Source organism: Bartonella sp. B1099, assembly GCF_944801835.1.
Lineage (GTDB): Bacteria > Pseudomonadota > Alphaproteobacteria > Rhizobiales > Rhizobiaceae > Bartonella.
In genome coordinates this window covers 40,001-155,343 of record NZ_CALYLN010000004.1, presented here as the reverse complement: position 1 = coordinate 155,343, position 115,343 = coordinate 40,001, and the positions used below count along the sequence as shown (strand labels likewise).

88 protein-coding genes, 1 tRNA gene and 1 riboswitch (2 of these 90 running past the window's edge) are annotated in these 115,343 nt (G+C 38.6%); of the genes, 59 read left to right on the top strand and 30 right to left on the bottom strand.

The window, feature by feature from the left end; genetic code table 11:
- A protein-coding gene (locus NNJ73_RS09955) for an aldehyde dehydrogenase family protein (protein WP_254493964.1) crosses the window boundary here: on the bottom strand, window positions 1-732 show its 5' portion. Its footprint begins 699 nt before the window's first position; only the first 732 of its 1,431 coding nucleotides appear in the window; the start codon lies at window positions 730-732; its stop codon lies off the left edge, out of view.
- 459 nt (window positions 733-1,191) lie between these two features.
- Between NNJ73_RS09955 and NNJ73_RS09950 the strand changes: the two genes are divergently transcribed.
- Window positions 1,192-3,768, top strand: a complete 2,577-nt coding sequence (locus NNJ73_RS09950) for a DNA translocase FtsK (protein ID WP_254493963.1) — start codon at window positions 1,192-1,194, stop codon at window positions 3,766-3,768.
- 1,121 nt (window positions 3,769-4,889) lie between these two features.
- A complete protein-coding gene (locus NNJ73_RS09945; protein WP_254493962.1) occupies window positions 4,890-6,590 on the top strand; it encodes a PAS domain-containing sensor histidine kinase in 1,701 nt (566 codons plus the stop codon).
- A gap of 18 nt (window positions 6,591-6,608) precedes the next feature.
- Here the strand turns inward: NNJ73_RS09945 and mscL are convergent, their stop codons facing one another.
- Entirely contained in the window at window positions 6,609-7,019 is a 411-nt protein-coding gene (gene mscL, locus NNJ73_RS09940) for a large conductance mechanosensitive channel protein MscL (RefSeq protein WP_254473066.1), read from the bottom strand.
- 1,573 nt (window positions 7,020-8,592) lie between these two features.
- Between mscL and NNJ73_RS09935 the strand changes: the two genes are divergently transcribed.
- The 8 genes from NNJ73_RS09935 to NNJ73_RS09900 all read left to right on the top strand — a co-directional run bounded on the left by NNJ73_RS09935 (window position 8,593) and on the right by NNJ73_RS09900 (window position 16,058).
- Window positions 8,593-9,675, top strand: coding sequence for a quinone-dependent dihydroorotate dehydrogenase (locus NNJ73_RS09935; RefSeq protein ID WP_254493961.1), 1,083 nt, complete (start codon window positions 8,593-8,595; stop codon window positions 9,673-9,675).
- 152 nt (window positions 9,676-9,827) lie between these two features.
- A tRNA-His gene (locus NNJ73_RS09930) sits at window positions 9,828-9,904 on the top strand.
- A 714-nt stretch (window positions 9,905-10,618) separates the two neighbouring features.
- Window positions 10,619-10,783, top strand: coding sequence for a hypothetical protein (locus NNJ73_RS09925; protein WP_254493960.1), 165 nt, complete (start codon window positions 10,619-10,621; stop codon window positions 10,781-10,783).
- A 75-nt stretch (window positions 10,784-10,858) separates the two neighbouring features.
- Window positions 10,859-11,785 carry a hypothetical protein gene (locus tag NNJ73_RS09920; RefSeq protein ID WP_254493959.1) on the top strand — a complete coding sequence of 309 codons (927 nt, stop codon included), beginning with the start codon at window positions 10,859-10,861 and terminating at the stop codon, window positions 11,783-11,785.
- Window positions 11,786-12,066: 281 nt separating this feature from the next.
- On the top strand, window positions 12,067-12,900 hold the full coding sequence (locus NNJ73_RS09915; RefSeq protein WP_254493958.1) for a hypothetical protein: 834 nt from the start codon (window positions 12,067-12,069) through the stop codon (window positions 12,898-12,900).
- Window positions 12,893-13,780 (top strand): hypothetical protein, encoded by an 888-nt coding sequence (locus NNJ73_RS09910; RefSeq protein ID WP_254493957.1) that lies wholly within the window; start codon window positions 12,893-12,895, stop codon window positions 13,778-13,780. Before NNJ73_RS09915 ends, NNJ73_RS09910 begins: the two co-directional genes overlap by 8 nt.
- A 2-nt stretch (window positions 13,781-13,782) precedes the next feature.
- Window positions 13,783-14,697, top strand: a complete 915-nt coding sequence (locus NNJ73_RS09905; RefSeq protein WP_254493956.1) for a hypothetical protein — start codon at window positions 13,783-13,785, stop codon at window positions 14,695-14,697.
- Between the two features lie 1,001 nt (window positions 14,698-15,698).
- On the top strand, window positions 15,699-16,058 hold the full coding sequence (locus NNJ73_RS09900) for a hypothetical protein (protein ID WP_254492857.1): 360 nt from the start codon (window positions 15,699-15,701) through the stop codon (window positions 16,056-16,058).
- A 1,855-nt stretch (window positions 16,059-17,913) separates the two neighbouring features.
- Here NNJ73_RS09900 and NNJ73_RS09895 read toward each other — a convergent pair.
- Complete coding sequence (locus NNJ73_RS09895; protein ID WP_254493954.1) at window positions 17,914-19,134, bottom strand: MFS transporter; 1,221 nt, start codon at window positions 19,132-19,134, stop codon at window positions 17,914-17,916.
- 95 nt (window positions 19,135-19,229) lie between these two features.
- Entirely contained in the window at window positions 19,230-20,567 is a 1,338-nt protein-coding gene (locus NNJ73_RS09890) for a coproporphyrinogen-III oxidase family protein (protein WP_254493952.1), read from the bottom strand.
- Window positions 20,568-21,391: 824 nt separating this feature from the next.
- Here NNJ73_RS09890 and NNJ73_RS09885 point away from each other — a divergent pair.
- From NNJ73_RS09885 to NNJ73_RS09875, 3 genes are all read left to right on the top strand, one after another.
- Window positions 21,392-21,649 (top strand): hypothetical protein, encoded by a 258-nt coding sequence (locus tag NNJ73_RS09885; RefSeq protein WP_254493950.1) that lies wholly within the window; start codon window positions 21,392-21,394, stop codon window positions 21,647-21,649.
- A gap of 1,268 nt (window positions 21,650-22,917) precedes the next feature.
- Window positions 22,918-24,261: an MATE family efflux transporter gene (locus tag NNJ73_RS09880; protein WP_254493948.1), complete on the top strand. Its 1,344-nt coding sequence runs from the start codon at window positions 22,918-22,920 to the stop codon at window positions 24,259-24,261.
- Complete coding sequence (locus tag NNJ73_RS09875; RefSeq protein WP_254493946.1) at window positions 24,258-24,602, top strand: hypothetical protein; 345 nt, start codon at window positions 24,258-24,260, stop codon at window positions 24,600-24,602. Before NNJ73_RS09880 ends, NNJ73_RS09875 begins: the two co-directional genes overlap by 4 nt.
- A gap of 377 nt (window positions 24,603-24,979) precedes the next feature.
- Here the strand turns inward: NNJ73_RS09875 and NNJ73_RS09870 are convergent, their stop codons facing one another.
- Window positions 24,980-25,510 (bottom strand): helix-turn-helix domain-containing protein, encoded by a 531-nt coding sequence (locus tag NNJ73_RS09870; RefSeq protein ID WP_254493945.1) that lies wholly within the window; start codon window positions 25,508-25,510, stop codon window positions 24,980-24,982.
- Window positions 25,511-25,661: 151 nt separating this feature from the next.
- Here NNJ73_RS09870 and NNJ73_RS09865 point away from each other — a divergent pair, with 151 nt between their 5' ends.
- The 22 genes from NNJ73_RS09865 (at window position 25,662) to NNJ73_RS09760 (ending at window position 40,221) form a co-directional block, all read left to right on the top strand.
- On the top strand, window positions 25,662-25,967 hold the full coding sequence (locus NNJ73_RS09865) for a helix-turn-helix transcriptional regulator (protein WP_019221528.1): 306 nt from the start codon (window positions 25,662-25,664) through the stop codon (window positions 25,965-25,967).
- Window positions 25,968-26,034: 67 nt separating this feature from the next.
- Window positions 26,035-26,172, top strand: coding sequence for a hypothetical protein (locus tag NNJ73_RS09860; RefSeq protein WP_254493943.1), 138 nt, complete (start codon window positions 26,035-26,037; stop codon window positions 26,170-26,172).
- Window positions 26,156-26,554, top strand: a complete 399-nt coding sequence (locus NNJ73_RS09855; protein ID WP_254493941.1) for a hypothetical protein — start codon at window positions 26,156-26,158, stop codon at window positions 26,552-26,554. Before NNJ73_RS09860 ends, NNJ73_RS09855 begins: the two co-directional genes overlap by 17 nt.
- The gene (locus NNJ73_RS09850; protein WP_254493939.1) at window positions 26,554-27,501 is read left to right on the top strand and encodes a ParB/RepB/Spo0J family partition protein; all 948 of its coding nucleotides are present in this window, start codon (window positions 26,554-26,556) and stop codon (window positions 27,499-27,501) included. The genes NNJ73_RS09855 and NNJ73_RS09850 overlap by 1 nt, the downstream gene beginning before the upstream one ends.
- Window positions 27,498-27,974, top strand: a complete 477-nt coding sequence (locus NNJ73_RS09845; protein ID WP_254493642.1) for a hypothetical protein — start codon at window positions 27,498-27,500, stop codon at window positions 27,972-27,974. Before NNJ73_RS09850 ends, NNJ73_RS09845 begins: the two co-directional genes overlap by 4 nt.
- Window positions 27,958-29,955, top strand: a complete 1,998-nt coding sequence (locus NNJ73_RS09840; RefSeq protein WP_254493050.1) for a transposase domain-containing protein — start codon at window positions 27,958-27,960, stop codon at window positions 29,953-29,955. Before NNJ73_RS09845 ends, NNJ73_RS09840 begins: the two co-directional genes overlap by 17 nt.
- Before the next feature lie 156 nt (window positions 29,956-30,111).
- Window positions 30,112-31,143, top strand: a complete 1,032-nt coding sequence (locus tag NNJ73_RS09835) for an AAA family ATPase (RefSeq protein WP_254493937.1) — start codon at window positions 30,112-30,114, stop codon at window positions 31,141-31,143.
- Window positions 31,140-31,409, top strand: coding sequence for a hypothetical protein (locus NNJ73_RS09830; protein ID WP_254493935.1), 270 nt, complete (start codon window positions 31,140-31,142; stop codon window positions 31,407-31,409). Before NNJ73_RS09835 ends, NNJ73_RS09830 begins: the two co-directional genes overlap by 4 nt.
- Window positions 31,409-31,678, top strand: coding sequence for a hypothetical protein (locus NNJ73_RS09825; protein ID WP_254493933.1), 270 nt, complete (start codon window positions 31,409-31,411; stop codon window positions 31,676-31,678). Before NNJ73_RS09830 ends, NNJ73_RS09825 begins: the two co-directional genes overlap by 1 nt.
- Window positions 31,671-32,294, top strand: coding sequence for a DUF3164 family protein (locus tag NNJ73_RS09820; RefSeq protein ID WP_254493931.1), 624 nt, complete (start codon window positions 31,671-31,673; stop codon window positions 32,292-32,294). The genes NNJ73_RS09825 and NNJ73_RS09820 overlap by 8 nt, the downstream gene beginning before the upstream one ends.
- A gap of 8 nt (window positions 32,295-32,302) precedes the next feature.
- A complete protein-coding gene (locus tag NNJ73_RS09815; protein WP_371923296.1) occupies window positions 32,303-32,932 on the top strand; it encodes a phage protein GemA/Gp16 family protein in 630 nt (209 codons plus the stop codon).
- Window positions 32,933-32,938: 6 nt separating this feature from the next.
- Window positions 32,939-33,346 carry a helix-turn-helix domain-containing protein gene (locus NNJ73_RS09810; RefSeq protein WP_142416950.1) on the top strand — a complete coding sequence of 136 codons (408 nt, stop codon included), beginning with the start codon at window positions 32,939-32,941 and terminating at the stop codon, window positions 33,344-33,346.
- Between the two features lie 87 nt (window positions 33,347-33,433).
- Window positions 33,434-34,012: a peptidoglycan-binding protein gene (locus NNJ73_RS09805; RefSeq protein WP_254493927.1), complete on the top strand. Its 579-nt coding sequence runs from the start codon at window positions 33,434-33,436 to the stop codon at window positions 34,010-34,012.
- The gene (locus tag NNJ73_RS09800) at window positions 34,009-34,281 is read left to right on the top strand and encodes a hypothetical protein (protein ID WP_254493925.1); all 273 of its coding nucleotides are present in this window, start codon (window positions 34,009-34,011) and stop codon (window positions 34,279-34,281) included. Before NNJ73_RS09805 ends, NNJ73_RS09800 begins: the two co-directional genes overlap by 4 nt.
- Window positions 34,282-34,287: 6 nt before the next feature.
- Window positions 34,288-34,626: a hypothetical protein gene (locus NNJ73_RS09795; RefSeq protein ID WP_254493923.1), complete on the top strand. Its 339-nt coding sequence runs from the start codon at window positions 34,288-34,290 to the stop codon at window positions 34,624-34,626.
- Window positions 34,592-34,831: a hypothetical protein gene (locus NNJ73_RS09790; protein ID WP_254493971.1), complete on the top strand. Its 240-nt coding sequence runs from the start codon at window positions 34,592-34,594 to the stop codon at window positions 34,829-34,831. Before NNJ73_RS09795 ends, NNJ73_RS09790 begins: the two co-directional genes overlap by 35 nt.
- The gene (locus NNJ73_RS09785; RefSeq protein WP_120122224.1) at window positions 34,828-35,142 is read left to right on the top strand and encodes a DUF2730 family protein; all 315 of its coding nucleotides are present in this window, start codon (window positions 34,828-34,830) and stop codon (window positions 35,140-35,142) included. Before NNJ73_RS09790 ends, NNJ73_RS09785 begins: the two co-directional genes overlap by 4 nt.
- Window positions 35,139-35,495: a hypothetical protein gene (locus NNJ73_RS09780; RefSeq protein WP_019221544.1), complete on the top strand. Its 357-nt coding sequence runs from the start codon at window positions 35,139-35,141 to the stop codon at window positions 35,493-35,495. Before NNJ73_RS09785 ends, NNJ73_RS09780 begins: the two co-directional genes overlap by 4 nt.
- The gene (locus NNJ73_RS09775; RefSeq protein WP_254493922.1) at window positions 35,458-36,039 is read left to right on the top strand and encodes a phage protein Gp27 family protein; all 582 of its coding nucleotides are present in this window, start codon (window positions 35,458-35,460) and stop codon (window positions 36,037-36,039) included. The genes NNJ73_RS09780 and NNJ73_RS09775 overlap by 38 nt, the downstream gene beginning before the upstream one ends.
- 124 nt (window positions 36,040-36,163) lie before the next feature.
- The gene (locus NNJ73_RS09770) at window positions 36,164-37,657 is read left to right on the top strand and encodes a hypothetical protein (protein ID WP_371923295.1); all 1,494 of its coding nucleotides are present in this window, start codon (window positions 36,164-36,166) and stop codon (window positions 37,655-37,657) included.
- A gap of 13 nt (window positions 37,658-37,670) precedes the next feature.
- Window positions 37,671-39,272, top strand: coding sequence for a DUF935 domain-containing protein (locus tag NNJ73_RS09765; RefSeq protein ID WP_254493918.1), 1,602 nt, complete (start codon window positions 37,671-37,673; stop codon window positions 39,270-39,272).
- Window positions 39,265-40,221: a phage minor head protein gene (locus tag NNJ73_RS09760; RefSeq protein ID WP_254493917.1), complete on the top strand. Its 957-nt coding sequence runs from the start codon at window positions 39,265-39,267 to the stop codon at window positions 40,219-40,221. The genes NNJ73_RS09765 and NNJ73_RS09760 overlap by 8 nt, the downstream gene beginning before the upstream one ends.
- Before the next feature lie 1,344 nt (window positions 40,222-41,565).
- On the opposite strand, the gene NNJ73_RS09755 is transcribed toward NNJ73_RS09760, so the two are convergent.
- From NNJ73_RS09755 to NNJ73_RS09715, 9 genes are all read right to left on the bottom strand, one after another.
- Window positions 41,566-42,336 (bottom strand): hypothetical protein, encoded by a 771-nt coding sequence (locus NNJ73_RS09755; RefSeq protein WP_254492194.1) that lies wholly within the window; start codon window positions 42,334-42,336, stop codon window positions 41,566-41,568.
- A gap of 91 nt (window positions 42,337-42,427) precedes the next feature.
- The gene (locus NNJ73_RS09750) at window positions 42,428-43,030 is read right to left on the bottom strand and encodes a hypothetical protein (RefSeq protein ID WP_254492195.1); all 603 of its coding nucleotides are present in this window, start codon (window positions 43,028-43,030) and stop codon (window positions 42,428-42,430) included.
- Between the two features lie 83 nt (window positions 43,031-43,113).
- Window positions 43,114-43,776: a hypothetical protein gene (locus NNJ73_RS09745; RefSeq protein ID WP_254493498.1), complete on the bottom strand. Its 663-nt coding sequence runs from the start codon at window positions 43,774-43,776 to the stop codon at window positions 43,114-43,116.
- Between the two features lie 88 nt (window positions 43,777-43,864).
- Window positions 43,865-44,623 (bottom strand): hypothetical protein, encoded by a 759-nt coding sequence (locus NNJ73_RS09740; RefSeq protein ID WP_254493915.1) that lies wholly within the window; start codon window positions 44,621-44,623, stop codon window positions 43,865-43,867.
- Between the two features lie 1,615 nt (window positions 44,624-46,238).
- The gene (locus NNJ73_RS09735; RefSeq protein ID WP_254493914.1) at window positions 46,239-51,215 is read right to left on the bottom strand and encodes a type ISP restriction/modification enzyme; all 4,977 of its coding nucleotides are present in this window, start codon (window positions 51,213-51,215) and stop codon (window positions 46,239-46,241) included.
- 615 nt (window positions 51,216-51,830) lie between these two features.
- Window positions 51,831-53,435, bottom strand: coding sequence for a YfjI family protein (locus NNJ73_RS09730; RefSeq protein ID WP_254493912.1), 1,605 nt, complete (start codon window positions 53,433-53,435; stop codon window positions 51,831-51,833).
- Window position 53,436: 1 nt separating this feature from the next.
- Window positions 53,437-54,075 carry a hypothetical protein gene (locus NNJ73_RS09725; protein WP_254493910.1) on the bottom strand — a complete coding sequence of 213 codons (639 nt, stop codon included), beginning with the start codon at window positions 54,073-54,075 and terminating at the stop codon, window positions 53,437-53,439.
- A 103-nt stretch (window positions 54,076-54,178) separates the two neighbouring features.
- Window positions 54,179-54,379, bottom strand: a complete 201-nt coding sequence (locus NNJ73_RS09720) for an AlpA family transcriptional regulator (protein WP_015856732.1) — start codon at window positions 54,377-54,379, stop codon at window positions 54,179-54,181.
- Between the two features lie 210 nt (window positions 54,380-54,589).
- Complete coding sequence (locus NNJ73_RS09715; protein WP_254493909.1) at window positions 54,590-55,756, bottom strand: site-specific integrase; 1,167 nt, start codon at window positions 55,754-55,756, stop codon at window positions 54,590-54,592.
- A 549-nt stretch (window positions 55,757-56,305) separates the two neighbouring features.
- Here NNJ73_RS09715 and NNJ73_RS09710 point away from each other — a divergent pair.
- The 3 genes from NNJ73_RS09710 to NNJ73_RS09700 all read left to right on the top strand — a co-directional run bounded on the left by NNJ73_RS09710 (window position 56,306) and on the right by NNJ73_RS09700 (window position 63,694).
- Window positions 56,306-59,428, top strand: a complete 3,123-nt coding sequence (locus tag NNJ73_RS09710) for an autotransporter outer membrane beta-barrel domain-containing protein (RefSeq protein WP_254493908.1) — start codon at window positions 56,306-56,308, stop codon at window positions 59,426-59,428.
- Between the two features lie 443 nt (window positions 59,429-59,871).
- A complete protein-coding gene (locus tag NNJ73_RS09705) occupies window positions 59,872-60,033 on the top strand; it encodes a hypothetical protein (protein WP_254493906.1) in 162 nt (53 codons plus the stop codon).
- Between the two features lie 328 nt (window positions 60,034-60,361).
- Window positions 60,362-63,694 (top strand): autotransporter outer membrane beta-barrel domain-containing protein, encoded by a 3,333-nt coding sequence (locus tag NNJ73_RS09700; protein WP_254493905.1) that lies wholly within the window; start codon window positions 60,362-60,364, stop codon window positions 63,692-63,694.
- Window positions 63,695-64,944: 1,250 nt separating this feature from the next.
- Here the strand turns inward: NNJ73_RS09700 and NNJ73_RS09695 are convergent.
- From NNJ73_RS09695 to NNJ73_RS09685, 3 genes are read right to left on the bottom strand one after another with little or no spacing between them, the layout of a single operon-like run.
- On the bottom strand, window positions 64,945-65,916 hold the full coding sequence (locus NNJ73_RS09695; protein ID WP_254493903.1) for a WD40 repeat domain-containing protein: 972 nt from the start codon (window positions 65,914-65,916) through the stop codon (window positions 64,945-64,947).
- An 11-nt stretch (window positions 65,917-65,927) separates the two neighbouring features.
- The gene (locus NNJ73_RS09690) at window positions 65,928-66,959 is read right to left on the bottom strand and encodes a GTP-binding protein (RefSeq protein ID WP_254493902.1); all 1,032 of its coding nucleotides are present in this window, start codon (window positions 66,957-66,959) and stop codon (window positions 65,928-65,930) included.
- Window positions 66,960-66,980: 21 nt separating this feature from the next.
- A complete protein-coding gene (locus NNJ73_RS09685; RefSeq protein ID WP_254493900.1) occupies window positions 66,981-67,724 on the bottom strand; it encodes a creatininase family protein in 744 nt (247 codons plus the stop codon).
- A 971-nt stretch (window positions 67,725-68,695) separates the two neighbouring features.
- Between NNJ73_RS09685 and NNJ73_RS09680 the strand changes: the two genes are divergently transcribed.
- A complete protein-coding gene (locus NNJ73_RS09680) occupies window positions 68,696-68,896 on the top strand; it encodes a hypothetical protein (protein WP_254493898.1) in 201 nt (66 codons plus the stop codon).
- 696 nt (window positions 68,897-69,592) lie between these two features.
- On the top strand, window positions 69,593-69,904 hold the full coding sequence (locus tag NNJ73_RS09675; RefSeq protein ID WP_254493897.1) for a hypothetical protein: 312 nt from the start codon (window positions 69,593-69,595) through the stop codon (window positions 69,902-69,904).
- Between the two features lie 1,062 nt (window positions 69,905-70,966).
- Here NNJ73_RS09675 and NNJ73_RS09670 read toward each other — a convergent pair.
- On the bottom strand, window positions 70,967-72,301 hold the full coding sequence (locus NNJ73_RS09670; protein ID WP_254493896.1) for an NAD(P)H-dependent oxidoreductase: 1,335 nt from the start codon (window positions 72,299-72,301) through the stop codon (window positions 70,967-70,969).
- 166 nt (window positions 72,302-72,467) lie between these two features.
- On the opposite strand from NNJ73_RS09670, the gene NNJ73_RS09665 reads away from it, so the two are divergent.
- Complete coding sequence (locus NNJ73_RS09665; protein ID WP_254493894.1) at window positions 72,468-72,947, top strand: MaoC family dehydratase; 480 nt, start codon at window positions 72,468-72,470, stop codon at window positions 72,945-72,947.
- Window positions 72,948-73,494: 547 nt separating this feature from the next.
- On the top strand, window positions 73,495-73,623 hold the full coding sequence (locus tag NNJ73_RS10055; RefSeq protein WP_256478128.1) for a hypothetical protein: 129 nt from the start codon (window positions 73,495-73,497) through the stop codon (window positions 73,621-73,623).
- 286 nt (window positions 73,624-73,909) lie between these two features.
- On the opposite strand, the gene NNJ73_RS10050 is transcribed toward NNJ73_RS10055, so the two are convergent.
- From NNJ73_RS10050 to NNJ73_RS09650, 4 genes are all read right to left on the bottom strand, one after another.
- Window positions 73,910-74,041 carry a hypothetical protein gene (locus NNJ73_RS10050; RefSeq protein WP_256478127.1) on the bottom strand — a complete coding sequence of 44 codons (132 nt, stop codon included), beginning with the start codon at window positions 74,039-74,041 and terminating at the stop codon, window positions 73,910-73,912.
- A 266-nt stretch (window positions 74,042-74,307) separates the two neighbouring features.
- Entirely contained in the window at window positions 74,308-74,967 is a 660-nt protein-coding gene (locus NNJ73_RS09660; RefSeq protein WP_254493893.1) for a methionine ABC transporter permease, read from the bottom strand.
- The gene (locus NNJ73_RS09655; protein ID WP_254493892.1) at window positions 74,960-75,994 is read right to left on the bottom strand and encodes a methionine ABC transporter ATP-binding protein; all 1,035 of its coding nucleotides are present in this window, start codon (window positions 75,992-75,994) and stop codon (window positions 74,960-74,962) included. Before NNJ73_RS09655 ends, NNJ73_RS09660 begins: the two co-directional genes overlap by 8 nt.
- 48 nt (window positions 75,995-76,042) lie before the next feature.
- Window positions 76,043-76,861: a MetQ/NlpA family ABC transporter substrate-binding protein gene (locus tag NNJ73_RS09650; RefSeq protein ID WP_254493890.1), complete on the bottom strand. Its 819-nt coding sequence runs from the start codon at window positions 76,859-76,861 to the stop codon at window positions 76,043-76,045.
- Window positions 76,862-77,379: 518 nt separating this feature from the next.
- On the opposite strand from NNJ73_RS09650, the gene NNJ73_RS09645 reads away from it, so the two are divergent.
- Window positions 77,380-78,012, top strand: coding sequence for an SH3 domain-containing protein (locus NNJ73_RS09645; RefSeq protein WP_254493888.1), 633 nt, complete (start codon window positions 77,380-77,382; stop codon window positions 78,010-78,012).
- Window positions 78,013-78,517: 505 nt separating this feature from the next.
- Here the strand turns inward: NNJ73_RS09645 and NNJ73_RS09640 are convergent.
- Both NNJ73_RS09640 and NNJ73_RS09635 read right to left on the bottom strand, forming a co-directional pair.
- Window positions 78,518-79,549 carry an aspartate-semialdehyde dehydrogenase gene (locus NNJ73_RS09640; RefSeq protein ID WP_254493887.1) on the bottom strand — a complete coding sequence of 344 codons (1,032 nt, stop codon included), beginning with the start codon at window positions 79,547-79,549 and terminating at the stop codon, window positions 78,518-78,520.
- A gap of 499 nt (window positions 79,550-80,048) precedes the next feature.
- Entirely contained in the window at window positions 80,049-80,429 is a 381-nt protein-coding gene (locus NNJ73_RS09635) for a helix-turn-helix domain-containing protein (RefSeq protein ID WP_254493886.1), read from the bottom strand.
- A gap of 226 nt (window positions 80,430-80,655) precedes the next feature.
- On the opposite strand from NNJ73_RS09635, the gene NNJ73_RS09630 reads away from it, so the two are divergent.
- The 8 genes from NNJ73_RS09630 (at window position 80,656) to NNJ73_RS09595 (ending at window position 94,897) form a co-directional block, all read left to right on the top strand.
- Window positions 80,656-81,837 (top strand): site-specific integrase, encoded by a 1,182-nt coding sequence (locus NNJ73_RS09630; RefSeq protein ID WP_254493885.1) that lies wholly within the window; start codon window positions 80,656-80,658, stop codon window positions 81,835-81,837.
- Between the two features lie 175 nt (window positions 81,838-82,012).
- Window positions 82,013-82,213 (top strand): AlpA family transcriptional regulator, encoded by a 201-nt coding sequence (locus NNJ73_RS09625; RefSeq protein WP_254493883.1) that lies wholly within the window; start codon window positions 82,013-82,015, stop codon window positions 82,211-82,213.
- Window positions 82,214-82,312: 99 nt separating this feature from the next.
- Window positions 82,313-83,242, top strand: a complete 930-nt coding sequence (locus NNJ73_RS09620) for a toprim domain-containing protein (RefSeq protein WP_254493882.1) — start codon at window positions 82,313-82,315, stop codon at window positions 83,240-83,242.
- Window positions 83,239-84,846: a YfjI family protein gene (locus tag NNJ73_RS09615; protein ID WP_254493880.1), complete on the top strand. Its 1,608-nt coding sequence runs from the start codon at window positions 83,239-83,241 to the stop codon at window positions 84,844-84,846. The genes NNJ73_RS09620 and NNJ73_RS09615 overlap by 4 nt, the downstream gene beginning before the upstream one ends.
- 579 nt (window positions 84,847-85,425) lie before the next feature.
- A complete protein-coding gene (locus NNJ73_RS09610; RefSeq protein ID WP_254493878.1) occupies window positions 85,426-90,402 on the top strand; it encodes a type ISP restriction/modification enzyme in 4,977 nt (1,658 codons plus the stop codon).
- Window positions 90,403-92,118: 1,716 nt separating this feature from the next.
- Window positions 92,119-93,279 (top strand): hypothetical protein, encoded by a 1,161-nt coding sequence (locus tag NNJ73_RS09605; protein ID WP_254493877.1) that lies wholly within the window; start codon window positions 92,119-92,121, stop codon window positions 93,277-93,279.
- An 89-nt stretch (window positions 93,280-93,368) separates the two neighbouring features.
- Entirely contained in the window at window positions 93,369-94,031 is a 663-nt protein-coding gene (locus NNJ73_RS09600) for a hypothetical protein (protein WP_254493875.1), read from the top strand.
- Between the two features lie 95 nt (window positions 94,032-94,126).
- The gene (locus NNJ73_RS09595; RefSeq protein WP_254492194.1) at window positions 94,127-94,897 is read left to right on the top strand and encodes a hypothetical protein; all 771 of its coding nucleotides are present in this window, start codon (window positions 94,127-94,129) and stop codon (window positions 94,895-94,897) included.
- A gap of 1,925 nt (window positions 94,898-96,822) precedes the next feature.
- On the opposite strand, the gene NNJ73_RS09590 is transcribed toward NNJ73_RS09595, so the two are convergent.
- Together NNJ73_RS09590 and NNJ73_RS09585 are read right to left on the bottom strand one after the other, a co-directional pair.
- A complete protein-coding gene (locus NNJ73_RS09590) occupies window positions 96,823-97,029 on the bottom strand; it encodes a Trm112 family protein (protein ID WP_139412298.1) in 207 nt (68 codons plus the stop codon).
- Window positions 97,030-97,042: 13 nt separating this feature from the next.
- On the bottom strand, window positions 97,043-97,705 hold the full coding sequence (locus NNJ73_RS09585) for an LON peptidase substrate-binding domain-containing protein (protein WP_144755123.1): 663 nt from the start codon (window positions 97,703-97,705) through the stop codon (window positions 97,043-97,045).
- 468 nt (window positions 97,706-98,173) lie between these two features.
- A riboswitch (glycine riboswitch) is annotated at window positions 98,174-98,271 on the top strand.
- A 136-nt stretch (window positions 98,272-98,407) separates the two neighbouring features.
- On the opposite strand from NNJ73_RS09585, the gene gcvT reads away from it, so the two are divergent.
- Genes gcvT through gcvP form a run of 3 tightly spaced genes read left to right on the top strand, consistent with a single transcriptional unit; the run spans window position 98,408 to window position 102,696 of the window.
- Entirely contained in the window at window positions 98,408-99,520 is a 1,113-nt protein-coding gene (gcvT, locus tag NNJ73_RS09580; RefSeq protein ID WP_254474646.1) for a glycine cleavage system aminomethyltransferase GcvT, read from the top strand.
- A 6-nt stretch (window positions 99,521-99,526) separates the two neighbouring features.
- Entirely contained in the window at window positions 99,527-99,895 is a 369-nt protein-coding gene (gene gcvH, locus NNJ73_RS09575) for a glycine cleavage system protein GcvH (protein WP_139412301.1), read from the top strand.
- 5 nt (window positions 99,896-99,900) lie between these two features.
- On the top strand, window positions 99,901-102,696 hold the full coding sequence (gene gcvP, locus NNJ73_RS09570) for an aminomethyl-transferring glycine dehydrogenase (RefSeq protein ID WP_254493874.1): 2,796 nt from the start codon (window positions 99,901-99,903) through the stop codon (window positions 102,694-102,696).
- A 1,686-nt stretch (window positions 102,697-104,382) separates the two neighbouring features.
- On the opposite strand, the gene alr is transcribed toward gcvP, so the two are convergent.
- The gene (gene alr, locus NNJ73_RS09565) at window positions 104,383-105,498 is read right to left on the bottom strand and encodes an alanine racemase (protein WP_254493873.1); all 1,116 of its coding nucleotides are present in this window, start codon (window positions 105,496-105,498) and stop codon (window positions 104,383-104,385) included.
- Between the two features lie 626 nt (window positions 105,499-106,124).
- On the opposite strand from alr, the gene NNJ73_RS09560 reads away from it, so the two are divergent.
- Both NNJ73_RS09560 and NNJ73_RS09555 read left to right on the top strand, forming a co-directional pair.
- A complete protein-coding gene (locus NNJ73_RS09560; RefSeq protein WP_254493871.1) occupies window positions 106,125-106,955 on the top strand; it encodes a ferredoxin--NADP reductase in 831 nt (276 codons plus the stop codon).
- 32 nt (window positions 106,956-106,987) lie between these two features.
- The gene (locus NNJ73_RS09555) at window positions 106,988-107,143 is read left to right on the top strand and encodes a hypothetical protein (protein ID WP_254493870.1); all 156 of its coding nucleotides are present in this window, start codon (window positions 106,988-106,990) and stop codon (window positions 107,141-107,143) included.
- Here NNJ73_RS09555 and eda read toward each other — a convergent pair.
- Window positions 107,113-107,778: a bifunctional 4-hydroxy-2-oxoglutarate aldolase/2-dehydro-3-deoxy-phosphogluconate aldolase gene (gene eda / locus NNJ73_RS09550; RefSeq protein WP_254493869.1), complete on the bottom strand. Its 666-nt coding sequence runs from the start codon at window positions 107,776-107,778 to the stop codon at window positions 107,113-107,115. The genes NNJ73_RS09555 and eda overlap by 31 nt on opposite strands.
- Window positions 107,779-107,893: 115 nt before the next feature.
- Between eda and NNJ73_RS09545 the strand changes: the two genes are divergently transcribed.
- The 3 genes from NNJ73_RS09545 (at window position 107,894) to NNJ73_RS09535 (ending at window position 112,151) form a co-directional block, all read left to right on the top strand.
- Window positions 107,894-108,811, top strand: a complete 918-nt coding sequence (locus NNJ73_RS09545) for a rhodanese-related sulfurtransferase (RefSeq protein WP_254493867.1) — start codon at window positions 107,894-107,896, stop codon at window positions 108,809-108,811.
- 1,545 nt (window positions 108,812-110,356) lie between these two features.
- A complete protein-coding gene (locus NNJ73_RS09540) occupies window positions 110,357-111,490 on the top strand; it encodes a type III PLP-dependent enzyme (protein ID WP_254493865.1) in 1,134 nt (377 codons plus the stop codon).
- Between the two features lie 76 nt (window positions 111,491-111,566).
- Entirely contained in the window at window positions 111,567-112,151 is a 585-nt protein-coding gene (locus NNJ73_RS09535) for a GNAT family N-acetyltransferase (protein ID WP_254493864.1), read from the top strand.
- 774 nt (window positions 112,152-112,925) lie between these two features.
- On the opposite strand, the gene NNJ73_RS09530 is transcribed toward NNJ73_RS09535, so the two are convergent.
- Window positions 112,926-114,497: a DHA2 family efflux MFS transporter permease subunit gene (locus tag NNJ73_RS09530; protein ID WP_254493863.1), complete on the bottom strand. Its 1,572-nt coding sequence runs from the start codon at window positions 114,495-114,497 to the stop codon at window positions 112,926-112,928.
- A gap of 42 nt (window positions 114,498-114,539) precedes the next feature.
- Window positions 114,540-115,343: the 3' portion of an HlyD family secretion protein gene (locus NNJ73_RS09525; RefSeq protein WP_254493861.1), read on the bottom strand. The gene runs 273 nt beyond the window's last position; 804 of the gene's 1,077 nt are visible here — the last part of the coding sequence; the start codon falls outside the window, past its right edge; it ends in the stop codon at window positions 114,540-114,542.

Genomic DNA, 115,343 nt, shown 5'->3' with positions numbered 1-115,343 from the left:
TTTTAAAGTAGCACTGGCATTTTTAGAAATATCTTTTCCTGCGCTGGTTGAACCAGTAAAGCTGATCATTTCTAGATCTGGATGTGCTGAAAGGTAAGAACCAACAGTTGCACCATCACCATTGATTAAATTAAAAACGCCGGCAGGAAGTGCGGCTTCATCTAAAAATTCAGCAAAAAGCATAGCAGAAAGAGGTGCAATTTCAGAGGGTTTTAGCACCATGGTACAGCCCGCCAAGAGAGCTGGGATAACTTTAAGAGTTACTTGATTCATGGGCCAATTCCATGGCGTAATTAATCCTACGACGCCGATAGGGTCGTAGTGAAGGATTGCTTGCTCATTTCCCTTTATTAAAGTTTCTTGGAACGAAAACTCTTTATAAGCTTCGATAAAATCGCGAATGTGGGAACCGCCGGCTGCGGTTTGCGCATTAAACGCCATATCAATCGGTGCTCCCATTTCCATTGAAATGGTTTTAGCCATGTCTTTGGAACGTTTTTCATAGATCTCTAAAATTTTTTCAACGAATCCAAGACGTTCGTGAGGTAGAGTGGTTTTCCATTTTGGAAACGCTTCTTTCGCTGCATTAATTGCTTTATCAGCATCTTTTGTGCTTCCAAGACTAATGACAGCACAAGCTTCTTCTGTTGATGGATTAATGACGTCAAAATCGTGAGGCGTACTTGGATCATCCCATAGACCATTGATATAAAATTTCCGTTTATTAAACATAATTTACTCCCTTTTTTCTATTTATGTTTATGTAATTATGATTATCTTAGTCTAAGCCTTTTTAAACGAAGATAACAAGGATAATCTTATAAAAACGCGAGAAATGAGATTGTGTTATGATCATCAGATATAGAGCGTTAAATAAAGTAATGCTTCTATAAGTGTTTGTATTATTGGACTCATCGTTTTTATAAAATGGGAAGAGATAGGTATAAACAATTTTCTTGACGCTTTTTATCATGAAGCTTTTTTCAAAACAAACGGAATACGCGTGATAAGACACTATAAACCTTAGCAATTTCTGTCATAAACTTTAAAAGAAAATATTATGCATTTTACTCTCATTTTTTTCATTAAAAAGTAACCATCAGCAAAAGGTTATTAACCTTCATATGATAGCTTCTATGAATTCTTTTTGAAAAGATCATTTTTCTCATTGCTATAAATTTGTTGGGTGCCATGCATAATTCGAAAACAAAATCTATTTCTACGTCTTCTTTGTCTGATGATGGTACGAAAGGTGTATCAAGAGAAGATTTATCTATTAAGATTACTGAGATATTTCCTTATCCGGAAGTGTGGAAAGAGGCATTTACCCTCGGAAAAAATGTCCGTTTTACGCGAACCCCAGAAGTTGAAATTTTACGTCGTCGTATAGAAACAGATCCAACTTTTGCAAAACAATTTAAAAATTTTACGAAGCAAGATCGAAAAGAAATTACAGACATTGTTCATTGTAAGAAGAAGACCATAAACGTTTCATCGACAAAAAAAGTCATTAATCCCCAATCGATAGAGAATAAAACCTCAGTTTGTTATTCAACAGTTTTAAAGCAGTTGTCACAGCAAGCTATTAGCATACCATCAGCCAATATTTCCCTTGAGGAAGATAAACCAGAGCATGAATTACACGTGAAAAATGAGCTACAAAAAATAAAGCCTGCGTTGCACCTTTCCGATGATGCATTTTTTGAGTGTGGATCTTTGATATTTGAACCTGTGGATACTCAAACTTCAAAAGAGGATAGCACACCGATTGATATAACAAATGAAAGGATACCTGATGTTTCTTCTGTTTTTGATGAGTCAATAACAGCTCTTTACCGTGTGCTTGAATACCGTTTTCCACAACTCTATGATTCAATTACATCAGATTCTCCAGCGGAGAGGATAAGAGGCGTTGAACAAATTTCTGATTTAATGAATACGAATAATGATCCTATGAAGGACTCTAAAGAATGTCATTCTAAGCTTTCTGTTGAAGATTCTGCTCATATGTTAAATGATACTGAAGTGCTAAGTGACACTGGGGATACTATAGAGACTGAAGAAACCCATAATACTGTCGCCCATAATACTGTCGATTGTATAACAAAGGATGTCACAAAGAATTCAAAAGAGTTGTCTGTGATGCAAGCAAACGGTAAAACGAAAACATTGCAGTCTACCTGCATACCTTTAGGCAATTATAATTCTTTTTTTATGAAAAATATTCAATCTATTGACTGTGATGTTTATGAATTTCCTCCGATTAGTTTATTACAGAAACCTGTTTTTCATGAAGGGACGATGATTCCTCAGGAAACATTAGAACGTGGTGCTGGGCTTTTGGAAAGCGTTTTGGAAGATTTTGGTATTAAGGGTGAAGTTATTCATGTTCATCCGGGGCCCGTGGTAACAATGTATGAATTTGAGCCCGCAGCGGGTGTAAAGTCATCGCGTGTTATTAATCTTTCTGATGATATTGCACGTTCTATGTCTGCTATTTCCACACGCGTTGCTGTCATTCCTGGACGCAATGTTATTGGGATTGAGTTGCCTAATGCGGTTCGTGAAACTGTTTACTTACGGGAATTAATCCAAACCCGTTCTTTTCGTGAAAGTGAATTTAAGCTTGCTCTTGCTTTGGGGAAAGGAATTAATGGTGAACCTGTTATTGCAGAATTAGCAAAAATGCCTCATTTATTGGTTGCAGGAACAACAGGATCAGGAAAATCTGTTGCAATTAATACAATGATTTTGTCGATTCTTTATCGGATGACGCCCCAGCAGTGTCGTTTGATCATGGTTGATCCTAAAATGTTAGAGCTTTCTGTTTATGATGGCATTCCACATCTTTTAACACCTGTTGTAACAGATCCTAAAAAAGCGGTTACCGCTTTAAAATGGGCGGTTCGAGAAATGGAAGAGCGTTATCGCAAAATGGCGAAATTAGGTGTGCGTAATATTGATGGTTTTAATGCACGCGTTGCACTTGCAGCTCAAAAAGGCGAAACAATTATGTGTACTGTACAGTCGGGTTTTGACAAAGAAACAGGGGAAATGCTTTATCATGAAGAAGCCATGGATCTTACACAGCTTCCTTATATTGTCGTGATTGTTGATGAGATGGCTGATCTCATGATGGTGGCGGGGAAGGAAATTGAGAATGCCATTCAGCGTTTAGCGCAAATGGCGCGTGCGGCAGGTATCCATCTGATTATGGCAACGCAGCGTCCTTCTGTTGATGTTATCACGGGGACAATTAAAGCAAACTTTCCTACCCGAATTTCCTTTCAGGTCACATCAAAAATTGATAGTCGTACGATTTTAGGTGAACAAGGGGCTGAAACGCTTTTAGGGCAAGGAGATATGCTTCATATGGCAGGTGGGGGGCGCATTGTACGCGTTCATGGCCCTTTTGTCTCTGATGAAGAAGTTGAATCGGTTGTTGCACATCTTAAAATGCAAGGAAAACCTGATTATTTAGCAACGGTCACAGATAATGAAGACGAAAACAATGAGGATATTTCTCCTGATTCAACGGCTGAAATGTCTGAGGAAGAAAATTTTGATGAAGAGAGTGAGAGACTTTATAACCAAGCTGTAAAGATTGTTATGCGTGATAAAAAATGTTCAACATCTTATATACAGCGCCGTCTTTCAATCGGCTATAATAAAGCAGCTTCTCTTGTTGAGCGTATGGAAGAAAAAGGCATTGTGGGAGCCGCCAATCACGTTGGAAAACGTGAAATTTTACTCAATGAAGGAAAATAAACGGGCATATTTAAAAATATGCGATTTTTAAAATGTCTGACAGTCATTATTTAAAGAGCGAATACGTGTTTTATTTTTTCAAGTCAGATGTGACTATCTATTTATTTTTTTGAGAGCCTTATGAAAAAATTGAGTGGAGAGTCATAAAGCAACCTTTAAACTGTTTATGGAGAGAACAAGCTGATACAAAAGGGCGGAGATCTTTTTAACATTTCTAGAGGGTTTTGAATGTAAGGAAATGAAATAAATCTTTATAGGAGAACGAATGATTTTTGTTGTTTTTTCTATAGCGGTTTTGATAAAAAAGGTCTTTGCGGTATTCTGGAAAGAGTCATAGGAAGAGCACCCAAAGATCTAGGGTGCTTTAAAATGCTGCACTGAATTTATGATCATTTGATATTCTTGGCGCCAGATAAGGTTTTTTTACGAGGAATTTTATTTGAAAAAAAATTTTTTTAATTTCGGATTTTTATAATATAATATATTGAATTGTAATGATAATTTATCTTTATTCCTATTGAATAAAAGTTTCAGGTATCATGAACTTTCTCGTTTCAACTCTGTTTATATTGAAACAATCAAAACCGTTTTTTATCCATCATAGTAGAAGCGGTGGAGGGTACAAAACATTTAAAAGAAATAAAAATACCTTTTATGAACATTTTCAAACATAAGAACCATTGGCTATATTATGGACGAGACGAGTATAATAATAGTGCGAGCAAGTTCTTTTAAAAGGATAAAAAGGTAAAGCATAATGCCTTGATATCCTTGATGGGGGACTTTACATTACAACATTTACCGATGTTGACATAATAAAATAAGCTTAAAACAAGATGTCTCTTTAAGACAGGTATATGAATGCGCAAGTATATTCTTCTGAGAGTACTATTTTATATGAGGGGCATTTTTCTTTGTAACAAGCTTTATTACAATAATAGGAGAATAAGTAACAGTGTTGGAAGATTCTTTTTACTCTTGTTTTGTTGGTGAAACAGTCAAAATTTTGCTACAGATAATTGATAATGAGATATCCAGTTATTTTAACGAGAGCAGGTATTTTTTAAATAAATGAGCATTATTCGTTTGAGAGTTAATCCAACACTTTTTTAGTTTTAGTTATGTCATTAAAAGCAGATGAGTTAAGTACAAGTGAATTAGAGTGTAAGCAAGAAACTTTTTGTTTTACACCAGAGCTTTTGCCTCGACCTTTTACGTGGAAAATCGATCACAATGGTTTATTTTGTGAAGTCTCAAAAGAGCTAGCTGAAGTTGTTGGTCCTCTCTCTTCCTCTATTCTAGGATATAGTTTTCATGAGCTTGCTCATCAATTTAATGATGATCGATATCAGGTTCTCAGTCGTTTTATTGAAGCAGCTATGCCGTGGAGTAAAGAGATTGTTCAATGGTCCGTTGATGGTTGTTCACAATGGCTTGATGTTGAATTGTCGGCTTTGCCAATTTTTGATGTTAAAAAGCAGCTTAAGGGGTTTCGTGGCTTTGGTGTTTTAAAAATACAAGAAAGAGTTCAAGAAAAAAGAGACGAAAAGCTGGAGACGGAAATGCCGCGTCTTACGGAGATAGAACGCTCAGCTTTTCGTGAGATTGCAGAGCAATTACGTGATGAATTGAATTCATCAGTAAAAGAAGAAAGTTTTGTTGAAGAAACAGCTATCCAGTTACCACATCCACAAACATTGCCAGTAAATGCTATAGAACAAGTGCTCATAAAAGAACCCGCTACAGTTTTATCATTGTTGGAGAGAGCAACAGATGGTATTTTATGGTTAGATGAACACGGCTTTATTCAATCGGCAAGTAAAGCTGCTTTAGCATTAATGGGGTATGAAATCAATGAACTGCGGGGACAGCCACTCTCTTCACTCTTTACTTTGCAAAGCCGATTTTTGGTTGAAAAATATTTTAAATTAATCCGTATGAAGGGGAAAAATCAGGTTTTAAAATGCAATGAAACAGCTGATTTAATGACGAAAAGTCATAAAAATAGAACCGTTCTTATAACGATTGTATTTTTGGCACAGCAAGGCAATTATGCTGTTATGTTGCGTGATATGACAAAAACAGCTCTATCAGAAGAAAAAAAAGTAGAAGAGAATAAAATCGTTGGAGTTGTTCATGAAATACGAACACCTTTGAATGCTCTTATTGGTTTTGCAGAAATTATGAGAGAGGGACGTTTTGGTTCGATAGACAATGAACGTTATCATGGATATTTGCGCGATATTATCTCCTCTGGAAAACATATATTATCACTCATTAATCAATTACTAGAATGTTCGAAGATCAATTATTCTGGTTCCAATAACCAGATTGATTCTTCTCTTATTTCTGAAACATTTGATGTGATATCTTGTTTACGTGCGACGATAGCTTTTCTTGAAAATCAAGCCAATCATAATGGCATTATCATGCGCATTGTTGCTCCACCGCATGTTCCGTTTATTCCTGTATCACAACAAATGTTTCGCCAGATTATATGGAATCTTCTTTCCAACGCCATTCGTTTTACACCTCTGGGTGGTCAGATTATTGTTCATGTTTCTTATAGAAAAGAACGCGTAAAAATTTCGGTGAGTGATAATGGTATAGGAATGAGCGAAGAAGAGATTGTACAAGCTCTACAACCTTATGGTCAAGTAGAGCGCAAAGATGGTCGATCTGGTGACAGTGCTTTTATGGGTACAGGCTTAGGGCTTCCAATGTGTAAGGCAATGGTGGAAGAAAGTGGAGGAGAATTTTTATTGTTCTCAAAACCCAATCATGGAACGACTGTGGAAATGTTTTTTCCTCGTGTTCCATGATATAAATCGTACATAAATTTACTTTTTCTTAGCCAAGAGATCTCTAATTTCTGTTAAAAGTTGTTCTTCTGAAGAGGTTTTTTTGGGGTTTTCTCCTTCTTCTTTTCTACGGATTTTATTCATAGCTTTAACGAAGAAAAAAAGAACCCAAGCAATAATGAGAAAATTGATCAATAAAGTGATAAAGTGCCCATAGCTAATGGTTGCTCCCGCTGCTTTGGCGGCACTCAAAGTCGCTTGTTTTTCGCCAGCAAGTTGAATAAACATATTAGAAAAATCAATTCCACCTGTAACAAGTCCAATGATGGGCATAAAAATATCATTGACAATTGAATTGACTAAGCCACCAAAAGCGCCTCCGATAATCACACCAATAGCAAGATCAATCATATTACCTTTTAGGGCAAATTCTTTGAATTCTTTCAGCATTGCAGTTTCCCCTTTATATAAGCGATATACGGTAATTTACTTACCGCTTTTGATGAAAAAGGAAAGGGCAGATTTTATTTTTAGAATTATACTACAACATTAATATTATTTTCCAAGAACTTTATGAGGCTTAATAAACATCTCTATAGATTCTATTTGAATATACATATCTTTTGTAGATAAAAACTGCATCTGCTTTAAGGAAGTTTCGCGAATGAAGTATTATATATTGGTGTAAAAAGAGCATTGAGAATAAAAAATTATATTTCAGCTCTGATGGGGAAAAATGGATCGATGAAGCAGGCGTAAGACTTATAATTTAGTCCCCTTTTAATTCAATCTGTTGCAATTGCAGTTTGAATATTAAGCGATAGAGCAATGAGGAGCGCAAGCTTATCTAAAAGCTATTTGTACTGTATCATAGGTTAAAAATGATTATAATTTTAACAGAAGATAACATGTCGATTTATAATGATAAATCATCGTTTTTAACTTAAATCATAACACCGAACATTGAAGGTTTTCCCATTACAATCCTTCTCACATTGAATCAAATAAATCACATGCTTGAATGTTATAAACAGGGTTAGTGTGTTGGTAAAAAGCACGAAAGAAAAAACTAAAAATGCCTCTTATGAATCGTCTCAAATACCAAGAGCTGTAGAACATTGGAAATGAGTGAAGTGTGTGATAGTGCCGGCTTGTTATGCTATAAGCATAAAGATGGTGATGCTGAATGATTTATCATTATACCATTATTCATGAGGGGGGTCGTGAAATAGGATGAACAGCATTAAGAAATATTTCTTTAAAGAAAGAATGATCAACCCAATGGCATTCTGTTTTATATGAGGGCTTGCCTCCCATTGAGTCACATTTCATCAGTTGGAAGCTTGTATCAGTTTATAGATATAAGAGCCTATAGGGTTTAGAAGATTGTTTGGGTTTACAAGGCGCTAATATGATTAAGTATGTGTTTAATGATCAACTTTCATCACTGAAACTGTATTTTGTGCACCAGCAATGGTCATAACGCAGATTCTTCAAAACGTTACGAATCTCATACAATGGTTGAATCCCATGCAGCTAAAAATGGTGCAACAATGGCATGAATGTAAGATGATTTTACGAACTGTGTACTCTCAATACTAGGAGAAAAACAGCTTTATGGAGCAAGCTTTATTTTTGTTGGAAACAATATGATACAAAGGAATTTAGAGAAGAGAAATAAATTTCTTTCATAAGGGGATTATGAGCTTGCTTGCAAGAGATAAGACCATGGTTTGGCGAAGGGGCATTGATGTTTCAATTCACACAGGCATTTTACATTTTATAAGATTTAGGATTTACAGAATATTTAATTAACTGGACAATTGTGAAAAAGAGAAATGTTTTTTCAAGAATAAGTTTTTTCTATTCAGGGTTCGTAAAAATTCGCGTGAATGCCGATGATGTGATGAATTTTCTTATGGAAGGGGATATTCTTTGAATCATATGCTCTCTTAGTGATCTTTTGTGTTAAAAGATGTATGTGAGATGTGATGGATCATTTTTATGTTGTGGAGAAGGATTGATGAGTTTTTTTCGTTGTATTGGCCGTTCTGCTTTATTTATGTTGGATCCAGAGCATGCGCACCGTTTAGCGATTGTGGGATTAAAAAGTGGATTAAACGGTTGTCAAAAGGTTGTTGATAAGCGATTGTGTGTAAATATTGCAGGGCTTGAGTTTAAAAATTTTATTGGTCTTGCAGCGGGGTTTGATAAAAATGCAGAGGTTGTTGATGAAATTTTTCGTTTAGGATTTGGTTTTACTGAGATTGGAACAGTGACACCAAAGCCTCAGATTGGAAATCCTAAACCACGTCTTTTTCGTTTAACAGAAGATGAAGCAATTATTAATAGAATGGGTTTTAATAATGACGGGCATCAAGTTGTTTACGACAGACTGCGGACATGTAAAAAAACGGGTATTGTAGGAGTCAACATTGGAGCCAATAAGGATACGGTTAATAAGATTGACGATTATACTGTTGGCATTGCTCATTTTTATGATGTTGCGGATTATTTTACGGTTAATATTTCTTCTCCCAATACACCAGGTTTGCGAAATTTACAGGATCGTGATAGTTTGCACCTTTTGTTGAATGCCATCTCAAAAGCGCGAAAGGAACAAGAGAAAAAGCGTGGATTCTTGATTCCCCTTTTTTTAAAAATTGCTCCAGATTTATCAGAGCAAGAGTTGGATGATATTGCTGAAGAAATAAGACTTTCTGATTTTGATGGAATCATTGTTTCCAATACGACTCTTTCACGTCAAGGTCTTAACAATGCACATTTCGGCAATGAAGAGGGAGGACTTTCTGGACGTCCACTTTTTGAGCGGTCTACAATTGTGCTTGCAAAAATGCGTCAAAAGTTAGGAAAGGAGATTGCAATTATCGGCGTTGGCGGTGTAAAGGATGCAAAAACCGCTTTGGAAAAAGTAAAAGCAGGTGCAGATTTAATTCAATTATATAGTGGAATGGTTTATGAAGGTCCAAATCTTGTCATAACTATTTTGAAAGAGATTTTACGGATGATGAAACAAGATGGTGTTGATAACATAAAAGACTATCGTGATCATGGTCTTGAGCATTGGGCAAAATTTCCCTTGTAAAAATTTTCTTTGTAAAAAACATTTTTTCTTCACAAAAAATTGCGAGATTTTTTTTAAGGGGCTTGCAAACTTTGTTGATCTTCCTTATGTCACATAAGCGAAGAATAAATGTTTACAAAATCGTGAACAATTATGATAGATTTGCTTTTTATGCGGTTGTAGCTCAGTTGGTTAGAGCGCTGGTTTGTGGCACCAGAGGTCGTAGGTTCAAATCCCACCAACCGTACCATTTATCTTTTCCAACTTTTCTAATTCTTATTTTTGGCGTTTTGCGAGGCAGTTAAAAGCCGCGCTTGGCGGCTTTTTTTGAGTGTGAGCCGTCACGAAGCAGAGACCTTGCGCGGATGATTTTTCTCAAATTTTGCCAAAAACAGAATAATATGATCAAAATTGCTTGAAATATAAATGGGTTAACTAAGTCTATGATTCTGATTGCAATTGCAATAATAAATATCTCTATCAGTATATTTATATAATTATAGTATATTTTGTAAACCAAGAAATCTTATTTATCTTTCATTATTATTGTTCATAATATAAACTATTAAGTTTAAATACATAAAATAAGTAAGCATAAATTTATTAAAATATGACATATTTTTGACATAATTTCCTTGATTTATGTCAACTATATATTATAAATATGAACTCGCATGAAAATGCATTCATATCTCCAGGGGGTGTTTCGGTGGTTGATTATGGGTAAGCCATTCTGGCGCGGGGACATAAGTAACCTTGGGGGAATTTATTTATACACTAAATTGGAGAAAATAAGGGAAGTTCAAGTTCACATTCAAGTAGTTCGTACGATTATTGCAGTGCCGATAATTTTAATAGCAAATATAACTCTGGTTCTGCGTTTGGTAGCCAGTATGGTGGTAAGGTTGGCTTTCTGGGTGGTCTTGTCGCAGGAGGAGTAATAACGCGTAATCCTGGTTCTGCCATGAACGCAGCAGGCTTTGGGGGAGGTCTAGGCAGTTATTTCGGAGACACCATAGGCGGTTATGCTGGTTATGGTGTGGGTGCTGCCCAGTGTGGCACACAGTTTTTTGGTCAATCTATTAGTAATTCAGGTGGTTGGTACGGCGCTGGGATATTGACATATTGACGGGCTTTTGATGTAGTTCTTTGGGGTATCCTAAAGCCTAGAACGGTGGTACTGTAAAAGGTGCCACCTTTATGTTTGGAATATTGCACAGGAGGAGCTATGGACGACGCGTTTATTTTAGTGCTCGTTTATTTTTGTCTGTGGTTTGGCATGTATCTACTCTTCAAAACTATTGCTATTAATGGAAAAAGCATGTTAGGCAGGGAGAACATGGTTGCATTCATAGTGGCGGCATTGGTTGTTCCTCCCATCATATATGTCTTTGAGTATATAGTCGGTGTGCCCATAACATCTCCTCCTGTTACTATAATTATGTTCTTTCTTTCTTTTTGCATTGAATTTATACCCAATATAGTAAACAATATAAAATGCTTTAGTTTGGCCATTATCGCAAGTTGCCCCATTTTTTTCATCGCAGCTGGTTTTATTGTTATGAGTGATGACGTTCTGTTAGATTTTTTTGATCTGCAGCTTTCGAGCTATATTTATCTGCTTTTCATTATTCCGTTGATGATAGGGGGTGCTCGCTATGTCCTAATTGCTAAAGCTTTGAAGGAAAAATCTATGTCAGTGCTAGATTTAAGCATTTGCATTGGCTGTGGGTTTGCCATAGGCGTCTTTTTTGTGTCATCACTGCTTTTATCAGACCTTCGAGAAATCTATCAACAGATAGATTTTGCAAACAGGGAGACAGTGAAAAAAATGTTTGATTATGCGGTGTTTGGTTTTGCTATTCTAACGGGCCAAGTTTTTTTGACATTTTTGATGGTTCTCTTTGTTACTACAAAGAAATATTATTGGTTGGTCCTTGATGTTCTTGCAGAGCTGTTTTTTAGCTTCTTTGTTTTTTATTCTGTAGCGTTTGTTCATACAGATGATGACTATAGAATGGTTACAAATTGGCTTTGTCTGCTGTTTGTTGTTTATGTGTACGCGCGTTACATTAAATCAAAGAGTGTGAAGCTTAGCGTGATTAACCCGTTTAAAAAGGAAACTGAGTGAGAAGACAGGAGACTATAGTTCTTTGGGTTTATCCTAAAGCCTAGAGCAGCCACCCCAAGAGGGGCAGTTTCTGGAGCAATGGTAGGCGGGGTCCGTGGCGCATCCGCGGGTATTGCTAAAGCTGGTTGGGATTGTGTTCGCTCTAAATGGTGAAATTGTTGTTTGACCTGGCTTTTTCAACAAGGTAAAGGCCTTGCTAAGGGGTACGCTATCAGCCTCTTAGCAGGGAGTTTTTCTCCCGCAATAATATCTTGGTATGCTTGGGAGGGCAAGGCGCTTTTATGTCTGACTTAATTTTGGGAATGCAGCTTAGTTTTGGGATAAGTTCCAGCCCTCGTGTCTTTAAAAACAATGGCTTGTTGGGCGAGCGCGTCATTTTTTGGGGGGTAGCTGGTCTTTCCTGCGCTATCATCTTCGCTTATCAACATAGTGAAAGAGGGCTTCCAGACTTATCTTTGCTTTTGGTATGTTATCTTGGCATGCTTTTAATTCTGTACGAGCGCTCCTTATATAAATATTTAGTTCTTGGCTTCTGTGGTGCAGTTGTTGCCTTGTGTAGTGGGGCAGGTTTTGTATATTTGAGCTCTTTGTTGCCATTGCCTGCTTTGTCTTCTGCTCATAATAGCCAGCAGCAGGTGGTGCATTACATGAGTTTGGTTGCTGCAAGCTATCCCTTTTTTATCCTTTTGATATCAGTTTTAACTACGGAGCTTTTGCGTTTGTGGTTGCTTCGCGTATATAAGCCAGAATTAGCTGCGCGTGAGGTCCTTTATTTTGGGCTGGACTGGGGTGTCCTAGACTTATGCTGTAAGACCCTCCCAGCTCTTTTTCTTTACTTGAATTACCGTGTTGATAGGGAGCCACAAATGGCGGACTATGTCGCATTTGAATCTTGTCCACAAGCGATCAGCTATCTTATTGCCGCGGGCATGATTGTATTGATGCATGTTGTAAATACGCGCTTTATGTATTTTGGTTTCCAAGATAAGCGCAAGGCCTATTTCTATCTGCCTTTTGTAATTCATTTTGCGGTTGGTCTTTTGTCTATGTTTGGCATTTCTTCAGGCTACGCAATATTAATAAATTCTATTTCTGAGGTTTACCATAATGCTTGACAAATTGACATTATCTGTTATCGGCGCTGTTTTTTGCCTGGTGCTGATTATTTTTCCTTTGATGAAGAAAAAAACATTGGTTGAACATTTGGTTTTCTTGCTCGTTGTTTTGTGTCTTGTTTTTCTTTATGTTTATGGCGCTGCGAGTTATTTTCCTTATTATGTTTTGGTGCTTTCGCTTATATTGGGGTACCGCTGGTTACTCTCTTTGGTTAAAGCGTTTAAAGGCACGAAGGCAATTATTGGGTCAAGCGCTGGTTGTTATGTGCTTTTGATTTTTTTTCTATACGGCTTTATGCGTATGATAGGCAGTTTGATTTTTGATTTTGCTGCTTATAGTACGCCTAACATTGTTTTTGCTGTTGGTCTATTCCCTATAAGCATGGCGATTATGCAGTTTTTTTTGCTCTCTCATTGGGTGGCAGAAGATAATGGCAATGGTGTAGAGGCAACACTGGGCGTGGGAATGGGGATTTGGGGGGCTGCTATAGGGGTTGCACTGCTTACATCTCTACCAGAAGCTGTGATGATCCTAAAAGGGGCCTTTAGTCTTGATAGAAACGCCTTACTTTCTTTACTTGAGACGGTAATATATTATGCGTTTATTATAGGTCTGAGTCTTTTATCAACTTTCTTAATGCTTTTGGTTTCCCTTGACAAGAAATGGCGTTTTTTTGTTCTTATCCTGCTTTTACAATGTTTGGCGGCTTGGGCGCGCTTTTCATGGCGGGCCGCTAAGCCAGAACTTCTTGCAATTGGGCATTATACAATCGCTACTATTCTTATGTTTGCTCTTATGCGGCAAATTTATGATTTTGTGCAAGACAGATTATCCATGAAGAAAAATAGTAGTTACGCTGTAGTAAATGAGGGGGCATAATAATGTTGTTTGTATTTATTACTTCGCTTCTCGCAGTCCTTATTTATGGCGCTGTCATTTATAAATTTTTTTGCTCTACATTTAGTTGGATAAATGTGCTGTTGAGCGGCATAGTTTTTGGGGTGATTGTTCTGTTAGTATGGCGTTACTCGGAAACAGAACATAAACTTGATGCCTTACGTTTACTGCAAGTGCTTGGCGTTGTTTTTCTTCTATGTGTGTTTCATCATTTTCTGAAGTTCAAATTGGTTGTCGCTGGTGCTGTGGGATGGTTTGTTGCTAGCTGCATTGTTTTCGGGCTTATTGCTTTTTGGGAGCAATCTGTAGTAAAAACGCTTTATATGATGAGTATTGTTGAACCCCAGAGTCGTGCAGAGCAGGGGCTGGCGCTTGTTTCTTTATTTTTATCATTTACGGTTTTTTTTGTGGTAGCAGAAGAAGCCATGCGTCGTTGGCTAGTTACTAAGTTTTATCGGTGCTCGCCTAGTTTGTTGTGGCGTTTGCCGCTGAATATTGGCATAGGCTGGGGTTTATGCGAATTAGTTTATAAGGCGCTAGGGCCTTTCCTTGTTTATAATGGCTGGCTTATTCGATCTAGGTTATTAGCCAGTGAATATGTAATTTTTTATTCCTGGACGCAAGCGAGTATTTTTTTGTGTGCTTTAATGAGCGTCATACTCATGCATATTTTAAACACATGCTTGGCGTATCGTGGTGTTGTTACGCGCTCTAAATTTTATGCGTGTGCGCCTTTTTTTGTCCACGCGATTGTTAACTGTTTTGGTGCAACAGTGATGCTTACAGGCAAGGTTTGGTTTAATGTTGGGGGCAGCTTGTTTATTCTATTTTGTGTGATGTTGTTCGTATATTTTGAAAGCAAAAATCCTTTAATACAAAACATAAAATTGCGCACTTAAGTGTTGTAGAGTGATGAATAACTTTGCGTACTCTAAGTATGGCTAGAGAGCCTGATACGCGCTTTCTGTTCTGCAAAAAAATAGAGAAGGTTAGCACCGACGTAACGCGTTCAGTACCAAGAGCGACGTCATTTCTGCACTAATTGGGGAGAGGGTGTACCACTGGCCCCGCGCATATGGGAGCCTGCAAATATGCTATCATGTGACTTTCTCATGTCCTCCTTTCTATTATCCTCCATGAGATTGAAGCTGGGAATCTTGAGGAGGCGATGACGCATTATTGCAAGGAGGATGCACCATGTTTAACATAATAGTCTCTTTTATTCCGTGGAGTATTTACTCCTGGGTTATCAATGGAAACGTTTTAACTCTGGTCGAACGCTCTCTCATCTTAACTGTGATTTTATTGTTCATTATTGCTGTGAATATTAAAATTATCCGACAGGGAGAACCCGTAATGATTACTAACATTCTGACAGTTATTGTCCTGTTTGTTAATTATTTCGCTGGATGGTCTACACTTTTACTGAACTACCCCACAGTTTTTTGCTATCTGTCACTTGCTCTGGTTTCATTGATTAGCTTGCTGGTAAAGAAACCCTTTACCATTTTTATGTCAGTGCTGGTGTTTCTGAAGAGAAACGCAAACATATCCTATTTTATCTCATCAATAAATATATTACATGGATTTGGGTAATCATCTTTTTTGCCAATGGTCTTCTAGTGGCTTTTTTTACATGCTCCCCCCAGATTTGGTTGGTCACTATGGGTTTAACTTTTGCTGGTATTCTTTTTTCTAAATATCTTCCTAACGTCATGCAATATTTTTATCGCATCAAACCTCATGGAGCATAATATGTCATTGTTTAACATTCTGACTGGAACCCCTTTATGGGCCTGGATTTTGCTTATTTTTCTCATTACGTTGGGAATAAACGCATTGAAAGATAGGGAAATGGGGGTTTACCGCCTTTTTCTATTGCCGTTAGTCTTTCTTTTTTTTGGGCGGAAGCGATGTGATTAACCAGCTGGCGTTCCCACGCTGGGGAGCATTCTCAATGTTGGCGGGGCTGATGATCGGCATTGGCGTTGGCTGGTTGCTCTGGCGTGCCACTCCGCGTTTAAAAATCAAAGAGGGAACGGATTTAATTATTCGGCCCGGTACGCCGTTGACGCTGATATTTATTCTTATCACTTTTGTCATCAAATTCACATTGATTGTTTTTCTCAATGTTAAACCTGATTTGAAACATGCATTTGATTTTAACCTTCTTTTTGGTCTTTTAAATGGGTTCACTGATGGTGTGTTTTGGGGAGGCACATTAAATTTATATAGAGCATTTCGAAAGAATCCAAATTAATCCCTATACCATTAACTGTGGGGGCTTCCTATCAGAACTATCTCTATAGAAGCTTATACCTAACAACAACACTGCATATAAATGCGGCGTTGCCTCATAGTTTCAGATTTTTTATCCCAGCGCGTGAATAGGTGACGGAAGTGATATATCTGACTATGCCCCCTTGGGGGCAGAGCGAGTCTAAAGGTTTAGAATGCTATGAGTTTAAGCTAGCTGGACTTTGAGCAGATGGTTTATCGCTCATGGTAAATCATTTTGTTTTACGATTCAAAAAGAGGATAGTGATGATCTCATTGGCGTAGGTGGGAAGAGAGCTCTTAGCTTGGCAATGTGTTAACAGTTTGTAGAACTTATGTTGTGGAGCCCATACGCAAAGTGGTTGCTATGATGGCATGATGCTTTTGTCAAGCATTATGATATGGTAGGAACCGGTGTTTAAGGGTTGTACGATCCAGTAGCATTACGTTTGAGTATTTAGGAGCGGCAGAATCCGTACAGGCTACGCGTACAATATGTAAAGCACGCTTGCGGGAGTCAGTGTGTCATTATTGCGTTGTGCACGCAACCCTCTAGCGAGTACTTCATTGGTAAGGCTGTTTTTTGAAGCTGGTTGTAATTATCTGTGTGTTTTTAAAGAGAACGTTAGCACGCGATGTATCGCGTGCAGTACTATTTTCCTTTGTACAACTATTTTCATTTTTCTTATTTTCTTCCTTAAAAAAATCTGCGATTATCGGTTTTTTGGGGCACACGAACGATAACAGAGTAAAGACTTTTCTCTCGTTTTTTTCCTTTTTTGCTCAAAAAAGCCGAAGCGTCTTAATGAGTAGAGATCTTGTCTAAAAAGGTATTTCTTAGATTTATTTCTTTATTTTCAATGGAATCGAGAATTTCTGCTTTTGAGTGTGCAAGTGCACCTTATGATGAAACATAAGATGCGAACCCGTAAGCTTGGGCGCGCAGTAGGCTTGTAGTAACAACAAGCTTAGGCATATAGTTGGCAGACACTATCATTTAGAGTTTTTTTCTAGATTGTGTTTAGCTATACCACATGTGAAGCAATTTTAAATTTACCTGTGGTTATATGTCATCAAATTGGAGATTCAGCTCTTCGATTTGTCAGAAATATGACAATGCCAAAAGATATACATATTTTGGATGGACTAGTGCCAATTGATAAGCTTACTGATAATATTTGTAAGTGTCATAATGGAACACCAGAAGAAATAGAAAATCGCCGTCTTTAATTATGCGAAACAGCGCGCCAACTTAGAGCACGAGAAATTATTGCTCTTGCAAAGCAAGGCGAAAAAAGCAAAATGATCAAAATGCGGTAATGCGAATTGATCAAACTGATTTGCGTAAGCGAAAAGAAATAAAACAAGCACAAGAAACTTTGAAAAATAAAGAGAATTGCTTATACGATACTTTGCATGAAAGTAAATTTGCAGAGGATACAGAAATAAATAGGATAAAAGGAATTGTGATGTACAAAAGAAATATTCATAGACATATTTTCTACTAAGTGTAACGGAAAAGCGCAAAGATGCGTATAATAGCGGGTGATGGATTAACTGGAGTATAAGTGGGCATTGCCAGGGCAGAGTTTTTGGTTAAGAATTGCGCTCTGTACGCTATAAGCTCTCTGCATCCTTCATATAGGCGTTGAGATCATCGCCCAATGCAACGTAAAGGGTCTGTTTTGCCTTTAGCGTTTGTTTGGTTGCTTCCATAGTGCCGCTTAGCTTTATCAGCCATTATGGTGATAATTTCCTCGTCCAAAGAACGGATCAATCGATTGCGGAATAGGGTATGTGTACCTTTTCTGACCGTGCTTTTTTTAAAAAAAGCAGCTTTACCTCGTGGCAGGGTTGGGTATGTCTATATGATCAGCCTGCCAAAGAAATGGAAGCGTTATCGCGATAGCCACCAATAGTAGTCCAGCGATAAAGGTGGCAGCAAACTGCAATGATATAAAAGAGCCAAGGACGCCGACCAAAAAGCTTCCAACCGGCATTCCAGCATAGCCGATCACCCGAAAAGCAGAATTAGCTCGCCCGAGAAGTTGCTTTGGTGTGAGGCGCTGCCTGAAGGCGGTAACAGCAATAAACCATAAGCTTGCTCCAACGCCAGCGATAAAGGTGACGCCCCATACGACGACAGCACTTTTTGAAAAGGCTGGAATCAGCAGCAAGACAACCGTTCCTAAACCGTCAATGAGAACAGCTAGGCGCACCGGTGCATAGCGTATACGCGGTGCAAATAGGGCACCTGCCATTGTACCAAGCGCGTAGGCTGCAAACATCACGCCATATTGGCTGCTATGGAGGCTCAGATACTGACTGTCGGTAACGAAAAAGATGAACGAGGTTAGGAATGCTCCAAATACCACCGATAGAAAGAATGTAAGTAATGTAAGGGAGGTGAGATGCCGATTTGAAAAAATGAAATGAAAGCCAGCAATGATATAATGGAAAGAGATGTTTTCTTTATCAAGTGCTGGCAATTTCGGAACAGCATGGCGAGTGGTAAAAATCAACGTGATAAAAAGCGCGATTAACAGGCCGAGAAATAGCAGTGTGCTATGCGCTAAAATGCTGCTTGTTATGATAGGGGCAAGAAAAGAGGAGACCCCGAAATCTAAAAACAAGACAATTGAGTAGAAGGTCATCAATCGCTCTCCCTCCATGATAAGTGGTGGAATCGTCATTATATAAGCTTCGGCAGAAACGACGATGAACCCAGCAATTGTTGCATAGAAGAAAATTTGTTCGGCTGGAGCAATCTGTATCATAAGCAGTACGAACAGGATAATATGCATTAGCATGAAGATGAGGAGAGCTGAGGTGGCAAGTTTTATCTTGTCGCAGCGATCAAGTAAAGTGCCTGCAAGGATGCCGAAAATTGGCCACGCTAATGAAAAGAGACCTTGTGCCCAACTTACTCCGATGACGTCATATCCAGATTGTCTTGCTAATAGCGGGATGGCAGTGCGCAAAGCACCGCTGAGTAAGGCGAGCAGACTAACGGTTAGGCAAAAATAGCGTATGTCCTTATTGGTAAAAAGCGTGAACATTCTTTTCTCCTTAAGATGCCACACAGATTTCCACTGGTCCATCAAGTACGGCGGTTGTATTCAGCATGTTTGCGACGTAGTCGTCCAAGATATTCCTATCTGCCTGAGGTAGAAGGAAATACATGAGGTTGGAATACCATTGCCAACCATGCTGAGTCAGCCTGGAGATCGTTATCACTTTCTGCGATGAGACCTGCGCCTATGAGCTGTTGTAGGTTATTGTATACAAAAGAGGGGAGTGCGGTCCAGTCAATTCTTTCTTTTTGGATATAGCCGTTATAAGGTAGCCGCATACACAAAGCCTTGGAGGCTTGTTGCTCCGCTGATACCCAATTGTAGTATACTTTGGATTTGCCTTTAAGTTGTATGTCAGTAATGTATCCGCTTCGACTGGGATTGGTTCGTGTGACGAGTGAGCCGAGAAGCGACAGTGCTGACGCTTCGAAGCCAACCACATAATCGTCATGATAGCCATGCAAATATTTGTGATAGCGGAAATAATTAGCTGAACTCGTTTGAGCAAGCGTTAGAGGAGTGTTATTGGAAATTTTGCTATAGGAATGCCCATTACATGGTGCATAGCCGCAGCTGCGCATAACGATGTCACTAAATAAGCGAAGCATCTGTCGATGCTGTAGGCTGGATGGTTTTAGCCCTTTTTGTGCGTAAGACTTATGCAGTTGTGGCGTGATAGCTAGATTGTTGATTGCGTAGAGGTTGATGGTTTCAGGGTGAAGCTCGCTTGCTTGCTTCAAATCGTATAATAGTTCTTCGGCTTGCTGGTTGTGCATGCCATATAGTAGGTCGAAACGGACATGTCCAATTATCTCTTGTGACCAAGCCACGGTATTTTTGATTTGTTCACGTGTTGAGGTGAGGTTAAACAATGATCGGAAACGCTCAATAAAACTCTGTACACCGAAACTGATCCGGTTAACGCCGATCTCACGGGCAGCATAAAGTTTATCACGTGTGACGCTCTTCGGTTCGCTTTCCAGTGTAAACTCGGCTAAGGAAGAAAGCTCAAATTCGTCATGCAATACTTTTCCGATGTGTCGGATATTATCTGCGGACAAGAGCGAGGGTGTGCCACCCCCTATATAGATGTTACGGATGGGACCTTTAAGCGAGCGAATGAAATTTCCTCTGGCTCTGATCTCTGTGGTAAGCGCTGATATATAAGCTTCGATTTGCTTAATGTTCTTGTAGGCTCCTTTCTGAAAGGGACAGAAGGAACAAATGGTTTCGCAAAAGGGAATATGCAAATAAAGAGAAATGGTACGCGCTTGTGGAATCCGCTTACTTTGCGCTAGCTTATTAAAATCTAGGTAATCATAAAATTCATTTGAAATAGTGCGAAACAGCGGATATATGAAATTGTAAATCGGCTTGAGTCGATCGAACTTCACAAAAGGATGATCTACGAGTTGCATAGGTTACCTCCCCCAATTTCTTACCTCGCAATATATTACTGACGGGTGACTAGTGGTCCAATCGCCCGAGTGTATTACCAAAGATTGCTACGGAACATAATGAATCCTCCTTTTGTAGAAGTTATATGTGTTACACATATAACTTATTATATGAACAGGTTAGCTTGTTTAAGAGGCAATATAAAGATAAAAAAATGTCTATTTATAAAAGAACTTTCTCTTGCAGTCTTATGGTCTGATATTGTAATTGGTATCCTGTTTTACGTGGTCGGGCTATGAATGTCTAGAGCGAGAAAGAGCAGGGGTTTTTAGAAGACGTGCAGGGCATCATTGTTATGTTGCTGGGACGTGGAATTTGCGTCTGGTCAAAATATCATTAGCGCAAAAAGATGGTTTTAAAGATAGAGATATATTTTTAATATTTCTGTAGAATTTCGAGAAGAGATAGAATTATCTATTAGAAAACATATAAATGTCCAGGGTGATAATATTGTCGAATTACATGGCATCATCGCTCTTAGGCTCTAATTTGAATTCGACTGAGTTAATAATATTCACCTTAACAAGGCTGGAAAAGATATTTACGCATTGAAGGATCAGATAAGTTTTTATCAGTCAGTCTAGGTGGGGGTTATCCGACTTCCACAGCGTTCTGCGATGCCGTGACGGTCAATGACGAATATTCTCGTAAAATTTATGAGGCATTGTCACAATTGGGTTGTGATGTACATAAGCTTACGGTAATTGTTGAATCTAGGCATATTATATCTGAAGATTATGGTTATTTATTTTCAAATATGAGCTCTATAAAAGAGCGGAATGGTATGAACTTAATTACAATCTGGGCTCTGGGGACATGTGTTCGGTTTGCACAGTATCACGGGAATAGAGTGCCACAAATTTTGTCTTTTCGAGATATGAGCGGTAAATTTAGTTTAGCGGATGTCGTTGGTTCAAATTGTTACGAGTATGATATTCTTGTAAGAGATATGTCTATCCCATTGGATTTATCCTTAGATGACAAATTTATGCTGCCGGCATGTGGAAACTATGATATCATAAATGCGCCAGATTGGATTTGAATGCGGCCTCAAATTATTATTTTTTGAAGAAAATGACTATTCGTATGGAGCTTATCGCTTTGCTTATTAGCTATTGTACTTTGTTGGAGTGCGTCTAGTCATAAAGTGCTTTCTGGTTGATGGTGAATCTTTAGTTGTGAGTGGATAGCTTGGTAGATGGTTATTCCAAAGCATAATTGTTTTAGGGGCGCTGCGATAATTGCCGTCGAATAAAGGAGATATTCTGCAGTTGTAAAACCTAGTGCGGTGCAAAATGTTCGTGCTTATTTGTAAAGCATATTTAATTTGATTCGTCGATCTTTTATACTAGTCAAAAGTTAGCACCGATGTATCATTGGCAATAACATTTTCATTTTTACAACTGTTTTAATTCTCATTTCCCTTGTTTTTTCCTTAATAAACCTGTGCTTCCCGGATTTTTTTGCGTATGAATGATAATAGAGCAAAGACCTTTCTCTCGTGATTTTTTCTCAAAAGAGCCAAACGGTTTCAATGAGCAGAGATTTTATCTAAAAAAGTTTATTGTTTGTTTTCAATAAGATAAAATTACCCTTTTGAGGTTAGTAAACGCATTTTATGGGTAGCGCATATATGCTGTCCAAGGGCATTTCTGTAGATATCGATTCTAATTTGTCATTAAATGATGTGCCTTCGTAACTCATAATGCTCGTCAGCTAAAATCACAAGCTTTATGGAAAAATTTCATGTCCACCGCCACAGATCTATTTTGGCTATCGGTTGAAGGACGTGTGCGTCTTCTCCAGTTAAAAGACAGCGTCTGACATTCAGATCGTTTTGGATTTGCATCTTGATTTTGAAGATGATTTCATTGTACAAAATCTTTAAACAGGACAACTAGTTCCTCGTTTATTTTGTATATTTTTCAATAGTTCTTTATTGCCGAGAATTGTTTTTTAGGGGGAGCATATCAAGTCTTGTAGCAAGAAGTCTTTCAAAAAATTTTATTAAAAATACTGAAAATGGATGTGCCAGATGAACAAATGCTTGTTGGGGATATTTTATCAACGATTGTAACGGCTTGGGGCATAATGTTGTACAAAAAAACGCATGGCATGAAGTCCAAAAACCAATAAAGGCGCCTTGCGCTTTTCCTTTAAGAACTGAGCATTTCCTCTTAGCATAATGCGTTCTCATTATGCATCCTTTACACAAGATTTGCGGTGGAAAAACTTGACGGAAAAAATCAATACGTTTTGTTTGAAAGATCCAAGCTTAATATGCACTTCAGTATGGAAGGGTTTTCCCCAATGTTTGTTGTGATGAAGCAATTGCTCTCTCTTGGCTTGCCACTGGCTGTTGGCTTTATTTCTCAGATGATGATTTCCTTTACAGATGCAGCGCTTGTGGCGCATTTAGGTGTTCAAGCCTTGAGTGGTACAATGTTGGCTCTGAGTATGTTTAGTTTTGTTATGTTGTTGGGGCTCGGTATTATTACCGCGGTTGCACCAAAACTTGCAGCAAGCTTTCGTAGACAAGATAGAGATGCATTAAAAGCATGGTTTGATCAAGGAATATGGCTTTCCCTTTTGATTGGAATGATGAGCGCGATCATTTTATTCAATACGAGGAATATTTTATGTCTTCTCGGTCAAGATGAGGCAATTGCTCATATAGCGCAGGAATATAATAATGGCGCTGCAATAGGCGTGGTGTTTTTTTATCTTTATGTCAATAGCCGCGGCTTACTGTCAGCAATTGGTCATCCAAAGCTCTTAACTTGGATTATGCTTGCAGCCACTCTCATGAATTTTCTTATCTCTTGGTTGCTTATTTTTGGTATAGGTCCTTTAAGCGGATTTGGTGTTTTGGGTGCCGGAATTACGAGTAGTTTGATCCGTATTTTGATTGTTATGGCAACGGCAATAATTCTATCCCGCAATTCTACTTTTCGTTCTTTTCACTTTAATTATTTGAGACCAAAGTTTGAGATTTCACGAATCATAAAATTGCTGCTCGTAGGGCTTCCCATTGGTATACGTATTCTTATTGTGGAAGGCTTTCCTTCTGTCATTGCCTTTATGGTTACGGCTTATGGGGACGAAGTGTTGGCTGCGCATACGATTGGAATGCGTCTTGATATGCTTATTTCTGTGGTGGCTTTGGGGATTTCCAGTGCAGCTGCGACCATAGCAGCGTGGTATAGAGCAGATGGGACTCATATGGCTCTAAAACAGTTGCGTATGAGTGTCACAGTTTTTGCTGTCGCTTATGTTTTGTTTTTATCGGTGTGTGTTTATTTCTCTTATGAATTTATCCTTACAACCATCTTTGATATTTCTTCAGACCGCGTTATTGTTTTCTCTTGGGAGTTGCTTCCGTTCGTCTTATTATCTTTTGCCTTTGGCACTTTAGGGGCTATGCTCAACGGCATACTTGTGGGCTTGCTTGATACATTTTGGTCAACCATTGTTGTCATAATAAGCTATTGGGGGATAGGCTTATTTGGGGGGGCGCTCATGGTACATTTTTTTGAATATGGTTTTATTGGCTATTGGTTTGGTATGATTGGTGCAAGTTTAATTGTTTCTCTCTTTAACTATATGCGCGTAGGTTATTTAATAAAACGCAATTCTCTATTTATAGGCCGTTGAAGGGGCATTTTAAAAAATTTATTGTTTTTATAAGTTATTATAAGCGCGGTGCTAAAGTGCATACATTTGTCAAAACAATTGCAGCTGCTGCTGGCGGTGTTATTTTTGAAGTCCTGTTACAGGGCTTATTCAGGAAGGGGAAGAATGCTCTTAATAATTTAGATGATGATGTTTTTGGGGATAAAGCTGTTGATAATACCTCTCATGGCAATACAGCTTCAAAATACGTACTGCCATGTGAATCTTTGGTACCAGTTTTACGTATGTGTAGTTTGACACTAGGTTTTGTACTAAGTGGGATTAGGTGGGAATACGTGATAATTTATTGTTTTTATGTATAAAATTTAGTATTAAATGCGTGTTTTGTCAAAATGAATTTTGACACCTAAAATTGCAAAAAATGGTAAAAAAGAGCGAAAATCGGAATTTGAGCGTAAAAATGAGAAAAGGCTTTGAAAGGTCTTTGAAAATACTTTGAAGATTTTTAAAAAGTCTGTGAAAGCCCAGAAAACCGCCTTTGAAGACCCTTTGAAAAAAATCCGATAAAATGTGAAGCGCATTGCAAAATCAGCCAAAAATAACCAAAAAAGCAAAAAAGATTTTCACCTATAGGTGATTATCTATTTTTAGAGGTAATTTATATTTATAAATCAAATTGTTACATAACATTTTCTAATGTAAAAAGATTTTCATATCGATTTTTTATTTTAGAGGAGCATTAAGCCGTATCTTGTGTAGTTTTGGAATGTTCTTTTTCAGCTTCTATTTGACGCTTTAAATGCAATTTTAGAAGAGGCAAAGTAAGCTCTATTTCTTCCTTGTCGTTGATGTCTTGAACAAGCTCTTGCAGTTTTTTATAAAGTTCCGCCGCGAGTTCCGCTATATCTTCGGGGGGGAGTTTAATTTTTGCATCGCGATAGGTTGTATAAGCTATGCGACCAAGTTTTTTCATCAGTCCAGCAGGGATCGTTTGTGGTTTAAAGCCTGCTGCTTTTGCTTTTGCCATATCACTAAACATTTCACCTTCTCCAGTGAGAAGCCAATTTACGTCTATACCACAAATATTTTTGTAAATTACTAACATTGATGAAGGCGGTTCGCGCAAGCCAGTCTCGTAGTTACTCATAGTACTTTCTGGTACTGTAAGGTGATCAGCAAATTTTTTGCGTTCCAAAAAACCAAGTGCAAGCCGTACTTCACGTAATCGTTTTGCTAGTTCTGTTTTAGGTTCTTTTTTAGGGCGTCCCAAAAAAATTACTCCTAATTCACATTTAGGTTGACTAATTCACAAAAGCGAATTATATCTATTATTACCGCCCGATATAGAGGGCAGATATTTTACAATTAACCCCACAAAAAACGGATGTGGGAGCATCCGTTTGAAGCAGGAGCGAAAGTTTATGACTATCACACAAACATGCATTCAAGTATGGGATCGCCATAGTATTTTAGCCGAGCTACGCCGCCGGAACATGACTTTGGCGGAGCTCGCGAAAGCTTATCAACTCTCGTCATCCAGTGTTCAACACATTTGGACACGGTCTAACGAGAAAGCCGAACGTGCTATTGCCGATTTTATCGGTTTGCCCGTCGAGCAGGTTTTTAGCGACCGCTACCCTAAAAGTCGCCGTCGCATTTTTAAAGCAGCAAAACATGCCAATACGGATTGTGTTGTTTCTTCCCTATCACGCGGTAATGCTGCTTGAGCTTTAGGCTCTGCGTTTTAGCGCATTTGCCATGTATTTAGATACCATAAGATAAAAAGGTTTATCAATGTCTAAAGATCAATACAAAATAGACAAGAGAAATTGCACACTGTTGCCGCATCAAGCAGCCGATTGGATGGGTTGTTTTTTAAGGTTAGGTGGTCAAGTTTTCTTTATTGGGGGTGGTTATGGTTGCGGCTTATAATTTATGGACCCCAAAGGCTAAAAGAGAAATTTTTAATCCGTATTCGGAAGCTGAACGGTTACAAATGATGCTTTCCTGTTCTTTAAAAGCGGTGAGTGGTGGATTTCGGCATTTGCCAATCCGGTATATTATTGACCCTCCGCATGGCTTGTTTGATGCGGCATTAGCACGACAGATTGCTATTCATATTTTGCATTATCAGTTTGAGGTTCCGCGGCGGCGTATTGTTGCCATGCAAACACGCAAGCAAACTGCTATTTTCCTTGCTTTGCAAGTCATTAATCGGCGTTTGGAAGAGCCTGTTTTCGCCAAGGCTTATCGAAGGTGGGCTGGGCGTGCAATGGATTTGTTTTTACGAGAAATGGATAAGGCGGTTGGATAATGGCACGGTTTCAAGAGATTGCGTTAGATTTGATTGTTGTACCGGAGCGTATACGCCCTGTTGATGATGAGCATGCCAAGGCGCTTGCCCAATCGATGGCACGAGAAGGGTTGATGAACCCGATTACCGTGCGCCATACGCCCAATGCGAAAGAGGGGCATTATACGTTGATTGCGGGGGCGCATCGATTACGGGCGGCTGAGCTTTTAGGGTATAGCGCTATTGAAGCGGTTGTGGTGCAAGCCGATAAAGAAAATGCTGCGCTTTTAGAAGTGGCGGAGAATTTGTTTCGCAATGAATTGTCAGTGATTGACCGCGCTTTGTTTGTGCAGACGTACCGCGAATTGTGGGAAAAGAAGTTTGGGGAAATTAAGGTTGGTGGAGATGGCAGTAATCAACATAAAGCCAAAAAAGAGCAATTGGGTAAAGTTTACCCTATTGCTCAAATCAGTGATAATGCCTCTTCAAATGACCATGAAACTGGGTGTGAAGGAGAGAAAGTGGCAAAGGGTAAACTTTACCCTTTGCCAAATGATGGTGATTTAAATGGCAAAATGCAAAGTCTGCACTTTGCCACACATGTTGCCGATAGGATTGGTTTATCGAAGGAGTCGGTGAAACTCCTCAACCGCATTGCCCAACATTTACAGCCGGAGTTGCGGTCTGTTTTGCGGGGGACTGCTTTTGCGGATAATCAAGCGCAGTTGTTGAAGTTGGCGAAGATGGAGCCGGTTGCGCAGCGGCGGGTGGCGATTGCTTTGCAACAGGTTGAGGGGGATTTACGGCGGGCTGTTGATTTGGTCAATGGGATTAATATACCCCCGAAAGTTAATGAACAGGAACGGATTTTTGCTCAATTGTTGGGGGTATGGCAGAGAGCGGATGCACAGACACGGGCGCGGTTTTATGATTATTTGAATAAGCAATCGGGGGAGGAGCAGGCATGAAGACGCGTGGTTCCCATCAACTTGATTTTTTTCAACGTCCGGTTTTCCCCTGTCGTGAACCCGTTGCGCAGATTGATTTAGAGCGGTTTCGCTCTCGCATTAAGCGGGCTATGGCGCGGGCTTTGCGAGAATGTCGCTATGAGCGCAGTGAGATTGCAGAGCGTATGGCGCATTATTTAGGTATTGGTTGTTTGAGTAAGGCGAGTTTGGATGCTTATGTTGCTGAAAGTAAGCAGGTGGATATGGATATTTCTTTGCCGCGATTTAAAGCTTTTGTACGGGCGACGGGCGCCTTTTGGCTTTGGGATGAGGTGGTGAGTGAGGATGGTTTGCTGTTGTTGCAAGGGGATGAAGCGCGATTGGCAGAAATTGCAAGATTGCAGCAGGAACAGCGTGAGATTGCCGCACAATTAAAAGCGATGCGTGCGGTTCCGGTGCGTATTAGACGGGGCAGCCATGAAAGAGTGGTTTAGTATTGCTGAATTGGCTAAGGCGGCTTTGCCGGGGTTGCCATCTACCTATAAAAGTCTTGAAAACCATGGACGGGCATATTGGAGAAAAAATTCTGAACTCTCACGGAAGGTGGAAAGTAAGACCAAGCCGGTATGGGAGTACCATGTTTCTTTATTACCCGAAGGGGCGCGGATGGCATTGTTGTTGCGGGAGGGGAGTGTTGATGTTTTGCAAAGGGTGGAGGAAAAGAGACAAAAAGAAGCGCTTTGGGCGCGTTATGAAGGGCTTTCAAAGGCGCATAAAAGCCGTTGTGAACAGCGTTTGAAGGCGCTTTGTTTTTGGGAAGATTTACTCCATGCCGGTATGGGGGTGCATGATGCGGCAAGTTTGTGTGCGGTTCAGTTTGGGGTTAGCCGGATGTCGCTTTTTAATTGGCGGCAGATGGTTGAAGGGGTCGCGCGGTGTGATTGGTTAGCAGCGCTGGCGCCTTGTTATGGCGAGGAGACTGTTTCGCCGTTTGCGCCCTGTCATGAAGAGGCTTTTGAGGTTTTATGTTCGGATTATTTACGCCCTTCTCGCCCTGCATTTTCGGCATGTTATCGGCGGATGGTTGGGGTTGCGCGTGAGAAAGGTTGGGCGCCGATCCCTTCAGAGCGGGCGTTACGCCGTCGTTTTAAGGCGCAAGTTTCCAAGGCGGTTGTAGCATTAGCGCGTGAGGGCGAGGAGATGGTAAAAAAGCTTTATCCCGCCCAACGGCGTGATCGGCGTGCACTGCATGCAATGGAAGCGGTGAATATGGACGGGCATAAGTTGGATGTTTTTGTGAATGTTCCTTGGGGCTCGAAGCCTGTACGGCTTTATTTGATTGCCATTCAAGATCTTTATTCAGGCAAGATTTTATCGTGGCGCTTATCAGATGCTGAGACTTGGGAAATCGTACGCTTGGTGATTGGGGATATGGTGGAGACTTATGGGATACCGGAGCGTATGACTTTGGATAATGGGCGTGCTTTTACCAGCAAATGGATTTCTGGGGGTGTGCAAAACCGCTTTCGTTTTAAGATTAAGGCGGATGAACCGCAGGGTCTTTTGACCAGTTTGGGTATTCAATTACAATGGACCACACCTTATAGCGGACAGTCAAAACCGATTGAGCGGGCATGGCGTGATTTGGCAGAAGCGATTTCTAAACATCCGTTATGTGCTGGAGCTTATACGGGTAATAAGCCCGATGCGAAACCGGAAGATTATGGTAAGCGGGCGATGGAATTGGAAGAATTCAAAGCCCATGTTGGGGCGCAGATTGTGGCGCATAATGCGCAAGCAGGACGTAAGGCGCTGACATGTGCGGGGCGCAGTTTTGATGAGATTTTTGCAGAAAGTTTAAAGGCAGAAGGGACGATTGTTCGGCAAGCAACAGCGGCACAGAGGGCTTTATGGCTTTTGACCTCAGAAGCATTGCGTACGCAAAAGGGGACGGGTGAGATTCATTTTTATGGCAATCGCTATTGGGCGCGGGCGTTGAATAGCTATGCGGGAGAAAAGGTGATTGTGCGCTTTGACCCAGATAATTTGCACCAAGATTTGCGGGTTTATGATTTGAATAATCAGTTGCTTTGTTTAGCGCCTTGCCTTGCGGATGTGGGTTTTTATGACCAGCAGGCAGCGCGTTTGAATGGGCGTTTGCGTAAAGAATATGTGAAGGCAGTTAAAGCAGAAAAGCAGTTGGCGGCAAAACTTGCGCCGGATCAATTGGCGGATGTTTATGCAAAAGTTGCACGGAGGGATGATGATGCAAAATCCAAGCGTTCTGTTTCCCCAAAGGTAAGCCGCTTGATGCCAAAGAATGCGGGGAATCTTGCTTTAAAAGCCCCTGATGCGGTTTTAGGGGATGATGAGGCTTTAGATTCCCGAGAGTTTAGTCAACATTTGCACCAAGCTTTAAGACGCCTTAGCGCTTCAAGTGAGGGGCGTGAAGTGATCAAGTTTCCTAGAAGATAGGAAAGGAAGGGGGGGGACTTACAAGAGTGCCTACAAGGGGGGCTGGTTTTGTATCGCGTACGGCTTGGAGAGTTTATTGAGAGACAAAAGATAAGGGGCAAGGTTTAAGCCCTTCCCCTTACCAATAGTCTAAATCAATACGAAAGGGGAATATATATGAAGTACGCGATAAATGCAACCGTTGATAAAAATCCTTGGGAGCGACCAAAAAAACAGCCCGATGGGACAGCACAAAACCGCAATAGTGATGATATTGCTTTATGGGATACGCTTGTGGATTCAGTGCGCGCTCTAGGACGGACGAATGACTGGACTAAAGCAGAAGTAGCGCGGCGTATTGGCATGCCGGATGGCACCTTTTCGCAGTGGTATGCGGGTAGTTATGCGGGGCAATTAGGCAAGCAAAATGCGAAAGTTCAACAATGGGTTGAAACATTAAAAGAAACGGCAGGGCTTTTGGAGATGATTCCTGAAAAGCCAGCGTTTCAAAAGAACCGTATAGCGAGTGAAATCATTGACACGCTAACACTGGCGCAAAGTACGGGGGATATGGTGATGATTACCCTTGATGCGGGCAGTGGCAAAACGGAAACTTGCCGCTATTACCGCGCGACCCGCCCGCATGTTTATCTGGTCACAGCAAGCCCGCATACGCGCAGTGTTCATGGCATTTTGAATGATATGGCAGCAGAATTAGAAGTGGTGGAATATAACCCTGCGCGTCTGACGCGTGCTATTGGTAAAAAGTTAGAGCGTGTGGGGGGTGGAACATTGTTGATCGTTGATGAGGCGCAAAATTTAACGGATGAGGCGATTAATCAGTTGCGTCACTTTGTTGATATCAATGGCACAGGGCTTGCTTTGGTTGGCAATGATGAGATTTCGGGACGTCTCGTGCATCGTCAAAATGGTCCTTCTTATGCGCAAATTAAAAGCCGTTTGGCGATGCATTTGAAGCGGCGCAAACCTTATAGTGAGGATATTGCGGCGCGCATTCACGATTGGGGGATTGAAGATGCTGGTGCGATAAAGTTTTTGACCGGTATTGGTTTGAAAGCTGGGGCTTTACGGCAGATTGATAAAACCATGATGTTGGCGCGCATGGCAGCTCTTGGAGATGGGAGTGAGGTGACCTTGAAACATGTCAAAGCCGCATGGAAAAACCGCAATGTGGAGGAATTGGCATGATGAGCTTAAGCCCTAAGGAATTATCCGATACGCTTGTTGGTCTTTATGATGATTATCAATGCGGTTTGGATATTAGCGAAGAGCTTAAATTGTGTGTGGATTTGGCTTTATCGCTTGAATTGGAGTTGAGTGTTCACCGTTTGGGGGAAGCAGATGCGGTTTTGGAACAAGAAGTTTCAGAAGTTTTATCTGAGTGTGAAGGTTCTCATGCGGATACAGATAAGAGCAATCGTGTGATTTATATGGATTTTGGAGGAGATAAATAATGGAACGGAACCCTTATATGGTGAGAGATTGCTTGATTGCTCTGCGCTCTGGCTTTTTGAAATATGAAACAGATGGGATTTTTTTGCATGGACAAGATGTTCGAGAATTGAATGCGTATTTACGGCGCTTAGCAGGCTATAACCACATTTTAGGTCATGAGCTTATGCGGTGTCGTTGGCAATTGAAAGCGGGATACAATCCTTTATCAGGTGTTGTTGTGCCGTTTCGTCGTTTTCAAGAAAAGAAGGAGGAATTTAGTGATGAATAAACAGATTGAACTTGATGGCACGCGTTATATGAAGGATGCGAAAGGCGCTTTGGTGCCGGTGGATATGATCCGCCCTGCGGATTTGCTGGAAGATGAGACGGTGCGGAAGGTTATGGGGTATGCCAAAGAATTGTCAGCACGGATTGCGCGTTTTAACAGCCATACGATTGCGGATTTGAGTGATTTTGATAATTTGCTTGCGCAAGAATATGGTGTAGCGCGGCGTGGTAAAAAGGGCAATTGTACTTACACAAGTTTTGATGGTTTGCAGCGTATTAAGGTGCAGGTACAAGAAAGCTTTGATTTTGGTCCGCAATTGCAAATTGCCAAAAGCCTTCTTGATGAGTGTTTGAATGAATGGTCTGCGGATGCGCGCCCTGAAATCCGTGCGATTATTACGCGTGCTTTTAATACGGATAAAGAAGGCAAGGTGAATCGGGGTGAAATTTTTATGCTGTTGCGCTTGGATATTAATGATCCCCGTTGGAGGGAAGCGATGCGGGCGATCCGTGAAGCCATTCGTGTGACGACCTCTAAGGAATATGTGCGTTTTTATGAACGCGACACATTAGAAAGCCCTTGGCGTGCGGTGACTCTTGATATGGCGAAGACGTGAGGGAAACCATGTCTTTAGCGGCACTTCATATGGGAAGGCGTGCTTTAGCACTTGATGATGAAACCTATCGGGCGATGCTTTATCGCCTGACAGGAAAATATTCGGCAAAAGATTTGAGTGTTTTAGAGAAGCGTTTGGTGATGGATGAAATGCAGGCTTGGGGCTTTAAGCCGAAGAGACAAGTTTTAGAGGGCAAATATGCCAAAAAGCTTCAAGCTTTATGGATTGCAGGGTGGAATCTTGGCATCATTCGTGATCGTTCAGATCAAGCCTTAGTTCGCTTTGTCAAAAGACAGACAGGGATTGATCATATTCGTTTTTTACGCGATAGTGACGACGCGGGAAAAGCCATTGAGGCGTTGAAAAGCTGGTTGCAGCGTGAGGGTGGGGTTGACTGGAAAGGGAAAAAGATTCAAGATTCTTGGCAAAAGATGCCAGGATATTTGATTTTGCGTGCCCAATGGAAACGTTTGAATCCCGATGTTGTGTTTGACCCAGTGTTTGATGGGGAAGCGTTTCATCAAAGTGTTATGGCGTTAAGTGGTAAAGCTTTGGGCGAGATGAGTGGGGGCGATTTTATGCACGTTATGAATGTTTGGGGGCGGAAAATCCGAAAAGGTGTTAAAAGCGAGGGGTAAGCATGCATGCACGAGGAAATCTATAGCGATTTTCCTGCCTTATTGCGTGAAATAGCCGATGTTGCGGGCAGTGAGGCGGCATGGAATATGATGCGTGCTTTTGGCGGACGAGAGGTTTATATCCCTGGGCGTCTTGAGAATGCGGATTGGTTGATTGAAATTGTTGGGTTTGAAGAGGCGCAGCAATTGATCAACCATTTTTGTTTTAATGGTTCGGGTGTGCGCCTTCTTATCCCCCTTGGTAGAGATGCTGAACGGCGGCAAAAAATGATGCAAGCGTTGCAAAAAGGCTGGTCGGTAGATGATGCGGCGGCTGTTTCTGGTATGCATGTGCGTACAGCCTATCGCTTGAAGAAGAGAATTTCTTCAAAAGAGCCACAAGGTTTATTATTTCCAGAGTTTTATGAGTATTGAGAGTTTTGACTGACAGTGTCAGGCTTATATGGGGGGCGTGAGATTTCATAAACTGCGGATGAATTTTATTCATTGAGTGGTTTTTTTATGATTTCAATAGATGCTTCTTTTCTTCATCAACTTGCGCCTAAACTGGCGCATCATGCACGCCAAGATTATATTATTGTTGAGATGGCACGTTTCTTGCCTAAAGCTTTATCTTATGGAGCACTCACCACACCTTTGCGTATTGCGCATTTTTTAAGCCAATGCGCCCATGAAAGTGATGGCTTTTTTACCCTTTGTGAATATGGATCAGGGCGTGCTTATGAAGGACGGCGTGATTTAGGCAATGTCACCCCTGGTGATGGTGTGCGCTTTAAAGGTCGTGGTTTGATCCAATTAACGGGACGTAATAATTATCGCCGTTTTACGCAGTTTTTGGGTTCGGTAGAGAGCCAAGCGGTTGATTGTGAGGCTTTTCCAGAAGTGGTGGAACAGTTTCCAGCCGCCCTTTGGTCGGCTGTGTGGTTTTGGCAGGGGAAAGGCTTGAACAAGCTTGCTGATCAAGATGATGTCGTGAGGATTACCAAAGCGATTAATGGGGGGAAAAATGGTCTTGTTCAGCGGTTGACGTATCTTAATCGGGCAAAAAAGCTTTTAGGGCTTGGAGGTGAGAAGCCATGAAGCCGTCTTATCGGGGGTCTCGACGTTATTTATGGTGGTCCTTTTGGTTTGCTTGGGGGGTTATTTTTTTGCTGATTTTGGGTGGTTTGTTTGGGGTGCCACACCTTGTTGATATGGCAGCCATTTCTATTCCTTCCATGGTGGCGATTATCGTTGGGAATTTGGGGGTGCATCGCGGTTTTGGTTCCTTGGATTTTTCCAATAGCAAGCGTTTTAATCCTCCTAAGAGCGGGAAATACGGGTGCAATGATGGTTTATGGAGGGGGTGAAGGTGAATGTTTAATCCTTCTTTAAAGCTGTCTTTTGGGGTGCTTTTTTTTGCGCTTTTCCTTTTCACGTTGTTTGGTTGGATGAAGGGGCAAATTTTAAAAGCAGAAAAAGCACGTGATGCGTATTGGCGCTTAGAAATTGCCAAGGTTTCCCTACAAGCAGAGCTTGAACAGAAGCAACAAAGAGAAGCCGCACAAAGAGCAGAGCTTCAAGCACAAGGGGTGATTTCTGCTTTAAGAGAAAAGCTTACAAAAATGGAGGAGGTCAATGCAGTATTGCCAACTACTGGCGGTGGCATTGGGCTTGAGCGTGTGCGCTTGCTCAACACCCAAGCCAAGGGATAGTTTTGCTTATCAGTTTTTATCGGTTGAATTGCCGCCTGTTGTTCGCATGGTGTGTGCCCGCCCTTCTCTGTTGCCCGAACGCGCTTTGAATGCACGCGAAGTGGTGCATTATTGGAGCCGTGATCGTGCTGCTTTATTGATCTGCGAACAGCACAGACGAGCAGCTGTCAAAGCCATTTTAATGAAGTCAAGGAGGGGGGCGTGAACTTGGATATTAGTGTGGCCAATGGCTGGCTTTCGTTGTTGTTATCCATTGTTGCGATTTCTGGGGTTTTAAAAGCTTATTTTTCTTCTGGTACGAAGGAAATGCTGAAAGACATGATGGTGCTTAAAGAGCGTGTGCAAAAGTTAGAGACGGAGATGGATTTTTTACCTGATCGTGATGCCATGCAAAGGTTGGAAGTGAATATAGAACGCTTAAATGGGCGCCTCAATACGTTTTCTGCACAGTTGCAACCGGTGGCAGCCATAGGTGAGCGCTTGCAAGAGTTTTTATTGGAGAATGCCAAGAAATGAAAGCAGATATGGATAAAATCATTCGTGAAGAAGCGCGGTTGATTATTTTAAAAGGGCTTGCTTGTGAGCGCAGCGAAACATTATCGAGTGCGATGATTGAGCGGCTTTTATACAGTTATGGTATCCGGCGTGATCGCGATTTTGTGCACAATGAACTGGCTTTTATGGAAGAGCAAGGCGCTGTTACATTAAAATGTGTGGGATCTGTTTTGCTTGCGGCTTTAACAGAACGGGGAGCGCGTCATTTAGATCGTAGCTTTTCCATTGAGGGGATTAAGCGTCCCAAACGTTCATCAATAAAAGACGAGGTGAGGGATGCGCAAGGTCGGGCGTGGGCGCTTAACGGCGATTGATTTATTGCCACAAGCTTGTGATCAAATTATTGCAGAGGCGGCTGAAGCTTTAAATGGGCGTGAAAAGACGCAAAAAGCCATTTATGATGAATTTAAAGCGGCTTTGAAGGCTTTAAAAAAAGAAACAGGTCTCAATTTTTCCATTCCCTCCTTTTCGAGTTTTAATCGTTATTCTTTGCGGCTCGCGGTGATGTCACGGCGCTTGGAACAAACGCGTGAAATAGCAGCAAGCCTTTCACAGCGCTTTGATGCCAAAGCTTCTGATAATATTACTTTGTTAACAGCTGCAGCGATTAAAGAGCTTATTTTTTCCACGTTAAGCAGTGGGAAAAGCCTTTCGCCAAAGGCAGCCCAAGAGTTGGCCAATGCGCTCAAAGGAGTTTTGGCAGCCGAACATTTATCCACTACCAGACGGCAAAGATTAGAGAAGGATTTTACAAGTAAGGCAAGCAAAGCGGTTGAGGTGGCAGCGGCAGCAGCGGGGCTTTCAGAAGATACGGCGCGGGCTATTCGCGCGCAAGTTTTGGGGATAAAACATGGCTGAAGGGTGTGAGACTTTTGAACAGACTCCTTTAAACAATGATGCGAATGGTGATTGGTTGGGTTTTGCTCTTTGGCAGACAAGTGCTTTTCCAAAAGAGAAAGATCCCTTAGCTGAAGGGGTTTTGATGGCGCATCAACGGGCATGGATTGAGGATAAATCCCCCTTAAAGTTGGTTGAAAAAGGGCGCCGGACCGGCATTACTTTTGCTGAGGCTCTAGATGATACGCTGATTGCGGCGGCAACTGTTAAAGCAGGGGGGGATAATGTTTTTTACATTGGCGATACCAAAGAAAAGGGGCGTGAATTTATTGGCTATGTGAGCAATTTTGCGAGGGCACTTACCAGCCACAGTGGGGATGTGGAAGAAATTTTATTTCCAGATCAAAAAGAAGATGGATCGACAAAATATATTTCTGCTTATCGGGTACGCTTTGCTTCGGGGTTTCGTATTGAAGCGCTCTCAAGCCGTCCTGAAAATATTCGTGGACTACAGGGCATTGTGGTGATTGATGAGGCAGCGTTTCATCAAGATGTGCGCGCTGTTTTGGATGCGGTGAATGCTTTGTTAATTTGGGGGGGTAAAATCCGTGTGATCTCAACACACAATGGGGTGCTTAATCCTTTCAATGAACTGATCCGTGAGGCGCGTGCAGGCAAAATTCCTTTTTCTCTGCATCGTTACCCCTTTAGTGTAGCGGTTAAAAATGGCTTGTTTAAACGGGTTTGCGCGATGAAGGGGGAGGGATGGAGTTTAGCTTCCGAACAACAATGGGAGAAACAAATCCGCGCCTCTTATGGGGTGCGTTTGAGTGCCATGCGGCAAGAGTTGGATGCCATACCAGCTGATCAAGAAGGAGCAGCTTTAACACGCTTGCAGATTGAAAATTGTTGTGCGCGAGATATTGCGGTGCTGCGTTTTGCTTGTGCGGATGGTTTTAAAAATCAATCGGATGATCAACGAAGTCAAGCGGCATTTGCTTGGTGTGAGCAGCATGTAAAGCCTCTGCATGCTGAACTTGATCGGCGGCGTCAACATGTTTTTGGGGTTGATTTTGCGCGCAGCGGTGATGCCACCTCGATTGTGGTGATGGAAGTGGGACAAGATTTGGTACGCCGTGTACGGTTTATGGTGGAATTGCGCAATATGCCGTTTGATCAACAAAGAGAGATTTTATTTTATGGGGTTAGTGGATTGCCACGTTTGTTAGGGGGCGCGTTAGATGCGCGGGGCAATGGGGCTTATTTAGCCGAAAAAGCAGCGCAGCGTTATGGGGCATGTGTGCAAGAGATTCAATTGTCGCAAAGTTGGTATAGCAAAGAAATGCCGGCTTATTTAGAAGCCTTTGGGGATGGGATGATTGTTTTGCCGCGCGATAGTGACATTGTGGCGGATCATCAAGCGCTTGCTTATGTCAATGGTATTGTCAAAATTCCAGATAATCATCGTTTTAAAGGCAGTGATGGTTTTATGCGCCATGGGGATAGTGCTATTGCTTGTGCTTTGGCTTATTTTGCTAGCCGCCAGATGCCGGAAATTTACGAATATACGCCTGTTCTGGGTGCTTATAGCTTTGATGAAAACCCGCTCTTTTTAACAACAAGATCAAAGATTTATTGATGGGAATTGTGAGATGGTAAAACTGGTTGATCAATGGGGTAGAGCGCTTAATATCAAAGGGTTGGAACGGGAGGTGGCAAGCCCTACCATTGGGGGGCTTCGTGATGTGTGGTCACAAACCATTGTCAGTGGTCTCACCCCTCTTCAGCTTGCCGATATTTTACAACAAGCAGCAAGGGGGGCGCCTGAACAATTTTTCCAACTTGCTGATGATATGGAAGAGCGTGATTTGCATTATCGTGCTGTGCTTGGCATGCGTAAAAATGCCCTCACAGGGGTGGAGCCTGGGGTAATTGCGGCAAGCAACAGTGTACAGGATAAAAGAATAGCCGATGCGGTGCGTGAAGTGATTAGTGCGCCTACTTTTGTTGATGATTATGTGGCGGATTTGTTAGATGCTTTGGGCAAAGGCTATGCGGTTGTTGAGACCTTGTGGGACAAGAGTGCTAAGGAATGGTGGCCGGTTGCTTGGAGGTGGCGTGATCAGCGGTTTTTTCAATTGGACCGGCGAGATGGTTTTCATTTGCGTTTAAAGGAAGAAGGATCTCTTCATGGAAGTGAGTTGCCTGCTTATAAATTTTCCATTCATCGCCCAAAGTTGAAAAGTGGTTTGCCTATCCGTTCTGGGCTTGCCAGACTTGCGGCTTGGGCTTTTTTGTTTAAGTCTTATACCTTGAAAGATTGGATGGCTTTCTTAGAAGTTTATGGCATGCCTTTGCGTGTGGGAAAATATGGGGCAAGCTCTTCTGAAGCAGAGCGGCGGGTTCTCATTCAAGCGGTGCGTGATTTATCCAGCGATGCGGCGGCGATTATTCCCAAAGAGATGGAGATTGAGTTTATTGAAGCAGCTGGGGGCAGTGGCAATGCGGTTTTTGCCGCTAAGGCTGAATATTTAGATCGGCAGATTTCTAAAGGAGTATTGGGGCAAACCATGACGACGGATGATGGGTCGTCTTTTTCGCAAGCGCGTATTCATGAAAATGTCCGCCATGATATTGCCAGAGCTGATGCGCGGCAATTGGCTTTGACGGCTAATCGTGATTTGATTGTGCCGTTTGTTGAGATTAATTTTGGGCGCCAAGAGCGCTATCCCCTTGTCTATTGGCCGATTTCGGAAAATGAAGATATTAAAGCCATTAGCGATGCTTTAGAAAAACTTGTGCCTCTAGGATTGCGTGTTGAGGCGCAAGAAGTGCGCAATAAGATTGGCTTTTCGCAACCAAAAAGGGGAGAGGATGTTTTAAAGGCTGCTTCTCTTGCGCCTGATGATGAGAGGGGACAAAAGGATGATGCGGGACAACAAAAAGCGCATGTTTGTGCTGATTGTGGAGGCGCTGTTGATGTTTGTGTGACAAGAAAAGAAGGGGTGAAAAAAGAGCAGGGTGGAAAACATCATGACGAATTGGATCGGCTTTCGAGTGAGGCTTTAAGTGACTGGGAAGAGGATTTAGAACCCCTTTTAGAGCCTTTTAAAAAGCTTGTGAGAGAGGCTAAAAGTTATGAGGATATCCTCAAAGGCTTAGATGAATTGTTGGGCGAGATGGACCATCATGCCTTGGCAGCACGCTTGGCAAAGGTGCAAATGATTGCGCGGGGACTGGGGTATCATGGATGAGGAACTTTTTAAAACAGCACCTCAAGAGGTCACCCGTTATTTTGCCGCCAAAAATATTGTTCCAAGCTTTGATTGGCGTGATGTGGCACCAGAAGAGCATGCCTTTTCCTTTACGGTGGCAAAATCGGTAGGCTATGACATTTTAGAGGATTTTAAAACAGCGGTTGGAGACGCTATCAAGCATCAAGTTCCTTTTCAAGAATTTCAAAAAAATTTGATGCCGATTTTACAGGAAAAGGGCTGGTGGGGGAAAAAGACCAGCATTGACCCGAAAACGGGTGAAATGAGCGTGGTGCAGTTAGGCAGCCCGCGGCGTTTAGAAACGGTCTATTGGGCCAATACCATGAGTGCCCATGCGGCAGGCGAATGGGAACGCACGCAAGAGAATAAAGAATTTTTGCCTTATCTGACCTATGCGTTGTCGAGTTCAGAACATAAGCGTTTAGAACATGAAAGTTGGGTGGGTTTTACGGCACCTGTTGATGATCCCATTTGGGATTGGCTTTATCCCCCCAATGGCTGGCGGTGTAAATGCAGTGTGCGGCAGGTAAGCCGTTATGAGGCGGACAATTTAGGCTATGAAGAGGGCGCAGAGCCACCCCATGTGGAGGAGCGGGTTTGGCGCAATAAGCGGACGGGAAAAGTTGAAAAGATACCCGTAGGTATTGATCCTGGATGGCATTCTAACCCCGGGAAACATCGCGCGCAAAATTTAAGCAATTTTTTGAGTGATAAAGTCTCTGTAATGGGGGATAATCGCAAGCGCATTGCTATTGAAGATATTGTGGGCTCACCACTTTTGGAAGCGATGTTTGAAGGACGCATGCCGCGTGGATTTCTTCCCAAACGTCACATTATCATAAAAAACACAATAAAGTCAATAGTTTGTTTGCAATTATTTTATATGAATCCACTCAAGAATCCATCCTTTTATGCGTGTTTAAATTGACCATTTTTTATATAAGATTGTCACGTATGAATAGAGCATAAAAAGCAAATCATGATGTAAATGTTATAACGCATGTGTGTATTCAAATGAAATGAAAAGCAGTTATCATTTATAACAGTTCATAAATTTTATGATACGTTTTATCATTCACAAATCGCATTATTAAAAATTTAGTCGTTTGGAATTATCGATAACATAAAAAAGAATGATGTGTATTTTGCTCTTTTTTGAGCGAAACCTTAAAAGGAAAATAATCGTTTGAAACTTTTATAAGCTTATAGATTTTCATTTATTAAGGGCGCATAAAATATTTAAAGATAAGATCAGTTTTATAACCACGGTATTTTTTTACCGAGGTACGAAATAGCAGATATGAAATTCAAAACGTTATATCTTATGATCAAAAGCTTTTTTTGACATATGCAAGCAAGCTATCAAAAGACGTTTTAAAAGTTATCGTTTAAAAATACAAAGTTAAATGGGGGCACCTATTAAGACAAAGATAAGCAAGCAAAATTCAAAACCATTGTAGCATCATAAAGGCATAGGATTTTTCTAAAATTTTAGAAAAAAGCGATAATGTTTAAAGAATGCTCTATTCTAAATTTAACGCCTCCAAAATTGGATTGGTTGATTTTGCCAACTCAAAATTGAGCCGGCTAATTTTTAAAGAAATTAGGTTTTAAAGAAAAGTAAAAAGACGCTTATAAGGACCTCTTTAAGTGAATGTTTAAACGTTTGAAACTGATGTTTTATAACAGTTATCATTTGTTTTTAAGAATGTTTCATTTACGAAAAAACAAAGATCTAGATTTCACAGCAGAGCAAATCTTAAAAGCCTTAGATTTGATAAAAGCGTTTTGATTTATTTAATATGTTTTGATTTTAGACAATGCGTTATTTGAATTCACTCAACTCAATTTTGAGCTTAGTAGTATATTAAAACGTTTTAAGAAGCGTTTTGATAATGTGCTTTGTTTCAAATGAATCTCTTTAAGAAATGGACGTTATGATTATACGTTTGATAGCTATAACAAATGTTTATAGTTTCTAAATTCACTCTCTCATTTAAATGCATGCTATCAAAATTATAGCCATCATTTAAGGTTCTTTTGATAAGTTTTCATAAAGACAAGAAAGCGCTTGCAATATAATACGTTTTGTATATAGGCATTCATTGTTAATTTCGTTTGTATGAATTATTTGCACATACCTCTATTGAAAAGCCGCGTCATATTAATGGCACGGCTTTCTTTTTGAATTCTCTCTTTTATGATACGTTTTAAACAATGCTTATAATGCATTTATAGCCATAAAGAAGGCACTCACACACTATTATTTGTTTTATTTCTCAATCTTTACAACCTCATCGCTTTTATAGACCTCATAATTATCGGGAACCAATCTTATTTTACTTTGTGTATCTATTTTTGCTCTTCCATAGGCACGACCCCAAACCTTGACATAACCAGAGATTTTCGCATTGCCATAAACAGAGCCATAAACCGCGGCACGACCACTCACTATAGCATTGCCATAGACCTTGCCATAAATCTTTGCAAAGCCTTTGATAGCAGCTTGTCCATAAATTTTTGCACTGCTGTAAATACAAGCAGACCCAGAAACCTTTGAATGACCATAGATCCTTGCATGATCATAAACAAAAGCATCATGAGAAACGCGCGCATGATTATAAATATGGGAATTGCTATAAACACGGGCGCAACCACTCACATGAGCTTTGCCATAAACATTCCCTGCGACATGAGCACTGTCATAGACACAAGCATGGTCATAAATTTTTGCATATCGAGTGATTACAGCCTTGCCATAAACCTCAGCATTGCCATAGACACGCCCCCGCACATGAGAAAGATGCCTTACTTTAGCATGATCAGAAACATGAGCATAGCCATAGACAAGAGCCTCATCATAAACCCAGCAATTGCCATAGTGTGATAAGTTGCTTTCATTTTCGATATAGCCACCTAGATCGCCAGCCTTGACATCATCAAAATCTTTTAAAGCCCGAATGCGATAAAGGTTTGTAATTTGTTTTGTTAATCTATCTTTAATTTGTTTTGTTTGATTGGTTAATTCATATTTTTTAGACATAAGAATACCCTCACAATCTAATGTGATAAACGTTTGCTAAAATTTGGAATGGAAAATTTAAAAGAAGGGCGCCCCCGCAACGCCCGAGCATTCAATTATGCTGCTTTATTTTTGGAGAGACATAGACAATCTCTAATTCTCCATAAGGGGAAAGCCGTTCAATATAGGTTTTAATCTCAGTAGACCCACCGACATTTTCACGAATAACAGCAATGCCATGGATATGAGCATTTTCACAAACATGCACGTTATTTGCTATACGAGCATTGTCATAAACCCTAGCATTATCATAAACAGAGGCTTTATCATAAATAATAGCCTTGCCATAAACATGAGCATTGCCATAGACATGGGAATTATCAGAAATAACAGCATTGCCATAGACATGAGCACTATCATAGACATGACCAGCAACGATAGCATTATCATAAACCCGCGCATGACCATACACACGACCACAAGTGATAGCATTGCCAAAAACCCTTGCATTTTCATAAACGTGACCATTTTTAAACACAAGAGCCTCATCATAAACCCAGCAATTGCCATCATGGGATAGATTAGCTTCCTTTTCAATAAAGCCACCTAAAGAGCCGGCTTTAACATCAGCAAAGTCTCTTAATGCTTTAATACGATAAAGAGTTTGATTATTTAATACACGTGTCTCATTTGTGAGTGCAAACTTTTTTTGCATAGCACAATTCCTTTATAAAGAGATTTAAATTTTTAAATGAAATGTTTAAAGAAGGGGCGCCCCCGCCGCGCCGCTGCTTTTATTTATGCTGCTTTGTTTTCAATAATCTTGACAACGTGATCGCTTTCATAAACCTCACAATTTATGGGAACCCAACATAAACCGCTATGTCTTTTTATCCTTGCATTGCCATAGACCTTGCCTCTAATCACGATATAATCAGAGATTTTCGCATTCCCATAAACAGAGCCATAAACATCAGTATGAGACCCCACGCTAGCATTACCATAAACCTTGCCATATATTTTTGCAGCGCCACTCACAACAGCATGATCATAAACCACGGCATTGCTATGAATACGAGCACTTCCTGATAATTTTGCATTCCCATAAACCCTTGCATATTGATAAACCCAAGCGTTATAAGAAAGATGCGCATTGTCATAAACATGAGCATTTGCATAAACGCGGGCGCGGTCACAAACATGCGCATTGCCATAAACAAAGCCCATGATAATAGCGTTATTAGAAACTTTTGCATTTTCATAAATATAGGCAGTATTTAAAACAAGAGCATTATCATACACCCAGCAATTGCCATCATGAGAGAGGTTGCTTTCATTTTCAATAAAACCACCTAAATCCCCAGCCTTAACATCAGCAAAGTCTCTTAATGCTTTAATACGATAAAGAGTTTGATTATTTAATACACGTGTCTCATTTGTGAGTGCAAACTTTTTTTGCATAGCACAATTCCTTTATAAAGAAGATTCAATTTTTAAAATGAAAGAATTTGGTTAGAAAGCAGGCGCCCCCGCCGCGCCCGTGCTTTATTTAAGCAGCGTCACTTTCATATGCGCTGTCATCATCATAGCCATAATCATCATAATATTCATGACGATAATAATCATCTTTACTACCAAATCTTGGAATTGCTTCATCATGAATTTGATCATCAGAAGTTAAAGAGGCAGCGCTATGAACACAAGAAGAACCTGATACATAAGAACCACAAACCACGGCATCATCAATAACATAAGAATAATCACATATATAAGCACCATCACTTATTTTTGCATTGCCACCGACATGAGCATTATCACAAATGACAGTCTCATCAGAAATATGCGCATGCCCACTTACACGGGCGTTATCATAAATTTTAACATTCCCTTCAATTATAACGGCGTTGCTAGCATGTGCATTGCCTGAAAGCTTTGCATTGTCCTTTAATGTCATGCCTTCAAAAATAGCATTGCCATAAATTTGTGCATTACCATAAACGTCTACAAAAAAGCTTTTTACTTTAGCATTTCCAAAGACGCGTGCATTTTGGAAAACCCGCGCTTTATTATAAACCCAGCAATTACCCTCATGAGAGAGGTTATCTTCACTTTCAATATACCCCCCAAGGTCGCCTTTTTTGACATCATCAAAATCTCTTAAAGCTCTAATTCGCTTTAAGAAATGACCATCTATATATTCACAATCATCAATAAATTCGTATTTTTTTGCAGGCTCTTGTTTATTAGCAGGTACAGTTTTATTAGCAATGTTAGAAATAACGGGGGTGTTTTTTGAGATATTTGTCATAGTTAAAACCTTGATGTTAATGACGTTTCTATTGACTCTCTATAAGAGAGCCGGGCGCTAGAAACACGGCATCAAGTCCGTTGCTACGCTTTTCCCATAGGGTATTTTATGGCGTAACTACACCCGACAAAATCATTATATGCTAATCATAACATAAAAGACAGTCAGTATTTTAAACATGGGAAAGATTGTTTCGTAATCTACCCGCTTGATGTTTAAGTGTTTCTATCACTTGATTATTTATATAACAAAATACGTATTTATTGTCAAATAATATTTTATCTTTTTTGATATTTTTTATGATTTTTTTAAATGCATTGTGTGTAAATATTTATCATATGCTTTTAAAACACTTCTTTTGTATTATGTGCTTTTAAAGCTATATTATAGGCTTTCTTAAACGATTGCGTTATTTTTTGAATCTATACATTTATAATATTTAAAAACGCTCTCATCATGCGTATTTTTAACTTTATAACGTATTTGTTTTTTACTAAATGGTTTTAAAGATTTCTGTTAATTTCTTTTAATAACACATTTGCAACTTAACAGCCTTTTATAAGGGCTGTCTTTATAACCAATGCATTCATTTGCAACGTAATTATGAAAATGCATTATGATTATGAAACCCTGCTTTTTTCACGCGTGCTTTATAGCTGCTATCTGCTTTATAGCCACCGCATTATTTTTCATTTTCATAAGAGAAACGATAAGTAGGATAATTGTAATTTATAGACTGTTATGAAAACATCTAAAGAGAGATTGCTAATTATAGAGATGAGCAAAATCCCTTTTAATAGACTTTTGTCAGCGTTGTCAGTTTTGTCAGTTAACTCTAGACCCTCTATTATTTTTTTTAAATGAGAGAAAATTAAAAACATTATATTTCAATATGTTAATGTTTTAATGATACAACTTATATCGACAATACAACCATAAATTCAACTCATAATATATATGTGTCAGTTATCTGTCAGTAAATTGAACTGACAAAATGATTATTTTAGTGAGTGATTAAAGCACTTTTTTATGAAAAGCATATGATCCTTTAAAGCCTTTTAAAAGACAGTTTATAATCATAAGGCATGCTATCAAGATCATTATAATTATGAGTTTTGAAGGGGTTTTGAGTTTTGACGGTTGCTGCTTTTAGATAAAAAAATGGTAAAAAATAAAAATATTATATTTCAAGTGGTTAGTATTTTACAGATCTTTAAAAAACAACCTATATCAACAATACAACCTCTAAATTCAATCAAGAGTATATGTTTCGAGGGGGTTTTGACAATTTTTGCACCGTCAAAACCTATAAGCAAAATGAATATATGTAACTCTTTTTAAACAGAGCTTTTGAAAAGAATAAAGCTATCATTTGAGATTACGGTATAACCTCTTAAAGCAAATCCAAAAGAAGCGTATTCTATTTAAAATGGGATTTCTTAAAAGTCTTAAAGGTAATACAAATTAAGAGTGTTTAAAAGTGCAAATCCCTTTTTAGAATAACGCATATAAACATTCCTTTTAAGATTGTATCTAATCAACTTAACAAAGAGGTATAGATTATATAGCTATATCCTATACTCTATACCCCTTATGATTATAAGGTCTTATAAGCTTATTCAGTTTCTTTAATTTCTAATTTTGGTAAGTTTTTAACGATTTTCATTGTCTCTAAACTTACAGTAATAACCCTTTGAAACAATTCTAGAGGGTAGGCAGGGTTTCCAACGGTTTCAACAGCATAGCGATTAGCATCATTTACAATGCCACTCTTTTTATCGGTTTTTACGCATTGACGCCCCATAACCCATTCAAGAGCAGGCTTGCCATTGACGATATACTCATAAGCTTCAAGAGGGATATCTGTCATTGTGATGTTGCTGTTGTAAATAACCGTTGTTTTATCCTTTTCCTTACTATTCTTAATTTTTGCGAATTTCATTTCTGTAACATAGTAAAATTCTTCTGGATTAGAAATATCAGTCTGTTTTGGATTGCCTTTTTTAAATGTGACTGGATAAGGTTCCACATCTTCATAATTCACGTGTAAATGACCTAATTCACGTCCTGCTGTAACAAATTTCCAAAAGTCCTCAGCAGTTTTTACACAAGGGATACGAGGCAATTCTTTAGAGAGGTTATCAGCATAGCGAGTACGATAATCTTCCGAATGAAGTATACCGTAAATGTAATAAAAAATATCTTCTTTTGTTATAGTCTCATTCGGATAAGCTGCTTTAAAATGGTCTAGACCTTCATCCGTAATGGCATCACGCCTCTGTAAACCAGATGTTGTGTTTTCTTCTGTAGAATTCGTAAATAAATGGGATTGTTTTTCACTTTTACTTTTTGAGACCGTAGTGTCTTCGTAAAGATATCTTGGAAAGCATTGGCTACCACCATCCATCATATTAAGATTAGGCAAATCCTTACTCATCAGTACAGAAAAACCACATCTTGCTCCTATGCCTGTAATTTGTATTACTCTATTTTTAACGGCTTTTCCCATAGAGAATACGCGCGGCATTTGATAAACTGCTTCATTAAAGACGCTATTATAATAAAGCCATTGTTTTGTAAAAGGGCGATATAGGCTTTGAATAAGGCATTTATCTTCAAATTCGGAAAATTTACCTCTTAATAATTCTCTTTTAAGAGTACTACTCCAACTAATTTTGCTTTCATCTGAATTAACAAAATCATTTGCAAAGTTTGCACGTAACTTATGATCAGCATGTGAATAGGCATAATTAAAACGCTCTACTTCACTATTATAGAAAGCAATCATATGATGCATATTATTTGCCACTACTTCACGGCTTGAATTATACGCCCAAGCATCACGACTCGTCATAATGCCACGAGAAAATATTGCAAATAATTTTTTACTATGACCTTTTTTATCACCTAAAGCTAGGAATGTTTTAAAACTATCATCACGTTGATTAATCCAATCCCCATATTCATCTGGTGTAATGATTTGCCAACCTTGTTTACTTCGTGTAACACCATCAATACTACCCAAATACTCGAGAGCTGTAAGTTTTTCTTTTGTCGTAAGGTTATTACCAATATCATGATAGTAAATTTTACAATCTCCAGAGACATTAGGATTTTTGATAAATAGTGTTACGGCGATACCGGTCATACTTCCATTACCAAAAACATTTTCTCCTTCTTTCGCTTTCCCATTGCTTAACATATTTTTACGAATATCACCCCGTAAATTGAGCACGTAAATACTGGTAAATTCTTTAGCTAAAGATTTTCGTAAGCTGTCCATTGTTGGCTTTTCTACGTAACCAGAACCAGAAACAAAACCGATTACCCCCGCATCACCAATACGGTCACTAGCCCAACGGATAGCACGAATATAACTATCATAAAGCGCTCGTATGTTCGTGACTTTTGATTGAGCGGCATAAGTTTCACGAATACGGTTATCTAATATGGGATAAGGACTGTTCTTTGCATTGTCGTTTTCGTTTTTTTGTCCTACCGAATAAGGGGGATTACCAAAAATAACTTTGATATCCAGTTTCTTTTGATGTTCTAAATATTCACTGTTTTCTTTGAGTATACCTTCCATAAGGTCTTTTTCTTTAAGCATCTGAAACGTATCAGCCAAACCAATATGCTTAAAGGGAATATACTCTCCTTTCATAAGACTATGATAGGTCGATTCAATGTTAATGGCGGCTATGTAATAAGCTAAGAGAACAATCTCATTGGCATGGATATCATGACAGAATTTATATTCCAGATCCTCTAGTTTGATGAGATTGGATTGTAACAACCGTGTGATAAAGGTACCAGTACCCGTAAAAGGGTCAAGAATAGAAACACCCCGTGATCCTAGACTTTTGCCAAATTCATTGCGCAAGACATCATCAACAGAGTGAATGATAAAATCAACAACCTCAACGGGGGTATAAACAATTCCAAGCCTATCCGTGGTTTTCTTAAAAGCTTTGGCAAAAAAATCTTCGTAAAGTTTGATAATAAGATTCTGTTTTGCTTGAGGTTCGGTAATCCCTGCTGTACAGAACGTGATACTTTTGTAGAATTTATCAAGATCTTTTGCTTCTTCCTCAATATTGGTTTTATCCAGTTTCGCTAAAATCTTTTCCATGGCTTGAGAGATAGCATTGTTCTGTACAAACTTATTGCCATCAAACAAAGCTTCAAACACGGGACGCGTTACAAGATGTTGGGCTAACATCTCAACAGCTTCTTCTTGTTTGATTTCACTATTTACGTTGTTTTTTAGTTCCTTATGAAAGGCATCAAAAGCATGAAAAGTTTCACTCTTTTCGTCCACAAGCATATCTTTAAGACGATTGATATGGTTTTGTGCAATCTCAGCAACATTGCCAGCCCATATGCCCCAATAATCCGTGATTTTAAAACTATCCAGAAAAATTGTCTTGATAAAATCAACAAATTCAGAAGGGCGGAATAATTCTCCTTGCTCTGTAGTCGATTGAGAGTTGCTTGCTGCTGTTCCAATAACATGTCCAGAACTTTCTCCTTTTGATTGTATCTGGACCTCATCAACTGTTGTGGTGAGTTCTTTTAATTCATTGTCACGCTTAATCTCTATAATCTCAATCGTATGGCTGCTATCTTGTCCTAAAGACATTTGATTAATCGTTCGAGCCAGCCTCTCATCATGAGAATGTAAAGCATTCAAAACTTGCCAAACAACATGGTACTTCTTATTATTCCGTAAAGCTTTTTTGGCTTCTAAATGCGAGGGAATGATAACAGGTAAAATGATATAGCCTGTCTTTTTTCCCTTGGCACGACGCATCACACGCCCCACCGCCTGTATCACATCCACTTGGCTATTGCGCGGGTGTAAAAACATGATGGCATCAAGAGCAGGAACATCAATCCCTTCTGAAAGACACCGAACATTGCTTAAGATCCGACAAACATTGTGACCAGCATCTTGTTTCAGCCAATCCAATTCTTCATTGCGTTTTTTGACGCTTTGCTTTCCGTCAATATGTCTTACTTCACAATTCAAAAAGGGTACATCTTTAAGGAAATCATTGATATGAGATTCGATAATTTTATTGAAGAGCTTTGTGACATATTTAGAAGTATTGATATCTTTGCAAAAAGCTAAGGCACAATGCATGGGCTCTGTATCATCATCATCAACAGCTGCTTCCTTATCTATTTTAGTCAGTGCTCTATAACAGCCAATAATTTTTGCCGCATCATCTAAATCAATTTCACGGTCTTCATTGGCAATAATCTTCTGTATGGCTGGTGTGATATAGGTTTCATCAATGCCTAAGACCACAATCTTGTAAGGGGTTAAAAGTTCATTCTCGACAGCTTCAGTGAAGGTATAATGATGGAGTTGTTTTCCAAAAAGCGCTTCATCATCCATGGACGCCAAAACGGCATTAATCTCATCAGCCCGTCTTTTGGCAGTCTCACTAAAGATACGAGGCGTTGCTGTCATGTACAGACGTTTTTTACCTCGAATAATGCTGTTATCATGAACTTTGACAAATTCAGATTCATTGTCATCAGTTCCCAATGAAGCACCAGTCGTACGGTGTGCTTCATCACAAATAATCAGATCAAATTCGGGTAAATCATATTCCTTTTGCGCATCGGAAATCACTTGAATGGAATGATAGGTTGAAAAGATGACCGTCATTGCCTCTGCGAAGTTTTCACAAGCTTCTTTGGCAAGGGCTTTTGCATCTGTTGTAGCAGGAAGAACAAGATCTGATGTTTCCATGCCAACCATGTCATCTTGGTTTTTACGACGCTTTCCTACTTTTGTATCCGAACACACCGCAAAGGAACGCAAGGGAATTTGTGTGTCCAGTGTCCATTCACGGATTGTTTGTGAGACTAAAGCAAGAGAAGGCACCAAAAACAACACACGCTTGCCTTTTCCCGCTATGGTCTCTGCTATCTTAAGGCTTGTGAACGTTTTGCCTGTTCCACATGCCATAATTAGCTTGCCACGGTCTGCTTCTTTTAAACCTTCACAGACTTTCTTGATGGCTTCTTTCTGATGGGGACGAGGTTCTTTTGTAACTTTCAGAACAACTTTTTGTTTTGTTGCAAATATTTGCCAATCTATACGACTGTTTTCCATATGACGAAGGTCAATGCGATAAACGGGTATCGCTTGTCCTTTAATCATGGCATTCACATTGTCACTTAATTCACTTTCAGTGCTATCAACGAGAAGGCGATATTTAAAGATGTCTTTTCCAGAGGCTGCGATAAAGCTATCAATATCCTTTTTACTGATCTGATGGTCTGCTTTATAAAACTTACATTGAATAGCCACATAGCCTTCTTGATTGCGAAGTTTTGCAACCAGATCAATGCCGATATCATTTTTATTCCAATCCTCACGCTCTTTAGCCCATTCAAAATAGCTTTCAACCTTTTCATAGCGTCCATAATGGATAGGGTCATGCATAAGATATTTGCTAATAAAATCTTCAAAAATTTTTCCCTTTTTAGCATTTGAAGTTGCTTGTTGACGATAATATTCCAACAGAGAACGTAGCGTGACGTGTTTATTATCAGACTTAACAGATTGCAGCATATTACAATAAAAATCCCTTGCCTTATAAGATGATCAATAACCATCAAAAGAATCAAAACGAATTCAATTAAATGCGTTTAAAACAAATATCGATAAAAATGGGAAAAAACTGCTAAAAAGCCGATAATTTTTTCAAAAGAGTTTTTAAAAGGATACTTATCAACAGCCTATGAGAAAGATCAGATCAGCAAAATAGTGAAATTTGCTATTCATTTGATGTGTTACTCAAGACAAATTCACTATGGGCGCTTAAAATATCATAATGATTATTTTGATAAGTTTTATAAATCATTGAAAAGGGTATTTGTGTCAGTTCAATTTACTGACAGATAACTGACAGGTTTTAATCAATTTACATCATTGGTTATTTTTAAAGATTGCACCATTGATATGAGTTGTGTTTTAAAGTCATTAATCTATTGAAATATAATAACTTTTATTTTTGATTAAAAAATATATAGAAAGGGGGGGCTAAAAAGAACTGACAAGACTGACAGCACTGACAAAACTCTTTTTACAAAGTCATTCAGATCATTTTTTTTGGAAAAAAATTACTTAATGAGAATGCTATAAAAAGAGTTTTGTGTGATTGTTTTAAAAACTTCAAAAGAGGTGTTATTGTTTTATGCTGTTGTTTTTGACCAAAGGATGCCATTCATAATAGGCGCTAGGGTGTCCACTTGTCTGATGTGTTATAAACTTTTTTCGCAGGTGATTAGAACGACATAAAAGCTCTAAAGCTTGCTTCACAGCTTCTTTATCTTTTAAAGAACTCCAACATCGTCTATAGATATCCCTTGCCGTAAAAACATCGGGTAAACAATCACAGCGTTCGACAATCAATTTTGCACGCTCTGCTGTTAATGTATCATGCGCCGCATAAAGACGTTTTGCGTGACTTATCAGATATTTTTCCCAACACAATGCTGTTGTGATGGCATAGAGTCCAATTTCAAAACGCCCACCTTCACACAGTTCAAAAATCAACGCAAGGGTTGGGATAGTTTTATCCATTTTCAAAAGATATGATTGTAAACTTGTAGAGAATTTTCCCCCTTTGATCGTTCTTTGAAAATTTTCCCACCATTCACGAAACATCTCTTGAGCTTCAGAAGAAAAGCGTATAGTCATGGGGTGTTTTGGTGATCCTAAAGGTTTATCATAAAGAGAACGAAAGACCCCTTGATAGTTTTCCCATGCCTTTTGATTGGGAGGTCTATCAACCCAGTTACGCTCTTTTCGTTCATCAGGAAAGACCAGCATTTGAAATCGTTGTAATAAACCGTCATCGTTTATTCCACGGTGCATGGCTTGAATGAGTGGAATAATTCGTGAAGGTTGAATGCCCCCAATGACAGAAAGGGTTGCATTAGGAATAAAAATGGTTCCACGCTCTATACGGTCATAGGTAAATTGATCATCTCCATTAAAAGCTGTTAAATAGAAAGAACGGTCTGTTTGATATTCCTTTCTTTCCAAATTGGCTAAAAAACCAGACAATTCATCACGGACCATTAAGAGACCACGGGGGTTTTCTTTTAACAATTCCCCAAGCTTTTCAACCGTGACATCGTTGACGATAAGACGTCGTTTATTAAGCGTGTCATCATCATCACTTTCTTTGTATTCAAGAGCTTGAGAAAGAAGAGCAAGGGCTTGTTCCTCATCTTGATCTTTGAGTGCTTTATAGGCTTGTTTTTTCTTTTCTTTTTTGTCTAATTCAATCAGAATATCTTTTGTTTCTTGCTGTTTTTTCTGCTTTACCCATTCTTGATGCCATTCCTCTTGAAAAGCATAGAGAGGGGCTAAAGCAGCTTTCAAGGTAGGTGTTTTCATGGTTGAAGGTTGCCCCACAATAGCCCCCCAGAGATTAGGAACAATTCTCCAATTGCCATATTTTTTTGGAGCGATACGCACGCCATTGCCAATGACAGCAGCCAAACCACATAAAGCAGAGATAGCAACAAAATCGATAGAAGATTGTTGCATATCAGCAACGTCATAAACATAGTCCATGAATGGTATTGGAAGCAGAAACATTTTAAAAGGTTCGACGGGTAAGAGAGCCGTAGCAATTGGTTTTAATTCTCCCCAACCATTTTGTTGCAAGGCTTGTTCATAAGGAATAGCTTTTAAACAAGCATTATCATTTAAAGAGGCATTATCGTTATCATTGACGGGGGCATTATTCTCTAAAATATTTTTATTATCTTGTTTCATATTACGTACCTTGAATGATAGAGAAAATCGTTAAATCGGTTCCTTTTGGAGCTTGCATGATAAAGACCTCAAAGTCTTGCCTATAAGCACGCGCTGCTAAGTTAAAACCTGCTTTACGACCCGCATCATCTGCTGGTTTCTGATCTGTTTTGCAGCCATTGGCTTGTAAAAAGGTTCTATGAATGGCAAAGGAACCAGCCCCCTTAACAAGAGCCACCAACGCGGGCAGTGTCATTCCTAATAGATGTGAGAATTTGTCGTGAAATCGTAAATAAGGAAATAATTCACACGTAATACCCCGCATGCGTAAATAGGTTTCTGCTAAAGTATTTTTGATCGGTTGACTTTGTTTCCAAATCTTTTTTGCTCGTTTGAAATCAGCACAAAACTGTTTTGAGAAAGAAAGCATGTGATCATAAGCTTGTTTCCCCAGCAAGCCAATTCTTCTGAGCGCTTGTATGATCTCTCTAAAAGAGCAGCCAGCATAACAAGTGAGTAAGAGACGCCCATCATTTCCATTGGCAATAGATAAGCTAGGCAATTGATCATCATGGGCTGGACAACGGGCAAGTCCATAACGCCCATGCCAAACCCCTGGCACAGCACGTGTAATGCCCTGCGCATTCGTAAAAGAAAACATATTTTTTGATTCTATAATGATTGCATCATAGGACGGACTCTGCTATCCATAATCATCGTGTGAAAATGAAAAGCCTTGTCCATCCTTATGTGACAAGGTTTTTTTATGCCGCATCACTTTGACGTTGCTGTTTTGCTTGTTCGATAACATTCAAAAGATCCGATTGTAACCAACGGGATAAAAAACCAAATTTTAAAGGTTTTGGAAGAGAGCCATTGGTCACATGACGGCGGAAAGTTGAGACACTCATATGAAGCAGTTTTGCACTTTCACGGTCTGTTAAAAGAATATCATTTTCTATCATACTAAAATCCTTTCAAATATTAAAAAATGAGAACAAATCATGCCTATTTATTAAACACATTTTGGTTTATTTTTGAAGGTATTTTATTCATAGAAAACAGTATTTTATTATACATTTTCTCATGTGATAATTTATGAATTTTATTGAGAGGGAATGAGAGAACAGAGAGATAAAGTTATCCACAGATAATGGGGTTATGCACCCCATATCTTAAGATTGACCTGTGACATAAGCCGCCCATTTATCCATATAAACACGGCGCTGTTCTAAATAGTCAGTACGACGATAGGCACGCTCTACTTGCCCTCCGACCATATGACTTAGAATGGTTTCAGCGACCTCATAGGGAGCATCGGTTGTTTCAGCGAGCCAATCGCGTAAACTAGAACGAAAACCATGGGGGCAGGCTTCAATTTTGTTTTTTCTCATGTACGCAGCCATCATCGTGGGTGAAAGAGGACCACGACTAGTAAGTGAAAAGATGAAATCACTTTTAGAGATACAGCGGGCTTGTTCAATTACTTTCATTGCTTCTGATGATAAAGGCACACGAAATTCTTTTGTTGTATCACGCTTTCCTTTCATATTTTCAGCAGGAATAGTCCATATATCATCTTCAATTTGATCTTTATGAATGTGACGTAAAGGAAAAGTACGAACGCCTGTCAAAATAAGCAAACGCAAAGCTAAATGTTTTATAGTTGTTGTCTTGCAGAGAAATTGGTAAAAATCAGGCACATCTTTCCAATTCATAGCTGGTAAACTTTGTTTTTTATGACGTTGTTTACCTAAGAGAGCGCGTGCTTTTTCTGTTGCTTGTAAATCAACATCCAATCCTAAGGCAGCTGCATGTTTAAGACAAAGATTAAGACGCATCAATGCTGTTCGAGCAGTTCCAGCTTTTGTATGCCAAATGGGAGCAAGCGTATCGCGTATCTCTGTTTGTGTAATTTCTGAAACGGGTAAACAGCCTAATTTAGGGAGAATATGAAGGCGTAAATGTAATAACCAATCACAAGCCTTACCATCTCCTTTTAATTCAGCTTTACGGCTTTCAAAAGCATCTACGGCAATATCTTTTAAGTAATGGAGATTTCTTATTGCCTCACGCTTTTGTTTGTTGCGTTCTTTAATGGGGTCACGCCCCTCACGCAAAACAGAACGCCATTGGTTTGCCAATTCACGTGCTTGTTTTAAAGAGACATCTCTTAAAGCACCCAAGCCCATTTCACGGCGCCGCCCGTGAAGGGTATAACGATAAATCCATTGAGCACCTCCATCTTTACGCTTATGAAGAAGCAAGCCAGCACCATCATTATATTTGCCAGCCCCCAATGTTGCGACAGATCTTGCATTAAGACGGTTCATAAGGACCATTTTTACTCCTTTCTTATACAAATTTAATCCACACACTCATCCCGCTTGTTATGTGCAAGCAAGTGATTTTTATTGATTCAATCTGAGAGGGTTTGGAATGCGAAAACCTTACTATATTCGGGTCTCTAATTCAATATGAAAAACAGTGAATTATCTATATAAATCAATGTGTTATCCAAACAAGCATGTGAATTGGCAACATGCCTATATTCTGTTTGGGGTGTTTGGTTCTTGGTGATGGTTGTGACTCTCTTAGAGAACGCGATAAACATAAAGTTGTGAGGCAATATGTCATCTCCTTTTGTGTCAATTTACAAATTCTCTTGAGATCACTGCTTTGGGGGCTATAATTTTCTCTATTTTTACGTGTTATTTTATAAATAATACAATTTTTAATTGTTATATTTGTAGATTATGGCTTTACATAAAGTGTCGAGTAGATATATAAAATACAAAACGTATTTTAAATTATCACGCATAGCCAAAGTTGTTAAATAGAGCGCGTGTTTTTTTGTTTTTAGAGAAGGGGAAGAAAGTTTGTAGAAAACTATGCTTAAAAATCATCTCTCTTTATGTCGTTTTACAGCGGTTATTTTTTTCTTTGTACACAATGCTGATGCTGGTGAAGTTTCTTCTCAGAAGAAGCAATATTCCTGTAATAAAAGTGCTTCATTTTATCACTGTAACGATGGTCAAACGCATGAAATTTCTGGGAAAACTTATCAACTCACGGGTAAAAGTTTGGATGCAGCCTTAGAAGCATCCGGGGAAAATACCCTCATTGAAGGAAAGGCTATAATCATTAACGGTGTTTCGAATGCAAGTGACCATTCCGGAAAGGGCGTTTGGACAACAGCTGTAAAAGCCTCAAAGGGGGGAGGTGTTGCTCTGTTCGACTCCATGTTAAATAATGTTTCGATAGGGGCTGATATTGACGAGGATGGCGCTTTTGAAATGCAGAATGGGGTGATTAAAGCAACCAGAATGGGGATCAGTGTTTCGAGTAAGAAGTCATTTGTTTCTTTGACCAAAACAGAGATTAAGACATCTGCTGGTGCGATAGCTCTTTTGAGTCATAATGGGGCCAAAATCTATATGAAAGGAGGAAAAATTAACTTTGCTGATGGTATTGCCGTTCAAACAGGCGGAGAGGGAGAAATTAATTTAGAGGGTGTTTCTATTAGAGGAAACGGGAAACAGCCAACAAATACAGATAATCCTCGTGAAGGTTCTGCTTTTAGTATGCTTCAGGGCAAAGGTATGATTCATTTTCAGAAAGGCAATGTTCATGTTAATAATGCTCATGGACTTGTATTACAAGGGAATAATCATAATGCTGCTCATATCAAACATTCCAATGTTTTTGTAAGAGGGAATGCATTTCATGGCATGCACTTTTTTTGGGAAGCTGTTTTGGATGGGACAAAAAGAATTATACCTGGTAAAGGAGCGGTCCAGTTGACCCAGACAACTTTTATAGCTCCAGAAAGTACGGCTCTTTATAGCCGCGAATTCGAAAGTTCTGTTAAACTCTTACAACATTCAAAAGTTTCTGGCGATTCACTTCTGAAAGCGGTTGAAAATTCCAATGTAACGATTGAAGCTGATGCTTCTACCTTACAGGGAAGCGCATATGTTGATGAAAGTTCTACTGCCAAGATAGTGTTAAAAAATGGTTCAAAGTGGATCTTATCGCGACCAAAAGTTGGACAATTACAAAGCTCTGGTGTGTCTGGTTCTAAGTTAGGGGATTATTCTTCTATTTCATCAGTCGAAATTACGGATAGTTCTCTTATTTTTGAGGAACTCAAATCCAAGACAACAGATGGTTATCAGACACTTCTCATCGGAAAAGGATCAGGGACGGTTTATAAAGCGTACGGTGATGTTAATCTTTATCTTAATGCATATTTGGATAAAGGAGGAAGGCTTGAAGAGCAGAAAACTGATCGACTTTTAATCAATGGTGATCTTGAAGGAAAAACAACAGTTGGTGTTTATAAGGTTCCTGGAAGCCCAGGGGCATTGACGGGAGAGGGCGGTAATGATCAGGGAATTTCCATTATTCAGGTTTATGGACAAGCTGCTGAAGATTCTTTTCAGTTAAAGGGCGGATATGTTACACTTGAAGATTCCCCTTATCAGTATCATCTTAAGAGTTATGGTCCAAGCTCTACTTTAGGGACGGCAGATTCCAATCAAAGAGTGCTTAAAAACACTGGAACATTTTGGGATTTTCGCCTTGAAAGTAAAATGGTTGATTCTTCCTCTCTTGATCCCACTGAAATTTTTCCTGTTCTTGATGCTGTTGTTCCTCCTGTTTCTGATGAGGTTCCTGCTTTTCCTAAAACTCACCCTAATATGACTGAAGGTGAGGGGGAGGAGATCGATTCTCCTTCTCAGCAAAAACCTCAAGAAGCAAGTCTTTCTTTTCCTGTCGATTCTCCTGATAGGGATTCCCATCTTAAGACTATATCTGATGCTTCCGATGTTTTTATGCTGGATGTTCTAAATCCTTCTCCTGTTTCTCCTTCTCTTGCACCTGTTATTCCAGTTATGACTCAATCTCATCCAGTTGTGCCAACATCTGGTTACCCTATCCCGCCGTCTGTTCCTTCCACTCCTTCTGTTGTTGTGTCGCCTAAATCTAGTTCTTCTGTTACTCCCCTTGTTTTTGAACTTTCTTCTCATTTTGAGCCAAATGTGAGAGCCGTTGTTCCACAGGTTTTGACTTATATTCTTGTGCCAAATATCTTATTTCATGCTGGATTGGTGGATATTAGTTATCAAAATAAGCAGTTGCAAACACTGCGAACTCTTTCTCGTCGATTATTGAAAACTAATGGAAATCCGGCTTTATTTTTGCGTGGTTACGGAGGTCATCATCGTTATACTTCCAATTTGTCTGCACTGAAATATGGATATGGAGGCGACCTTGATTATAATGCACTAGAGGCAGGTATTTTACTTAAGAAAATCGAAAGTGCATACAGTACAACATCCTTTGGGATTATGGGAAATTATGGCAAGCTTTCTTTGCTGCCTCGAAAGGTGAAACAACATCAAGAAAGTATATTTGATAAATGGACAATCACAGCATATGGGAGTATGCAGCATGATACGGGTTTTTATATGGATGGTCTCTTCTCTTATGGTTTGTTTAATGGCAATGTTCTTACACGTGAGCGAGGTAAGACGGCTGCATTGAGAGGCAAGCCCTTAAGTTTTTCCTTAACGGCTGGTAAAACATTTATGATAGGTTGTCGATGTTTTATTTTTGAACCACAGGTTCAATTTGTTTATCAAAATCTTCAGTTTCATAACACGTGTGATATTGATAATCTTAATATTGATATGCGAAGACCAGATCATTGGGGAATGCGTATTGGGGGGCATTTAACTAAAACACTGATATTAACGAAAGATGCACAGGTTCTTTCATTCTATGGTACACTTCATTTCGTTCGTAATTTTGATGATAAACAATTTGTGTATTTTAAAGATGCTTTTCAGCTTGGTTCTTTTGGTTCTTCTTTAGAAGCTGGATTGGGTGTTTATTCGCAATTATCCCCCCAAATTACTTTTCATAGCGATCTGATTTATAAGCATAAATTCACCAAAGCTGGCTTTTCTGGAACGCATTTTTCTGGTGGATTAAGCTATCATTTCTAATTTTATTTTTCTTTAATGCATCTTTTGCGAAGTCTATAGACACAAAACATGACTTTATTGTGTTTTTTTTCTGTTTTTAGCTTTACATATAATCCAAAACGAATTATGCGGATAGCACATAATAGGAATAATCGGTAGATGAGCCAGATGTGTATTTTCTGTACTTGATGAAGATGAAGTAAGGGAAGTTTAGAGTCAATAATAATGGAAGTATTAAAACGTCATGTATCTTTATATGCTCTTACGATGTCTATTTTATTCTTTATGCATAATATAGATGTGAATGTGCAAGAGGAGCTTTTGTGTCATTTTCTTTGAAAGTCCTATTCATGTGATGCTTTTGAGGAGTGTGGGTTGTACGTGATACTTGTTCAGATATTGCTGATAGCAGTTAAGGCAAAAAAGTTTGGTTAGGTAAGCATTAAGGTGAGGAAAGAGGAAGTTTGGAGATTGATGAGGTTTTGCCGTTAAAAAACATTGATAAAATTTCATCAGGGGTACTTGCACAAGAAAAAATGAAGAGTGTTTTGGATAAGGTTTCTGTTACTGGAAGTGTTAAGAACACGGTCAATGATATTCAATGGAAAGTTTCATATTGCCATTAGTTTTAGATGAAAACAATGTGTCAGTTTGGAGTTCAATGCCAATAGGGGGCTTTAGGTTCTTCTCTAGAAACTGGAGTGGGGTTGGATGCGTAGTTGTCTTCAAACTTTGTATTGTATGGAGAGGATTTTTTAGGCGGGTTACGCTGTCGTTTTTAGGGATCTATGAAATATAATCTGAATTTTACATAAGATACAGAATGTTGTATGAAGTATAAAATGAATATCTAAGTTTTATACTTCAAACTATTCGTTTGTTTAAGTGAGCGTTATTGCGCGTATTTTTTATTTTTAAGTCAAGGGGGCAGAAGAAAAAATTGGGAATAGAATTATGATTAATGTATTAAGAGATTATAGATTTTTATTTATCACAACGGCTATTGTTTCTTTTTTGCCAATCGTGAGTGTTAATGCAAATTCTCATAATTTAGGAAATCTCTGTGATCCAAATGCTCCGTTTTATAAATGCAATGATGGTAAAAAACATACGATTAAAAATAAAACTTATCATTTAAAATATTCTCAACAATATATTTCTGTTACTAGTCCTATTTCAGCTCTATATGTAGAAAAAGCAGGTACAGTTGTCGATGCATCGCAGATAACTGTTACAGGTGATAGCGCAGATGAATTATACGGCTATGGTGCATTAGCAAAAGAGGGAGCTCATCTTAATCTAAAAGATTCAAATTTTAAGAATATACCTGCTCTTCATGCTGAAAGTGCGGTTATTCGCATGACAGATGGCACTATTACGGGGGGGGCTCACGCTATTTCTGCATTGGGTAAAGAAACAGATATTGCTTTAGTGCGTGTCAAGATTGAAACGACACCACAAGAAAAGACATCAAAAGAATTGAATGGTGTAGAAGAAACTGCTCTGATTAGCAGTTTGGGTTCAAAGATTAGGCTGTCAGGGAGTACCGTTATTTTTAATGGGAAAGGCCCGTTTTTATCACTTTTTGGGGGAGAGTATAGTTTCGATAGTTCTGTCATTAAGGGCAAAGGAAAACAAAAAACTGTTATCGTTGGTGAGAAAAGTGTCAATAAATTACCAGAAGCTTTTAATATCTCTCAAGGTGGTTTTGTTCAATTGAATAATAGTTCTATGGAACTGAGTGATATGCATGGTTTTTGGGTTAAAAGTTCTTCAGGGAATGTGAATAATGAAGATAGGTTGTTGAGGCAAGGATTTAATTTAGCTGATGCGTTTAAGAAGACGAATATTAAGATTGAAAAATCCAATATTTCTGTTCAGGGGAAGGAAACCTATGGTCTGTATTTTTGTGGATTAGATTTCAATGATGTATGGGGCAATATGAGAGCTCTGGGAGCGCAAGGCGTTGCTCTGGAAAAGACATCTGTTCAGTTATCAAAGACAAATTTTTTAGTTCCAGAGGGGATTGCCATTTATGGTACGGGAGATGCTGGTTATGGGGCTGAAGCTACCCTTGAATTATCGGAAAATACAAAAGTCTCTGGTGATTTATTGTTAAAAGCTGAAAATAATTCTTCTCTTCGTGTTCAAGCCTATTCTTCGACTCTTACAGGGGGAGCACGCATTGAGGGTAGGTCTCGTATTGATTTGCAGTTGAGAAATAGTTCAACATGGTATCTTACTAAGAGTAAATATCAAGGTTCACAAGAAGCGGACTTTACGGTTTCATCGCTTTCTACTTTGAGCCTTTTGGATAGTACCGTTGTTTTTGAAAAATATGTCTCTCAAGATTATCAAACATTGTATATTGGAAACAAAATAAACAATGGAGACGATATTCATGCATTAGACAATAACAATAAAACAGCTGCTATGGATGATGTGTCCAATAAAGTATACAGTGCGGAGGGAAATGCTCAGATTAAGATGAGCACATTTATGAATAGTGATGGTCTATTTGATCCTCAACAAACGGATCGCATTTTGATCTATGGGGATGTTGTGGGAACCACCCTCATTGGGATGGAAAAATTTCAAAAAACTTCAGATAAAGAAGCGGGCAGTGAAGGGAGTCAAAGTGTTTCACTTATTCAAGTTGCAGGGACGGCAAAGGAAAATTCTTTTAAGTTACTCAACAGTTATACGACGGTAAATGGTTTTCCTTATCAATATAAACTTCGTGGCTATGGTCCAAGTTCTTCTGCTGGAAATGCAGATCCCAAAAATAGATTGGTTGCAGGGAAAGGGGATTTTTGGGACTTTCGTCTCGAAAGTGTTTACATTGGTTCTGAGTTAGATTCTTCTGAATCTGCTTCTAAACCGACGCCTACGGTTATTCCTCCTCAATCCGAAGAAGAAAAAATCCCTTCTGAGCGACCAACAGAGACTATTTCGCCTGAACAACCGCCTACTGTTGAGCCTCCCCTTATACCATCTACACCTTCTTTGCCGGAAGGATCTGAACCGTCTGAAACATTTTCTCCTACGGATTCTACACTTACTCCTTTTAAACCTGTTTCTCCTGAGCTTCCTTCTGTACCAACGGTTCCAGAGGATCCCTTTACTGTGCCTATGCCTACTGTTCCCGTTGAAACTTCTACTGATGAAATTATGCCATCTAAGCCATCTGTTCCGGTTGTTCCTTCATCTACGGATTCTCCTTCTCTCCCCGTTGAACCAAAGCCTTCTAAACCTTCTGCTCCTGTTGAGCCTTCGTCTCATCTTTCTGTCCCCTTTGATGGGCGGACTGAACAAGGAATTAGAGCTGTTGTGCCTCAATTGCCAACTTATCTCCTTTTGCCAAATGCTTTATTCCATGCGGGGTTGATGGAGATGATTACGCAAAATAAGATGTTAGAGACAATGCGGGGTGCTTTTTATTCTTTTGGAAGAGATGATAAAAACACCGCCTTTTTTCTGCATGCTTATGGGGCAAATCATCATTATGCTTCCAATTTATCTGATTTTGAATATGGCTATGGTGCTGAGCTTGATTATGATGCGTTTCAAGCAGGTGTTTTGTTAAACGAGATTGAGAGTTTATATACGCGTACATTCTTTGGAGCTTTGGGAAACTATGGAAATCTTTCTCTAGCACCGCAGAATGTTGAACAAAGCACAAAAAGCCCATTGGGGAAATGGTCTATTGGGGCCTATGGAAGTCTACAGCATGATACGGGTTTTTATATCGATGGGGTGTTATCCTATGGTTTTTTTAAGGGAGATATTTTGACGCTTGCACGAGGCAAGGTTTTGGCGTTAAAGGGAAAACAGTTTAGTGGATCTTTAACGAGTGGCAAAACGTTTGCAATAGGCTATAAAGGTGTTGTTTTTGATCCACAGGTTCAGGTTATATATCAGCATCTTCAGTTTAATCAGGCATATGATGTTGATCATATTGATGTTGATTTGGGGAAATTTCATCAATGGATGGGGCGTGTTGGTGGGCGTTTAAGCAAGACGCTTGGTGTTGTGGAAGAGGGACGAGAGGTTTCTTTTTATAGTAAGTTTTCTTATTTGCATAATTTTGAAGATAAGCAATTTGTTTCTTTTAAAGATGATTTTCAGTTAGGTTCTTTTGGTTCTTCTTTGGAAGCAGGGTTTGGATTTAATGCGCGTCTTTCTTCGAAACTTTCTCTTCATGGGGATGTCAGTTATCAGCATCGGCTTAAAAAAGTTGGTTTTTCTGGTGCGAGTTTCTCTGCTGGATTGCGCCACCGTTTTTAAAAGAGGTCCATTGTACATTTTTATATGAAAGGCAGAAGATTTTTCTGCCTTTTTAATCTCTTAATTATATTCCTTCATCAATATATGGTTATTTTTTAAAGTATAAAAGGTTATTATAAATGATTTCTTTGATTGATGATTGAAGTTACTCAAGATGCCTTCTTCTAAGTAATGAGAAATTTTCTACAAGTTTTAATGTTGTGATATGAGGACAGATTTCATTATGAATGTGAAAGTCTTTTATACTGAATGCTTGATTGCGTAATCTTTCAAAAGAGGCGGTATTGATTTAATATTAAAGTGGGCTAAAATGATTTTAGGCGTTTTTCTTAAGAGTTTTTAGGGTTATTTTTGTCCGTTTCTTTATTCATTTTTTTAGATCATACGTTGAGATTTTGTGATTTTTATACATTGTTTTGAATTTTATTTTAGAGAAGAAAAAAATATAAACTGTATTCATGTTTATATCCGTCAATATGTATATTTTTTATTTTCTTTTTTAAGATGTTTCCTTGAGGATATTAGAGAAATACTTGTCTTTTTAGAAAAGACTGAAAGAATTTGAGGTTAAATGATCATAAAAAGTAAAGGATGCTTGATCGTGTTTTTAGGGGTGTTGTTTCTTTTTTGCAAATGATAGACAAAGAGCAACTTTTATAAGATATAGAGTATTGTTATTGCTCTAATAAGTGGGCATCGTCATTCTATTTTCTAGGATTCCAATATTGCGGTGACTTTAGCACTCGAAAATATTTATAAGAAGTATTTTTAGTCTTTTCTTAAATGTTTTGTATTGATACGGGCTTTCTTCTGTTTGTCATGTACAAGCAAATGGTTTTGGTTGATTCAATATAAACAGATTTGAATCGAGAGAATTTTATGATTTGAAGGGCTTTCATTCTTACGTGTAAAACAATGAGCACCCTTTATTAAATCAATTTGATATGTCTAGAAAAAAACAGATCGTCGATCAGAACTGGTAGGGAATTTTATTTTTTGAGGTATAAAGCGGCGGTCAAAAAATTTTATTTGGAAAAATAGTGTTGAGTTCCCTTCTTTTGATCGTAGGAATAAAGAGGTCTTTTCTTGTCTAAAAGGAGGAGCTAGCAAGATGGAAGGCTTCATGATTATAAAGACTTTGGGGAGGGTGTTTAGATTTCTGTGAGTTCTAGAGATGGGTGAGGGCTCAGATTTCTAGAGAATTGCGTGGGTATTGTTATCGGGGATGCTTGTGCTTGTTGGTTCTTGGCTTAATCAGTGATATTGATCATACCACATTCACCATTTTCACTGCCGAAGGTAAGGTTGTGTCCTGTTTGATCCCAATTGAGTGTTGAAATAGCGCTTTTCCCATACCCTTTTAGAAGGACTTCTTTTCCATCACGAAAATATGCCGCTAAAATCATTCCATCATTGAAGCCTATGGCGACAATTTCTTTGCTTGGATGGCATGAAACGGTGCTAACAAGTGCATTTGCTCGTGTTCCAAGTTCTAGGGGTGTTTTTCCCATGGGGCCGTCTTTTGTATGAAAGGGCCAAACAATTGCAGCAGAAGCACCTGATGTTGCAAGCCATTTTCCTTTTACACTCCAAGACCAGCTTTTGACTTTGTTTGGGTAGCCACTCATCCGTAAATGTTGATGATCGGTGAGACGCCAGCCGTGTAAGGCATTTTCTTGCATCGTGGAGATGACATAGCGGTTGTCTGGTGAAAAGGTAACTCCACAATGAGCGCCTTTCCATACCAATGTAGTGGGAGATGTTTGTGTTGAGAGCCAATGAAGCGTAACGCCATTGTAATGAGCAACGGCAAGCCGTAAACCTTTTGGGGCAAAAGCCAAACCTTCTACACTGCGCTCATGTGGGAGCTCTTGTTGTTCTTTTTCCACATGTACAAATGCAAGACGTGCAGAGGAAAAGGCAAAAGCTTTTTGGGGACCAAAAGCAACGTTATTTATCCATTTGCGTTCTTTTTGACTGAGCAGTTCTGTGTGACCACCTACTGTTGTTTGACAGACTTTTCCATCTTCTCCTCCTGTGATGATCGCAGTATTGTCATGGGAAAAATGACTTGAAATTATTCCTTTGTGAATTTCAAAGACTTGCGGGGTTGGAGTTAAAAAAACAATCAAACCTTCCACAGAAACAAAGGCTGGTTTATTGCCTATAAAACCACAGGAAAGGCAGTAACTTTGGAGATCATAATGGGTTATGTTTGGCATTGTCATTCATTTTATGCGCAATTATCAAAATCAGTTTTTAATTTTTCGCCATCAAGAGAGCGTCCGATAAAAACAAGGCGGCTTTCTCGTTTTTCATCCTCACGCCATGGACGTTGGTGTTGTCCTTCAAGAAGCATATGAATGCCTTGAATGACATAACGATCATCATCTCCTTGAAAAGCAATAATGCCTTTAAGACGCAAAATATCAGGTCCTTGTCGCTGCGTAAGCTGTTGGATCCAAGGAAAAAATTTCTCTGGTTGCAGGGGGCCTGTTTTTAAACTTATAGAAGTGATGGTAATATCATGAATGCTGGATGTGTGATGATGATGGTCGTGATGGCAGTCGGGACCACATACATGATCTTCAGGTTGGTTTTTATGTTCGTGGTCAAGAAAATGAGGCTCATGGTCTAGAGTCCGTTGGAGATCAAAGAAACCACGATTGAGAAGTTTATCAAGAGGAGTATTGGTGCGTTGTGTTGTATAGAGTATAGCACGAGGATTAATGGCAAGAATAAGCGACTCTGCATGGGCTCGCTCTTGTGCCGTGACAAGATCAATCTTATTTAAAAGAATGATGTCTGCAAAGGCAATTTGTTCTTCAACTTCACGACTGTTTTTCAGTTGAGAGGGCAAATGCTTTGCATCAACGACCGCTATAACACTGTCAAGCGTTGTTTTTTCATGGACAGTATCATCCATGAAAAAGGTTTGTGCAACAGGAACGGGATCAGCAAGCCCTGTTGTTTCTATAATAATTGCATCAAATCGATGAGAGCGTTGCATCAAACTTTCCAGAACGCGAATGAGATCGCCACGCACAGTGCAGCAAACACAGCCGTTATTCATTTCATAAATTTCTTCATCTGATTCAATGATCAGGTCATTATCAATCCCAATTTCACCAAATTCATTGACAATGACAGCATAACGCTTGCCGTGATTTTCACTGAGAATGCGGTTGAGAAGGGTGGTTTTTCCTGCACCAAGATAGCCTGTGAGAACCGTAACAGGAAGTTTTTTTTGGGGTGTCGTTTCCATGGAGAGACCTTTTATTGTTCTTTATTGCCATGTGTTTATGTTAAATCGCTTGATATCATCAAGTAAATCATGAAGCTGAGACAGAACATGAGAAAAGATTGCTTTCCCAGCTTGGGGGGTTGCTTTGCTTGCATTTCCTGCTGCACCTTGCGTGTTGAGATCACGCATTGTCCAACCAAAAGCATGAGGACCATAAGCGCGTAAATGGCGATAATTGGCAATCATATCCGCTTGTTTATTATGAAAATTTTTTGCCTTTTCCATATGGACTTTTTCTGGGGCTAAATAGAGCATGAGAGAGGTTTCGATAAAACCGCCATGGATATCAAGAGGCTGTTGAGAAGGTTCTATCAGACCTTTTGGCAAACCAAAACGGCTCCAGCTTGTTGCTACAGCAAGCATGGAAAGGCGCCTTCTCAATTCGGTGATAACAATGCTCATTAAAGGTGAATTGCCTCCGTGAGCATTGAGAAGAAGAAGACGGTTGATCCCTTTATGATAGCAGTTTTCACCAATCTTTATCCAGCGCTTAATCGCATCAGAAAAGGTTAGAGTTTGTGTCCCTGTGATATCCATATGTTCTATAGAATAGCCAATTTTTTCAACCGGTAACAGGGCGATATGAAATTGTTCTTTTGTTTCTAACGTGAGGGCTTTTGCAAAAGCTTCAGCAATAATCCAGTCGGTTTCAAAGGGAAGGTGCTCTCCATGATATTCATGTGCGCCTAAAGGTAAAAGAGCGAGAAAAGGTGTTTTAGATACCATAAATTATTGCCCAAAAGAGGAGTTCATACAGATAAAGTGATCAAAAGTGCTGTAACTATATTTAATCTATCTATAAGAGAAACGCAAATAGGTGTATTTTTACATTCATAGGGAAATTCTAAAAATGAGAGCTTTATTAAAAATAGTGCAAGGTTTTCTTGAGAAAAGCCAATTCAATTTTTGGAGTAATATGCGGCGACCATTTTAAAGATCGGTAATTTCTGTAAGCATTTTTGATTGTATTCTTTTGTTTCAATCAGGATTTTTGCGCTGTAAATTCAAGTTTATATAGATGTCTTACAAAAGAATAGAAATATTTTTGTACTCATTTTACTTTGAAGAGTCTTAACAGATTTTAGTGTTTATGAAGAAAAAATAAATGTAATGAGAAGAATTTACATGAGATGAAATCTCATAATGACACTATATTGATTTATAAAGAGTGTTTATTTTTTCATGTTGAATAAGAGTCTCTAAAATCATAAGACTTTTTTATTCCAAATCTGTTCCATTTTCAGTGAATAAAAACTATGTCTTTTGCACATCACAAGTAGATTAGCTGTAAGGCGCGAAACTGTACAGGTATGCTTCTTATGAGCCATCTCAAGTGCTAAAGGTCTTTCATCCAACATGCAAAACAATGAATCATGATTATAAATCAGCCTTTTGCTTTTAAGATGAGCCGTTGATAAATTGATTGATCAATATTGGTTTTCGAGGGCTATTTTTTTAATTTGTTTATTTTGAAGCTGGTCCTTCAAAAACGTGATTTTTTCATAGGTTGCTCTATCATTTTTCCTTCAAATATTTGTACATTTTTTTATTCAGATTTTAATGATGCTTATATTCAATATAGTATATGTATTATTGTATGTATAAAAATAAATTGTTAGGAAATATGTTTTGTTTTCACAGTTTTTATTATTATTTTACTTTTTTATTTTAAATAAAATATGGTAATATATAAATTTATGTTTAAAATATTTAAAACTAAATTTTATTTATATATTTTTATAGCATCTATTCTTTTTTTTGCACAAGGTGCAGAAAGTCGTATAGATATTGCTAAAGCATTCTTTCAAAGAGAATTATTTTTTACTCATCAAGAGAAAAATAGAGTTATTCGAAATATAGATAGGGCTATGATCTACCCTAATGAAGAAAAAAAATAAGATAACTTTTATGAAAGTTAGATAAGAGAGTTGTTTTTCAGTATTTTTGGGAATTATCTTAATATTTTGTTTTAGGTAGTTTCCTAGTACTTTTGTGTTGATTATAATGTTTTTGTAAATCTGATAAGTTTATTTGGTTTATAAGTGCGTTTTATTAATTTTGAAAATAGAGATCTTGATGGATCTTTTACACTTTATAACTGTTTTGTCAAAAAATACTAAAGACTTTTAAGCTTTATTTTGCTGTGAAGGTTGATAAATTTTTATTACTTTGAAGTATATTTATAAAAATTATTACTTTTATCCTCTTCATTTAAGATCATAAATGATAACTAATTCTATTATAGAAGTAATAAATTGTTATTGATCTTCATAAATATTTTTAAAATTATTAGTTACTAATAGTGAAATAGTACATTTTACTTTGATAATATTTTTTATAATTTGATTCGATGCTCAATTGTATTCTATATACTTTATAGTAATTTGATTTTTAAATAAATTTTTCTAAGTGTGCCGTTTAGAAATTTTTTAGCATTGTTGTTATTATTTTGTTTTTATATCTTTACATGTAATACATAGTGTATTATATTTAATATAAAATTACACACAATATATCATATTGTGTTATTTATTTTTATATATGTAAATATTCTTTCACTTTTGCACTGAAGAAAAAGAGGAGCAAATGAAGCTATGTTTAAAATATTTAAAAATCGTGTATGTTCATTTACTTTTATACTCCTTATTCTTTTTTTTGTACAAATTATAGAGGGGAATGCAAGTTTTGTAAAAAATCAATTTCAAGAGAGAATGGCAATTTCTGTTTCTACAGTAGACAACAGTGCAGCTATTAAAGCTGCGGATAGAGCTGTTATTTACGGCGTTGAGGAACAAGATGGCGTTGCTTTTGGAAAAATTGAAAAAGTTTCTGCATATTCAGGTTCAGTCTTTTGGGGTGGGATAGGTGTTTTCTCGCTTCTTGCTTCTTTATGTGTTGGGATATAGTAGGGACTTTTGTTTCTCTTTTAGGAATATTCTGTACACTTTAGGAGAAAACTCATCGACTTTGTCGATGAGTTTTCTTTCATTTCCTTATTTAAAAAAATCAATATTTGACGCTGTTTGTGCTGTATTGGATAGAAAAATAGTGACTGTTAATACTAAATACTATTATTAAATTCTAACATCTTGCAATTGATGTTTTTTTCAAAGTGGTGTAACCGGATTTTTTATAGTTTATGGTTATTTCCTCGTCATAAGGTTTAACACTTTCATCCTCTTTATTAGCCTTTTTGATATTGATATATAAAGATTATTCATCAAAGGTATATTTATCTTTTTTAAAATGTTTTTTAGAAGTGTCAAACAAGAAGAGATAAAATAAAAAATTTCTGTATTTTCTCTTCTAATGTGCGTGACTGATGGTAAGTTATCATTATAAATCAAACTATTAAATTAAAAATAAACTGATTGTTTTATAAATATTTACCATTTTAAATCTGTGTATGTTGGATTCATCAAAAGCATTTTTTGCATATCGCAAGTTGTATTTGTGTATGGGTAAAAACTCTTTAAGAAAAGGGTAAAAATTTTCTCATGAATTAGTTTGTAAGGCTTAAGGGCTATCGTAATATAGGAAAATAAATGATGCTGCTGGTTTCGTATCTTTATAGCGTAAAGATAGTGGTACATAACGAATCTTAGACCACCTCATGGGGATTTTGGTATGACATTGATGCGCACTTGTTCGTGAGAGGGAGGTGGTGATGGACGGCGTTGGAAAATGTCTTTATTCAAGCAGAAACCTGAATGTGTAATACAAGTGTATTCTGGGTATTCTGTTGTGCAAGGGAAGGGGATAAGAAGGGAATGCATGAATGGAAGGAAAGGGAAAGAAAGCATAAAATCTTGTTTTGAATAAGGATTTGCAATCTACGTGATGATCTTCACGAAGGAAGTGTTTTTAACCCAGAATGCGTTTATTTTTTATGCATTACTCTCCTGTAGAAAAGGAATGTTGTTCTTTATACATCAGTGGATTTTTATGTTAGGGTAAGAAGAGGATGTTTATAGTTTGGTGGGAGAAGAGCAATCAAGCAAAAGATCTTGTTTGGCACGAAGACGTGCAATCCATTGATCTTCACGAATAGTTGTATTATGTACTGTAATAAGTTCGTTTTTTTTAATTGCAGCTGTGACTGTTGCTTTTTCTAAAAGACCACAAGGAATGGCGTGGTGGGCGCGTGCTTCTGCAATATTCATGATCCAAGCGCGATACGTATAAAGACCGATAAAATCTAACTGATCGCCGGGGTATAAATCTTTTTTAGCAACAGCACAGACTTCTACTACGGGGTGGTTAAGAGGAACCATATCTTTTTTACCATAAAGCATCACGCGTGCACAGGTGAGGGGAACTTCCATTGCTGTGAGATGATAGGGGCGGTGAAAGGTGAAATAAGGTCCCTGACCAATTTTTAAATCTTCCATACGTTCGCGTAAACGTGGGTGTGCTATTTCTGCAATGACAAAGACACCTGGAGAAACACCTTGACCTATTGAATAATCCACCACACCATATTGCTGCAAAATACCGCCATCTTGTTTTGGAATAAGGACTTTGTTTAAATCTTGCAGTGCCGCTTGGGGGCCATGCATTCCTGGGCAATCAGGGAGAAGTCTAGTGGCATTGGCAATGGCTGCCATTTCAACCATCGTTTTGGAACCATCAATAAATTCAACCAACATGCGCACATTCATATTACGCCGTAATGCTTCTTCTTCGTAAGCATCAGGTGTGGCATCAAAGAACAGAGGATTATTTTTTCCCTTTCCCGCTGCAACAATTTTATGCCCAAGAGCTGAAACAAACTCAATGAGTTCCATGCAGGAAGTCGGTTCATCACCAGCACCAAGGGTATAAATAAGTCCTCGTTTTTCTGCTTCATGTTTTAGATACGCACCAATCGTAACATCGGCTTCAACATTCATCATGACAAGATGTTTGTTGTTTTCAAGCGCTTTAAAGCCAATTTCTGCTCCCGCTTCAGGATAGCCTGTTGCATCAACGATAATATCAATTTGTTCATGGCGTAAAACAAGGTCAATATCATCTGTTGCAGCAATCAAACCTTTTTCAATGCTTTGCGTGAGGGCATGAGTATTTTCAACTTCACAGACATGTCCCTCTTCGCCATAGGCAAGTGTCGCAGCATCAAAAATACGTGACGGTGTCCTCGTGGCTACGGCCGCAACTGTTATTCCCTCCATTTGCGCAATACTTGATAATAAATCTGTGCCCATCTCTCCACAACCAATCAGTCCAATACGGATGGGGGGATGGTTTTCTGCACGTTGCTTCAAATCATGCGCCAAACCTGTTAGGGTTACATTGCTTGCCATTCTTTTTTCCCATTTGAAAACTATTCTACGAAAAGAGTTTTCTTAATTCATAAGGTGTATTTGTTTTTAAGACAATTAATCTTTTATTCTTGATGCTCTAATCAATGGGTTTTATAAAAGCAAGAGGGGGAGGGGTGCGTTTATCAAATAAAATAGGAATAGCGTTATGCAGCAAAAAATCACAGTACAAGATGTCACTACTTTTATTGGAAAAGAAATGGGATTATCGCAGTGGCGTCTTGTTACACAGGATATGATTAATCAATTTGCATGCGCTACAGATGATCATCAATGGATACACGTTGATGAGGAAAAGGCTAAAAAGACACCTTTTGGAGGAACGATTGCTCATGGGTTTTTAACATTATCGCTTTTGTCTACGCTTGCTTATGAGGCTCTTCCAGAGTTAGAAGAGGCTACAATGGGGATTAATTATGGTTTTGATAAAGTACGCTTCATGAGTCCTGTGAAAACAGGAACACGGGTGCGTGCGCGTTTTGTGCTCGATGATGCAGAAATTCGCCCTTCTGGTCGCGTGGTCTTCCATTATGGGGTTACAGTGGAAGTGGAACAGTTAAAAAAACCAGCCCTTACCGCTCGATGGCTTATTGTTGCTGTGATGGGAGAAAAATTTTCCAATGTTTAAGATGATTTGCGTGCTTTATTTGATAAGTATTTTCATACGATTTTATGAGAATTTTCTTCGATGATAAAATTGAGAATATATTGATTTATAAGGATAATCTCGTGTCATTCATCCTGAATGCGAGCCTAGAATATTGTAAGATCCTTTCATTTTAAATTTATTTTCATATTGAAACAATCAAAACCACTTATTTGCACGTTTAAAAGTGGGGAAGCCTGTATGGAGTGAAACTATACAAGAAAGGTACAGCTTTTCATGAACTGTTCTAAGTGACAAGAGTTGAGGTACAACACTGGGTGTTGGAAACTGGATGCTGGTAAAATGTCTGATGGTACCGGTTTACTTTTTTATAAAGCGTAAAGATGGAGGTTCAATGGATTGGCTATTATATCATTTACGGATGCTGTTGCGAAATGGACTTGGGAGCTTTGAGGACTCTTTCAAATAAGCGTATGAAGATGTGAGCCAAGCCTATTGCGTTTGGGGCATTCTATTTTATGAGCAGGTTGTGATCCATTAAAAACCCGATAGATAAAAGTATGAGATAATGCGTAATCTCCATTATTTAAAAGATATTGCTTTAGATGCTTTTGAAAGCCTTAATGTTGAACTCAAGAATGATGGTAAAGATGGAAATTGGTTTGTACTTTTACATCTTAATATTCTTTTCAAATGAGGCTGTCTTCCCGTTTTAGAAATTACGCTTGACAGATCCGTGATACGCTGGTTTGCACTTTGGTATAACAGTAGGAACAGTGTTTAGAACTTTTATCCCACTCAATCTGTGTCTCAAATATGCTGTGGCATTCGGTCTAGATGTTGATGTACATACAGGGAGCAGCTAAAGCACAAACCTTGTTTAAGAAAATAAAATAACGTCATAAAATCATGAATAGACCAGCAATGGAGTGGCGAGATGTTTCTGTTTTTTATCTAAGGCTTTGGGAGACAACACTCATACATTAAGAGTAATCAATCATAGTGATGGTGGAGGTGTTATAGCTTTGCTCGTCATAGCCGATTGTTCTGTCTGCTCGACTGTTTTGATGGGGTATTGCTATGGATGGATTGTGATCAATGGGATGATTTAGCATGGTCATTTATCATTTTTACGGAGAGAGAGAGTTTTGAATGTTGTAAGAGCTCTCATTTAATTTTCTCCTATATTGAAGCTATTCAAACTATTTACTTGGTTACAAAATGGGAGCTTATGTCTATAAAGTCGTTTAAGACAAGAGAAAAACTGCTTGTTTTTTTAAAAATGAATGCTTTCGATCACCAATGGGTGTACTGGGGAGATGGTTGCGCTTTGGAAGTGGTAAAGAGGATGATAATGCTGGCATGTGAAATCCTCAGTTTTTCAATGCTTCGTTTTATCAAGTTTTTGTACGATTTTATCAGAAGTCCATTGGGTGATAATATTGAGCATGATCAAAAGAAGGATGACAATGGTCATGATGAAGGTATTATAGCGTTGATAGCCATAGCGAATTGCCATGTCTCCTAAACCGCCTCCACCAAGATATCCGGCAAGTGAGGTGGCGCCTATGAGAGAAATGACCATGACTGTAAAACCTGTAATCAGGCTAGGGAGAGCTTCCGGAATAAGAACATGTCTGATGATTTGAAGACGGCTTGCCCCCATAGAGCGGATCGCTTCAATGAGACCGTTTTCAACGGTTTTAAAAGAGAGTTCGGCCATGCGTGCATAAAAAGGAATAGCTGAAATGGTGAGAACAAAAATAACAGAAGACATTCCCACCCCTCTTCCTACCACGATACGGGTAACGGGAAGAAGATAAAATGCAAGAATAATAAAAGGAATGGCACGAATACTGTCAACGATGATGCTTAAAGGGCGATTGATAAGAGATGAAGCAAAGATTCCGTCACGTGCTGTTGTGTGAAGAAGAAGACCAAGGGGAAGCCCTATAATAAGCGCCATCAAAGAAGCACTCATCGTCATTAAGACTGTGTCAAAAAGGGCATTGGGAAGTTCATGAGATAGAACATTAAACATAACCTAACACCTCGCAATATCGTCCCTTTTCGCTTAACCATTGAACGGCTTTTTTAAAAGCTTCTTGATCTTGAGCAGGAAGGCATAAGAAGAGTCGTCCGATGGTTTCTCCTTGGACTGTATCAATGCCTCCGTGGAGAATACGTGCTCTTAAACCGCTTTCATCTTCCAGAAGATGGAGAAAAGGTTGTTGGGCAATTTCGCCGGCAATATTTATTTCAATAACAGCTTCTTGACCGATGGGTTTGAGATTTTTTGCATATTTTTCAGGAAGTTGTGGCGTAACAAGTTTGAGCATGGCAATGGTTGTTTCTTCTTGTGGGGATGTAAAAATATCTTTTACATGTCCTTCTTCCACAATGCGCCCTTGATTGAGAACAACAACGCGATGCGCAATTGTGCGTACCACTTCCATTTCGTGGGTAATAAGCACGATTGTGAGATTGAGGCGGTTATTAATATCGGCAAGAAGTTCAAGAATAGACTGTGTTGTTTCAGGATCAAGAGCAGAGGTTGCTTCATCTGATAACAATATTTTAGGATTAGCAGCGAGCGCACGTGCAATGCTAACGCGTTGTTTTTGCCCTCCAGACAATTCTGCTGGATAACAATATTCTTTCCCCCATAATCCTACTAATTCAATAAGCTCAAGGGCACGTTTATTGCGCTGTTTTTTATTTACACCACTTAATTTGAGTGGTAATGCAATGTTATCAATCACCTTTTGCGATGAGAGAAGATTGAAATGTTGAAAAATCATTCCAATCCGTTGACGGTAAGGTGCCCATTCTGTCTCCGATAGATTTGAAATATTGACGCCTTCAAAAAAAAGAGAGCCTGTATCAATTTTTTCTAATCCATTTAAACAGCGAATAAGTGTTGATTTTCCTGCTCCACTACGACCAATAATACCAAGGATTTCACCGGTATGGATATCAAGAGATAAGTTATCAACTGCTGGATTTCCCGCTGTTTTGTTAAAACAACGGCTGACATTTTTTAAGGAAATGAGGGCGTTTTTTTCCATTTAAAATTACCAGAATGTTTAGCAAAACGACGTGAATATGGGGTATAATTACCAAGATGTTTGTGCTGCTGGACCAAAGATTTCTTTGATTTTTGCACGAACAGGCTCGCTATTGTAGGCAGCCACTAATTTTTTGACCCATGGTTCATCTTTGTCGCTGGTCCGCACAACAATGATATTGGTATAGGGATTATTTTCTGCTTTTTCCCATGCGACAACATCTTTTTGCAAGTCTAGTCCAGAGACCAAAGCCCAATTTGTATTGATAACGGCAATATCAAAATCATCGATAGCTCGCCCTAACATGCCGGCATCAAGTTCACGAATTTGCACGTTTTTAGGATTTTCAATAATATCCAGTGGAGAGGCAAGAATATCGTGAGGGTCTTTTAATTTAATAAGACCTAAAGAATTGAGAAGGAGCAGGGCTCTTCCACCGTTGGATGGATCATTAGGAATGCCAACATGTGCACCATCACGCAGATCTTTTAAATCTTTAATTTTGTGGGAATAGACACCGATTGGGGCAATAAACGTGTATCCTACAACTGAAAGTTTATAACCGCGCTGTTCCATTTGGTTTTTAAGATAAGGCGTGTGCTGAAAAGCATTGGCATCAATCTCTCCCGCATTAACAGCATCGTTGGGCAAAGTGTAATCAGAAAAATAAACCAGATCAATTTCTAAACCAGCTTTTTTAGCTTGCTCCGCAGCGACTTGCCAAACAGTGGCTTCGTGTCCTTCCATGACACCAAGTTTGATTTTTGATTTGTCGGCGGCCATGGAAAAAGCAGTAGACAAAAAAAGGGTAAAGAGAGAGAGGACTAATCCTATAACCTGACTGCGAGAAAAAAAATTTAGTGTCATGTGCTTTTAACTTTCTTTTCCAAGAGATTTTTCGAGGAAAGCTTCAATATACTCTATATTCTTTTAAGGAGATTTGAGGTTATACAAGCTTTAGAGAATATTCAATCACTTTTATTTTAAAAAATCATATTCTTTTTTCTTTATGTTCCGCAGTTTTGGGGAAACATCATCATTTGTTCATAGAAATCCTCTGAAATTTAGGCAATCAATTCGTCTATTGTAATGATTTATTGATGGAACCAATGACACTTTAAAAACTTCTTTAAGAGACGATTGGCTTAAAGAGGCAAGCAATCAGATGATGTTTTAGTGGTCAATTTATGAGGGACATACTGCGCAATCAAAGTCAAAAGACCGTGTTTGTGGAGAGGGCTGGAGGGGACAAAGAGAGATTTGGTTGCAATGGGGCTGGGGGCGTTTGGGGAAAAACAAAGAGTGATGATTACTGGATTTAAATGCGGCAAATTTTTGCAAAGGTGAATATTTTGCCCTTCACAGATTAGAGAGGAAGAAAAATAATGTTAAGAAAGAATTTTTTATCAACGACAATGATCTTATGGGCTTTGGGAGCATCAGGGGTGGCTATAACTGCTTCTCACGCGCAAGCTGGGACTATTGCTGGAACTGTTGCTCGTGTTGCATCAGGTCAGGTATCGTTACGCACCGGTCCTGCGACAGCTTATAAAGTGATCGCAACGGTTCCAGTGGGCGCAAAAGTGCAAATTTATGGCTGCTTATCCAATAAAACTTGGTGTTCTCTTGGGTATCATGGAAAAGTTGGTTGGGCATCTGCACGTTATGTCAACGTTGCTAATGTTCCTACCATTGCTTTTAAAAAGGTGCCGGTAAAATCAAATTCCATGATAAAATTGCAAAAAGTAAAACAGATTGTTTCTGATTTTAAAGCTCTTCCAGCGATGCAAAAAACACGCAAAAACATGCAAAAACTGTACAGAACAGATGTGATTATCGATTCCACAGGAGTCAAAAAAAGAGATGAAAGAACAATTTTTAATCCTTCGCCAAAAGCACAAGAAGTTTCTGTAAAGCACGTCAATGCTTATAATCCCTTCTTTCCGGATAAGGTTAATGACAAAAATTTTGAACGCAATGAAACGCGTTATCGTGTTGTGACCTATCCTGCTCGATAAGGATAAAAAAAATCAATCTCACAACAGGAATGACAAAAAGGATGGCAGTATGAAGCAAAAAATGCTTTATGCTGTTGATCCTATTATCTCATAAAATAGCATCAAGGTGGTGAGAGATAACTTAAGGTGGCGAGAGTTAAGAATATTTAGGGTGAAATTTATCAACGCTTCGAGATACTGTTCTTTAGGATAATGTTTGATGGATTTTTTTAAGAGAATGGCTAGGAGCTTTTTGTCCTTGTACTATTGTGTCGTAAGGCGGCATGAGGACAGAGATTGGTGCAAACTGGGTAAAAAGTGCGATTGTGTACAAGAGCAATGCAGATAGAGATCTTCGTTTTTAAGGCGAAGAGGTATCCAAGGATATTTAAGAGTAGAATTTGTCAATGCTCCGTATGACGTTCTTTAGGGTGATGATATCAATCAACAGTAGGGAAAGATTTTTTTGAAGGGAAGCCGGACTTTTGACAGACCGGCTAGATTCTTCGTCCTTTTAGATAGGGCGTTAATTGGCAGACTTAGGCTTTATCAAATTACGAGAAATGAGCAATTCAGCAATTTGAACGGCATTCAATGCGGCGCCTTTTCTTAAATTATCGGCGACAACCCAGAAAGCCAAACCATTTTCAACGGTGATATCTTCACGAACACGGCTAATAAAGGTGTCATCTTCTCCTGTACATTCATAAGGCGTGGTATAGCCACCATCTTCGTGTTTATCGATAAGTTGACAACCAGGGGCATCGCGGAAGAGCGCTTGCGCTTCAGATACGCTGAGTGGTTTTTCAAATTCAACATGGACGGCTTCTGCATGCCCGATAAAGACAGGAACCCGAACAGCCGTGGCTGTGAGTTTAATTTTCGGATCAAGAATTTTCTTCGTTTCAGCCGTCATTTTCCATTCTTCTTTTGTATAACCATCTTCCATGAAAACATCGATATGAGGAATGACATTAAAGGCAATGCGTTTGGTGAATTTTTTTGATGTAATAGGATCTGCAACAAACACAGCGCGGGATTGTTCGAAAAGTTCGTCCATTCCTTCTTTACCAGCTCCAGAGACAGATTGATATGTAGAGACAACAACCCGCTTAATGATAGCAGCATCATGGAGAGGTTTTAAAGCTAAAACCAGTTGAATTGTTGAACAATTAGGATTGGCGATAATATTACGCTTAGAAAAGGTATTTATAGCTTCAGCATTGACTTCAGGGACAATTAACGGAACATTGGCATTATAGCGCCATGTAGAGGAATTGTCGATAACGACACAGCCCGCTGCCGCGATTTTAGGAGCATATTCTTTGGAAATGCTTCCTCCCGCAGACATAAGACACAAATCTGTGTCAGAAAAATCATACGTATCCAGAGCTTTTACTTTTAAAGTTTTGTCTCCATAAGAAACTTCTTGTCCTAATGAGCGTCGTGATGCCAGAGGAACAATTTCATGCGCAGGGAAACCACGCTCTTCTAAAATTGTAAGCATTTCACGACCGACATTTCCTGTTGCGCCGACAATTGCAACTTTAAAACTCATTTTCTATACTCCTTCGTGTCTCTCCACGTTCATTCCCCGCGCTATACTCAGGAGAGAATGAGTTGGTCAAGGAACATCATTAAATTATATCTTCAACAAATCCCATGTTGTGCACAACAATCAGAATTGTCAGCACAATAAAGTATTGTATTGCAAATAATATTGTCTTTTTTAATCTTTCAGAAGTGAAAAAAATTGAATATTTTATGCGAATTCTTCATCTCTTTGCGAGAGCACTTAAGTGAATTTTTTCTCTTCTGTCAATTGTTTCTCTTCACACTTTTGAGTTTTTAAAAGATGGTATGGCGCATCGCCTTGGAAGATTTTTTTGTCTTTTATCTGTTAAGTGTCCAATTATTTGATTTCTTCCCTCTCTCTAAAGACAAAAATTTCTATTCAGACTGTTTCCAGATTGGATAAAAATCTTCGTCTTTTGGGGCGGAGACAGTTAAAATGCTTTTCAATGTTATTCAGAACAGTTGAGGGCTTTTCAGTAAATTCATAAAAATAAGGGGCTGTTTTTTTCATCAGAAATCAACTGCAAAATTGCTCTTTGTTTTTTGCGGGTAAGCTCTCTGAAATTTTTCAAAAGTAAATATTCTGCTTTACTCGATATTCTGTCATCACAATGCGAGGAAGTCTCTTCTTTTTTTGCGCACTCAGCGTAAAAGAAGGAAACGGGAACACCCAGTACATCAGCAATTTCCTGTAAACATGCTGCGCTCACACGATTTAAACCTTTTTCATATTTTTGGATTTGTTGAAACGTTACGCCCAAATGACTTCCTAATTGTTTTTGAGAAAACCCCATCATATTTCTTCTGAAGCGAATTTTTTGGCCTAAAGAAATGTCGTAAGAATGTGAATTTTTAGCTTGCACTTTGTTTCCCCTCCGGTTGCGAGCGCCCTCGCATTGGTATTCCGGGGTCTGGCAACACATTGATTTATAATGATAAATCATTCTTTTTCAACTTGAATCATAGATCCGAATATAGTAAGATTCTTTCATCACAAACCCTCTCATATCGTATCAATTAATATCACTTGCTTGCATGTCAAAAGCGGGGCTGGCGTGTGGGTAAAAACTATAGAAGAAAGGACTAAAAATGCCTCTTATGAACCGTCTGAATGCAAGGTCTGTCGCAACATTGGGGGCTGGCAAATATAATGATGGTGCCGGCTTGTTACTCCATAAGCGTAAAGATGGTGGTGCTCAATGGCTTTATCGTTATACTATTCATGGGCGTCGTCGCGAAATGGGATTAGGAGCGTTGAGAAACGTCTCTTTAAAAAAAGCCCGTGAATTGGCAAACCAATGGCGTTCTGTTTTACATGAGGGTCGTGACCCTATTAAAGAACGCGATAAACAAAAGCGTGAGGCAATAAGCAATCTTCATTATTTAAAAGATATTGCTCTAGATGCTTTTGAAAGTCGTAAAGCTGAATTAAAAGGAGATGGCAAAGCTGGGAACTGGTTTCTACCTTTACAACTTTATGTTCTCCCCAAATTAGGCTGTATTCCCATTTCAGAGATTACCCAAACAGAGATACGCAATGTACTTGCTCCCATATGGCATACAAAAGCTGCAACAGCAGAGAAAGCAATAAATCGTCTTAATCTTTGTCTTAAACATGCGGCTGCATTAGGATTGGATGTTGATTTACAAGCAACAATAAAAGCACGCGCTCTGTTAGGGAAGCAACGCCATAAAGCACAAAATTTACCTGCAATGGATTGGAAAGATGTGCCTGCCTTTTATCAGTCACTCTGCAAAACAACAACCATGACACAACTGGCTTTGCGTTTACTTATTTTGACTGGTGTTCGTACTCGCCCTTTGCGTTATATGCGTGAAGATCAGATTGATGGGGATATATGGACTATCCCTGCTGAAAGTATGAAAGGACGACGCGATGCTACAGAAGAATTTCGCGTTCCTTTATCATCAGAAGCACTAAAAGTGATTAAACAAGCACATCTGCTTTCTCGTAATGGTTTTCTTTTTTCTGCAACCGGTCGTGGTCCTCTTGCACAAAACAGCATGCTACAATACATGAAAAAAATTGGTCTGGAAGCTTGTCCCCATGGTTTTCGCTCTAGTTTACGCGATTGGCTCGCAGAAACAACCGATGCTCCTTATGAGGTCGCAGAAACCATTCTAGGTCATACGGTCGGGGGTAAAGTGGAACGTGCCTATCGTCGTACAGATTATTTAGAACAGCGTCGCGTCTATATGGATAAATGGGCTTCTTATGTCACTGGTCAAAACAATAAAAGTTGTGGATAGCTCTATCTCTTTTTTCATATTTAATCCATAATGAATAGTATAATCACAAATTATGGCTTATTTTGAATAAAAAATCACAAGATATTGTTTTTTTGCTGGAAAAGTTTGCTACGAATTGCTATTTATATATAGCAAATTGATGCTGATTCGATCATTTAAATAGAGAGGGGATTCCATGATTCCAAATGAACCACTCCTCACGGTACGTGAGAGTGCAAAAATACTTAATATAAGTGTTTCAACACTTTGGCGGCGGGTCGCTGATGGCTCGGTGCCAAAACCTTTAAAGATTGGTTCCTTAGCGCGTTGGTTACAATCCGACCTTGACGACGTAATCGAAAAGGCAAAAAACCAACGCAGCAACGACGCCGCCTAAAGAAAACTTCGCCTTATAGGACAGACAAAGTATTTCAACTTTCACAAATTCCGAAATAACAGAATCTGTCCTGTAATGCAAGTAGCAGGAAGGGATTTTATGCATTTTACAAATGCTACAACAAGCAATGCTTATGCATTGCATACAACAGCTCGAAAAATTACTTGTGCATTACGTGGAGTTTGGCATGGGCGTTATGGAACAGCCCGTTGCCCTGCTCATGATGATAGACTGCCTAGTTTATCCATTACCAATGGACTTGATGGGCGTCTTTTACTCTATTGTTATGCCGGTTGCTCTTTTAGAGAGATCATACAAGCGCTTAGAAGAATTGGCTTGCTGGAGAAACAAGCCTTTTTTGATAAAACTTATGATCATACGCTTTCTTTCTCAAAACAGTTTTGTGCTGATTTCAAAAGAGCAAAACAGAAAGCAGAAAGAGCAAAAAAGATTTGGCAACAAAGTCAACCGATCAAAAATACTTTAGCAGAAACCTATTTACGCATGCGGGGGCTCACATGTGAATTGCCTGCTGATTTACGTTTTCACGATAAATGTCCACATCCATTAGGAATGACACTGCCCGCGTTGGTGGCTCTTGTTAAGGGGGCTGGCTCTTTTGCCATTCATAGGACCTTTTTAAAAGCCAATGGCTGCAAAACAGATCAGAAACCAGCCAAAGCCATGTTGGGTTCTGTCATGGGCGGTGCTGTGCATTTAAGTCAAGACAATCCAAAACATTTGGTTATTTGTGAAGGCATTGAAACGGGGCTGTCTCTGCTGTCTGGATTGTTATCAGAGCCCGTGAATTTATGGGCGTCTCTTTCCACCAGTGGCATGATGCGTGTGAATTTACCCCCGATAAAAGGGCGTCTGACAATCGCAATGGACGGCGATGATGCGGGTCGTAAAGCAGGTTTTACCCTAGCAAAGCGTGCTTATAGCCAAGGCTTTGAAGTCTTTATGATGCAAGCTCCAAAAGGAATAGACTTTAATAATGTACTACTTTCTAGAGAAAGGAAAATATGAAAAATAGTAATTTACAACACAATAATGAAAATGCCCCCGTCAATGATAACGATCATGCCTTTTTAAATGATAATACTTGTTTAAAAGCTATTCCTTATGAACAAGCCTTGCAACAAAACGGTTGGGGGGAATTACAGTCTATTGATAAAGCTCTTTTACCCGTCGAGCCTTTTAAAGTCTATCTGCTCCCAACACCATTAATAGACTATGTTTATGACGTTTCTGATATGCAACAATCTTCTATCGACTTTGTTGCTATCTCTGCTTTATGCGGTTTGGCTGCTGTTATTGGAAATGGCGTGCGTATCGCTCCAAAACAATATGCCAATTGGGAAATTGTTCCTAATCTCTGGGGCGCCATTGTGGGGCAACCTTCAACCATGAAAACACCTACCATGGAAGCTGCTTTAGCCCCTCTCTATGCTTTTCAAGAGGAATGGCATCAAGAATGGATAAAGCAGAAAAAACAGCAAGAAACAAAAGATATTCTGATTGAGTTAGACAAGAGAGAAAAGAAAAAACAAGCCTACAAAGCACTCAAAGATCAAGACGAGGAACACGCCCTTGCTCTTCTTTCTCAAGCTCTTGAACACAAAGAAAGCGACGATGATGACACGCTTAATAAACGACGTCTGATTGTCAATGATGTCACGGTCGAAAAGCTTGGGGAATTGTTAAAAGAAAACCCCCGTGGTCTCTTAATGGTCCGTGATGAATTATCTGGTTTTTTAGCCAATTTGGAGAGAAAGGAATATCAATCAGACCGTTCTTTCTATCTAACAGCTTTTAATGGCAATAAGCCATATACCTATGACCGTATAGAGCGTGGAACCATTCATATTCCTAATGCAACTCTTTCCGTTATTGGGGGCATTCAACCTTCACGAATTATTCCAGTCATTCAAGCAATGCACCGTGGAATAAACGATGACGGTTTATTACAACGATTTCAAATGCTAGTTTTTCCCGATGAACGAAAAGAACGTGAATGGGTTGATAAACCTTTCAAGCAAAAGGCATGGGAAAATTATCAAGAAGTCTTTCGTTCTCTTTATGATAAACCTTTAGGATCACCAAAACACCCCATTACCATACGTTTTTCTGCCGAAGCCCAAGAGATGTTTCGTGAATGGTGGGAAAATTTTCAAAAAACAACCAAAGGGGAAAATTTCTCCGAAAGTTTACAAGCGCATCTCTTGAAAATGGATAAAACCATACCAACCCTTGCGTTGATTTTTGAACTGTGCGAAGGGGGGCGTTTTGAAATCAATAGAAATGCCCTTGAGAGAGCTTTGTATTGGGAAAAATATCTGATAAGTCACGCAAAACGTCTTTACGCGGCGCATGATACATTAACAGCAGAGCGTGCAAAATTAATTGTTGAACGCTGTGATTATTTACCCGATGGTTTTACTTCACGTGATGTTTATAAACGTAATTGGAAATGTTTAAAGGACAATGGAGCCGTTAAGCAAGCTTTAGAGCTTTTATGCTGTTGTAACTATATTCGTGAAATCTCTGGAGACAATAGCTCTCAAGGCGGTCGACCTACCATACGCTATGAATGGCATCCTTTAGTGAAAAGTTATAAGACACCACAATAGGCAATCTGGATATCTTATAAAACATTAAACCCTATAACCTTGTATTATCGAAGAGAGCCTTCAAAGCATTCCGCATCTATTGGTTTTGGGGGTTTTGGGTGTTCTTTTTACACCCCCTCTATATATTTTTTAAATCAAAAATAAAAGTTATTATATTTCAATATGTTAATGTTTTAAATAAACAACCTATATTAAATACAACACGTAAATACAATCTTTAATATATATTTAAGAGGGTTTTGTAGGGGTTTTGGGTGTTTTAAACACCGTCAAAACCTATCTATTAAATTCGTGATAAAACTTATCAAAATAATCATTATGATATTTTAAAAGAACGTATTGCATCTGTCTTGATTAACACATCAAATGAATAGCAAATTTCACTATTTTGCTGATCTGATCTTTCTCATAGGCTGTTGATAAGTATCCTTTTAAAACCTCTTTTGAAAAAATTATCGGCTTTTTAGCAGTTTTTTCCCATTTTTATCGATATTTGTTTTAAACGCATTTAATTGAATTCGTTTTGATTCTTTTGATGGTTATTGATCATCTTATAAGGCAAGGGATTTTTATTGTAATATGCTGCAATCTGTTAAGTCTGATAATAAACACGTCACGCTACGTTCTCTGTTGGAATATTATCGTCAACAAGCAACTTCAAATGCTAAAAAGGGAAAAATTTTTGAAGATTTTATTAGCAAATATCTTATGCATGACCCTATCCATTATGGACGCTATGAAAAGGTTGAAAGCTATTTTGAATGGGCTAAAGAGCGTGAGGATTGGAATAAAAATGATATCGGCATTGATCTGGTTGCAAAACTTCGCAATCAAGAAGGCTATGTGGCTATTCAATGTAAGTTTTATAAAGCAGACCATCAGATCAGTAAAAAGGATATTGATAGCTTTATCGCAGCCTCTGGAAAAGACATCTTTAAATATCGCCTTCTCGTTGATAGCACTGAAAGTGAATTAAGTGACAATGTGAATGCCATGATTAAAGGACAAGCGATACCCGTTTATCGCATTGACCTTCGTCATATGGAAAACAGTCGTATAGATTGGCAAATATTTGCAACAAAACAAAAAGTTGTTCTGAAAGTTACAAAAGAACCTCGTCCCCATCAGAAAGAAGCCATCAAGAAAGTCTGTGAAGGTTTAAAAGAAGCAGACCGTGGCAAGCTAATTATGGCATGTGGAACAGGCAAAACGTTCACAAGCCTTAAGATAGCAGAGACCATAGCGGGAAAAGGCAAGCGTGTGTTGTTTTTGGTGCCTTCTCTTGCTTTAGTCTCACAAACAATCCGTGAATGGACACTGGACACACAAATTCCCTTGCGTTCCTTTGCGGTGTGTTCGGATACAAAAGTAGGAAAGCGTCGTAAAAACCAAGATGACATGGTTGGCATGGAAACATCAGATCTTGTTCTTCCTGCTACAACAGATGCAAAAGCCCTTGCCAAAGAAGCTTGTGAAAGCTTCGCAGAGGCAATGACGGTCATCTTTTCAACCTATCATTCCATTCAAGTGATTTCCGATGCGCAAAAGGAATATGGATTACCAGAATTTGATCTGATCATTTGTGATGAAGCACACCGTACGACGGGTGCTTCATTGGGAACTGACGACAATGAATCTGAGTTTGTCAAAGTTCATGATAACAGCATTATTCGAGGCAAAAAACGTCTATATATGACAGCAACGCCTCGTATCTTTAGTGAGACTGCCAAAAGACGGGCTGATGAGATTAATGCCGTTCTGGCATCCATGGATGATGAAGCGCTTTTTGGAAAACAACTCCATCATTATACCTTCACTGAAGCTGTCGAGAATGAACTTTTAACTCCTTACAAGATTGTGGTCTTAGGCATTGATGAAACCTATATCACACCAGCCATACAGAAGATTATAGCCAATGAAGACCGTGAAATTGATTTAGATGATGCGGCAAAAATTATTGGCTGTTATAGAGCACTGACTAAAATAGATAAGGAAGCAGCTGTTGATGATGATGATACAGAGCCCATGCATTGTGCCTTAGCTTTTTGCAAAGATATCAATACTTCTAAATATGTCACAAAGCTCTTCAATAAAATTATCGAATCTCATATCAATGATTTCCTTAAAGATGTACCCTTTTTGAATTGTGAAGTAAGACATATTGACGGAAAGCAAAGCGTCAAAAAACGCAATGAAGAATTGGATTGGCTGAAACAAGATGCTGGTCACAATGTTTGTCGGATCTTAAGCAATGTTCGGTGTCTTTCAGAAGGGATTGATGTTCCTGCTCTTGATGCCATCATGTTTTTACACCCGCGCAATAGCCAAGTGGATGTGATACAGGCGGTGGGGCGTGTGATGCGTCGTGCCAAGGGAAAAAAGACAGGCTATATCATTTTACCTGTTATCATTCCCTCGCATTTAGAAGCCAAAAAAGCTTTACGGAATAATAAGAAGTACCATGTTGTTTGGCAAGTTTTGAATGCTTTACATTCTCATGATGAGAGGCTGGCTCGAACGATTAATCAAATGTCTTTAGGACAAGATAGCAGCCATACGATTGAGATTATAGAGATTAAGCGTGACAATGAATTAAAAGAACTCACCACAACAGTTGATGAGGTCCAGATACAATCAAAAGGAGAAAGTTCTGGACATGTTATTGGAACAGCAGCAAGCAACTCTCAATCGACTACAGAGCAAGGAGAATTATTCCGCCCTTCTGAATTTGTTGATTTTATCAAGACAATTTTTCTGGATAGTTTTAAAATCACGGATTATTGGGGCATATGGGCTGGCAATGTTGCTGAGATTGCACAAAACCATATCAATCGTCTTAAAGATATGCTTGTGGACGAAAAGAGTGAAACTTTTCATGCTTTTGATGCCTTTCATAAGGAACTAAAAAACAACGTAAATAGTGAAATCAAACAAGAAGAAGCTGTTGAGATGTTAGCCCAACATCTTGTAACGCGTCCCGTGTTTGAAGCTTTGTTTGATGGCAATAAGTTTGTACAGAACAATGCTATCTCTCAAGCCATGGAAAAGATTTTAGCGAAACTGGATAAAACCAATATTGAGGAAGAAGCAAAAGATCTTGATAAATTCTACAAAAGTATCACGTTCTGTACAGCAGGGATTACCGAACCTCAAGCAAAACAGAATCTTATTATCAAACTTTACGAAGATTTTTTTGCCAAAGCTTTTAAGAAAACCACGGATAGGCTTGGAATTGTTTATACCCCCGTTGAGGTTGTTGATTTTATCATTCACTCTGTTGATGATGTCTTGCGCAATGAATTTGGCAAAAGTCTAGGATCACGGGGTGTTTCTATTCTTGACCCTTTTACAGGTACTGGAACCTTTATCACACGGTTGTTACAATCCAATCTCATAAAACCAGAAGATATGGAATATAAATTCCGTCATGATATTCATGCTAATGAGATTGTTTTACTGGCTTATTACATAGCAGCCATTAACATTGAATCGACCTATCATAGTCTTATGAAAGGGAATTATATTCCTTTCAAACATATTGGTCTGGCTGATACGTTTCAGATGCTTAAAGAAAAAAACTTGATAGATGGTATACTCAAAGAGAACAGTGAATATTTAGAACATCAAAAGAAACTGGATATCAAAGTTATTTTTGGTAATCCCCCTTATTCGGTTGGACAAAAAAGTGAAAATGATAATGCAAAGAAGAGTCCTTATCCAATATTAGATAATCGTATCCGTGAAACTTATGCTGCTCAATCAAAAACAACTTGTGTGCAAGCACTTTACGACAGTTATATCCGTGCTATCCGCTGGGCTAGTGACCGTATTGATAATGCTGGGGTAATCGGATTTGTCACAAATGCCGGTTTTATTACTGGACATTCTATGGATGGCTTACGAAAATGCTTCGTTGAGGAATTTAGCAGCCTTTATATTTTCCATTTACGGGGTAATCAACGAACTTCTGGAGAACTTTCTCGAAAAGAGGGTGGCAAGATTTTTGGTTCTGGGTCACGGGCTCCTATCGCTATCTCTATTCTTATCAAAAATCCAGAATCTCAACAGCGTGGTAAAATATATTTCCGTGATATTGGAGATTATCTTAAAAGAGAAAAAAAACTTACGATAATTGAATCCCTTGGAAGCATTGATGGCATTACACGGAGTCAACAAGGTTGGCAAATAATCAAACCGGATGGACATAATGATTGGCTTAATCAACGTGATGATAGCTTCAAATCATTTTTAGTCATAGGTGATAAAACTACAGGTGATAAGAAAAGTCATGATAAAAAACTTTTTGATATTTATTCTTGTGGTCTAAAAACTAATCGTGATGCTTGGGCTTATAACTCAAGCTGTGAAGTTTTAACTAAAAACATGAGTAATATGATTACTTTTTATAACAGCGAAGTAGAACGTTTTAACAATATCTATCCACATGCTGAACGTAAGTCACGTGTAAAAGTTGTAAATGATTTCGTAAATTCGGATGAAAGCAAAATTAGTTGGAGCCATAACATTAAACAAGAGTTGGTAAGAGGAAAGTTTTTCGAGTTTGAAGATAAGTGCCTTATTCAAAGCCTATATCGCCCTTTTACAAAACAATGGCTTTATTATAATAGCATCTTCAATGATGGCATTTATCAAATACCGCGCCTATTCCCTATCGGAAAAGCAGTTAAAAATAAGGTAATACAAGTTACTGGCGCAGGAGCAATGAAAGGTTTTTCTGTATTGATGACGAAAAACTTACCTAACCATCATGCAATAGATACGAGTCAATGTTTTCCACGGTATATTTACGAAGATACTACGGTCTCAAAAGATAAAAGTGAAAACCAATCTCATTTATTTGCAAATGCTACAGAGGAAAACAAAAATGCTGGTTTACAGAGGCGTGATGCCATTACGGATGAGGGACTAGACCATTTTAAAGCAGCTTATCCTAATGAAACCATAACAAAAGATGATCTATTCTATTATGTTTATGGGATCTTACATTCGGAAGATTATCGTGCCCGTTATGCTGATAATCTCTCTAAAGAATTGCCGCGTATCCCTTGTGTAAAAACTGCTGAGGACTTTTGGAAATTTGTTACAGCAGGACGTGAATTGGGTCATTTGCACGTCAATTATGAAACTGTAGAACCTTATCCAGTCACATTTAAAAAAGGCAATCCAAAACAGACTGATATCTCTAATCCTAAGGAATTTTATTACGTTACAGAAATGAAATTCTTTAGCAAAAATAATGTAAAAGATAAATCTATCGTTTTTTACAACAGCAATATCACGATGACTGATATCCCTCGTGAAGCTTATGAGTATATCGTAAATGGCAAGCCTGCTCTTGAATGGGTTATGGGACGTCAATGTGTAAAGACTGATAAAAAGAGTGGTATTGTGAATAATGCTAATCGCTATGCTGTTGAGACCGTTGGAAACCCTGCTTATCCATTAGAATTGTTTCAAAGGGTTATTACCGTAAGTTTAGAGACAATGAAGATTGTTAAGAACCTACCAAAATTAGAAATTAGAGAAACTGAATAGACTTATTAAGGTATGCTCATATAATGGGTATGCTATCTTATAAGGGGTATAGAGCCTTATAATCTATACCTCTTTTATTAAGTTGATTAGATACAATCTTAAAAGAAATAATTTATCATGCGTTATTCTAAAAAAAGAAGCTTTGCACTTTTAAACACTCTTATTTGGATTGCTTTAAGACTTTTAAGAAATCCCATCTTAAATAGAATACACTTCTTTTGGATTGCTTTTAAGAGATTATACCGTAATCTCAAATGATAGCTTTATTGTTTTCAAAAGCTTTGTTTAAAGAGAATTTTATCTATAGGTTTTGACAGTGTTTAAAACCCCCAAAACCCCTACAAAACCCTCTTAAATATATATTAAAGATTGTATTTACATGTTGTATTTAATATAGGTTGTTTATTTAAAACATTAACATATTGAAATATAATAACTTTTATTTTTGATTAAAAAATATATATAGAGGGGGTGTAAAAAGAACACCCAAAACCCCCAAAACCAATAACCATAATAATCTTGATAGCATTTCTTATATTTATAACTATCTTTTGAAAGGCTTTAAAAGATCACATGCATTTCATAAGACATGTTTTAATCATTCTCTAAAATTATAAGTTTATCCATTTAAGTGGACTGATAAAAATTCATTAAAAGGATTTTGATAACATAATCAGTTTTCACTTTCATACGCTTTTTATAAAGCACGTTTTAATCACTCACTAAAATAATCATTTTGTCAGTTCAATTTACTGACACATAACTGACATATATATATTATGGATTGAATTTATGGTTGTATTGTCGATATAGATTGTATCATTAAAATGCTAATATATTGAAATATAATGTTTTTAATTTTCTCTCATTTAAAAAAAATAATATAGGTTCTAAAAAGAACTGACAAAAGTCTATTAAAAATGATTTTGCTCATCTCTATAGTTATCAGTTTCTCTTTAGATGTTTTCATAAAAAGCAATAAATCACAATTATCCTATTTATAATCTCTCTTATGAAAATGAAAAATGATGCGGTGGCTATAAAGAATATAACAGCTATAAAGCACGCGTGAAAAAAGCAGGGTTTCATAATCATAATGCATTTTCATAATCACAATGCAAATGAAAGCATGATTATAAAGACAATCCCTATAAAAGGCTGTTAAGTTGCAAATGTGTTATAAAAGAAATTAACAGAAATCTTAAAAACCATTTAGTGAAAAACAAGATAGGTTATAAAGTTAAAAATACGCATGATGAGAGCGTTTATAAACATTATAAATGTATATAGATTCAAAAAATAATGCAATCGTTTAAGAAAGCCTATAATATAGCTTTAAAAGCATATAATACAAAAGAAGCAATTCATAAGCATATGATAAATATTTACACACAATGCATTTAAAAAAATCATAAAAAATATCAAAAAAGATAAAATATTATTTGACAATAAATACGTATTTTGTTATATAAATAATCAAGTGATGAAAACACTTGTGATTAGCGGATAAACCACGAAAAGGTTTCTCCCATTTTTTTAAAAACTGACTGTCTTTTGTGCTTTAATTGGCATATAACGATTTATGTCGGGTGTGGTCACACCATACAATACTCTTTATGAGAAAAGTGTGACGACGGACTAATCACCGTGTTTTCAACGCCCGGCGCTCTTTTATGGTTGTCAATTGAAAACTTTTTTGATTAGAAAGAATTTCCAATGAAAAAATACGAATTTACGAATGAAACATGTTGCGTGGCTGGTCATACTTTACACCGCATTAAAGCCATTAGAGATTTTGCTGATATCAAAGCAGGTACTTTAGGTGGCTTTATTGAAAAGGAAAGAAACTTATCACATGATGGTAATTGTTGGGTAGCTAATGAGGCTTGTGTTTATAATAATGCTCTTATTTCTGATAATGCTACTGTTTTTAATTATGCGAGTGTTTTCGATAATGCAACGGTTTGTGATAATGCAAAGGTGTTTGATTTTGCTAGTGTTTATGACAATGCAAAAATTGCTGATAATGCCTTGGTTTGTGGGTATGCTTTTGTTTACAAATATGCTCATGTTTTTAATAACGCCACTGTATGTGATAAGGCTGTTATAAGAGACAAGGCAAAAGTTTATGGGAATGCTTTTATTAATTGGTATACGCGTGTTGAGGACAATGAAACGATTAATTTTGCATCTAAAATTTGTGATGATGCTTGTGTCTCTTTACCTATAACAAAAAAATATGAATTTACGAATGAAACTAAGATTATTGAAGGGTTTACCTTACACCGTATTAAAGCCATTAGAGATTTTGATGATATCAAAGCAGGTACCTTAGGTGGTTTTATTGAAAATGAAAGCAACCTATCCCATGATGGTCATTGCTGGGTTTATGATAATGCTACCGTTTTTTGGGATGCTGTCGTTTCTGACAATGCAAAAATACATGATAATGCCCGTGTCAATAGAAATGCAAAAATTTATGGCAATGCCGTGGTTAATGATGATGCATGGGTTTTCGGTGCGAATGCGCATGTTTATGGCAATGCAAAAATTAAGGACAATGCTATCGTTCGTGGTCAAGTTTATGGCAATGCCTTTGTTTGTAATAAAGCTAATATCATTTTTGATGCAAAAATCTATGACAATGCGAAAATTGCTGATAATGCTTATGTAAGGGGCTTTATTTATGGCAATGCAAAAATATTAGGCTCTGCTCGTATTGATTGGGCTGCTCATGTTTACGATAATGCCGTCGTTTCTGACAATGTATATATTAGTCACTCAGTAAAAATCTCTGACAATGCTATCGTTAATGGCAATCAAAAAATTTATGATGATATTGGTAATAATAACAAAACCATAAAAGACGTTGCGTAATTGAATGCGCGGGCGCGGCGGGGGCGCCTGCTTTCTAACCAAATTCTTTCATTTTAAAAATTGAATCTTCTTTATAAAGGAATTGTGCTATGCAAAAAAAGTTTGCACTCACAAATGAGACACGTGTATTAAATAATCAAACTCTTTATCGTATTAAAGCATTAAGAGACTTTGCTGATGTTAAGGCTGGGGATTTAGGTGGTTTTATTGAAAATGAAAGCAACCTCTCTCATGATGGCAATTGCTGGGTGTATGATAATGCTCTTGTTTTAAATACTGCCTATATTTATGAAAATGCAAAAGTTTCTAATAACGCTATTATCATGGGCTTTGTTTATGGCAATGCGCATGTTTGTGACCGCGCCCGCGTTTATGCAAATGCTCATGTTTATGACAATGCGCATCTTTCTTATAACGCTTGGGTTTATCAATATGCAAGGGTTTATGGGAATGCAAAATTATCAGGGAGTGCACGTATTCATAGTAATGCCGTGGTTTATGACCATGCTGTTGTGAGTGGCGCTTGCAAAATTTATGGCAAGGTTTATGGCAATGCTAGCGTAGGGGGCAATGCTGATGTTTATGGCTCTGTTTATGGCAATGCGAAAATCTCTGATCATATCGTGATTAGAGGCAATGTCTATGGCAATGCAAGGTTAAAAAGACATAGCGGTTTATGTTCGGTTCCAAAAAATTGTGTGGTTTATGAAAGCGATCACGTTGTCAAGATTATTGAAAATAAAGCAGCATAATTGAATGCTCGGGCGTTGCGGGGGCGCCCTTCTTTTAAATTTTCCATTCCAAATTTTAGTAAACGTTTATCACATTAGATTGTGAGGGTATCCTTATGTCTAAAAAATATGAATTAACCAATCAAACAAAACAAATTAAAGATAGATTAACAAAACAAATTACAAACCTTTATCGCATTCGGGCTTTAAAAGATTTTGATGATGTCAAGGCTGGCGATCTAGGTGGCTATATCGAAAATGAAAGCAACTTATCACACTATGGCAATTGCTGGGTTTATGATGAGGCTCTTGTCTATGGCTATGCTCATGTTTCTGATCATGCTAAAGTAAGGCATCTTTCTCATGTGCGGGGGCGTGTCTATGGCAATGCTGAGGTTTATGGCAAGGCTGTAATCACTCGATATGCAAAAATTTATGACCATGCTTGTGTCTATGACAGTGCTCATGTCGCAGGGAATGTTTATGGCAAAGCTCATGTGAGTGGTTGCGCCCGTGTTTATAGCAATTCCCATATTTATAATCATGCGCGCGTTTCTCATGATGCTTTTGTTTATGATCATGCAAGGATCTATGGTCATTCAAAGGTTTCTGGGTCTGCTTGTATTTACAGCAGTGCAAAAATTTATGGACAAGCTGCTATCAAAGGCTTTGCAAAGATTTATGGCAAGGTCTATGGCAATGCTATAGTGAGTGGTCGTGCCGCGGTTTATGGCTCTGTTTATGGCAATGCGAAAATCTCTGGTTATGTCAAGGTTTGGGGTCGTGCCTATGGAAGAGCAAAAATAGATACACAAAGTAAAATAAGATTGGTTCCCGATAATTATGAGGTCTATAAAAGCGATGAGGTTGTAAAGATTGAGAAATAAAACAAATAATAGTGTGTGAGTGCCTTCTTTATGGCTATAAATGCATTATAAGCATTGTTTAAAACGTATCATAAAAGAGAGAATTCAAAAAGAAAGCCGTGCCTTAATATGACGCGGCTTTCTAATTTTGATTCTAATGATTAAAATTAATCACCCACAATGGAGTAATGCATGCCTATATACAAAACGTATTATATTGCAAGCGTTTTCTTGTTTTTATGAAAACTTATCAAAAGGAACATAAATGATGGGTATCATCTTGATAGCATTCATTTGAATGAGAGAAACTATAAACGCTTGTTATGGCTATCAAACGTATTAATAAAATGCCCTTTTCTTTAAAGAGATTCATTTGAAATAAAGCACATGATCAAAATGCATCTTAAAACGTTTAAAAGTACTGACCTCGAAATTAAGTTGAGTGAATTCAAATAACGCATTTTCTAAAATCAAACATATCAAACAAATCAAAATGCTTTTATAAAATATAAGTTTTTAAGATTTGCTCTGCTGTGAAATCTAGATCTTCTTTTTTTGGTAAATGAAACGTTCTCAAGAGCAAATGATAACTAAATTATAACTGTTATAAAAAGAGGTTTTAAACGTTTTTTATAAAGATCTCATTTTATGTTTCAAACGTTTAAACGTTCACTTAAAGAGATTCTCATAAGCATCTTTTCATTTTGCACTCAATTAACCAATCCAATTTTGGAGGCATTAACTTTAGAATAGAGCATTTTTTGAACAGCATTGTTTTTTCTAAAAATTAAGTAAAATCCCATGCCTTTATGATGCTACAATGGTTTTGAATTGTGTTTGCTTATCTTTGTTTCAATAGGCGCCCCCATTTAACTTTGTATTTTTAAACGATAACTTTTAAAACGTTTTTTGATAGCTTGCTTGCATACGTCAAAAAAAGCTTTTGATCATAAGATATAACGTTTTGAATTTCATATCTGCTATTTCGTACCTCGGTAAAAAAATACCGTGGTTATAAAACTGATCTTATCTTTAAATATTTTATGCGCCCTTAATAAATGAAAATCTATAAGCTTATAACAGTTTTAAATGATTACCCTCTTATAGAATGATCTAATATTGCTATAACATCTTTAGATTTTACGCTTCTCAATTTTGGTAAATGTTAATTTGTTCTTTTTATGCGATTAAGAATCCAAGCTTTAAAACAAGCTGTGATCTTTAAACGTATGGTATCGATAATTTAAAACGACTAAATTTTTAATAATGCGATTTGTGAGTGATAAAAACGTATCATAAAATTTATGAACCGTTATGAATGATAACTGCTTTTCATTTTATTTGAATACACACATGCGTTATAATATTCGCATCATGATTTGCTTTTTATGCTCTATTTATACATGGCAATTGTTTATAAAAAATGGTCAATTTAAACATGCATAAAAGGATGGATTCTTAAGTGGATTCATATAAAATAAATTCACATAAGATACTGAATTTACTATGTTTTTATGCAATAAATGTTTCCGGGGTCTGGAAGTGCTGACATCGAATCAACCTCTTGCTTTTAGTGCTTAAGATGCACTTGGACATAACAAGAGCCCCCGGAAATTCCGGGACACCCGCAAAGCGGATTCATTCTGCGTTCGATGTTAGGGCTTCCAGGCCCTATTTGATCGTCGCGTATACGACCAAAAACACAATCCCCCTTCATAAGGCAATAGCTTTCAATCGTCAATTGAAATTACAGCCCATTTTCCTTGTTGGTTTTTTCAAGTTTTGATGTCATCAAGGCATCCACGATAGATAAAAATATCGTTTGAGAGACTTTGAAAAGTTGTAAAGTCGAATTGTAAAATTCTTTTTCTCAAGACACTAAGATATCATCTTGATAGAAGTTTAATAACAGTGGGCTTTTGAAAGAAAAATTGCCTAAAGAGTGTTTATTTTTTATGAGTTGTTTTTTCATTGTTTTGCAAAGGACGCGCTTCTGAAGCAAGCATAATGGGAACACCATCACGAATAGGATAGGCAAGTTTGGCTTTGAGAGAAATAAGCTCTTGTGTTTTTCGGTTGAAAGAAAGCGTGCCTTTCGTCATTGGGCAGACAAGCAATTCGAGCATTTTAGGATCTGTGGTCATTTTTTTCATGTTTTTACGTTCATTAGTTTAAACGATAATCTGTTCCTGTTTGTTTCATGAGGGAGCGTTCTGTTAATGCGAGAAGCGTTTGGGCACGACTTTTGATATCGGGGGCTTCAAGGAGAGCTTGTTTTTCTGCCGGTGTAAAGGGAATAAGCGCTGAAAAAGCATTCACCAATATCGGTGTTGGGGCTTCTATGATACTGCTCCAATTATATTCCATTTCATGAATGGTCAGATATTTCTCAACAACATCAAGTAAGCTTTCTCGATGAATGCTTTCTTCAATATCGAGTTCTTGTAAGTCTTTGATGTTTGATTGGATGAGAGCTGTTCGATAGGACTTTGTATTTGTCAATTCTTGTTCTAAGGTGAAACGGCAAACACCTTGTAAGATAATGAACAGTTGTCCATTACCGGTTTCACTGTAGTTTGTAATACGTCCTATACAACCTGTTTTATAAAGTTGTGTAGAAAAGCGGTCCGTATCCGATGAAAGGGGTTGAATAATGCCCAAGAGACGATCGGATACCATAACATTTTCAATCATTTCAAGCGATTCTGGTTCAAAAATGTTGAGCGATAAAAACCCCCCGGGCAGTAAGAGTGCACCTTCTAAAGGGAAAAGAGCAATTTGCTTTGGAAGATCATTTTCGCAATTGTAGGAGATATTACCAGCTTTCATGAGTATATTGTGACCTTTATTCGGTAATTTTAGCCTGTCAATCGTTGCATTTTACGACATTATTAAGAAAGCAGAAAATCCACTTCTTGTGCATTAAAATCAACCTTATACAATACTTGAAGTCTTTATTCTTGATTCTTAAAAGGATATAAAACCCTACTCTTAAGGTTGAATTGCACACGAAAGAATACTGCTTTGCGATCTTTTTAGTGTGTGACGTTTTGCACGATTTTCAAGAGGTATTTTTGCTTATCACTTTTGATTTTTGTTCTAAATTTCCTAAAATGTGTTCCTTACAATTTTTGTAAGCTTCAAAAGGAGGCTATTATAAATCTTTTGAAGCAGCTTATGCAAGTTTTAAAATATGCAAGTTTTAAAATGAGAGTACGTTTATCACTTTACTAATGACAGTGCGATAAAGATAGGTTATAGATTAGCACATGCTGGAAAGAGCGTTATCGTTTCTTTCATTCTTTTGCGGGAGAGTGCAGATTGCAAGTTTTCGCATTGCCGCCGAAGGGGAAATAGCCCATAATCTCTCAGGCTTTAAGGACCGTAAAAGGAGGAAGGCAGATCTGGAAAGTCGGGAGAGCCCGCGCCGAAGGTGTAAGCGAAAGTCTTTTCGCGAGTCTCTCAGGTTGATGACAGAGGGGTGCAGAGACGACCATATTGTGTGGGCGTTAGCGCAGCTTTGGAGTTATTATGGGCACACAACAAGAAACATCTTTTTTAAAAACACTTCCTTTATATGATCTGCATGAAAAAGCAGGAGCAAAATTTGGTGCTTTTGCGGGGTGGAATATGCCTTTAACTTATCCTCTTGGCGTTTTGAAAGAACATCTTCATACCCGTGCACATGCAGGACTTTTTGATATTTCTCATATGAAATTGATTGCCGTTGAAGGGGCACAAGCCGTAGAATTTTTATCCTATGCTTTTCCTATTGATGCAGCAGCTTTAAAGATTGGGCACTCACGGTATAATTATTTGCTAAATGAGCAGGCTGGTATTCTTGATGATCTGATCATTACTCGTTTGGATGAGCACCGTTTTATGTTGGTTGCCAATGCCGGGAATGCACAGGCTGATTTTGAAGAACTGAAAAAGCGTGCTGGTGATTTTGAATGTCAAGTGATTGCCCTTGAAAGGGTATTGCTTGCTCTTCAAGGTCCTGAAGCCGCAGCTGTTCTGGCTGATGCCGATTTGCCAGGGAATGAATTGTTCTTTATGCAGGGATTCGAACCACAACAAGATTGGTTTATAACGCGTTCTGGGTATACCGGAGAGGATGGTTTTGAAATTGCTTTGCCCATAGGGCATGCGCATATGTTGGCTGAAAAATTGCTGAGTGATTCGCGTGTTGAGTGGATTGGACTTGCTGCACGCGATAGCTTGCGGTTGGAAGCAGGGTTGTGTTTGCATGGAAATGATATTACCCCTGAGACGACACCTATTGATGCAGCTTTAACATGGGCTGTTCCTAAAAGTGTCCGAGAAAAAGCACAATTTTACGGTGCAAAGGCTTTTCTTGAAGCGCTGCAAAAAGGACCTGATCGTTGTCGTGTTGGATTAAAACCGCAAACGCGCCAACCTATTCGTGCCGGTGCGGTGCTTCTCGATGAACAGGGCAATGAGATTGGCGTGGTAACATCCGGTGGTTTTGGTCCTTCTTTTGATGGTCCTGTCGCGATGGGGTATGTTCCTGTTGCGTGTAAAGTTGAAGGAACAGAAGTCTTTACAGAATTGCGAGGCAAAAAGATTGCACTTTCAGTGCATTCTCTTCCCTTTGTTGAACAACGTTATTTTAAAGGATGATTTTTTATGTCTAAAACTTATTTTACACAAGACCACGAATGGCTTAGCGTTGAAGGACAAATGGTGACTGTTGGGGTTACACATTATGCGCAAGAGCAATTAGGCGATTTGGTTTTTGTTGATTTACCCCAAAGTGGGACAAAACTTTCCAAAGGTGAGGCGGCGGCTGTTGTGGAATCCGTTAAAGCAGCTTCAGATGTTTATTCTCCTCTTGATGGTGAAGTGGTCGAAATCAATGAAGCACTGGCTGATAATCCTGAACTGGTAAACCAGAAAGCCGAAACAGAAGGCTGGTTATGGAAAATGACAGTGCAGGATGAAACACAACTGGAAGGGTTGTTGGATGAAGATGCTTATAAAGCTTTGATTGGATGAGTGTCATGATCGAGCGTTCTTTTTCTTCTCGACATATTGGGCTGCATCCTGATGAAACACAAAAAATGCTTGATGTTTTAGAGCTCGATAGTGTTGATACACTCATTTCTCAAGCGGTTCCCAATTCTATCCATTTGGGACGTTCACTGAACCTTCCCAAGGCTGCGAGTGAGAGCCAAGCCTTGGAAGAACTCTCCAACATGATGGCGCGTAATTGTGTGCACAAAAGTTTTATTGGGCAAGGATATCATGGAACATTTGTGCCTCCGGTTATTTTACGAAATTTGTTTGAAAATCCAGCTTGGTATACCGCTTATACGCCGTATCAAGCAGAAATTAGTCAAGGTCGTTTAGAACTCCTGTTTTATTTTCAGACATTGATCAGTGAACTGACAGGTTTGCCTGTTGCTGCTGCTTCTCTTCTTGATGAAGCAACTGCTTTAGCGGAAGCCAATGCTCTTGCTTTTCGTTTTGCGCGGGAGAAAAAAACAAAAATTTCTCTTCAGAGTCTTTTACATCCTCAGACTTTGAGTGTTGTGCAAACGCGTGCTGAAACACAAGGCATTCGGATCAGCTTTGAGAGAGAAATTTGTTCTGATACAGCGGCAATTGTTCTCTCTTGGCCCGATACAAAAGGTTCTTTTCATGATTATAGTGAGGTCATAAAAGAGGCAAAGGAAAAAGGTGCGCTGGTTATTGTTGTGGCTGATCCTTTAGCGCTTACGCTTATGGAAGCACCGGCAAAATGGGGCGCAGACATTGTTGTCGGTTCGATGCAGCGTTATGGTGTTCCGATGGGGTTTGGTGGTCCCCATGCTGGCTACCTTGCGGTGAGTGATGCGCTCACACGCCTTATTCCAGGGCGTATAGTGGGGCAATCCGTCGATACAGAAGGGCGCGTTGGTTTTCGTTTAGCTTTGCAAACACGTGAACAACATATTCGACGGGATAAAGCGACATCAAATATTTGTACAGCTCAGGCTTTGTTGGCTAATATGGCAACCGCTTATGCTGTTTGGCATGGGCCAAAAGGCTTACAAGAAATTGCACAGCGGATTCATCATTTAACATGTCGTTTTGTTGCTGGTTTAGAGGCTGCTGGTGTTTCTTGTGAAGGTGAAGCTTTTTTTGATTGTGTTAGCATTGTTGTGAAGGGAAAAGCGCGAGAAATTGCGCATCAAGCCAAGATGAGTGGGCGTCTTGTTCGTGTTCTCGATGATGATACCATTGCAATCAATTTTGATGAATTGTCGACAGAAGAAGATGCTGCTGCTCTAGCACAGCTTTGGGGTGCGCAACTCGTTGATCAAGTTTCTCCACGACTCTTTGGTCAAAGGCGGGATGCTGCTTTTCTTTCTCAACCCTTTTTTCATGCGGTTCATTCAGAGACAGATATGATGCGCTTTTTGCGTCGTTTAGCCGATAAGGATTTGGCGTTGGATCGTGCGATGATCCCTCTTGGTTCTTGTACAATGAAGCTTAATGCGGCGGCTGAATTGATGCCTGTAAGTTGGGCGAGCATGGCCAATATACATCCTTTTGTTTCACAAGAGGATGCGGCGGGTTATTTGGAGATGATCAATCAATTAAATGCGTGGTTGTGTGAAATTACAGGATTTGCGCAAGTGTCTTTTCAGCCAAATTCTGGTGCTCAAGGTGAATATGCAGGGCTTTTGGCTATTCGACGCTATTACCACTCACGGGGAGAACATCAACGGACTATTTGTCTTATTCCTGCTTCTGCGCATGGTACAAACCCAGCTTCGGCACATATGGCGGGCATGGAAGTTGTGGTGGTAAAATGTTTAAGTGATGGCGATGTTGATGTGGATGATCTCAAAATGAAAGCGCAATTGCATAAGGATAAATTGGCTGCTCTCATGATTACTTATCCTTCAACCCATGGTGTTTATGAAGAAAGTATTAAGGAAATTTGTTCCATTATTCATGAAAATGGCGGACAAGTTTATTTTGATGGCGCTAATCTCAATGCACTTGTGGGGCTTGCTCGTCCTGCAGATATTGGGGCTGATGTTTGTCATATGAATCTGCATAAAACATTTGCTATTCCCCATGGAGGGGGTGGTCCTGGGATGGGGCCAATTGGGGTTGCGGCGCATCTCAAACTGTTTTTACCAGGGCATGAACAAGATAGCACAACCCATGCAGTTTCAGCAGCGCCTTATGGAAGTGCGTCTATTCTTGCCATTACGTGGATGTATATTCGAATGATGGGTGCTGATGGCTTAAAATATGCAACACAAATAGCTATTTTAAATGCTAATTATATTGCTGCACGTCTTTCACCCACTTATTCCATTCTTTATCGGGGCAAACATGGACGTGTTGCTCACGAATGTATTGTGGATACACGCCTGTTGAAAGATCAGTATGGGGTGAGTGTTGATGATATTGCAAAACGTCTCATTGATTATGGATTCCATGCGCCCACGATGTCGTTTCCTGTTCCGGGAACTTTGATGATTGAGCCAACGGAATCAGAACCAAAAGCAGAAATTGACCGTTTTTGTGATGCATTACTCTCGATTGCTGAAGAAGCAAAAAAAGTTGGGAATGGGGTTTGGCCAAAAGACAATAATCCATTGGTGAATGCCCCGCATACAGTCGCAGATACTTTAGATGATGCTTGGGCGCGACCCTATTCGCGACAAGAAGCTGCTTTTCCCAATAGTTCCCTTGATCCAGCCAATAAATATTGGCCTCCTGTATCGCGGATTGATAATGTTGCGGGAGATAGAATGCTTATTTGTTCGTGTCCCCCCTTGGGAAATACTTATTAAATAAAAAATATGTACTTAATTTGTTTATTTGTATAAAGAAAAAAAGCCCACACATTTTGTGTGGGCTTTGTGTTTATTGAGCCATGCTCCTATGGCGTTATTTGTCTATTTTCTAGAATTTTTCCTTGTTTTTATAACATGAGCAAAATCGAAAAAGTTGACAAAAAAGCTGTACTTTGTAAGCGATAGGTATACTCTCCTTTTTTTCTATCGTATGACATGGTTTGAGTTGACTAGGCGCATCGGTTATTTCTAAGCCAGCCAATCTCCACATAAACGAAAGCAAAACCTATGGGGATAGGGTTCACAGTCTTGTTACATGGGGTGTGACATGCTATTCTCACTAAAAAGACTATGATCGGTTGCAGAAGGAATAAATTCACTTTTAGTGCTTTTAATCATAAAGGTATACGAAACTTTGTTGTTGTATCTCGTCAACTTTTCAGATTTTCGAGCCAAGCATTGTCTAAATATTTCTCTTCTACCGACTTTTTATGAAGATGACGCAAAAAATATGGATGAACACCTGTCAGAATAAGTAAACATAAAGCCAAATGAAATGGTATTATGGTTGTTTTTTACAGAGTCCCTTCATAAAAAGCCGACACATTTTTCTAGTTTATTGCAAATCAGTTTTTGACTTTATGGCTTAATTTTTTTAAGAGCGCGTGTGCTTTAGCTGTTGCCCATCAATCAATACCCAAACCTAACACAGCAGCATATTTGCGATAGAGAGTGAGGCAAAAAAGGGCTTTATGAACAGTTCCAGCTTTTTCATGGCTGTATGCCAGATGAGGGCGAGGGATTGTCTATCTCTGTTGGGGTAATCTTTAAAACTGAAAGACAATCTCATTTTGGAAAAATGTAAAAGCTGTAAAGACGAAAATCAATCCTCAGTTTGTCATCTCCTTTTAATTCAGCTTTACGGCTTTCAAAAACATCTAAAGTCATGTTTTTTAAAGAATGGAGATTTCACATTGCCCCATGTTTTTGGTTTATTGTGTTCTTTAATAGGGGCATGACCTTCATGTAAAACAGAATACCCTAAACAGAATATACTTGGGGTGTTAATTCACCTGTTTGTTTAGAAGAGACATTTTTCTCCCAATCCTATTTCGCGACGGTGCCTGTGAATAGTACACTGTGAATGGGATAATGATAAATCTATTGAGCACTCCTATTTTTACCCTTCATAAAGGAGTAAGCCGGCACTATCACACACTTTGTCCGCGTCTAATGGTGTATAAGCCCTTGGTACTTGAGAGGAGTCATAAGAGGTCTTATTTCTTAATCTTAAATCATTTTTTCTATATGTTGCAGTCCAGCTTGTGATATGCAAAAGAATAAATCATGATTGCTTCATGATGAAAAAAGCTAGAAATAAAAGAAACTTATGAGATTGGTTGTCTTGTTCGATATAGAGAGAATGACTAATTTGACATTAATTTTAAAAATTTGGTAATAAACTCTTTCTCGTTCATTTATGTGAGAAAAAAGTTCAATTTTTGTGTTTTGGCTAACGTTTACTCTTATAAAACAGCTCATTAACTCGTCTATTCTGAGAATTTTGTAAATGGGTGGTGTCTCATGACCATGCTATGCGATTGATAGCTGTAAAATCTTTCTTAGAAGCTCTCTGATTTTCTAAAATGATGATTTGTATCGGTTTATTTATTTAAAAAGCCTTTAGGTGTAAATGTATTTATAGCGTGATCCAAGAGATGTTAGAATTTCATTGGGAAGGGTGTTGGCATCTAGAGATATTTTTTCAAGTGTTTGATGGGGACCAATGAGTTCTACCCAGTCACCTGTTTGAGGTTTTTGATCAAGATCGGTTGTATCTACAATAATGGAATCCATAGAAACGCGTCCAACCATGGGAAGTTTGTGCCCATTGAAATAAACAGCTCCTTTATTTGAAAGAGCACGAAGCCAACCATCTGCATAGCCAATAGAAATGGTTGCAAGAGTGCTTGGTCTGTTGGTTATAAAGCTTTCTCCATAACCAACAGGTGCTCCTGCACCAACAACACGGTTTTGAATGACTTGGGCTTCAAGTTTTAAAACAGGTTTTAGAAGGGATGGGTGTTTTCCTGAAGAGTCGATTCCATAAAGTGCAATACCGGGGCGAACGAGGTCAAAATAAAAATCTGAACCTAAAAAAATACCTCCAGAATTTGCAAAGGAAACTTTACAAGGGGGCAATTGTGCAAGGGCTGTTTTGAAAGAAGTTAATTGGGTATAATTTGATGGGTGAGTATCATCCTCTCCGTTAGCAAGGTGGCTGAGAATATATTTTATGTCTGCGTTTTCAAAAATTGTAGGGCGTTTGATGAGTTTTTGTAATTCTTTTTGATCAAGTCCTAATCGGTTCATATGGGTATCGATCTGAACAATTGCTGGAAATTTTTTATCCTTTTTTTGACAAATCTTTTGCCAAATTTCAATGGCATTCCAAGAGTTTAGGACAGGAACAATACCAGACTGTGCGACAAACTCTTCTGCTAAGTGTGGAAGTCCATTTAGAAGAGCAATCGTGACATCTGATGGTAAAATGCTTTTTAAGTGCAATGCTTCTCTGATTTGAGCAACAAAAAAAGTACGACAACCCGCTTGATAAAGGGCAGGGGCAATTTTGTGAGCACCTAGCCCATAGGCATTTGCTTTGACAACGGCTGAACATTGTGTTGGCGCCACCCGTTTGGCTAAAGTGTTATAATTGGCCACAATAGCACTGACATCAATGGTTGCAACAGCTGTATAGAGGTGTGTATTTATTTCATCATTAACGGATTTGTTCATTTTAAAATCTTATCTGTGTTCGTGCGTACGGCTTTTTCTTTGGTTATGTTACAGAGGTTTCTTAGGATACAAGGAAAAGATACTGTTTGCGACGATCAAAATCATAAATCTCCCATACTGAATTATGTACCATGAAATCGTTTTTTTATGTAAAATAGTACTCTGGATATAAGAGATATTTTAGTTTTATTTGTGTTGTTAGCAACACGGTGCCTTCTGATAATTTGCAAAACATAGACTTTTGTTTTTTACTTATTTTCTCTTGTTGAGGCATATTAAAAAAATAAAGCATAATTTATTGTATTGTATCATTTTGAAGAGTGCAATGTTATGCTGTTGGTTGCGGATGAGGTTGTTTTGATTAACATACATGGCTTTCTTAACAATGGAAAATATGCGTTGTGTGTTAAAGGCGAAGAGAGTGCAGTGATTGTTTAAGGCTCAAAATTTTTATTTTTCTTTGAATATGATTTGTATTGGCATTTTCTTCATTCGATTAATTTGGACATAAAAATGTTAATCTTTAAGACTTTTGTTTTAAGAAAATTGTTGGCAGATGTTTATGCAAGTATTATATCACGTCAGGGACTCGAAACTTAACGTTCAATAAAGATATGGGGAAGAGTATGAATACGTCTGCTACCAATGTTCCGTCAAACAGCAGCAGCGTTGCTTCAAATTTTCCGATTCCTGAGAATGTATACGCTCTTACTGTTCAAGAAGTTTATCATTATACAGATCGTTTGTTTAAATTTCGCTTGAATCGTCCGGAAAGTTTTCGTTTTCGTTCGGGTGAATTTGTTATGATCGGTTTGCCAAATGCAGAAAAGCCGATTTATCGCGCTTATTCGATTGCAAGTCCCTTTTGGGATGAACAGCTTGAGTTTTTTTCGATAAAAGTTCCAGGAGGGCCATTAACTGAGCATCTGCAAAAAATTAAAATTGGTGATACAGTGCTTATGCGTAAAAAATCTACAGGAACGCTGGTTCTTGATGCTCTTATTCCTGGAAAACGCCTTTATCTTCTTTCAACTGGTACGGGGATTGCTCCTTTTGCAAGCCTTATTCGTGATCCTGACACTTATGAGAAATTTTCAGAAGTTATTCTTATTCAAACAACGCGTGAAAAGAATGAGTTGACTTATGCAAAAGACCTTGTTTGCTCTTTGCAACAAGATCCACTGATTGGGACATATGCACAACAGTTGAAATTTTATCCTATGACCACGCGTGAACCTTCCGAGCATATGGGACGCATTACGACTGTTATGGAGAGTGGTGCTTTTTTTGAAACGACTGGTTTACCAAAAATTTCTCCTGATGAAGATCGGGTGATGATTTGTGGTTCTATGGCAATGTTAAAAGATTGTGCAAGGATGTGTGAAGGTTTTGGTCTTGTTGAAGGGGCGAATAATGCCCCAGCGACTTATGTTGTAGAGCGTGCTTTTGTAGGGTGATGATGGGGCTGGTGCTTTTTTAAGCAACCGGCTTGTCCAGAATTTTTTCTGATGAAGATCGCGTGATGATTTGTGGTTCTATGGCAATGTTAAAAGATTGCGCAAGGATGTGTGAAAGCTTTGGTCTTGTTGAAGGGGCGAATAATGCTCCTGCAACTTATGTTGTAGAGCGTGCTTTTGTAGGGTGAGAGAGAAGTTTTGATGCCGTATGCGCTAAGGCACTCATCGAATCCCAATCCTTTATGGCAATGAGCTGTTGGGGCGTTATCCAAGAACCGCCAACGCAGAAGACGTTAGGAAGTTGGAGCCATTGTGTTGCACTCTTTTGTGTTAGACCGCCTGTAGGGCAAAAGAAAATTTCAGAAAAAGGAGAGGCTAACGCTTGGATGAAGGCAAGACTTCCAGCGGCTTTGGCAGGGAAAAATTTAAGATATGAATAGCCTTTATCGAATGCTTGCATGAGTTCACTTGGGGTCATTGCACCAGGAAGAAGCGGAATTTCACTATTTTTTGCACAATTGATTAATTCATTTGATAATCCAGGGCTTACGATAAATTTTGCTCCAGCTTGTTCAGCTTGTTCGTAGTGTGTTGTGTTGAGAACTGTTCCGGCTCCAACAATAGCTTCAGGGACTTCTTGTGTCATTATCTGAATTGCTTTGAGGGCGTGTGGTGTTCGCAAGGTGATCTCAATTGTTTTTAATCCGCCTTTGACAAGAGCACGTGCTAAAGGTACAGCATTTTGTAAATTGTCGATGGTCAAAATAGGTATAACGGTTTGTCCTTGGAGGTGTGATAAAAGGGTTTCTCTTTTTTGGCACATGATATTTTTTCTTTTTGGATATGGTATTGTTTATATCATTTGATTAAGCACAATATGTTAAAGAGTAAATGAATAGATCTTGAAATTGAATGAAACGCACGTTATGGCAAAAGACATGGAAAAGAATTTTAAAGTTGCTGCACTTTATTGCTTTGCAGATTTGAAGCATTATCGTCAATTACAAAAGCCTTTGCAGGATTTATGTCGGGCAAAGGATATCAAAGGGACCCTCCTTTTAGCACAAGAGGGAATTAATGGAACTGTTGCTGGTTCTTGTGGAGCGATTGAGGCGTTGATCGATTTTATTACAGCAGAGCCAGTGTTTCAAACACCGGAGATTAAATATTCATGGGCATCAAAAATGCCTTTTCATCGCATGAAAGTGCGGTTGAAAAAAGAAATTGTGACAATGGGGGTTGAAGGGGTTGATCCGCTAAAAGTTGTTGGGACTTATGTGGAGCCTGAAGAGTGGAATGCTCTTATTCAAGATGAAGAGACAATTTTGATCGATACCCGTAATGATTATGAATATGCAATTGGGAGTTTTCAAGGAGCGATTGATCCACAGATTAAAACATTTCGCGAATTTCCTGAATGGGTGCGTCAACATGAAGCTGATTTGAAGAAAAAAAAGAAAATTGCTATGTTTTGTACAGGCGGTATTCGTTGTGAAAAATCAACAGCGTATGTTCGTGAACTTGGTTATGAGCAAGTGTACCATTTAAAAGGAGGAATTCTGAAATATTTGGAAACGGTCCCAAAAGAGGAAAGTTTATGGTGGGGAGAATGCTTTGTTTTTGATGAGCGGGTTTCTGTGCAGCATGGTCTTGAGGAATGTGGACGCGAGCTCTGTCGCGCGTGTCGTTCTCCTTTGAATGCTGAAAGCAAATTATCGCCTCATTATGAGGAAGGTGTTTCTTGTGAGGCTTGTTATAATACGCGTAGTGAAGCGGATAGAGAGCGTTTTCGTGAGCGCCATAGGCAATTTCAATTGTTGAAGTTGCGTGCAATTGATGCGCATCAAGGAACATAAGGTATCGGTCGTGTAGGGATTTAAATTTTAGCGTTTTTTCTTACATTTAAGAGAAAAGCGTCTTTAATCTTCGTAGAAAAATATTTCATAAGACCGGATGTTATTCGGTCTTTTTCTTTACATTAATTTATTGATTGATAAATAATCATTATAGATTGTTCACTCTCCTTATTTAATAGGATTGTGTCTTTCAAATACCTTTCATTTTAAAATAGAAAAGCCGTTGACGAACAGTCTAGAACATTGATTTATAATAATTTACTGTTTCTATATTGAATCAATTAAAATCCATGTCTTTTGCACGTCACAAGCGAGGAAAGTCCTGTAGAGTAAAATGATACAAGAAAGACATGCCTCTTATGAATCTTCTTAAATGTCAAGAGCTGTTGCACATTGGTTCAGTGCGTGATGATGATCGGCTTGCTTTTTGATGAAGCTTAAAGATGGTGAAACACAGTTGAGTTATACTATACCAGCTCTATTATACAGTGATTTTACATGATCTCTTGCTTTAAGGATAGAGTGAAATGGATGTTGAAAGTACGGATGTTTTTTTAGGATATCAGTGAGCAAGATAAAGGGTGTTGGGGGGAAGAATATCATTATCTTTAAAGATGCTGCTGATTCAGCCCAGATATCCCCAGACTTCAATGTTGGGATTCCTCGCATTAAAAAGGATTTATAAGAGATATTTTACTCTTTTTTCAACTGTTTTGTAGCCACACGCTGTTTTACACTGGTGATGTGAAAAGACATGATTTTGATTGATGCATTGTAAGAGAGGGGGAAATGAAAGTATTTTAAGATTGGATTCTTGATCTAGGGTTAGAATAATGAAAGTATCAATTATAAATTAATATGTTGAGTGTGATATGTTGCGTTGTTTTCTATGGATGATGTTGGAAAATAGAATGGGAAAGCTAAACAAGAGGCGCTTTTAAAGCAAGATTGTGATTTCTGTTGTACGGATGGTGTAGGGGAGTGATCTCATAAAAGTGGGGGGATGGCTTTGTCTGGTGGCGGAGAGTGTTGCTTTTTAGCATCATGTTCTCTTTAAGAATTAAAAAATGTTTAAAAGTAAAAAAATGATTGAAATGAAAAAGGATTCGTTTTATAGGTCTCCTTGCCCAAAGTCGCACGTGCCTGTGGGTGTCCGCTGGTTCTCAAATGGTGAGATCAACCGGTACGGTACCTGGAACTAACCGCTCCAGTCATTCTTACAGCCAATTGCAAGAATGAGGACATCTTGAAGCAACGACGGTGCGGGCCTTTCTGGTGTCTTCCAGCTTTTAAATGCTGGGATTACTATAGAGGCACACCTCATTGCCTTCAGTGCGGAAGTAGTTTTCTTAACTCCAATCAAAAAGGCAGATAAAGTAGAATGACGCGGTTTTCGCGCTGTTCTTTCGCTGCATGCAATGCTAATTTCTGGTTTTTTGTAATCAGAATGGGGATGGTTGTTGTGTGTTCTTTGTCTTTTGGTTCTTGGCAGTTTTGGCTGTCCAAGCATAGAGTGGGGGAGCTTTCCCTCGAGGAGAATTGCAGATGGCAACGCAACGTATTCGCGATTTTCTTGCAACACATCGTTCTGAAGGTCCGTGTTTAATTGTTGACCTTGATGTTGTTCGTGACAACTATTTAAATTTTGAAAAAGCTCTGCCGCAGTCTCGTATTTTTTACGCAATAAAGGCGAACCCAGCCCCTGAGATCTTACGTTTGCTAAGTTTTTTAGGATCTTCTTTTGATGCGGCTTCTGTTGCAGAAATTGAAATGGCTTTAAAAGCAGGGGCGACGGGTGAGCGTATTTCTTTTGGGAATACAATTAAAAAAGAGCGTGATATTGCGCGTGCCTACGCATTGGGGGTTTCACTTTATGCCGTTGATTGTGTTGAAGAAGTGGAAAAAATTGCGCGTGCTGCCCCTGGAGCGCGTGTTTTTTGTCGAGTTCTTACCGATGGAAAAGGTGCAGAGTGGCCATTGTCACGCAAGTTTGGTTGTGTCCCTTCTATGGCGATTGATGTGCTAAAACGCGCACACCAATTAGGTTTGCAAGCCCATGGTGTTTCTTTTCATGTTGGATCTCAGCAAGTTGATCTAAGTGCGTGGGATCGTGCTTTATCGGATGTGGCTGCGGTTTTTAAAAATTTGGAACAAGAAGGTATTTCACTGAAGTTGGTGAATATGGGGGGTGGTTTTCCAACACGTTATTTGAAAGATGTTCCTACAGAACAAGTTTATGGTACGGCAGTTTTTGATTCATTAAAAAAGCATTTTGGTAATCGTATTCCTGAGACAATTATTGAGCCAGGGCGTGCGATGGTTGGCAATGCTGGTGTTATTCGCACAGAAGTTGTTCTGATCTCTAAAAAAGCTGATAATGATAATGTCCGATGGGTTTATCTTGATATTGGAAAATTTAATGGTCTTGCTGAAACGATGGATGAAGCCATTCGTTATCCTATTGAGACCCCTCATGATGATAAGGTTATGGAGCCTTGTATTTTAGCTGGACCAACATGCGATTCGGCAGATGTTCTCTATGAAAAAACACCTTATCCGCTTCCTTTATCTCTAACGATTGGAGATAAGATATTAATCCATGGAACGGGTGCTTACACAGCAACTTACGCATCTGTTGCCTTTAATGGTTTTGAGCCTTTACGATCGTATGTGATCTGAAATTTCCTTGTAACGATAGGTGTTTTTAGATTTTTTGCTGTGCTCGTATTGCACTATAAGAGGGTGGGTCATCGAGATGAACACGATTAATTTTCAAACAAAAAATGGGGCATGTTTTACACTTTTATTGGAGCAAGAAGCAGACAAGCCTTATCGAGAAATTTTGCTTGATGCAACGATGGGGCGTGGACGTAAACGTAAGTCATCAGAGGCTTTACGTCGTGGTCGGTTAGCGGCTCAAGGGCTTTCTTTTGTGGTTAAAAATGCGCTTGGTGAGCTTGTGGGGAGTGTGCGTCTTTGGCGTGTGTCTTTTTTAAAAGAAAAAAATGAAACACAACATGCTTTACTTTTGGGACCTTTGGCTGTTGCTACTGAATGTTCTGGTATGGGAATAGGATCCATTTTAGTCCACCATGCAATTGAAAGAGCCAAAAGATTAGGATATGGCGCTATTTTATTGGTAGGAGATTGTGAATTTTATCAACGTTTTGGTTTTTCAAATCGCTTAACAGAAAATTTAGCAATGCCTGGTCCTTACGAAAAGCATCGTTTTCAAGCCTTGGAACTGATACCACACTATCTTTCTGATTGTTATGGCACTTTGGTTGCGAGCGGGGAACGAGCCGTTTCTAGGCGTTTTCAGCATCATAAAGTGGCTTAAAGATTGTATTCATTCCGTTTTTCAACACTGCGAGCATTGAAAGAGCGCCTATTGGCAGGCAACAAAGGGTTTGTACAGAGCATAAAAAATAAAATCACATGTTTGAAAACTTCTTAAAAAACATATTCTTACTTCTTTACTCTAAAGGCAATGTTTTTCAAATGGTATGAGCGTGTCGAATACAGGATTCTCATTTCAAATTTCACATGCAGAATCAAAAAATCATTGTTCTATATAGAGTAGCAACCTCTGATCGTAAGGAAATTGGGACGTAAATAAAACTCAAAAGAATCATCAATCTTTTATGAAATACTTCAAAGAAAGAGGGCACCATGGAGAATAGGAAAAGAGAAAGGTGATCTATTCTCGTAAGCTTAAAAAGAGTGAAGCGTACAGAATCTTACAGGATCGTTTTTATGAAGACAGTAGCATAAAATAGATTGCCCGAAAGATGAGCACTCTCATGACAGGGCAAATATTCTTTTAATGATTTTTCTGCCCTATGATGAGAAGTCAGAAATCTTATAGAAAGAGCTGCTTTATTTTTATGGTGTAAAGCACTTTAGATAAGGTTTTTGTTTACTATCTTCTCCTCTAAAACAATTTTTTATATGAGAAGTTATTTTTTACTGCCTAAAGAGCCATGCACTGAAAAGAATTTTTATCAGCAAAAATCGTTTAGAATCATATGTAGGTTTGTCTTATCTCTTAAAAGGCAATAAAATTATAGAGAATAAAGGGAAGCAATAAAGTATTTCTCAATTTAGGTTAAGTCTAGTGGCTTGGTGGAGAATCAGTGAGGGGTGGTATTTTTTTAAGAAAAATGGTCATAAATGTCAAAAGACCAAAGATGATGGTGATGATAAAGAAAATATCACTCAAAGCCATAATCGTTGCTTGGATGCGCGCTATACCAAATAGTTGAGAAAGAGCAAGCGTATACGAATCAAAGGTTTCTGTTTTGAAGAATAAAGCAAGCTTTGAAAGCATTTCAGTTGCTTGTCTATTTGCGTGATTGAGCGTTTCGGCTATTCGTTCGTAGTGGAAGTCTGTGCGTTTTGTCATGAGAGTGCTGATAATGGCAAGCCCTACAGCCCCCCCTAGATTCCGTGTGAGATTAAAAAGTCCAGAAGCATTTTGCATGCGTTCTGGCGGAAGTGTTCCCAAGGCAATGTTATTAACAGGAACCATACATAACATGACAGAAGCACCACGGAAAACTTGTGGCCAAAAGAGTTGCCAAAAATCCCAGTTGTCTGTGATAGAACTTGCCATCCAAGTTCCTATTGCAAAGCCCAAAAGTCCTATCGCCATCATCAAACGTGGATCCATTCGTGCGGAAAGATATCCGGCAAGGGGGGCGGTTAATAGCATGACGAATCCTGAAAGAAACAATGTTTCTCCAATCATGAGAGCATCATAATGGCGGATTTGGCTCAGATAAACAGGATAAAGATATGTGAGTCCATAAAGACCTATTCCCAAAGAAAAGGAAAAAATGGATGCAGCAGAAAAATTAAAATTAGAAAAAGCCGTAAGATCAACAATAGGCTCTTTTGCCGTAAAAGCGCGCCAGAAGAAGAGGACGGCAGCAAGAATCATGATAATGAACAAATTTCGAATCAGTCTATCATTTAACCAATCATGACGTGCACCTTCTTCTAGTATATACTCTAAAGTCCCTAAAAAAACAGCCATAGAAATGAGTCCCAACCAATCAAATTTAGCCATGAGAGATGGGTTTGCTTTATCAAAATCAATTAATTTCCAAGCGAGAATTGAAATAATAATCCCAAAAGGCACATTGATGAGAAAAAGCCAGTGCCATGATAAGAGATGACAAAGATACCCCCCAACCGTTGGACCAATCGTTGGGGCGAGTGTTGCGACGAGTCCAACAATAGGGACGACAACTGGACGTTTGGAAGGAGGAAAAAGAACATAAGAGGCGACAAAAACGCTTGGAATAATTCCTCCACCAATAAAACCTTGCAATGCACGGTAGATAATCATCTCTTCAATGGATGTTGCTGTTGCACAAAGAATAGAGGTAATCGTAAATCCAATTGCCGAGATCGTAAAGAAAACGCGTGTTGAAAGCAATCTTCCTAAGAAGCCAGAAAGAGGTAACATGATGACTTCAGCGATGAGATAGGATGTTTGAACCCATGAAATTTCTTCAGAGCTTGCAGCAAGACCCGCTTGAACTTCTGCTAAAGAAGAGGCAACGATTTGGATATCCAAAATAGCCATGAACATGCCAAAGGCCATAACGATGAAAATCACAATGTTACGGATTTCTATGCGCTCTTGAGACTGTATGGGCTTTGGTATGGAAGATGTCATAATAATAAGGTCATTTTCTTGTTGTTATAAGAGACTTTTATCTTATGGTTGTGTGCGTGTATCAACTTCTACTGAAACACTCATTCCTGCTCGGATATGACCGGTCTTTAAGACTTCTTCTGGGATAGAGATCCGTACAGGAATACGTTGAACGATTTTGGTGAAATTACCAGTGGCATTTTGTGGAGGAAGAAGAGAAAAAACAGCACCTGTTGCGGGTGAAATAGAGAGCACTGTTCCTGTAAAGACCTCCTTTTTGAAGGCGTCAACAGCAATATAAGCCTTTTGTCCCGCATGAATATTTTGCAACTGTGTTTCTTTATAGTTTGCTTCAATATAAAGCGCATGAATAGGGACTAACGCTGCAAGACGTTGGCCATTTACGACAAAATCTCCTGTTTTTGCTGTTAAATTTCCTATAATTCCACCAAATGGCGCGCGTATAATGGTTGAATCAAGATCACGTTGTGCTTTTTCACGCGAAAGTTCTAAGCTCTTTGTTTGACTTTCTGTTTCATTTCGTTGTGCTTCTAGTACTTGAATATTGGCACGTGCCGCAGCGATTTGTGCATCTGCCCTATTAACATTGGCAAGGGCTTGTTCATAGGCTGATTTGGCATCATCAACATCTGATTGAGGGGCATAACGATTGGCTTTCAGTTCTGTTACACGTTTTAAGGTGAGTTGTGCATTGGTTGCTATGGCTGAAGCGGCTGCTTTTTGCGCTTTTGCATCATCTAAAGCACTGTGAGCAGCTGTAATTTGTGCATCAATGCGTAGAAGTGTTTTTTTCTGTGTGTTAAGATGCGCTTTTGTTTGATCTAAGGCTATTTGATAATCACCATT

Excerpts from the sequence above, each read along its gene's own strand:
- NNJ73_RS09950 (WP_254493963.1), top strand. The coding sequence starts at position 1,192 with ATGCATAATTCGAAAACAAAATCTATTTCTACGTCTTCTTTGTCTGAT.
- NNJ73_RS09945 (WP_254493962.1), top strand. The coding sequence starts at position 4,890 with ATGTCATTAAAAGCAGATGAGTTAAGTACAAGTGAATTAGAGTGTAAG.
- mscL (WP_254473066.1), bottom strand. The coding sequence starts at position 7,019 with ATGCTGAAAGAATTCAAAGAATTTGCCCTAAAAGGTAATATGATTGAT.
- NNJ73_RS09935 (WP_254493961.1), top strand. The coding sequence starts at position 8,593 with ATGAGTTTTTTTCGTTGTATTGGCCGTTCTGCTTTATTTATGTTGGAT.
- NNJ73_RS09925 (WP_254493960.1), top strand. The coding sequence starts at position 10,619 with ATGAACGCAGCAGGCTTTGGGGGAGGTCTAGGCAGTTATTTCGGAGAC.
- NNJ73_RS09915 (WP_254493958.1), top strand. The coding sequence starts at position 12,067 with ATGTCTGACTTAATTTTGGGAATGCAGCTTAGTTTTGGGATAAGTTCC.
- NNJ73_RS09910 (WP_254493957.1), top strand. The coding sequence starts at position 12,893 with ATGCTTGACAAATTGACATTATCTGTTATCGGCGCTGTTTTTTGCCTG.
- NNJ73_RS09905 (WP_254493956.1), top strand. The coding sequence starts at position 13,783 with ATGTTGTTTGTATTTATTACTTCGCTTCTCGCAGTCCTTATTTATGGC.
- NNJ73_RS09895 (WP_254493954.1), bottom strand. The coding sequence starts at position 19,134 with ATGTTCACGCTTTTTACCAATAAGGACATACGCTATTTTTGCCTAACC.
- NNJ73_RS09890 (WP_254493952.1), bottom strand. The coding sequence starts at position 20,567 with ATGCAACTCGTAGATCATCCTTTTGTGAAGTTCGATCGACTCAAGCCG.
- NNJ73_RS09885 (WP_254493950.1), top strand. The coding sequence starts at position 21,392 with ATGAACTTAATTACAATCTGGGCTCTGGGGACATGTGTTCGGTTTGCA.
- NNJ73_RS09880 (WP_254493948.1), top strand. The coding sequence starts at position 22,918 with ATGTTTGTTGTGATGAAGCAATTGCTCTCTCTTGGCTTGCCACTGGCT.
- NNJ73_RS09865 (WP_019221528.1), top strand. The coding sequence starts at position 25,662 with ATGACTATCACACAAACATGCATTCAAGTATGGGATCGCCATAGTATT.
- NNJ73_RS09860 (WP_254493943.1), top strand. The coding sequence starts at position 26,035 with ATGTCTAAAGATCAATACAAAATAGACAAGAGAAATTGCACACTGTTG.
- NNJ73_RS09855 (WP_254493941.1), top strand. The coding sequence starts at position 26,156 with ATGGTTGCGGCTTATAATTTATGGACCCCAAAGGCTAAAAGAGAAATT.
- NNJ73_RS09850 (WP_254493939.1), top strand. The coding sequence starts at position 26,554 with ATGGCACGGTTTCAAGAGATTGCGTTAGATTTGATTGTTGTACCGGAG.
- NNJ73_RS09845 (WP_254493642.1), top strand. The coding sequence starts at position 27,498 with ATGAAGACGCGTGGTTCCCATCAACTTGATTTTTTTCAACGTCCGGTT.
- NNJ73_RS09840 (WP_254493050.1), top strand. The coding sequence starts at position 27,958 with ATGAAAGAGTGGTTTAGTATTGCTGAATTGGCTAAGGCGGCTTTGCCG.
- NNJ73_RS09835 (WP_254493937.1), top strand. The coding sequence starts at position 30,112 with ATGAAGTACGCGATAAATGCAACCGTTGATAAAAATCCTTGGGAGCGA.
- NNJ73_RS09830 (WP_254493935.1), top strand. The coding sequence starts at position 31,140 with ATGATGAGCTTAAGCCCTAAGGAATTATCCGATACGCTTGTTGGTCTT.
- NNJ73_RS09825 (WP_254493933.1), top strand. The coding sequence starts at position 31,409 with ATGGAACGGAACCCTTATATGGTGAGAGATTGCTTGATTGCTCTGCGC.
- NNJ73_RS09820 (WP_254493931.1), top strand. The coding sequence starts at position 31,671 with ATGAATAAACAGATTGAACTTGATGGCACGCGTTATATGAAGGATGCG.
- NNJ73_RS09815 (WP_371923296.1), top strand. The coding sequence starts at position 32,303 with ATGTCTTTAGCGGCACTTCATATGGGAAGGCGTGCTTTAGCACTTGAT.
- NNJ73_RS09810 (WP_142416950.1), top strand. The coding sequence starts at position 32,939 with ATGCACGAGGAAATCTATAGCGATTTTCCTGCCTTATTGCGTGAAATA.
- NNJ73_RS09805 (WP_254493927.1), top strand. The coding sequence starts at position 33,434 with ATGATTTCAATAGATGCTTCTTTTCTTCATCAACTTGCGCCTAAACTG.
- NNJ73_RS09800 (WP_254493925.1), top strand. The coding sequence starts at position 34,009 with ATGAAGCCGTCTTATCGGGGGTCTCGACGTTATTTATGGTGGTCCTTT.
- NNJ73_RS09795 (WP_254493923.1), top strand. The coding sequence starts at position 34,288 with ATGTTTAATCCTTCTTTAAAGCTGTCTTTTGGGGTGCTTTTTTTTGCG.
- NNJ73_RS09780 (WP_019221544.1), top strand. The coding sequence starts at position 35,139 with ATGAAAGCAGATATGGATAAAATCATTCGTGAAGAAGCGCGGTTGATT.
- NNJ73_RS09775 (WP_254493922.1), top strand. The coding sequence starts at position 35,458 with ATGCGCAAGGTCGGGCGTGGGCGCTTAACGGCGATTGATTTATTGCCA.
- NNJ73_RS09770 (WP_371923295.1), top strand. The coding sequence starts at position 36,164 with ATGGCGCATCAACGGGCATGGATTGAGGATAAATCCCCCTTAAAGTTG.
- NNJ73_RS09765 (WP_254493918.1), top strand. The coding sequence starts at position 37,671 with ATGGTAAAACTGGTTGATCAATGGGGTAGAGCGCTTAATATCAAAGGG.
- NNJ73_RS09760 (WP_254493917.1), top strand. The coding sequence starts at position 39,265 with ATGGATGAGGAACTTTTTAAAACAGCACCTCAAGAGGTCACCCGTTAT.
- NNJ73_RS09755 (WP_254492194.1), bottom strand. The coding sequence starts at position 42,336 with ATGTCTAAAAAATATGAATTAACCAATCAAACAAAACAAATTAAAGAT.
- NNJ73_RS09750 (WP_254492195.1), bottom strand. The coding sequence starts at position 43,030 with ATGCAAAAAAAGTTTGCACTCACAAATGAGACACGTGTATTAAATAAT.
- NNJ73_RS09745 (WP_254493498.1), bottom strand. The coding sequence starts at position 43,776 with ATGCAAAAAAAGTTTGCACTCACAAATGAGACACGTGTATTAAATAAT.
- NNJ73_RS09740 (WP_254493915.1), bottom strand. The coding sequence starts at position 44,623 with ATGACAAATATCTCAAAAAACACCCCCGTTATTTCTAACATTGCTAAT.
- NNJ73_RS09735 (WP_254493914.1), bottom strand. The coding sequence starts at position 51,215 with ATGCTGCAATCTGTTAAGTCTGATAATAAACACGTCACGCTACGTTCT.
- NNJ73_RS09730 (WP_254493912.1), bottom strand. The coding sequence starts at position 53,435 with ATGAAACAAGATAATAAAAATATTTTAGAGAATAATGCCCCCGTCAAT.
- NNJ73_RS09725 (WP_254493910.1), bottom strand. The coding sequence starts at position 54,075 with ATGTTTTCTTTTACGAATGCGCAGGGCATTACACGTGCTGTGCCAGGG.
- NNJ73_RS09720 (WP_015856732.1), bottom strand. The coding sequence starts at position 54,379 with ATGATAGAAAATGATATTCTTTTAACAGACCGTGAAAGTGCAAAACTG.
- NNJ73_RS09715 (WP_254493909.1), bottom strand. The coding sequence starts at position 55,756 with ATGGTCCTTATGAACCGTCTTAATGCAAGATCTGTCGCAACATTGGGG.
- NNJ73_RS09710 (WP_254493908.1), top strand. The coding sequence starts at position 56,306 with ATGCTTAAAAATCATCTCTCTTTATGTCGTTTTACAGCGGTTATTTTT.
- NNJ73_RS09700 (WP_254493905.1), top strand. The coding sequence starts at position 60,362 with ATGATTAATGTATTAAGAGATTATAGATTTTTATTTATCACAACGGCT.
- NNJ73_RS09695 (WP_254493903.1), bottom strand. The coding sequence starts at position 65,916 with ATGCCAAACATAACCCATTATGATCTCCAAAGTTACTGCCTTTCCTGT.
- NNJ73_RS09690 (WP_254493902.1), bottom strand. The coding sequence starts at position 66,959 with ATGGAAACGACACCCCAAAAAAAACTTCCTGTTACGGTTCTCACAGGC.
- NNJ73_RS09685 (WP_254493900.1), bottom strand. The coding sequence starts at position 67,724 with ATGGTATCTAAAACACCTTTTCTCGCTCTTTTACCTTTAGGCGCACAT.
- NNJ73_RS09680 (WP_254493898.1), top strand. The coding sequence starts at position 68,696 with ATGTTTAAAATATTTAAAACTAAATTTTATTTATATATTTTTATAGCA.
- NNJ73_RS09675 (WP_254493897.1), top strand. The coding sequence starts at position 69,593 with ATGTTTAAAATATTTAAAAATCGTGTATGTTCATTTACTTTTATACTC.
- NNJ73_RS09670 (WP_254493896.1), bottom strand. The coding sequence starts at position 72,301 with ATGGCAAGCAATGTAACCCTAACAGGTTTGGCGCATGATTTGAAGCAA.
- NNJ73_RS09665 (WP_254493894.1), top strand. The coding sequence starts at position 72,468 with ATGCAGCAAAAAATCACAGTACAAGATGTCACTACTTTTATTGGAAAA.
- NNJ73_RS10055 (WP_256478128.1), top strand. The coding sequence starts at position 73,495 with ATGCGTAATCTCCATTATTTAAAAGATATTGCTTTAGATGCTTTTGAA.
- NNJ73_RS10050 (WP_256478127.1), bottom strand. The coding sequence starts at position 74,041 with ATGCTAAATCATCCCATTGATCACAATCCATCCATAGCAATACCCCAT.
- NNJ73_RS09660 (WP_254493893.1), bottom strand. The coding sequence starts at position 74,967 with ATGTTTAATGTTCTATCTCATGAACTTCCCAATGCCCTTTTTGACACA.
- NNJ73_RS09655 (WP_254493892.1), bottom strand. The coding sequence starts at position 75,994 with ATGGAAAAAAACGCCCTCATTTCCTTAAAAAATGTCAGCCGTTGTTTT.
- NNJ73_RS09650 (WP_254493890.1), bottom strand. The coding sequence starts at position 76,861 with ATGACACTAAATTTTTTTTCTCGCAGTCAGGTTATAGGATTAGTCCTC.
- NNJ73_RS09645 (WP_254493888.1), top strand. The coding sequence starts at position 77,380 with ATGTTAAGAAAGAATTTTTTATCAACGACAATGATCTTATGGGCTTTG.
- NNJ73_RS09640 (WP_254493887.1), bottom strand. The coding sequence starts at position 79,549 with ATGAGTTTTAAAGTTGCAATTGTCGGCGCAACAGGAAATGTCGGTCGT.
- NNJ73_RS09630 (WP_254493885.1), top strand. The coding sequence starts at position 80,656 with ATGCCTCTTATGAACCGTCTGAATGCAAGGTCTGTCGCAACATTGGGG.
- NNJ73_RS09625 (WP_254493883.1), top strand. The coding sequence starts at position 82,013 with ATGATTCCAAATGAACCACTCCTCACGGTACGTGAGAGTGCAAAAATA.
- NNJ73_RS09620 (WP_254493882.1), top strand. The coding sequence starts at position 82,313 with ATGCATTTTACAAATGCTACAACAAGCAATGCTTATGCATTGCATACA.
- NNJ73_RS09615 (WP_254493880.1), top strand. The coding sequence starts at position 83,239 with ATGAAAAATAGTAATTTACAACACAATAATGAAAATGCCCCCGTCAAT.
- NNJ73_RS09610 (WP_254493878.1), top strand. The coding sequence starts at position 85,426 with ATGCTGCAATCTGTTAAGTCTGATAATAAACACGTCACGCTACGTTCT.
- NNJ73_RS09605 (WP_254493877.1), top strand. The coding sequence starts at position 92,119 with ATGAAAAAATACGAATTTACGAATGAAACATGTTGCGTGGCTGGTCAT.
- NNJ73_RS09600 (WP_254493875.1), top strand. The coding sequence starts at position 93,369 with ATGCAAAAAAAGTTTGCACTCACAAATGAGACACGTGTATTAAATAAT.
- NNJ73_RS09595 (WP_254492194.1), top strand. The coding sequence starts at position 94,127 with ATGTCTAAAAAATATGAATTAACCAATCAAACAAAACAAATTAAAGAT.
- NNJ73_RS09590 (WP_139412298.1), bottom strand. The coding sequence starts at position 97,029 with ATGAAAAAAATGACCACAGATCCTAAAATGCTCGAATTGCTTGTCTGC.
- NNJ73_RS09585 (WP_144755123.1), bottom strand. The coding sequence starts at position 97,705 with ATGAAAGCTGGTAATATCTCCTACAATTGCGAAAATGATCTTCCAAAG.
- gcvT (WP_254474646.1), top strand. The coding sequence starts at position 98,408 with ATGGGCACACAACAAGAAACATCTTTTTTAAAAACACTTCCTTTATAT.
- gcvH (WP_139412301.1), top strand. The coding sequence starts at position 99,527 with ATGTCTAAAACTTATTTTACACAAGACCACGAATGGCTTAGCGTTGAA.
- gcvP (WP_254493874.1), top strand. The coding sequence starts at position 99,901 with ATGATCGAGCGTTCTTTTTCTTCTCGACATATTGGGCTGCATCCTGAT.
- alr (WP_254493873.1), bottom strand. The coding sequence starts at position 105,498 with ATGAACAAATCCGTTAATGATGAAATAAATACACACCTCTATACAGCT.
- NNJ73_RS09560 (WP_254493871.1), top strand. The coding sequence starts at position 106,125 with ATGAATACGTCTGCTACCAATGTTCCGTCAAACAGCAGCAGCGTTGCT.
- eda (WP_254493869.1), bottom strand. The coding sequence starts at position 107,778 with ATGTGCCAAAAAAGAGAAACCCTTTTATCACACCTCCAAGGACAAACC.
- NNJ73_RS09545 (WP_254493867.1), top strand. The coding sequence starts at position 107,894 with ATGGAAAAGAATTTTAAAGTTGCTGCACTTTATTGCTTTGCAGATTTG.
- NNJ73_RS09540 (WP_254493865.1), top strand. The coding sequence starts at position 110,357 with ATGGCAACGCAACGTATTCGCGATTTTCTTGCAACACATCGTTCTGAA.
- NNJ73_RS09535 (WP_254493864.1), top strand. The coding sequence starts at position 111,567 with ATGAACACGATTAATTTTCAAACAAAAAATGGGGCATGTTTTACACTT.
- NNJ73_RS09530 (WP_254493863.1), bottom strand. The coding sequence starts at position 114,497 with ATGACATCTTCCATACCAAAGCCCATACAGTCTCAAGAGCGCATAGAA.